The organism is Vibrio cortegadensis, assembly GCF_024347395.1.
In the GTDB taxonomy this organism is placed as follows: domain Bacteria; phylum Pseudomonadota; class Gammaproteobacteria; order Enterobacterales; family Vibrionaceae; genus Vibrio; species Vibrio cortegadensis.
This window is the reverse complement of record NZ_AP025472.1, coordinates 2,471,983-2,587,325: the sequence shown is the minus strand read 5'-3', so window position 1 is coordinate 2,587,325 and position 115,343 is coordinate 2,471,983. Positions and strand designations below refer to the sequence as shown.

Below are 115,343 nucleotides of genomic sequence, written 5' to 3'. Positions count from 1 at the left end.
ATCTCTTTCAGTAGTTCGCGATCTTCTGCTTCAATTGGGTCTAGGTCGACCAGTTCAGGGTTTAGCTTGGTATCAAAATCCCCTGCTTTATCCCAAACGTAAGCGACACCACCACTCATACCTGCCGCAAAGTTACGACCTGTTGAGCCAAGGATCACTGCAACACCGCCAGTCATGTATTCACAACCGTGGTCACCAATGCCTTCAACAACGACTTTCGCTCCTGAGTTACGTACACAGAAACGCTCACCTGCCATGCCGCGAATGTAAGATTCACCAGACGTTGCGCCATAGAAACATACGTTACCCACTACAATGTTATCTTCAGCAACTATGGATGATTTTGCGTTAGGGTAGAGTACTAGCGTACCGCCTGATAGACCTTTACCCCAGTAGTCGTTCGCGTCACCTTCTACTTCGAACTTCACGCCTTTCGCAAGGAAAGCACCGAATGACTGACCTGCCGAGCCATTGAACTTCACGTTCATTGGTTGTGGTAGGCCTGCGTCTTTGTAAACCTTAGATATTTCATTCGACAACATAGTACCCGCTGAACGGTCGGTGTTGATGATAGGGAATTCAGCGTTCACTGCTTCGCCTTTTTCAAGTGCTGGAATAGCTGCTTGAATCAACTTACGGTCTAGTACGTCTTCTAAGTTATGGTTTTGTTGTGTCTGGTTATAAACGCCATCTTCTGCACGAGGCTGTTCAATATGCAGAACAGGTGACAGATCTAGGTTCTTGTATTTCCAGTGCTGAATATCGTCACGAACTTTAAGTTTGTGAGATTGGCCGACCATCTCATCGATAGAGCGGTAGCCAAGCTCAGCCATCACTTCACGCAGACCTTCAGCCATGTACTGGAAGAAAGTCACAACGTCTTCTACGCGACCATCGAAACGTTCACGCAGTGTCTTGTTCTGTGTTGCGATACCAACAGGGCAAGTGTTTTTGTGACACTTACGCATCATGATACAGCCTTCAACAACCAGTGCGGCTGTTGCTACGCCCCATTCTTCAGCACCAAGCAGTGTTGCGACTGCAAGGTCACGCGGAGTTTTCATCTGACCATCAGACTGAACCACGATACGATTACGTAGGCCATTTTTCAGTAGTGTTTGGTGAGTTTCCGCTAGACCCAGTTCCCAAGGCAAGCCAGTGTGACGGATAGAAGACATCGGAGATGCACCCGTACCACCATCAAAACCAGCGATGAGGACTACGTCAGCTTTCGCTTTCGCTACGCCTGATGCAATCGTACCAACACCCGCTTCCGATACTAGCTTCACGTTAACGCGACCATTACGGTTCGCGTTTTTCAGATCGTAGATCAGCTGGGCTAAATCTTCGATTGAGTAGATATCATGGTGTGGCGGTGGAGAAATCAGACCGACCCCCGGAGTCGAGTGACGTGTTGCACCGATCCAGTCATCAACCTTGTCACCTGGCAATTGACCACCTTCACCTGGTTTTGCGCCTTGAGCCATCTTAATCTGTAGCTCATCTGCATTAGATAGGTAGTAAGAGGTCACACCAAAACGACCTGAAGCAACTTGTTTGATGGCTGAACGTTCCCAGTCACCGTTCTCTTTGCGCTCGAAACGGGTTGGGTCTTCGCCACCTTCGCCAGAGTTCGATTTCGCGCCAATGCGGTTCATCGCAACGGCGAGTGTTGAGTGTGCTTCATGAGAGATAGAGCCAAATGACATTGCACCTGTCGCAAAACGCTTAAGGATTTTTTCAATCGGTTCAACTTCTTCAAGTGGAATAGAGCCTGCTGGGTTCTTAACAAAGTCTAATTGGCTGCGCAGTGTTGCCGCATGATCGCCTTGGTCATCAACGGCTTTCGCGTACTTCTTGAACTGACCGTAGTCTTTGTTACGTGTTGATTCTTGCAGTAGCGAAATCGTTTCAGGGTTAAACAGGTGTTTTTCACCACGTTGTTTCCACTGATAAACACCACCCACATCAAGAATCTGTACTGGGATTTCACGTGTTGGATAGCCAATGCGATGACGCACCATCACTTCTTTAGCGATGTCATCAATAGTTAGACCTTGAATACGTGAAACAGTACCAGTGAAGTATTTATCGACCACCGACTTACTTACGCCTAATGCTTCAAATATTTGAGCACCGTGGTAAGACTGCAACGTTGAGATACCCATCTTCGAGAAGATCTTCAGTAGACCGCCGTTGATAGAGTTACGGTAGTTTTCGAATAGATCTTTGATGTTGGTTTGTGGATCGAGCTTCTTAGTGCGCTGTAGATCCACCATAGTTTCGATAACTAAGTATGGATTGACGGCATTTGCGCCGTAGCCGATTAGCGTTGCAAAGTGGTGTGTTTCACGAGCATCACCCGTTTCAACCACAATGTCACACTTAGCTCGTAGACCTTTACGGATCAGATGGTGGTGAACCGCGCCAACCGCAAGCATTGCTGGAATCGCTGCATGGTTCGAGTTCACTGCACGGTCAGTCAGAAGGATAATAGAGTAACCGTCAATAACCGCATCTTCTGCGTATTGGCAGATACGCTTAAGTGCGCGCTCTAGCTTACCTTCGTCTTCACTGGCTTGGAATACGATGTCTAGCGTCTTCGCTTGTAGGTGCTCGTTATCGATTGCACGCAGTTTCTCTAACTCTGAGTTAGAAAGAACAGGAGACTCAAGTTCAACTTTCTGACAGTGTTCTGGTGACTCAGCAAGTAGGTTCTGATCTTTACCTAAGTAAGTATTCAGAGACATCACCATACGCTCACGGATCGGGTCGATCGGCGGGTTAGTTACCTGAGCAAACAACTGTTTAAAGTAGTTGGATAGATGTTGAGACTGGTGCGAAAGGATCGCTAGTGGCCAGTCAGCGCCCATTGCAGAAAGAGGCTCTTTGCCATCTTTCGCCATCGGCACGATGATTTCATTTACTTCTTCTGAACTTACACCGAACGCTTGCTGTTTGTGTAGTAGCTTTTCTGGTGTCGGTTGGCTGAATTCGTTTTCTGCATCAGGCAGTTTTTTGAGGTTCAGAAGATTATCTTCAACCCATTTCTCGTATGGTTGCGCGTTGGCAATGCCATCTTTCACTTCTTCATCAGAAATGATGCGACCTTGTTCTAGATCTGCAACGAAGATACGCCCTGGCTGAAGACGACCACGGAACTCAACGTTTTCCGGCTCAATTTCTACCACACCAGATTCAGACGCCATCACTAGGAAGTCATCTTTGGTTACTGTGTAGCGAGAAGGACGTAGGCCATTACGGTCTAGTGTGGCACCAACTTGAACACCATCGGTGAAACAGACAGATGCCGGGCCATCCCATGGTTCCATTACGTTCGCATGGTACTGGTAGAACGCACGACGAGTTGGATCCATATTTTTATTTTCTTGCCACGCTTCCGGGATCATCATCATCAAGGCATGTGGCAGGCTGCGACCAGAAAGAACCAGAAGCTCTAGTGCCATATCGAAGTTAGATGAATCCGAGCTGCCTTCCTGACAAATAGGAAGAAGCATGTCGATTTCGGCTTTGGTGAAAAGATCAGATTCAATGATCGCTTCACGCGCTTTCATCCAGTTCAAGTTACCACGAACCGTATTGATTTCGCCGTTATGCGCGATGTAACGGAAAGGCTGAGCTAAACGCCAGCGTGGGAATGTATTGGTAGAGAAACGAGAGTGAACAAGCGCTAGGGCACTCACCATCGTTGGGTTTTGAAGATCTAAGAAATATTGAGGCACTTGCTCAGTCGTTAGCTGACCTTTGTACACCACCGTCTTGTAAGACATCGAATTGATGTAGAAGTCATCCCCAATATTTGACACGCTTTCTAGGCATACACGAACGGTGTAGTTACGTAGAACATACAGTTTACGTTCAAGCTCTTCTGGAGTGCTCCCCGGTCCGCCAGAAATAAACACGTGCTCAAATTGAGGTTCAGTGCTTAATGGATCTGCACCAATCATTGAATTGTCAGTTGGAAGTTCACGGTAACCGATAACTTCTAACTCAAGGCGTTGTGCATTGCGTTCTAAAATGTCACGACACTGCGCACGCTTATGTTCATCTTTAGGGAAAAGTACAACACCAACACCATATTTTTCAAAAGATGGTAGCTTAATCCCAAGCTTTACGGCTTCTTCTAGTAAGAATTCGTGAGGCTTTTGTAGCAGGATACCTGCACCATCTCCAGAACACGGATCGCAGCCTTGACCGCCACGGTGTTCCATACGTGCAAGCATATCGAGTGCTTGAGTTACTACATCATGAGATTTGCGATTCTTTAGATGCGCAACAAAACCGATACCACAAGCGTCATGCTCCAGTTCAGGAGTATACAGACCCTGTGAGTTCTGCTCTTGATCTACCATAGATACATCCTTCCAGTTTAATCTAGGCGCACTTTGCCTAAGCGAGTGAACCTTGTCCTTTTATATTTATGAATCTAAACCAGCCTATGTGTGTGGCTAGCTTGAGTCCTTTCTGTCTTTCGCAGGAAAAATTTTGCGAAAAAAACAATCCTTAGTGATATCCGTTTAATTGAAGCCACAAACTAGTGGTTTATATAGGTGGGAGCTAAATATCACCGACTTATCCGCATATGCACGTGTAATAAAAGTCACAAAAAATGCGAATAAGTGTAAGTATCCTACAATTTTGTTTTATTAAACTCCAACGAAAGTTGCCCTCTGTAGACCATTTTTTTCGCGCGAAAATGAATATATCGAGTAACATTTGTGCAACATTAAGTAAATAACGCTTATTTAATGCATGTTTATTGATATTTGTTAGGTTGAATTTAAATACCTGTTGCTAGTATCGCCGGATTTATTTTGCAGGGATGTAATTTACTTTCATGAATCAAACTGAGATTCATTCTTATTTGTTCAACGAGTTTAAATATGCAATTACATGAATTAGTAAACACTTTGGGTCAAGATCTTCAGCGTCGATATGGTGAGAAAGTACATAAATTGACGTTGCACGGCGGTTTTAGCTGCCCTAATCGAGATGGGACGATTGGTAAAGGAGGGTGTACATTTTGTAATGTGGCCTCTTTTTCTGACGAACAGACTCAAGTAAAAAGCATTGTTGATCAACTGCAAGATCGTGCGGGTGAAATTCACCGTGCAAAAAAATACCTCGCGTATTTCCAAGCCTACACGAGCACTTACGCGGAAGTGCAAGTATTAAGAAATATGTACGAAGAAGCATTAAAAGCAGCGGATATTGTTGGTCTATGCGTAGGCACCCGGCCTGATTGTGTACCTGATGCGGTACTAGATTTGCTCTCTGAATACGTCAATCAAGGTTATGAAATTTGGCTAGAGCTTGGTTTACAAACAGCAAACAACGATACGTTGAAAAGAATTAACCGAGGCCATGACTTTGAATGTTATGCAGAAATAACCAAACGAGCTCGCGCATTAGGCATTAAGATTTGCACTCATTTGATTGTAGGCCTTCCTAAAGAAACCAAAAAAGACAACATTGAAACGTTGGAAAAAGTACTCGAAGTGGGCACTGATGGTATTAAGTTGCATGGTTTGCATATTGTGGAAGGAAGCACGATGGCTAAAGCATGGAAAGCGGGGCGATTGGAAGCGCCTGAGTTAGAAGAGTATGTGGATATCGCCAGTCATATGATCCGCATGACGCCTGCTGATATTGTATTTCATCGAGTCTCTTCTGCGGCTCGCCGACCAACACTGCTTTCTCCATTATGGTGTGAAAACCGTTGGTTAGCGATGACTGAAATTGGTCGAAGTCTAAATCGACAGGGAGCTCAAGGAAGCTTAACTGAAGAGGCTTTTGTCTATACCAAGCCACAGTTACTTTCGACAAAATAGCTGACGAAATAAAGATAACTGACGTATAAGCTGATATATTGTTTAATAGTTAAGAAATAATATATGGATACGTTATTTAATGGATCAATTGTGGCACTGGTTATGGCAGCCAGCCTTTGGATACGGCGCTGTCATTCTCGTCATTATAATATGCATTTTTAGCATATGGTTTACTTATAACCATTACCAGCGCCAATTGAGCATATTGATCCAAGGCTCTCCTCTTGCGCTTATGCTTGTCAGTGAAAAGACAGGTGAATTACTACTTACTAATCAACACTCTATGCAATTACTAGGCATTCGCTTAGTCGGTAATATGCACCTGATGCCAGAATCAATTCCTTCCGATTATTTCCTCTCGTTTTTTGATGGTTTAACCGAAAAAAAATTTAGAGGATTAAATAGATCATGGCCAGTATCCAGTGATGAATCGGTAAAGATCAGCTTTTCAGGTCGAAAAGTGGCTTACCAAGGAGAAAGCGTGTGGTTAATTTATGTAATTGAACGTGAAGCCACCAACGAAGAGCATAAGCAAGAGCTAGCAAAATTAAGCGTGGCCAAAACGGCACTCAATTCGTTGAGTGAGCTTATCTATATTAAAGATAGTGACGATAAATTATTAGCCACTAACCGTGCATTCGACTCTTTTTGGCTGAATCGACTTGATGAAGGCGATGTTAAGATTGAAGAAGGCGTAAGAAATCGCACCAGTTCTAAAAGGTGGACTATTTCACCTGAAGGCCGCAGTTGTTTGCTTGAAACTAACCAAAGTGTATTGATGTCTGAAGAAGGGAAACCCTTAGGTACTCTTTGCATCAGCCATGATGTAACGGAATGGCACAATATTCAGCAGAATTTACGTGACGAAATGGAACGGCGTAAAGATACTGAAGTCGCGTTGGCACAGCGTGATACCATTCTGCAAAACATCTTAGAGTCTAGCCCTGACTCAATCGGTATCTTCAATGAGAATATGATTTATCAAGCGTGTAATGAACCATTTGTTCACGCATTGGGGATAAATCATGTCGACGATCTTATCGGTAAACGATTACAAGATGTCATTCCTGATTCAATGTATAGCCGATTATCTGAAACGGATAGGCAAGTTTTACACGAAGATAAATCACTCAGGTACATTGATAAAGTTCGATCTAGCAGAGGGGAGTTTACTTGGTATGACGTGGTTAAGTCGCCATTTTGGGATCCTGCATCAGGTACTAATGGTGTGCTAGTTATGGCTCGTGATATTTCAGAACGCTATCTTGCTGAACAGAAACTGGAAAAAGCTAACTTAGAGCTCGAACGTTTAAGTTTTATTGATAGCTTGACTCAAGTGCCTAACCGTCGCCGTTTTGATGAACAACTAAGCACATTATGGCCCCATCACTCCCGAGAAAGATTACCGATTTCTATCATGCTTTGTGATATTGATTACTTTAAAGGATACAACGATCTTTATGGGCATCAAAAGGGCGATGATGCATTAGTGCAAGTGGCGAATGTCTTTAAGCAAATTTTGAATCGCTCATCCGATTGTGTTGCAAGATATGGCGGTGAAGAGTTTGCTTTCATTCTGCCAAATACGACGCTTGAAGGAGCGAAGTTAGTCGCGCAACGGATACATGCCCAGATCGAAAGCTTACAACTCGAACATGATGACTCACTGATCTCCGACCATATTACCATCAGTATTGGCTTGATTTCGTGTGTTCCTAAGTTTAATGAACTTGCAGAAGTTGCGGTTGCGAATGCTGACAAAGCGTTATATCAAGCGAAAGCTCAAGGCCGGAATCAAACGTGTATCTATTCTGCAGGCAGTGACGAGCAGTGATAACGTTCATTTGATTTACAGTTATACCATTCCATGTGATGGGCTTAGCTTACCTGTTGAGTTTAAACAGGTTAGAATGTTCTGAGTCTTATCGCATGGAGCCGTTGATGAAACCCATGAAAAACCTCGCCCAATACTACGTTGACCTGTTGGTTAAATTGGGCATTCTCCGATTTTCTATCTTATTAGCCCTCGCGCTTGTCGCTTTAGCCGTTGTTGTCCAAGTTGGTATTACCTTAGCGTTGAAAGGTGGCGTTGGCGATATTGATATCGTTCGCTCTGTCTTCTTTGGTTTGCTGATTACTCCGTGGGCCGTCTATTTCCTTTCAGTTGTGGTTGATCAGCTCGAAGAGTCTCGTCAACGTCTCTCTAAACTCGTCTCTAAATTAAAAGATATGCGTTCTCGCGATCAAGAGCTTAATCTGCGTTTACAACAAAATATTGCAAAACTTAATCAGCAGATTGAGGAGCGAGAGAAAGCGGAAGAAGCTCGAGAAGAAGCAATTAAAGATCTTGAGAATGAAGTGTATCAAAGAGAGCGGACTCAAGTTGAACTTGCAGAAAGAACGGCGCTACTGCGCTCATTTATCGATGCTTCCCCTGACCTGATCTACTACCGTAATGCCGATGGGGTATTTTCTGGCTGTAACCGTGCAGTTGAAGAGTTGACGGGTAAAAAAGAGCAGCAACTGGTGGGGCTGACCCCATGGGATGTCTACAGCAAAGAGATCGCGCAACAAGTGGTAGAGACAGATGAGAAAGTCTTTAGTGATAATCAAGCTCTGACTTATGAGCAGTGGCTAGAGTATCCTGATGGGCATAAGAGCTACTTTGAACTTCGTAAAGTGCCATTTTATAACAAAGATGGACGTCACCTTGGCTTGGTTGGCTTTGGTCGAGACATTACAGAGCGTAAGGAATACCAAGAGACGCTTGAAAAAGCGAGCCGTGACAAAACCACTTTTATTTCCACTATTAGTCATGAACTCAGAACACCGTTAAATGGTATCGTTGGTTTAAGTCGGATGTTGTTAGAAACTCAACTGACTGACGAGCAACGTAAGCATATGCAAACCATCAAAGTGAGTGCGGTCACTTTAGGCCATATCTTCAATGATATTATCGATATGGATAAATTTGATCGTCGTAAACTTGAGCTTTTACCCGTGCCGCTGAATTTTGATGATTTTGTGTCAGAAATGGAGAGTATTTCCGCTCTCATGGCTGAGCAGAAAGGCTTAAGGTTTGATCTTGAAAGATTGAGTGACCTACCCACCGCAATAAAAGTAGATGCCACGCGTTTACGCCAAGTACTGTGGAACCTGATTAGTAATGCGATGAAATTCACCAAAGAAGGTGGTGTCGTCATGAACGTCAGTGCTGATATTGGTGACGAATTTGCCGATATCACCATGGAAGTGGAAGATAGTGGTATTGGGATACCGGAGCATGAAATTGATAAAATCTTTGCCATGTACTACCAAGTTAAATCAGGAAAAGACAATTTACATGCGGTGGGAACAGGGATTGGTTTAGCGGTTTCAAGACAACTGATTAATTTAATGGATGGAGACATAACCCTGACAAGTGAGGAAGGGTTTGGTAGTACATTTACCGTCAATATCCGAGTTCCTTTGGTTCAAGAAGGTACTCCTATTCGCAAGCAACCACGAGCTCAACAAAGTCTTAATATTTTTATGGTTGAAGACATTGAATTGAATGTCACCGTGGCGCGTTCGTTGCTGGAAAACTTAGGGCACCAAGTTACTGTCGCGATGACAGGTGAAGAGGCCATTGCTAATTTCCAACCTGATGCTTACGACTTGGCCTTACTGGATATTCAATTACCGGATATGACAGGTTTTGATGTCGCGAAATATTATCGAGAGCATTACCCTCAATTACCACCGCTGGTTGCTCTGACTGCTAATGTGATAAAAGATAAGCGTGAGTATTTTGAAAATGGCATGGATGAAGCGATCAGCAAGCCTTTAACTGTGAAGGCCATTCAAGATGCTATTACAGAGCTTATTGAAATAGAACAAGCGGTTGAATCAACAGAGTCAAAACCAGAGGTTCATCCACCCGTGCTAGAACAAACCAAGGCGCGTGAACCAACAGAAATTGAAATTAGACTGCTGGATCTGACCATGTTGGAATCGTATATCGATATTGTTGGCACGAAGCCTGTGTTTGATAGTATTGCTATGTTTGAAGATATGATGCCCAGCTATTTAGAGATTCTCGATTCAAATATGATAGCTAAAGATAAACCGAGTATTGTATCGGAAGCTCATAAAATCAAAGGTGCGGCTGGCTCGATTGGACTAAAGCATATCCAAAGTGTTGCTCAAAAAGCTCAAACACCGGATGCTCCAGCATGGTGGGAAAATATCTCTGATTGGGTAGAAGAAATAAAGAATGAGTATCAGCATGATATTCAAGTATTAAAAGATTGGCTAAACCAAAGGTAACGTTATGAAAAAATTAACACTCGCATGCATGCTTGTATTAGCAGGTTGTTCAACAGCACAAGTTGATTGGCAGCAAGATAGTCAGATGTTAGTTGCTCAGTCGGAAGTTAAATTAAGCAGCAATTTGTGGGTCAATAAGATGCCACAGATTGGGGAGGCACAAGAGCAGACATTAAATGGTTCTATCTATTTAAAATCTGATACTAGCTTACCTGCGACACTTGAGTTGAACAGCGTGACCTTACGCCAAGGAGAGAACCTATGGCTTTTAGATGGAGATGCGATAGAAGTGAGAACTCACAGTGAAAACTCGTGGGAAATCGCTTTTCAGTGGCAATTAGATGTACTTCCAAACCTGCCGATTGATATCGCCGTAGAAACGAAAAACGAAGACAAGGTGGAGTGGTTAGTCGAGAAAGGTGTCAATATTGACGCTATTTACTAAGACCTAAGCTCTAAGCTTAAGATCTAAAACCTAAAACCTAAGCCTTACGTTTTAAGGGCTCAGATCTAAAAAAGGGATGATGCTTTCGCATTATCCCTTTTTTGATACTCTGTTTTCAGTGAAATCTATTCTTCTAGATCGCCACAGAAACGGTAACCTTCACCGTGAATCGTTGCAATGATTTCAGGAGTACCTGAAATAGATTCGAAGTGCTTACGGATACGACGGATCGTTACATCAACAGTACGATCGTGTGGTTTTAGCTCACGGCCTGTCATTTTCTTCAGTAAGTCTGCGCGAGTTTGGATTTTTCCAGGGTTCTCACAGAAGTGCAGCAATGCGCGGAATTCAGAACGAGGCAGTTTGTAGCCTTCGCCGTCAGGGCTTACTAGAGAGCGGCTATTGATATCTAGGATCCAACCGTTGAACTCATACTTCTCTACGCTACGTTTCTCTTCTTGAACTGTGTTAGCACTCATAGAGCGGTTCAATAGGTTACGCGCACGGATAGTTAATTCACGTGGGTTGAATGGTTTAGTGATGTAATCATCAGCACCAATTTCAAGACCAAGGATCTTGTCGACTTCGTTATCACGACCCGTTAAGAACATTAACGCTACATTTGCTTGTTCACGGAGTTCACGAGCGAGTAATAGACCGTTTTTGCCAGGTAAGTTGATATCCATGATAACCAAATTAATTTGATTGTCAGATAACACTTGGTGCATCTCTTCACCATCACTAGCCTCAAAAACAGCATATCCTTCTGCTTCAAAAATGCTCTTAAGAGTGTTACGAGTTACTTGCTCATCTTCAACGATAAGAATCTGCGGGGTTTGCATTGGCGGTACCTAAATTTGTGACGAAATTGTGCTAATAGAATAAATTCTAGGCAAAAATATAACATACAGGTAATGTTTTTTTGATAATAAACTAAAGTTTTCAAAAATACACTTACTTAAGCTATCCGCCATCCATGGAAAGTTGCCAAAGAACGAGGTTTCCGTTACGTCTTTCATTATTCTGCCAGTTAATGAGCGGATTCTATAATCTTAACAGCTTGCTAACAATGCTAGAATGTTAATTCCATTCACTTTGTTGATTTATATCAAGAGATGAAATGTAACAAATATTAATAGTATGCAGAAAATCCAAAACATGTATCAATATGACTGAATGATAGCTTGAGTTGCGCTCTTATTCAGAGATGAATTTAGCTTCTAATTAATGATATAATTATAATTAGTCTATAAAGCACTGTAATTTAATCTGTTTTTTATGTTTTAAATTATATATTACTGCCTCTATAAATTGAAAATACAGAATAAGAAACCAATATCAATAAGAAATTTTTCTGAATTTAGAGTACAGTTATTTGTCTTAGGTAACGAAACCGTAAATTTCTTAATAAGATTATAGACGTTTTAACGAGTTTTGACCTCAGTCCAATTTTTTAGTTTTCGATCTTTGCTTTTGCTCTACTCTGACCGAAAACAGACTTTTTTTATCCTAGGATTGCGATAAGGAAAGACGCCAGATGTGAAAAATGATGGCGTAGTAAAATTTAAAGTTGTTATTAGTCCTATAATTTATAGGGATAATGACTTCTGAACTCATGGAGGAATGATGAAAGATATAACCCCTGATATTTGTGATCAGTATGAAGATAAGGTCACACTACTCAACTTACCACTACAAAACTTCGGCCAACGAGATGCCTTTTGGGGCGAGATTGTGACGGTAAGGTGCTATCACGATAATTCAAAAGTTCGCGATATATTAGACCAAAACGGCAAAGGGAAAGTGTTATTTGTTGACGGCAATGGTTCATGCCAAAAAGCGTTACTTGGGGATCAATTAGCGATTAAAGCGATTGAGAATCATTGGGAAGGCATCATTGTTTATGGTGCTGTAAGAGACGTAGCTATGCTCTCTCAAATGGATCTCGGGATTAAAGCGTTAGGTAGTTGCCCATTTAAAACGGAGAAGCGCGGAGCAGGTGATACGCAGGTGACGCTGACGATACAAAATCAGTTAATTCAACCGGGTGATTATATTTATTCCGACTGGAATGGGATACTCACATCAAAGGATTTACTTTCATTTTAAAAACGGAAGTATATTAAAAACGAAAGCCTAAACCGACTTCAATACCTTGCTGCCACTCTTGGTAATCGAGAGTGGCATGTAAATCTAGATTGTCAGACAAGCGCATTCGACTTGAGATCTCAGCAGCCATCACACCTTGTTTCTCATTATTTATCTCAACGTTTGTCGAGCGCAGAGTGCTCTTCACAATGATCCGCTCACTCACCTTATAACTGACGCCACTAAGAAAACCATTATCGCTGCCAAGTGCAGAATTATTGACATGAGCCCCCACATACAAATCCACAGAGTTAAATAGATTGTATGAGTAACCACCATCAATGTTCCAGACATCAAATTTTTCGTTGAACTGATTTTCACTAGAAAGGAAAAACTGGTGCGGAGAGGCATTCAGCGAAGAGGGAAGTTGTGGAAGTGTGGTTGCGAAACAAGCAGGCGCAATCAAGGTTAATAGACAGATCAATAATCTCATTATCCACTCCTTGATTGATTTTGTACTAACGGCACAAATTATTATTTTTATGAGCATGCTTTCACTCTATGAATCTAATTAAAGCACAATGGAAAAGTGATTGCTGTAAAAATCATATAGCAATTAGTTATTAACTTATGTGTCTTTGACAATGCTTTGTTTGAGCTAATTAGAAGCGATAAAAAGAGCTTTCAACCGATAATTCTAGTTAAATATGAAAAAAAATCAGTTTTTAATTGACTAAAGTTTGTAAAATCGGTAAACGTAGAGTTACGCAATCGCAAAGAGTATAGAGAATTATCATATGCTTCATAACAGCCAACTAGTAATGACCACCACCATTATTATTACCGATATTATAAATGTTGGGGCAGGCTGCTAAGCGAAATTTTTCAAAAAAAGGCCTGTATCTAACGAGATACGGGCCTTTTTTTTAGGTCATTTTTACGATTTTTGGAGAAAGGGATGCGAGTTTTAAAGTTTGGAGGATCATCGTTAGCAGATGCAGATCGTTTTTTACGAGCTGCGGATATCATTGCTAATAATGCTCAACAGGAAGAGGTTGCGGTTGTTCTATCTGCACCAGGAAAAACGACCAATAAATTAGTAGCAGTGATCGATGGAGCTTTACGCAATGGCGAAGCCGATCTGCAAATTGCGGAGCTTGAGTCATCATTTCAAGAGCTATTTATCGCCATTAAGGCTGTTCTGCCTAATATCGCAAACACGGCGTTTGATAATCAAGTTAAGACCTCATTATCGCAACTACGCCAATTTGTGCATGGTATTAACTTACTGGGTATGTGCCCAAATCATGTTAATGCACGCATTATCAGTAAAGGCGAGCGAATCTCTATTCAGCTAATGAAAGCGGTATTAGAGGCAAAAGGGCAAGCTGCCAACTTGATCGATCCCGTTCAATATCTATTTGCCAAAGGTGATCACCTTGAAGCCATGGTTGATGTTGATGTTTCTACTCAAAACTTTCGTCAGAATCCACTTCCTAGCGGCAGCGTCAGCATTATGCCTGGTTTTACCGCCGGTAATGAAAAAGGTGAATTAGTCACTTTAGGTCGTAATGGTTCTGACTACTCAGCTGCCGTATTAGCAGCATGCTTGCGTGCAGATTGCTGTGAGATCTGGACGGACGTGGATGGTGTTTATAACTGTGACCCTCGCTTGGTTGATGACGCTCGCTTGTTAAAATCACTGAGCTATCAAGAAGCGATGGAGTTATCCTATTTTGGTGCTTCAGTATTGCACCCTAAAACCATCGCACCGATTGCTCAATTCCATATTCCATGCTTAATCAAAAATAGTTTTAATCCACAAGGTGCTGGGACACTTATTGGTCAAGATACAGGTGAAGATAACCTCGCAATTAAAGGGATCACCACGCTAAGTAACCTAACAATGGTTAATGTATCGGGCCCAGGTATGAAAGGCATGGTAGGCATGGCGAGCCGTGTTTTCGGTGCGATGTCCTCTGCTGGTGTTTCTATTGTCCTGATTACGCAATCTTCATCCGAGTACAGTATCAGTTTCTGTATTGAAGAAATGGATAAACTGCGAGCACAGCAAGTTCTACGTGACGCTTTTGAATTGGAACTTAAAGATGGTCTTTTAGAGCCCGTAGAGTTTATTGATGATGTGGCCATTGTCACTCTTGTTGGGGATGGTATGCGCACTTCTCGTGGTGTGGCTTCTCAATTCTTTGCATCTTTGGCTGAAGTGAACGTCAATATTGTCGCGATTGCTCAAGGCTCTTCAGAGCGAGCAATTTCAGCGGTGATCCCAGAAGATAAGATCAAAGAAGCGATCAAAGCGTGTCATGAGAACTTATTTAACTCTAAACATTTCCTTGATGTCTTCGTTGTTGGGATTGGTGGTGTCGGTGGTGAGTTAGTCGACCAAATTCAGCGTCAACAAGCAAAATTGGCGGACAAAGGCATTGTGATCCGTGTTTGTGGTTTGGCGAATAGTAAAGGTTTACTGCTTGATAGTGAAGGATTGCCACTTGAACACTGGCGAGACCGAATGAAAAGCGCAACAGAAGAATTCAGCCTTGCAAGGCTCATTTCACTTGTTCAGCGCAACCATATTATCAACCCTGTATTGGTAGATTGCACATCCAGTGAAGGGATCGCTAAGCAATACGCTGATTTCCTAGGTGCAGGTTTCCACGTTGTCACACCAAACAAAAAAGCCAATACCGCAAGCATGGCTTACTATCACCAATTACGAGATGTGGCGAGAAGCTCGCGCCGTAAGTTGATGTATGAAACAACGGTAGGCGCGGGGCTTCCTGTTATTGAAAACCTGCAAAACCTGATTTCAGCGGGCGATGAGCTTGAGAAATTCAACGGTATTTTATCTGGGTCTCTCTCTTACATCTTTGGCAAACTTGATGAAGGCATGACATTAAGTCAAGCAACGAACATAGCAAAAGAGAATGGATTTACGGAACCCGACCCTCGTGATGATCTCTCTGGTATGGATGTCGCGCGTAAATTGCTGATCCTCGCTCGTGAAGCGGGTATGGCTCTTGAGCTGGAAGATGTTGAAGTGGACCAAGCTCTACCACCTGGTTTTGACGATTCAGGAAGTATCGAAGAGTTCATGGCGCGTTTACCTGAAGCGGATGAATACTTCAAACAGCAGTTAGCTGCGGCCGCAGAAGAGGGTAAAGTTTTACGTTATGTCGGTGAAATTAACGAAGGGAAGTGCAAAGTTCGTATCGCTGCTGTGGATAGCGACGACCCAATGTTTAAGATTAAAGATGGTGAGAACGCCTTAGCCTTCTATAGCCGCTATTATCAGCCGATCCCGTTAGTATTACGTGGCTACGGTGCGGGAACCGAAGTTACCGCTGCAGGGGTTTTCTCTGATGTAATGCGTACCCTTGGCTGGAAGTTGGGAGTTTAACCATGAGTTCTACGAATAACGGTGTTGTCGTTTACGCACCAGCATCTATCGGCAACGTAAGTGTTGGCTTTGATGTACTGGGTGCCGCGGTATCGCCAATTGATGGCTCGCTGCTTGGTGACCGAGTGTTGGTGCAAGATGGTGAGCAAGCCTTTAGCTTAAAAACTGCAGGTAACTTTGTCTCTAAGCTGCCTGAAAATCCACAAGATAATATTGTGTATGATTGCTGGGTTGTGTTTGCTCGCGAGTTAGATCGCAAAGGGGTAGCGCTTAAACCTCTTGAAATGACGCTTGAGAAAAACATGCCAATTGGTTCGGGGCTAGGATCGAGTGCCTGTTCGATTGTCGCTGCCCTCGATGCGCTCAATCGTTTTCATGAACAGCCACTAAATGAGACTGAACTTTTAGCCCTAATGGGAGAGATGGAAGGGAAGATCTCTGGTGGTATCCATTATGACAATGTCGCCCCTTGTTATCTTGGTGGCGTGCAACTTATGCTAGAAGAGCTCGATATCATCAGCCAAGAAGTACCATGCTTTGATGATTGGTTCTGGGTGATGGCGTATCCGGGTATCAAAGTATCGACTGCGGAAGCGCGTGAAATTCTACCGTCTCAATATCGCCGCCAAGATATTATTGCACACGGACGTCACCTCGCAGGCTTTATTCATGCGTGTCACTCGAATCAACCTCAGCTTGCCGCGAAGATGATCAAAGACGTGATTGCTGAACCATATCGTGCGAAACTGCTACCGGGTTTTGCTGATGCGCGTAACTATGCGACATCAGCCGGAGCGCTTGCCACAGGAATCTCAGGCAGTGGTCCAACGCTATTTAGCATTTGCGAAACACAAGATGTCGCAGAGCGCGTTGCTCTTTGGCTCGAACAAAATTACGTACAAAATAAAGAAGGATTCGTTCATGTTTGTCGTTTAGATAAGCAGGGTTCGATCGTTACAGGAAGTTCACTATGAAGCTGTACAACATCAAAGAAAATGACGAGCAAGTCTCTTTTGGCCAAGCCGTGCGCCAAGGGTTAGGTCGTAATCAAGGTCTATTTTTTCCATCAGTATTACCAAAGTTTGACGATATTGATGCACTACTTGCAGAGGATTTTATCCCTCGTAGTAGCAAAATATTATCCGCACTGATTGGTGATGAACTGTCAGCTGAGACAGTCAATGAACTGGTGGATGCTGCATTCCAATTCCCAGCACCGATTAAAAAGGTAAAAGAGGGAGTGTACGCACTGGAGCTATTTCATGGGCCGACACTAGCGTTCAAAGATTTTGGTGGTCGTTTTATGGCTCAATCTTTGGCAGCGGTATCCGATGGTGGAAAGATCACTATTCTTACTGCTACGTCGGGTGATACAGGCGCTGCGGTTGCTCATGCTTTCTATGGTATGGAAAACATTAATGTTGTGATCCTATATCCGAAAGGCAAGATCAGCCCTCTGCAAGAGAAGCTTTTCTGCACGTTAGGTAAAAATATTCACACAGTAGCCATTAATGGTGATTTTGACGATTGCCAAGCATTAGTGAAGCAATCATTTGATAATGCCGAACTGCGTAAAGAGATAGGTTTAAATTCGGCGAACTCAATCAATATTAGTCGCTTAATGGCTCAGATTTGTTACTACTTCGAAGCTGCTGCTCAAATGACAAAAGAGCAGCGTGAAAATCTAGTGATCTCAGTACCAAGCGGCAACTTTGGTAACTTGACCGCTGGGTTGTTGGCAAAATCGTTAGGGCTACCTGTTAAGCGCTTTATTGCGGCAACCAACGAAAACGATACTGTGCCTCGTTATTTAGAGACTGGTCAATGGGATCCAAAACCAACGGTAGCGACAACATCAAATGCAATGGATGTAAGCCAACCGAATAACTGGCCTCGTATAGAAGAACTTTGTCAATTGAAAGGCTGGGGTTTGGATACGTTAGGTAAAGGTAAAGTATCAGACGAGCAGAGTGCGCAATCTGTACGTGACCTACAAGCTCAAGGTTACTTATGCGAGCCGCATGGTGCGATAGCTTATCGTCTGCTTGATGAGCAACTTCAGGCTGATGAAACAGGACTATTCCTTTGTACGGCTCACCCAGCTAAGTTTAAAGACGTGGTTGATGATATTTTAGGTACAGACATCGAACTGCCAGCGCCTTTAGCAAAACATGCGGCATTAGCGCTATTATCGGAAGATCTAGAAAATGATTTTGATGCTTTGAAAGTGGTATTACGTAACGCTCAAAAGTAAGCGCAAGTGACAGATAAACAAACGGCACTCAATTGAGTGCCGTTTTTCTATTTGATGCTACACCAACCTAAGGTTGAGATAGCTGAGTATCAATTATAGAGATTCAGTAAAAGTACGTGCGATTACGTCTTTTTGCTGTTCAACAGTTAAAGAGTTGAAACGTACAGCGTAGCCAGAAACACGGATTGTTAACTGTGGGTATTTTTCTGGGTGCGCAACTGCATCTTCAAGTGTTTCACGTTTTAGAACGTTAACGTTAAGGTGTTGACCACCTTCGATTAGCGGTGCGCTTTCAATTGCAACTTCACGGCTTTCGTACTCACCTAGTTCTGCTGCTGCAACAACTTGGTCAGCTTCGTAACCTGCAGAAGCAACAACACAGCGAGCTTCATTTTTTTCGCTGTCTAGTAGCCAGATTGAGTTTAGTAGCGCGTCGTTTGCAGCTTTAGTAATTTGAATACCTTGAATCATCACTATCTCCTAGTCCACTTCTGTGGTGTTTATTGTGGTGTTAACTTTCGAATTTTATTGAGCAGGGTATTATATATCCAATATCCGACATGATAGTATTGATTTAGATCAAATTACAACTAAAAACCATTATTTTTTCAAGGTTGTTTTATTGCGCTGAATCAATAAAACCTTTAAAAACATGCTGGTTACAATTTATTTGATAATATAAAAAATAGTTAACAACTCATTTTGTTGTAAACTTACTACAAAATGAGTCTAAATTTTGAACTCAATCAAAGAATAACAACCGGTTAGAGACTAAAACTGAAAGTACAAAGTGATTAAAGAACATGAAAACTTCAAAGCAAATAACGAAATATATTGGTGCACATGTCTCGGCGGCAGGTGGTGTTGATCAAGCTCCACTAAGGGCACGAGAATTAGGAGCAAATGCTTTTGCTCTGTTTACTAAGAACCAAAGACAGTGGGTAGCAAAACCACTTGAAGCGGCAACGATCAGCGCATTTAAAGCGAATTGCAAAATGCTGGGCTTCTCTGCAGAGCAAATTCTGCCCCATGACTCATATTTGATTAACTTGGGCGCTCCAGAAGAAGAGAAGCTTGAGAAATCGCGCGCGGCATTTATAGATGAAATGGAGCGATGCCAACAGTTGGGGCTAACACTGCTTAATTTCCATCCCGGTAGCCATTTAAAGAAAATCTCAGAGAGCGAATGTTTGTCTAAGATTGCCGAGTCAATAAATTTAGCTCATCAAGCGGTGCCTAATGTTGTCGCCGTTATCGAGAATACGGCAGGTCAAGGAACAAACCTTGGTTGGCGTTTCGAGCATCTCGCTGAAATCATTGATCAAGTAGAAGATAAATCGCGAGTTGGTGTATGCCTAGATACCTGCCACACATTTACTGCGGGGTATGATTTACGAAGTGCAGAGGCTTGTGAAGCGACGTTTGCTGAGTTCGATCATGTTGTAGGCATGCAATATTTAAGGGCAATGCACCTAAATGACTCGAAAGTAGAATTTGCGAGCCGAGTGGATAGGCACCATTCATTGGGTAAAGGAGAAATTGGTTGGAGCTGTTTTGAATATATCATGGCTGATGAGCGTTTTGATTCTATCCCTTTGATTTTAGAAACAATAGATTCAACCATTTGGAAAGATGAAATTCAGCAGCTAAGAAAATTTCATTTGGATTCAATTCGCTAATTGACTGACGCATAAACTTGGCATCTTTTTTTCATGTCTTTTATACGGCACTCTCCTGCTCAGTATTTATTAGCAGGAGGGGGCTGAATGAGTAGGATCTGATTTAGTTGAATGTAGTGGAGGATGCCATATGCAAGATTCAAACGGTTTAATAGGAATATCGAAACCAACAGTGAGACCCCTGTCCCCAACATCACGTTTGCCGATCCCTAATCGGCATATCACTGGCCCAAACCCACACCGCTGCCCAACTCGCCCTCGACCCTAAAATTAATTCTCTACTAATGTACATGCCGCAGCGTAGAATAGGACAATGTTTATTTTTCGAGAATTACAATGAACCCTTTTAGCTGTTGGAATGATGTCATTGAGTCTGAAAAGCAGAAAGCGTATTTTCAGACTCTGGTTGAGTTTGTCGGATCACAACGAAAGCAAGGTAAATCGATTTACCCTCCTGAATCTGATGTGTTTAATGCTTTTGAGCATACTGAGATTAGCAAGGTTAAAGTGGTTATTTTGGGGCAAGATCCATATCACGGTGCAAATCAAGCACACGGTTTATGTTTCTCAGTGCTTCCGGGAATAAAAACACCGCCATCACTACGAAATATGTACAAGGAACTGGCTGAAGATATTGATGGATTTGTAATTCCAGATCATGGCTATTTGACCTCTTGGGCAGATCAAGGAGTGTTACTGCTTAATACTGTCTTTACGGTTGAAGAAGGGTTAGCTCACTCTCACTCGAAATGTGGCTGGGAAACGTTTTCTGACAAGGTGATTGAAGTACTGGATGCTCAAGGTGATGGCATTGTTTTTCTATTATGGGGAGCGCATGCCCAGAAGAAAGGTCAAATGATCGATCGTGAGCGTCACCATGTCTTGACTGCTCCACACCCTTCACCACTTTCAGCCCGACGTGGATTTTTTGGTTGTCAGCATTTCTCTCAAGCCAATCAATTGCTTATTGATAGTGGAAAACAACCGATTAATTGGCATCTTCCTGTAACGTTATAGTTCATCATGTTCAATAAAGTCTGCTTAAAAAGTTAATTGGCTATTTTTCGACCAAAATCAAAGCAGGATGAGCCCTCTTTATATACACTTACTTTTAGTGAGTATAACGGAGGCTTACAATGATGATTGAAAGGATTAGACGAGAGCATGGCTATATGGTTCGCCTGTTAGCCATTTTAAGTACTAAACTCAAGCAGTTGAATAACGATCAACCAATCAACTACAGCTTAGTAAAAGAGGTAGTCGATTACTTAGCGAATCATTCAGAAAAAATACACCACCCTAAAGAAGATGTTCTATATCACTACTACCAAGAGCATTACGGTCATCAACAAGAGATCGAAAACCTTGAATCTCAGCATGTCACGTTATCTGAAAAAACACATGAATTCTTAGGCGTCGTGGAAATGATTTTGCAAGATGCCGTTGTTCCACGTGAAGTCTTTACTAAACAACTCCAAGAATTTATTACTGACCAGCATGAGCATCTCGATTTTGAAGAGAAAAAGATCATCCCTCTGATTAATCGAGCGTTTACAACGGAAGATTGGCAACAAGTCGAAGCGTTGTGGGAACAAGAAGATAATGACCCAGTATTTGGGGAGACGATTGCAGATCGGTATTTACAGTTGGCAGAAAGAGTTCGGCAGACTGAGCGGGAATGCATTTAGTTTACACGATACTTTCAGCTAAGTGAGATGAGACTAAGCAGGTTGTCTTTAAGGAAGATTGCTTTTCAGTTCACTGTAATAGTTGATTTGGCTAAATAGAAAGAGGCGCATATGCAGCGCCTCTTTTATATTGATCGTTGGGTTGAGTTAGAGAGCAAGGGAAACCAGACTCTCTAGTTAACGGTTAAAGCTCAATATCTTCATATTTGTAATCTAGACATCCATCAAGATCCATTAGCTCTTTTTGGAGACGTTTTTTATCGTTAATCGCTTCAATTTCTCGCCATTTACGCTTGGCGGGTTTGGTTTTTGTTGAGCGAGTTGGAGGTGTAAAGCTATCCATAACATGTTCTAGTTGCAACCCTTCCATAAGCTACCTCATTTGTTTAGTTATTCTTCCTTCTCGGAAGCTGTTTATTAGCATATTTTCGAGCAGTATAACCTTGATATGTTTCTCATTTGTTTCTTTTTCATTACGTTTTCGTACTATTTTTCACTGAGCCGCACACTTTTTACAATGTGATTTGGTTAAAAATTATCCAAACGAGTCGATGTTCGTGATTAAATTTGTAGGCTCTAATTGTTAACTAATCGTGTTTAATTAGGCGTATTTGGCGTAGTGTGTGTTTTGTTTCTTATAGCCTAATTCAGAATGGATGTGGGATGGGTCAATATAATTTGAGAGATTTGGCTGACACCTTGGTTTGCCTACTTTTATTGCTCACATAAGGAATGCCATTCCCATAAGAGGGTGAACACCTATCTTGTGGTGTTTATGTGATTATTTGTGTCTGGAATTGAAAGTAAATGTTTCCTGTTGTGTTAACGGTAGGTGACGTATTGGTGAGAATTAACATACGTTATGCGCTCGATCTCTTATTGATTTTTCCCCAATCAAGCTGCATTATCCGCCCGTCAAAATACACTGATACGTAAAATGGATGCATGAAGCGACAATTTACATTCTAACTTGCAATAAAACGCAATATAACCAATGCCAAACACAACATTGACACATGGCATAAGCGAGTTAGAGGAGGGCTAGGAAGCAGGATCAGTGCAACTCTATGTGAGGTTCAAGTGACAGATTTAATCAATTTAATGAATGATCTCCTTTGGGGATCGATTTTAGTTTATCTTTTGGTTGGTGTAGGTATCTACTTCACTATCCGTCTTGGGTTTATTCAGTTTCGCCATTTTGGTCACATGTTCAGTGTCCTAAAAGACAGCCGTAAAGCGGACAGTGCTGGTATCTCTTCTTTTCAAGCGCTTTGTACCAGTTTAGCAGCTCGTGTTGGTACGGGTAACATGGCTGGTGTGGCTGTTGCTCTTACTGCTGGTGGCCCAGGTGCTATTTTTTGGATGTGGCTAATTGCGATGCTTGGTATGGCAACATCATTTGCCGAAAGCACATTGGCGCAGTTATACAAAACTAAAGATGACGATGGTAACTACCGTGGTGGCCCTGCGTACTACATGGAAAAAGGGTTAGGAATGCGTTGGATGGGGGTTCTATTCTCTATCTTCCTTATCATCGCTTTCGGCCTTGTTTTCAATGCAGTTCAAGCGAACTCAATTGCTGGCGCAATGAAAACGGCTTTTGGCATTGAAGAAATCTATGTCGGTATCGGTATCGTTCTTCTTTCCGCTGTGGTTATTTTTGGTGGCATCAAGCGTATTGCACGTACTGCCGAACTGATCGTTCCTGTAATGGCTCTCGCTTACTTAGGTATTGCTCTGTTCGTGATGTTTATGAACCTTGAAAAAGTACCTGAAGTGTTAGCGCTGATTTTCAAGAGTGCGTTTGGTTTCCAAGAAGCGGCTGCGGGTGGTTTAGGCTACGCGATTGCTCAAGCTATGATCCAAGGTATTAAACGTGGTTTGTTCTCGAATGAAGCGGGTATGGGTTCTGCACCTAATGCTGCGGCGTCGGCAACACCATATCCACCACACCCAGCATCTCAAGGTTATGTTCAGATGCTAGGCGTATTTATGGACACTATTGTGATCTGTTCAGCGACGGTTGCGATTATCCTAATGTCGGGTGAATATGTTCCGCACGGCGAAATTACGGGTATTGAGCTGACTCAACGAGCATTGACGGCACAAGTGGGTCCATGGGGCGGCATTTTTGTTGCCGTTGCAATCTTCTTCTTCGCCTTTACATCGATCATTGCTAACTACTCATACGCTGAAACGAACTTGATCTTCTTAGAGCATAATCATAAAGCGGGCATTGGTATATTCCGTGTCGTGGTTCTTGCAATGGTGATGTTTGGTTCAATGGCGACCCTGCCAACGGTTTGGGCGCTTGCTGATGTATCAATGGGGCTGATGGCGATAGTGAACTTGGTGGCGATTATCTTGCTATCAGGGATCGTGATTAAGCTTGCGAAAGATTACAACCAGCAGTTGAAAGCAGGCAAACTACCCACTTTTAATGCAGATGATTTCCCTGAGCTAAAATCTCAGCTTGAAGATGGCATTTGGGATAACAACAAAAAAGACTAACTGTTTCGAATTACTGAAATAGTTAAATAAAAGCCATGTTGCAGTCAGTTAATGACGCAGCGTGGCTTTTTTTATACTCTAAGAAAAATATTACTATAAGGTACAAGTCATGCTAATCGTTGTTTCACCCGCTAAGACGTTGGATTATGAGTCTCAACTTGTCACTGAACGTTTTACTCAGCCTGAATTTATTGAACATTCGGCAGAACTGATTGAGGAGTGTCGTAAACTTACCCCTACCGATATATCAGCATTAATGAAAGTGAGTGATAAAATCGCTGGCTTGAACGTGGCGCGTTTTGAACAGTGGCGTGAAGAGTTTAGCCTTGAGAACGCCCGACAAGCTATTTTGGCTTTTAAAGGCGATGTTTATACTGGGCTCGATGCTCAAACGTTGAGTGATGGCGACTTTGACTATGCACAGTCACACTTACGTATGCTCTCGGGCCTCTATGGTTTGTTAAAGCCGTTAGATTTGATGCAGCCTTACCGCTTAGAGATGGGAACGCGGTTAGCCAACGCTCGTGGCACTAACTTGTATCAGTTCTGGGGTGATCTCATTACCGATAAGTTGAACCAAGCATTAGAAGCGCAAGGCGATAATGTGCTGATCAACTTGGCGTCGAATGAATACTTTAAAGCGGTCAAGCCAAAGAAATTGAATGGCGACGTGATTACGCCAATATTTAAAGATTGTAAGAACGGCCAATATAAAGTGATCAGCTTTTATGCGAAGAAAGCACGAGGCTTGATGGCGCGTTACATTATTGAAAACCGTATTGAGTCGGTTGAAGAGCTTGTGAAGTTTGATGTGGCGGGTTATTACTTTGTAGAACAAGAATCAAACGCTAAAGAGTTGGTATTTAAGCGCGAAGAGCAGAACTAATTTAGTTTGTTTGGCTAAGTTCTCAGCTCAAGCGATCTTAGTTTCAATTTAGATGAACTCAATGAAAAGGCCGATCAATTGCTATTGATCGGCCTTTTTGTCTCTTTCAATTTAGTAATGAGGTAGACGCTTGTGTCACAAGATCGATAACCTCATCTTTTCAAATCGAACTACTTTTTCTTTTTCTTCGCGCTTTTCTTTTTAGCGACGGCTTTTTTGTCGTCTTTTTTCACTTTCTTTTTCTTACTGAAAGTCGGCTTTTTATGCGTTGGTCGCATGCCTTCAATGAAACGCTCTTTAATGCTCTCTTTGGTGTAACGAGCAACACGTTCAATCATTGGTTGGTCATGGGCTTCAAGAATCGAAATCGCATTACCTTTCTTACCAGCACGAGCGGTACGGCCAATACGGTGCAGGTAGACATCGGCAGTACGAGGCATATCGTAGTTGATAACGTGGCTTACGTCCGGAAGGTCGATACCACGCGCGGCAACATCGGTTGCCAATAATACGTTGATGCTGCCATCACGGAAACGAGACATAGCACTGTTACGACGATCTTGTGGCATTTCACCTTGGATCCAAACACATGGGATCTTGGCACTTTCTAATTGAGAACGGAGTTCAGCCAAACGATCGCGGGTTTTCAAAAATACGATAGTGCGTTCCGCTTGCTCTGTGATGATGTGTTTCAGTAGCGCAAGTTTGTGATCTGGCGTATCGGCACGGTGATACCACTGAGTGATCTTCTTACGTTCACGTAGTGATGATTGTGCATCGATTTCAGCAGGGTTTTTAAGAAGATCTTCAGTAAAGCCTTCAACGCCTTTGCCTTCTAGTGTTGCTGAGAATAGCAACGTCTGTTTACGCCAGCGACATTCAGCAGCAAGGCGGTCAACAACCGGAGCAAAGCCCATATCAAGCATGCGGTCAGCTTCATCTAAGATCAGCCATTCAATGGCACGGCAATCAAAACGCTCAGCTTCAATGTACTCCATTAAGCGGCCTGGTGTTGCAACCACGATATCTTGAGTCGTGCCAAGAATATCAGCATGCTCTTGGTACATGACACCACCGGTAATGGTGAAGACATTTAAACTGGTGTATTTCGCCATTTCACGAGCTTGATCGGCAACCTGCATAGCAAGCTCACGAGTCGGAGTAAGAATCAGGACACGCGCAGGGCCGCCTTTCTTACGTGGGAAATCGAGTAAGTACTGTAAAGCGGGCAGAGCAAAAGAGGCAGTTTTACCTGTGCCTGTCGGGGCTGATGCTAAAACGTCTTTTCCATCTAACGCTTGTGGGATCGCTTCTGCTTGCACTTGTGTTGGGCGTTCGTAGCCCATTTCGTCGATTGCTTTTAGCAGATCTTGGTCAAGATCGAGTTCTGCAAAGGTTCTGATCACTGTTGTTTCTCCACAAGCAATAATGTTCTCCACAAGCCATTTCATTTACGGCATGGAGGATAAAAAAGAATAGTCGGGCATTATAGAAGCATTAGTGATTAGGATCACATGATATTTCTACATCTTGAGATAAAAATCTTTGGTTAACGCAATAAAGTCATCGCTATAACCGTTTGCGCCGTGAATCGTTAAACATTCCACCGACGTTTCTTCCAGTTGTTTACTTAATTCGAATAAGATCCGATGTTCAGGTTTTCGCTCTGAAGGCTTAACGGTACAAATTCGACTTAAAAACCAGCCCATCTCTTTCGCCATATCAATGAAAGCTTGGCCTTCCACTTTTGGCAGAATAAAACTCGCTTTTCCTTGTTCAGAAAGTAGTGTGTGGCTGCGTGCTAATAGATCGCGATGCGATAGGGTGTCGGTATGACGGGCAGTGGCTCGCTGGGTATGTTGTGACTGTTCGCCATTATTGAAGTAAGGCGGGTTACAGATGATGGCATCAAATGTGTGACTGAAATCTTGAGTAAGAATATCCCCAAGTAAACCCTTAATGCGCGGTGACCAAAGTGATGATTGGAAATTGTGTGTTGCCGCTTGAATTGCATGTTGATCAATATCGATAGCTTGGAGCTTGGCATTTGGAAAACGTTGAGCACACATGAGAGCGAGTAATCCTGTCCCTGTTCCTAAATCCAATATTGTTTGTGCTTGATGTGGCTCGAACCACGCACCGAGTAGAACGCCATCGGTACTAACGGGCATACCACTTTGCCCCCCATTGATTGAGAATTGTTTAAAATTGAAGCTCTTAGTTTTTAACGTGCTACTTTTCATGTTTATTCTGGCGCTTTGATTAATTTAAGTAATTACATCTAATGTTAAACAAATGTTTGGTTGAATGTTCTGGTTGTTATCGGTTTTGGGTCTTTTATGATCCAAATATAATACTGGATATTTTTTCAGAGCCAGTGATATTCACTGCTTTTGAGGTGAATATGTAAATTAATATGGTGTTTTTTTCTTGAGACTTGCGGATTGATGAGTGTTTGGTCATTATGCGGCTCTATTTTCTTGATGCTACCTCGCATTTTTGAGTGGTTCATTTCCGAAAGTAAACACAACATTTAATAAATTATAAGTATAAGGGTTATCTGTGAAACAGAGTTTAAAATTAACAGATATAATTGCATTGGGCTTCATGCTTTTTGCTTTTTTCTTGGGTGCTGGCAACATTATCTTTCCACCTCTAGCGGGTCAGCTAGCGGGTGAAAACCTATTGCCTGCAATGAGTGGCTTTTTATTAACAGCGGTAGGTCTTCCTTTGGTTACCATTATTGCTATTGCTGTTGCGGGTGGCACATGGGGCCATTTGACTAAAGACTTGCCAAAGCAAGCTGCGACTATCATGGCGGTTCTGATCTTTATCATTATCGGCCCTGCATTTGCAGCACCTCGTACCGGTCTTGTTGCCTACGAGATGGCAGTTAAACCATTCATTATCGATGCCGCTCAAATTGATTTAACGATCTTCTCTATCATTTTCTTTGCTATCGCGATGGGTTTCGCTTGGACGCAGGGCAAACTGATTGATGTTATTGGTAAAGTATTAACACCTGCACTTTTTGTCGGTCTTATTATTTTAGCTGTTGCCGTATTCACAAACCCTCAAGGTGCGATGATTGCCGCTCAAGGGGATTACCTGACTCAGCCGTTGACGAAAGGTTTCCTTGAAGGCTACAACACAATGGATACGTTCGGTTCATTGATGTTTGGTATGCTAATTGTTGATGCCATGCGCAGTAAAGGCGTAACAGAGCGTGCTGCAGTAACTAAATACCTGATCAGCGCAGCGTGTATTGCGGCTGCTGGTTTAGCATTTGTTTATATCTCACTGTTCTACCTTGGCGCGACAAGTGCAGCAGTAGCAAGTGGTGTAGATAACGGCGGTGTTGTTCTTAGCCTATACGTTCAAGCTCTGTTTGGACCATCTGGCCAGATTGTTCTGTCTGTCATCGTAATGCTAGCGTGTTTAACCACAGCCATTGGCCTGATCTCAGCATGTTCTGATTACTTCAGCTCATTGACGCCACTGTCTTACAAAAAATGGGTCATCATCAATGGTGTGGCTTGTGCAATAGTGGCAAACGTGGGTCTAGCTCAGCTTATTTCACTCTCTGTACCTGTGCTGTTTGCACTGTACCCAGTGGCGATTGCATTGGTTGCACTTACCTTTATCCGTAAGAAGCTACCAAACCCGCAAATGGCGTACCGTGTTGTGATTTTAGTCTCTCTGATGTTCGCTATGATTGATGGCGCTAAAGTGGCTGGCGTTGATGTTTCTGCGCTAAATATGCTGCCTTTATTTGACATCGGTATGGGTTGGTTATTACCGACAGTGACCGCGATGGTTTGCATGTTCTTTGTAGGTAAATCTCAGCAAGAAGAGTTAGTAGAAGAAGTGGCATAACGTCATTCTGAATACTAAAAAAGGGGTTGATGTGTTAAGCATCAACCCCTTTTTTATTTGGCGTAGTTATTTATAGAGAGTCGTGGAACTCAACTAAAATTTGTTCACACCAATCTTCAATTCGTTGATCGCTTAGCTCATATTGAGAATCTTCATCTAACGCTAGACCAACGAAGTGAGAGTTGTCTTCTGTGAGAGCTTTTGATGCTTCAAATTCATAGCCTTCATTTGGCCAGTAACCAATAAACTGTGCGCCGCTACTTTTGAGTTCATCATGAAGTAGACCCATCGCATCAAGGTACCATTCACCATACCCTTCTTGATCGCCCAAACCAAAGAGAGCGACGCATTTATCTTTCAGTGGAACGCCACCAACCTCTTGCCAGATCGCGCTCCAATCTTCTTGAATTTCGCCAAAATCCCAAGTCGAGATGCCTAAGATTAAGAGATCATAATTGCTCATTTGGGAAATATCACAATCTTTGACATTAAAAATATCGACGAGATCTTCCCCGATAATTGCCCGAATTTTTTCGGCAGCCATTTCGGTGTAGCAAGTGGTTGAGCCGTAGAACAGTCCAATTTTCATAGCGCATCGTTGGTTTTGAGAAGTGATGGCGAATTCTACCCATATTTTGCGGATGATTGCAGTGAATATCCGCTCTAGTTCTCTTTTTTATAGTAATTACCGAAGCTCTGCCTTAATCTGAGGCGATAATGACAAAGGATTTACGGTAGTAAAAAATCTAGATGACTTCGAATAATAACAATGAAGATAAGCTGCAAAATCAGAGTGGTGATTTAGGGATAGTTGAACAGTTCTTAGATACCATGTGGATGGAGCGAGGTTTATCTGAAAACACCCTTTCTTCATATCGCACCGATTTATCGAAGTTAATTAAGTGGATGAGTGAGCACAACTATCGTTTAGGTTTCATCAGTCTATCGGGTTTACAAGAGTATCAAGCTTGGTTGGTTGATCAAGATTACAAACAGACATCACGAGCTCGAATGCAGTCGGCGATTCGGCGTCTTTTTCAGTACTTACATAGAGAAAAGCATCGAGCGGATGATCCAAGTGCACTGCTTGTTAGCCCTAAATTGCCTCAGCGTTTACCGAAAGATTTAAGCGAAGAGCAAGTTGATGATTTGCTGAATGCGCCCGATCCTAACGATCCGATTGAACTTCGAGACAAAGCGATGCTCGAACTCTTGTACGCGACAGGTTTACGTGTGACTGAACTTGTTAGCCTGACTATGGAAAACATCAGTTTGCGCCAAGGCGTAGTAAGAGTGATAGGTAAAGGGGGCAAAGAACGTTTGGTTCCTATGGGTGAAAATGCCGTTGATTGGATTGAAACCTTCATCGAGCAGGGGCGTCCATTGCTATTAGGAGAAAAAACGTCAGACGTGGTTTTCCCTAGCCGACGAGCAAGGCAAATGACGCGACAAACATTTTGGCATCGAATAAAGCATTATGCACTGATTGCTGAAATTGATACTGAGTTGTTATCTCCTCACGTATTGCGCCATGCATTCGCCACACATTTACTAAACTATGGTGCAGATCTAAGAGTGGTTCAGATGTTACTAGGACATAGTGACTTATCGACCACGCAAATTTATACTCATGTCGCGACAGAAAGACTAAAACAGATTCATCACGAGCACCATCCAAGGGCTTAACTCGACTATTTTTTAAGGTGATTTTCATGAGCGTATTACGCCGACTAACTCTTTTAACACTGCCATTTTTTGTTGCAGCTTGTAACGGTGCAGATGGCACAACTGCTGAAGCTTCGACGGCGAAAGTTGATTCTCAACAAGTGACAATGACAGCGTTTGATAAAGCCGAACTGACCGCGAGATTTTCTAAAATAGGTGTTCAGGTTTTGAATGTTGCACCTGCGGATATTAATGGTTTAGTGGAAGTTCAAACGAGCGGTGGTGTTATCTTTGCTTCTCCAAATGGAGACCATTTTTTAGCGGGTACTCTATACTCACTGGATGAAGAGGGTAACTATGTGGATGTGGTTGCTGAGCGACAAGCTCCACTCAATGCTGAAAAAATTGCGTCCTTTAAAGACAGTTCAATTGAATACAAATCTAAAAATGAAAAATATGTAGTAACGGTCTTTACCGATATTACTTGTGGGTACTGTGTGAAATTACACAGTCAAATGGACGGCTATAATAAGCTAGGCATTACGGTGCGCTACATGGCGTACCCTCGTCAAGGCCCAACAGGTCAAGTAGCGACGCAAATGGCGGGCGTTTGGTGTGCTGCGGATCCACAATCTGCGATGCACGATGCAAAAGTAAACCGTAAGTTTGGCGCGGGCGTGAATGATTTAGCTCAATGCCAACAGACGATTTCAGCGCACTACAATTTAGGTCGTGAGTTGGGTATCAGTGGTACTCCCGCTATTTTCTTGCCAAATGGCGAATTGGTTGGCGGCTACCTTCCTCCTGCAAAATTATTACAACGCTTAGAACAGATTAAATAACACCGGCTTTAAACGCTTTCATAATGAGGCTTGGTGAATACCAGGCCTCGATTGTCTTAAAGGCAAATTTCTTATTTTAGATTTACTCGTCGAGAGAGAACCACATTCATGATTGAAATCCAACGTCGTCCAGATGCTGATGTCACTTTGCTTCCCGGATCTATGCCGGATCTGTTGAAGCGAATTTACATCAACCGTGGCATTACTCATTTAGATCAGCTTCAAACGGCGGCAAAAGGACTTCACTCTTTTCAGAAGTTAGGTGGCATTAATAAAGCAGTTGAGCTTTTGTTTGAGGCCATTAGCACTCAAAAACGCATTATTATTGTGGGTGATTTTGATGCCGATGGGGCAACCAGTTCTGCTCTGTCTGTTCTCGCTTTAAGAATGTTAGGCAGTAATAACGTTGACTATTTGGTTCCAAACCGTTTTGAAGATGGTTATGGATTAAGTCCTGAAGTGGTCGATCAAGCCATTGAGCTTGGTGCGCAAATGATCATGACGGTAGATAACGGTGTCTCTTCAATTGACGGGGTGCGTTATGCCAAAGAGCAGGGGTTAACGGTTCTGGTCACGGATCACCATTTACCTGGACATGAACTACCTGCGGTTGATGCAATGGTGAACCCAAATCTTGAGAGCTGTGAGTTTCCATCAAAAGCACTTGCAGGGGTAGGTGTCGCGTTTTATTTGATGATGGCTCTGTGTGTCCACATGCGAAAACTAGGTTGGTTTATACAGCAAGGCATGCCAGAACCAAAACTAATGGAGTTGATTGACTTGGTGGCGCTAGGGACTGTCGCCGATGTGGTTCCATTGGATGAGAATAATCGAATTTTAGTTCATCAAGGCTTGCAACGCATTCGTGCAGGTAAAGCTCGCCCTGGTATTCAAGCATTAATTGAAATCGCTAAGCGTGACGCAAAAAGATTAGTTGCCTCTGATTTCGGCTTCGCATTAGGGCCTAGAATTAACGCCGCAGGCCGATTAGATGACATGTCTTTTGGGGTTGAGCTCTTAATGAGTAATAACATCCATGCCGCTCGTCGAATGGCCAGTGAGTTAGATGGTCTTAACCAGACGCGCAAAGAGATCGAAGAGGGCATGAAGCAAGAAGCAATGGCTTTTTGTGAGCGACTTCAGTTTGGTGAAGGGGTTGAACTACCTTATGGTCTTGCTCTATTTCAACGTGATTGGCATCAAGGCGTTATCGGTATTTTAGCGTCACGAGTGAAAGACAAATTTCATCGTCCTGTTATCGCTTTTGCTGACGGCGGAGAAGGGATGATTAAAGGTTCATGCCGTTCGATTCAAGGTCTTCATATGCGCGATGCTCTTGATCGAATCGATACGCAAAATCCCGGCTTGATTTTAAAATTTGGTGGTCATGCGATGGCGGCTGGCTTAACCATTATGGAAAAAGATTTTGAGCGATTTAGCCAACTGTTTGATGACTCAGTTCGTCAAGAGTTAGGTGAGTCGACCTTAAAAGGGGTGATCTTATCCGATGGAGAATTAAAGCCAGAAGAGTTTTCCATGCATACCGCTCAAACCATTCGTTCTGGCGGCCCTTGGGGGCAAGCGTTCCCGGATCCCATTTTTGATGGTGAGTTTAAAGTGTTGCACCAAAAGCTGGTGGGGGAAAAGCATTTGAAATTGATGCTAGAGCCGTTATACAAAGGGCTGCCAACTAACGTCATGATTGACGGTATCGCTTTTAATGTCGATTTACGCCGTTGGCCTGATGCATCCGCAAAAACGATTCGACTTGCATATAAACTTGATATTAACGAGTTCCGCGGTAATCAATCTCTTCAATTGTTAGTGGATCACCTCGAAGCGAAATAGGAATAGAGTAAAAAGTGGATTTATGCATAATTTTTCACTTTTTATTTCAAGCCCTTTAGCACAAAAAATTCTGTATCTTCGTCACATTTTTGAGTAGAATTCCTCGGTTAATTTCTACTCATAAATGATGAGAAAACATGTTTGAAATCAATCCAATTAAAAACCGTCTACAGGATGTGTCTGAACGCACAAATATCCTGAGGGGGTACCTTTGACTATGACGCTAGAAAAGAGCGTCTAGAAGAGGTAAATGCAGAGCTAGAACAACCGGATGTATGGAACGAACCTGAGCGCGCACAAGCGTTAGGTAAAGAACGTGCAGCACTTGAAGCGGTTGTTGAAACTATCGATCAATTAGATTTAGGCGTTGAAGACGTTGAAGGTCTACTTGAACTTGCTGTTGAAGAAGAAGATCAAGAAACGTTTGATGAAATTGAGCCAGAGCTTGCTGAACTAGAAGCGAAACTGGAAAAACTCGAATTTCGCCGTATGTTTTCTGGAGATCATGACGCTTCTGATTGCTATATCGACTTACAATCTGGCTCTGGTGGTACAGAAGCGCAAGATTGGACTTCAATATTGCTGCGCATGTATTTGCGTTGGGCAGAGTCTAAAGGGTTCAAAGTTGAAGTGATCGAAGTCTCTGACGGTGAAGTCGCAGGGCTAAAAGGTGCAACAGTACGTATCTCTGGTGAGTACGCTTACGGTTGGTTACGCACTGAAACGGGTGTACACCGTTTGGTTCGTAAGTCACCATTTGATTCAAGTGGCCGTCGCCATACTTCATTTGCATCTGCATTTATCTATCCTGAGATTGATGACAACATCGCTATTGATATTAACCCATCTGACTTACGTATCGATGTATATCGTGCGTCAGGCGCTGGTGGTCAGCACGTCAATACGACGGAATCTGCGGTACGTATTACCCACCTTCCGACTAACCTGGTTGTTCAGTGCCAAAACGATCGTTCTCAGCATAAGAACAAAGATCAAGCAATGAAACAGCTTCGTGCAAAACTATTTGAATACGAGCTACAAAAACAGAATGCGGAAAAACAAGCCAACGAAGATGCAAAATCTGACATTGGTTGGGGCAGCCAAATTCGTTCTTATGTACTCGACGATTCACGCATTAAAGATTTACGTACCGGCGTAGAAAACCGCAATACTCAAGCGGTTCTCGACGGAGATTTAGACAAATTTATCGAAGCCAGCCTGAAATCAGGCCTGTAAGCGAACCGACTGAAAGCAAAAGGTTAAGCAATGACTGAGCAACTACAAGACGAAAACAAATTGATTGCAGAGCGCCGTGGCAAACTGGATCATATCCGCCAAAACTGTAAAGCGAATGGCCACCCAAATGATTTCCGCCGCGAGAACCTTGCAGGTGATCTTCAAGCTGAATTCGGTGAAAAGACAAAAGAAGAGCTAGAAGAGCTGAACCACATTGTGGCAATTGCTGGTCGTGTAATGGCTAAGCGTGGTCCATTCCTAGCGATTCAAGAAACATCTGGCCGTATCCAAGCATACGCAGCAAAAGATGTTCAAAAAGTACTGAAAGAGAAGTACCAAGGCCTTGATATCGGTGACATCATCGGTGTTAAAGGTGCACTTCACAAATCAGGTAAAGGCGATCTTTACGTGAACATGGAAGAGTTTGAATTGCTAACGAAAGCACTTCGTCCTCTGCCAGAGAAGTTCCACGGTCTTACTGACCAAGAGATGCGTTACCGTCAGCGTTACGTTGATCTAATTGTGAACGAAGATTCTCGTAACACATTCATCGTGCGTTCTAAGCTTGTGTCTTCAATTCGTAACTTCATGAGCTCAAAAGGCTACCTAGAAGTTGAAACGCCAATGATGCACGTGATCCCAGGCGGTGCAACTGCACGTCCATTCATCACTCATCACAACGCACTAGACATCGACATGTACCTACGTGTTGCACCTGAGCTTTACCTTAAGCGTCTAGTGGTTGGTGGTTTTGACCGTGTATTCGAGATCAACCGTAACTTCCGTAACGAAGGTCTTTCTCCACGTCACAACCCAGAATTCACAATGATGGAATTCTACCAAGCGTACTCTGACTACAAAGATCTAATGGATCTAACGGAAGAGATGCTAAGCACAGCAGCGATGGACGTTCTTGGTTCGACTTCTATGCCTTACGGCGACGAAACGGTTGAGTTCGGTGGCACTTACGCTCGCATGAGTATGTTCGATGCAATCAAACACTACACCCCTGAAAATGCAAACATTCAAGCTCTGACTGAAGATGATCTTCAGAACAGAGAATTGATGGTTAAAATTGCAGAAGAAGTGGGTCTGTACGTTGAGAAATTCTGGACATGTGGCCAGCTTCTTGAAGAGATCTTTGGTGAAACGGCTGAGCCTCAGCTAATTCAACCAACGTTCATCACTGGCTACCCAGCGGATATTTCTCCATTGGCTCGTCGTAGCGACAGCAACCCATTCTTCACAGACCGCTTTGAATTTTTCATCGGTGGCCGTGAAGTTGCGAATGGTTTCTCTGAGCTTAACGATGCACAAGACCAAGACGAGCGTTTTAAAGCGCAAGTTAACGCTAAAGATGCAGGTGATGACGAAGCGATGTACTACGATGCAGACTACATTACTGCACTAGAGCACGGTCTACCGCCAACTGCTGGTCAAGGTATCGGTATCGACCGCCTGGCAATGCTATTTACAAACACGCACACAATCCGTGACGTGATTTTATTCCCGGCAATGCGTCCACAAGCGTAATACTCGCTTATGGGCTGTGACAGCCCATCTAATTAAAAAAAGCCACCTTCGGGTGGTTTTTTTATACCTATTTACAAATGTTTAGTACATTTCAACCGCTCAAATTTACAGCAATAACTCACACATTATGTGAACTTGGCTGTAAACATGCAGGTGAGTACATTCTGTTATGCATTCTTCTGTGAATCCAGCCTAATGATTAGGTAGAGAATCCACTATTTCCAAACTAGTCTTAGTATTGAGACGTCAAATCTAAGAAGATAGTCTCAATATATATACATCATATAGATGGCATATTTATTATAAATAATATTATAAATAATAAGGAAGAAACTAATGGGAACTCAATTCCGAATGGATTCTGTCCCTGGTTCTCTCGTCGTAGTCGGTGGGACATACGAACCTTGGTTAACCGTATTAGAACAGGTTGGTTGGCGTTGCACTCAGTGCGCAGATTTACGTAAAGCAGATGCTTTGTTTAGTGAGACTGGCCCATGTATTGGCATTGTCGATCTTAGTCACGATGAATTTAGTTTAAATGGGATGGCTAATTTAGTTAGCACTCATAAACAGGTTCGATGGATTGCATTTATCCGAGAGTCACAACTTAGCTCAGATACTATTTGCCAGTTTATCGTTAACTTTTGTATCGACTTTTTTACGGCCCCAATTCCTGATGCTCAATTGCTGAATACCATTGGTCACCAGTTGGGAATGTTAAAGTTAGAGAAAAAAGTGTGGCCAAACTATGGCTCAAAAAATGACATGGGACTGATAGGAGAATCGATCCCAATGAAGCGCCTACGCGATCAAGTGAAGCGTATCGGCCCGACCGACGTCAGTATTTTGATCTATGGCGAAAACGGCACAGGAAAAGAGACGGTAGCGAGAGCGATTCACAACACCTCATCCCGAGCAAAGAAACCATTTCTTACCATTAACTGCCGAGCACTTTCTGAAGGGCGAATGGAGAGTGAACTGTTTGGTATTGATCAAAACGATAGTGATAAGCTCTCTTTATTAGAGCAAGCGGATGGCGGCACCGTTCTTTTGAATGACATTCTTCATATGCCAAAATGCCAACAGCTAAATTTGCTGCATTTTCTTAAAGAGGGAACGATTGAGACGAAAGATGGCTTAAAAGAAGTCGATGTGCGAATTTTATCGGCCAACTCTTCAGATGTAGAAAAAGCACTGATGGAAGGGGATTTTAGTGAAGAGCTGTATCATTACATTAATGTGTTGAGGATTAATGTCCCAAGCCTTAAAGAACGAACCGGTGATATTACTATTTTGGCTAAACATTTTTTACAGGAGTACTCGAAAGAGTTTAATGCTCAAGTTAGAAGTTTTTCTGAAGAAGCGCTTAAAGAGCTGACTCGATACCATTGGTCGGGAAATGTTCGTGAGTTAATGAACCAGATCAAGCGTGTGGTGCTAATGTCGGATACCGTTATGCTTGATGAAACTCAACTTGAACTCTCAAAGCGAAATGATAGTAAGCGGAGTTTGAAAAGTATTCGTGAGCGTTCAGAACGCGATGCGCTGCGTCTTGTTTTAGAGTCTCATTCTGGGCATGTTTCCCATGCAGCCAAAGAGCTAGGGGTGTCACGAGCGACGATGTATCGTTTATTGAACAAGCATAATTTAATCACAGAAAGTGAAGGCATCGTCTAAATAACTGAATATTTTAGCCTAAATTGAAATTTATAAAGCCACCTATAAAGAGGTGGCTTTTTTATATCTGGTCATTTTTAGTGTGATTTTATTATTCTTTAGGTGAATATGTTATTCCAAATGCTTAGCTTGATGATTATCTAGTTGATTGAATTGTTTTATATTATTTAATCGCAATAGGGTTGAAGAATACTCAAGATTGCTTACAATTTAACCGTGACTTGAATAGTCACGCACACTTTTGGATTAATTAGTTACTTGGAGGCGCATCATGAAATATTTCGATTTTGTTCAGTTATTCTGTGCGTCTTTTGATCATAACCCCACTACTTTGAATATGGCTCACGCCAGCACTTCAGGTAAGTGTGACGATCAAACCATAATCATTGATAACTAATTAATCCGTATCCTTAAAGGCTGCGGAAAAATGGCAGCTTAAATAGGATACAAACTTATCTACCCTTCCTATACAGCCAATTTTTACGCCATTTTTCCCAGTGTATTCAATCTACTGGAGAATTATTATGCGTCATTCACTATATCTACAACTTGCAACTGTACTTGTTCGTGCTGATCTTCGTCGTGAAGAGAGAGTTTGGAGAGCGAAAGTTCGTCGTTCCGTTCACGCTATTCCTTGGGACAATGCGTTTTTATTGCGTGATGTTGGTTTGGATATTGATGGTCGTCCACTGGGGTTATCTGAACCTGAAGCCGTGACTGCTGAGCGTCGAGTTCGTCACCTACGACGAGTCTTAAGTTCTAGAATTACAACGTAATCGATAGGGGCTAAGCAATGAGTTTCGTTTAGCCCCGAAACCTTCCTACGGACAAGGGTTGGAGTAAGTGGTTCCAACCTCTTGTAGCTCTTGAAGCAACTCCGTACTTAACGTTACATCTAAACTGTCTATATTACTTTTTAGCTGCTCTAAATTCGTCGCACCAATGATATTCGAAGCGACAAAAGGGCGTTGATTGACAAAGGCCAATGCCATTTTCGCCGGATCTAATCCATGCTTATTGGCGATATCAACATAGGCTTGAGTCGCCTTTATTCCCTGTGGGGTAAAGTAGCGAACAAAGCGTTCAAATAGGCTACAACGAGCATCAACTGGACGAGCGCCGTTCAGATATTTTCCACTTAAACAGCCGAATGCCAGTGGAGAGTAGGCAAGTAGCTTGACCTCTTCGTGATGACTGATTTCAGAAAGGCCAACTTCAAAGCTTCGATTTAAAAGATTGTACGGATTCTGGATTGAGACAATTCTTGGTAGATTATGCTTTTCTGCCAATTTAAGTAAAGACATGACACCCCATGGTGTTTCATTGGAAACGCCGATGTACCGAACCTTGCCAGCTTGCACAAGGTCGTTGAGTGCTTCGAGTGTTTCGATCAGCGTGACTTCTTCTTGCTGGTCAGAATATTGGTAATTTAGCTGACCGAAGCAGTTGGTTTCTCTTTGAGGCCAATGTAATTGGTAAAGGTCAACATAATCTGTTTGAAGTCGTTTCAAACTGTCATCAATCGCCGTGTGAATATGACGACGGTTTAAGCTCATATTGTCGCGAATGTAGGGCACATTACGCGGTCCTGCCACTTTCGTTGCTAATACGATTTTTTCTCGTTTACCACTGTTTTTCAACCAATTGCCAATGTAAGTTTCAGTTAAGCCTTGAGTCTCTTTCTTTGGAGGAACAGGGTACATTTCCGCAGTATCAATAAAATTAACACCACGCTCTAATGCATAATCAATTTGGTCGAATGCTTGCTGTTGAGAATTTTGCTCACCAAATGTCATTGTGCCCAAGCAAATTTTACTAATTTCTAAACTAGAGTGGGGCAGTTGAGTATATTGCATATGACGTCCTTGCCAGTTGGTTTGTCGAACATTGGTGCTGAAATGGAGCGAGTGCAGACACTAAAATATTCGTTTTAATGAGAATGATGAAATCTCAATATACTGCATTGGAATTGAATATTGGTGATTGAATTGAGAACTTTAGCATTCTTGTGAGCTTCAACTAGACTTTAATATCTAAGTGGAGGTGAGTTATGCAGGAACATCAATTGGATTTATGGATACATGGGCGTCATAAAGATACATATAAGCCACCAAAGGTTTATGTCATTGGTTGTGCGGACATTTCACAGTACTTATTGGCAGTTGAGTACAAACACAAACTTGAGCCAATCAAGAAAGATAATGAGCTAATGCACTTTAAATCTCTTGAATTAGTAAAAGAGGAGTTGACTCGTTTGGGGGTAGAAAAAGCCTACTTACGCTTACATAATGCTTATGATGAATGTGGCTGCGATGATGGCGCACTCTACTGCGATATAGAACTGTCTTTAAATACGCACTAATGGATCTAATTAATAAAGTATTGTTCCAGTATTTGGGAAGTAAACTCTTTACGAAGATAAAATCCTCTCGGTAATGTCTTTATCAATTTACCACTGGCTCCATAAGCTTCGGTGAGCGCTTTGCTGTTTGCAGCTTTGGGCCTCAGTTGCAATACTTCGCCATGCCTAGCGGTGATTTGCTCTACATTTCCTAATACAATCAGCTCCATTAACTCTTCCCAGTCTGTTTTTAGTTGGCGCTCTTCTTCTTGAGAAGGTGACCAGATCAAAGGTGAGCCGACATGCCTTTGGTTTAGTGGGATTTCTCGTTCACCTTCCACCGGGATCCAAAGCACGCGAGAAAGCTTATTTCGAACATGACTGTTTTCCCAACGAAGCCCATGAACACCAATAAGGGGCGCGACGCAAACAAAGGTCGTTTCTAAAGGTTTTCCGGAGTAGCTTATTGGGATGCTTTTTAGTTCAATTCCAAGATCAACGAAATCTTGCTGGGGTTTACTGCCCGCTAACGCTCCTAAATGCCACTCTAGCAACTGCCCAACCCAACCTTTGTCACGCTTCAGATCGGGTGGAACGGTCATCTCTGCTTCATCAGCAAGTTCTTGAAAGCTAATCCCAGCAATGGCTTGCGCTCGTTGAAGAAGCTCAGATTCAGATTGTGGTTCAGGTTTCATATTATCGGTATCAAGTAAAAAAATAATTATATCAAATTCAATACCTGAGAGAGAAGCAATCTTGAGCGCGGTATAAATGATCATGCTGGGTAAAATACGATCAATTCATAGGTTATCCACAGGACGATATTAAAAAGTTATTTTGGGCTTTTTTCTGGATCAATAAACAGGGGTTGTAAGGCATAATTTTACTTGATAAAAAACACCGTAACTGGTTTGTCGCTTTAACTGTGTGGATAAAGTTCAACTTGGTTGATCTTTAATCAATTTTAAAAATGAAAAGATCAATGCATTATTTTTTGAATGTCACCTTGCTTGGTTGGTTTCAAGTTATTGTTAATTAATGACTAAATTTAAATTTACTTAAAACCTATTATTTTACAATGCTCAAACAGTAAACGTGTTTTTCAGTTTGAATCTAATTCTGCACATACTTATTCACAGAAAAGGTGAATAAATGTGGGCTATGTCTCACTCCTGTGTTGATAACTTAAATTTGTTTAAAAGTTATCCAATTTTTAATGGATAGCAATAAATATCGGTTTAATCACATCAGTAAGTTTGCTCCTATTGGGGATATGTGGAAAAATCAGAGTAATTAGAAATTTAACTAGAGGTTGGCCAGTGATAGATGGCGATGGTTACCGCTTAAATGTCGGGATTGTAATATGTAACAACCATGGTCAGGTCTTCTGGGCTAAACGATACGGACAACACTCGTGGCAATTCCCTCAAGGTGGAATTGACGATGGAGAAACTCCGGAACAAGCAATGTACCGTGAGTTATACGAAGAGGTTGGTCTTACTCAAAAGGATGTAAAAATTGTAGCAACAAGCCGTCATTGGTTACGTTATAAACTACCAAAACGTCTTGTCCGCTGGGATTCTAAACCTGTCTGTATTGGACAAAAACAGAAATGGTTTCTTCTACGATTAGATTGTGATGAATCACATATTGATATGAATCGTGGAAGCACCCCTGAATTTGATGGTTGGCGCTGGGTCAGTTATTGGTACCCAGTTAGGCAAGTTGTCTCTTTTAAGCGTGATGTTTACCGTCGTGCGATGAAAGAGTTTGCGTCTTTAGCTATGCCTTTTAAAGAGCGAAAGATTAAGGCAAAGCGAAAACAGCGTAGAGGATAAACATGCTCACTCAGCTAAGGGACATAGTTGAACACGTATCGAGAGTCGAAGATGTCTATGTGGCATTGGAGCTTTTGGTAAAGGAGACATGCAGTGCTATGCAGTCTGAGTGTTGTACCGTTTATCTTGCAAATGATGAAATGCAGCGTCTTGAGTTGATGGCAACTCAAGGGCTGACTTTTAAAGGCAATAAAATTCATATCGGTTACGATGAAGGGCTTGTTGGATTAGTTAAACGATGTGCAGAGCCGCTTAACCTTACCGACGTGGCTTCCCATCCTAATTTCAAATTTTTCCCGGAACTTGGGGAAGATATTTATCACTCCTTTCTTGGTACACCCATCATATACCGTAAGCAAGTACTTGGGGTTTTGGTTGTACAACAAAAACAGCCGCGTCTTTTTAGTGAGATGGAAGAGTCTTTTTTAGTCACTCTTTCTGCTCAAGTTGCGGTGATCATTGCACATGCTCAAACTCAAGGTCACTGGTTACTGAGTCATAAACAGCAAGCGACCCAAGGTATTGGCGCGTCATCAGGTGTCGCGATTGGCCGTTTTTGGTGGGATAACACTCAGCCTGAGCTGGCCGACGTTTACCCTGCCTCGACACTGGATATTGCACGCGAACAAGAGTGGTTGCTACTCGCGATTGAGAGTGCATTAACGGATTTTCGTCGCCTGCGTAAAAAGTTAGACAGTGAAATAAACAAAGATGCGCTAGCCATTTTTGATCTTTTCACTCACTTACTGAACGATCCTATGCTGCGGACGGATCTTAAAGCTCAAATCCAGAAAGGTGACAGGGCTGATTGGGCATTGAGGCAGGTTGTGGAGACTTATTCTAACCGCTTTGCTCGTATGTCTGATGTCTATCTTCGGGAGCGTGCACAAGATGTTCGCGAACTAGGACAGCGACTACTCTATTTCCTCCACAGTCGAGAGCAAGAACAGCAGAAGCTTGATGAGCCAGTCATATTGGTTGTCCGAGAGTTAACGGCATCCATTTTAGCGTCCATCCCCAAAGATAAATTACTCGCGGTTGTTTCTATTGAAGGGGCGGCGAATTCTCATGCGGCCATATTATCTAGAGCGCTTGGGATCCCTGCCGTTATGGGGGTTAATCTTAATCCTAAAGCGATTAATCATAAGCAGGGGATTGTTGATGGCTATAGTGGCGAGATTTTCATTGAGCCGAATAGGCAGCTATTAGCAGAATACCAAGAGTTAGTTCACGAAGAGAGTGAGCTTTCAACCATGGTTGAGGCGGAGCTTTTCCACGATGCTCACACCTCAGATGGTGAATCGGTAGAGATACTTCTCAATGCGGGTTTAAGTGCTGATAGTAACATCGCGATCAATAGAGGGGTCGATGGTGTTGGGCTTTATCGAACGGAAATTTCATTTTTACTTCAGCACCGATTCCCCTCAGAAGAAGAACAAATTCAGCAGTATCGCTCGGTTTTAAATGCCTACCCTGATAAGCGAGTTGTGATGCGTACACTGGATGTTGGCGGTGATAAAGCCCTTCCCTATTTACCGATCGAAGAGGACAACCCATTCTTAGGCTGGCGTGGAATTCGTTTTACCTTAGATCATCCTGATATTTTTGTTATTCAACTGCGAGCGATGTTACGCGCGAGCACTCAGCATCATAACCTGAGCATTTTATTGCCGATGATTTCGAGTACTCAAGAGCTGGATGATGCATTACAGTTGATTGAACAAGCATTTAATGAGGTCAACCTGCAAGATGCTTCTATCCGAAAACCCCTGATTGGGATCATGATTGAAGTCCCTTCAATGCTTTATTTGTTGCCTTTGATTGCTGATAAAGTGGATTTTGTGTCGGTGGGTACCAATGACTTAACACAATATTTATTGGCGGTTGATCGAAACAATTCACGGGTTTCTGATGTCTATGAATCCATGCATCCTGCTGTCATCATGGCACTTAAGCATATTTATGATACATGTGAGCGTCATTCGTTGCCTGTATGTATTTGTGGTGAGTTAGCGGGTGATCCTATGGGCTCATTGCTACTGCTTGGGCTCGGTTATCGAACCTTGAGTATGAATACCTCTAATGTAGCTCGAATTAAATATTTGTTGCGTCATTCTGATGCTCAAGAACTTAAGGTACTTGCTGACACAGCCTTGATGCAGCCGTATGGTGAATCGATTTATACTATGATGCTGGAATATTTTGAACGTAAAGGTTTTGCTGGCTTCATCCGAGCGGGTAAAAAATAGGAACCACTTTGAATTACGAATTATTAAGCTTGCTGCTTGCGCTAGGTGCAGTGGTAGGTGTGATGGCTGGCTTGCTTGGTATTGGGGGAGGCCTAATCGTCGTTCCCGCGCTGCTCTTTCTCTTACCTATGGCGAATATTCAGCCTGATATCATTATGCAAATTGCATTAGCAACGTCGTTGGCCAGTATCATTGTTACATCTGGATCCTCAGCGTTAAACCACCTTAGGCTCGGCAATGTCGATATGTTTGTTGTTAAATGGTTGATGCCTGGCGTGATTGTTGGTGGGTTTGTCGGTTCGAATATTGCCGAATTGATCCCCGCCCAATATTTGCCAAAAGTCTTTGGGGTGATTGTGCTTCTGTTATCAATCCAAATGTTATTGTCGATTAAAACGACGATTCAACGAGCCATGCCGAGTTCAATCATCACTATGTGCTGTGGAGCAGGAATTGGTGTCGTGTCATCGTTGGCGGGAATTGGTGGTGGCTCGCTGTCTGTTCCGTTTTTAAATCGTCATGGCGTTGAGATGCGTAAAGCGGTAGGCTCCTCATCTGTGTGTGGTTGTGTGATTGCCATTTCTGGCATGCTTGGTTTTATCTTGCATGGTTCAGCAGTTGAAAGTTTACCCGCGTATAGCGTGGGTTATGTGTATCTTCCCGCATTAATCGCGATCACTTCTACCTCTATGTTAACCACTAGAGTCGGTGCAAATTTAGCCACTCGACTGCCAACTCCTGTGTTGAAAAAGATTTTTGCTGTATTTTTAATTTTTATCGCTGGCACAATGCTGCTGTAGACTCACTTTAAAAAGAGAACTTTCTTATGTCTCAGGGATTTATCGAATTCCCCAATATTGATCCTGTTTTACTTGAATTAGGACCAATCTCTATACGCTGGTATGGACTCATGTATTTGGTCGGCTTTATGTTCGCGATGTGGCTTGCTAACCGCCGAGCGGATAAACAGGGAAGTGGTTGGACGCGCGAAGAAGTCTCTGACCTACTTTTTGCTGGCTTTCTTGGTGTCGTGATTGGCGGCCGAGTAGGCTATGTACTGTTCTATAACTTTGATCTGTTTTTGCAAGACCCTCTCTACCTATTTAAGGTGTGGACGGGGGGGATGTCATTCCATGGCGGCCTGCTTGGTGTCATTACCGCGATGTTTTGGTATGCGCGTAGAAACCAGCGTACCTTCTTTGCGGTTGCAGATTTTGTCGCTCCATTAGTTCCGTTTGGTTTAGGGATGGGCCGTTTGGGTAATTTCATGAACAGTGAATTATGGGGACGTGTGACTGATGTGCCATGGGCGATTATTTTCCCAAATGGCGGCCCTTTGCCTCGTCATCCTTCTCAACTGTATGAGTTTGCGCTAGAAGGGGTTGTTCTCTTCTTTATTCTTAATTGGTTTATTCGTAAACCGCGTCCTGCTGGATCGGTGGCTGGTTTATTCTTGATGGGTTACGGCACCTTCCGTTTCCTTGTAGAATACGTTCGCCAACCTGATGCTCATTTAGGATTGTTTGGTGGCTTTATCTCAATGGGACAGATTCTTTCTCTTCCAATGGTATTGCTAGGGGCTCTGCTTATTGCTTGGGCCTATAAAATGAATAACAAAGTAACACGCTAACAGTTAGCAAAGGATAGATAGTGAAACAGTATTTAGATTTATGTCAGCGCATTGTTGACCAAGGTACTTGGATTGAAAATGAGCGAACGGGTAAACGCTGTTTAACCGTGATTAATGCTGATTTGACCTATGATGTTGGACAGAATCAATTCCCACTTGTTACCACGCGTAAGAGCTTCTGGAAAGCCGCAGTCGCTGAGTTACTTGGTTACATTCGAGGTTACGATAACGCTGAAGATTTTCGTAAGCTGGGCACGAAAACGTGGGATGCAAACTCGAACTTAAATGAAGTATGGCTCAAGAGTCCTTTCCGTAAAGGGGAAGATGACATGGGGCGCGTGTATGGCGTTCAAGGTCGTGCTTGGGCGAAACCTGATGGTGGCACGGTTGATCAGCTACGTAAGATTGTTGATGACCTAACCAAAGGGGTGGATGATCGCGGTGAGATCTTGAACTTCTACAACCCTGGTGAATTTCATATGGGTTGCTTGCGTCCGTGTATGTACAGTCATCACTTTTCACTACTGGGTGATACTCTGTACTTAAATAGTACTCAACGCTCGTGTGATGTCCCACTAGGGCTTAATTTTAATATGGTTCAAGTTTATGCATTTCTTGCCATCATGGCGCAGATAACCGGTAAGAAAGCGGGTGTGGCATATCATAAGATTGTAAATGCACATATTTATGAAGACCAACTTGCACCAATGCGTGATATTCAGCTGAAGCGTGAACCTTTATCGGTTCCTCGATTTAAAATTAACCCGAAGATCCAATCGTTAGAAGATCTAGAAACATGGGTGACTTTAGATGACTTTGAGGTTGAAGGTTATGAGTCTCATGAAGGTATCAAATACCCATTCTCGGTGTGATGTCACTGTAAACTCATATTGCCGTAAACGAATCTAATACTAAAAAGCCCCAATACCTTTCGGTGTTGGGGCTTTTTTACTATTCATAGAGAATTAAGCTCATAGTTAACGAAGCTCATCGTTAATTAAGCTGAGAAATTAAACCGTTAATGCGAGGATTGTACCTGGCATGATGATAAACACGCTGACTAAGTAAGCGGCCACAATGCCTCTATTCTTAACCGCCATGTCTGAAATAAAGTCAGCACACTTAACAGGCAGCTCACGAAGGAACGGAATACCGAAGATAAATACCGTCGCCAGAATGTTAAAGGCTAAGTGAACCAAAGCAATCTGTAGTGCGAACACGGCAAACTCACCAGATACAGCCGTTGCAGCTAATAGGGCTGTAATACACGTACCAATGTTTGCTCCAAGGGTAAATGGGTACACATCGCGAACTTTAAGCACGCCAGTACCAACCAGTGGCACCATCAAGCTTGTCGTTGTTGAAGACGATTGTACGAGTACCGTAACGATAGATCCTGATACTATTCCGTGAATCGGTCCACGACCAATCGCGTTCTTTAGAATCTCACGAGCACGACCAACCATTAGGCTCTTCATCAACTTACCCATGACGGTGATAGCAACGAAGATGGTCGCAATACCGAGAACAATAAGCGCAATACCACCAGCGACATCCCCAAAGGTTGATAGAGGCTCTTTAAGCGCGCTGACAACAGGTTTAGTGATTGGCTTTATAAAGTTTAAGCCTTTAATGCTCATATCACCGGTTGCTAGCATTGGTGAAACTAACCAGTGTGAAATCTTTTCTAGAATGCCAAACGCCATCTCTAACGGTAAGAAAATAGCGACTGCGAGTAAATTAAAGAAGTCATGGATAGTGGCACTAGCAAAAGCTCGTTTGAACTCTTGATTACATCGAACGTGGCCTAGGCTCACTAATGTATTGGTGACTGTTGTACCAATGTTTGCACCCATGATCATAGGAATGGCGGTTTCAACAGGCAAGCCACCAGCCACAAGGCCAACAATAATCGATGTGACGGTACTTGAAGATTGAATTAAAGCTGTCGCAACTAAGCCAATCATTAAACCGGCTACAGGGTGTGAAGCAAATTCAAATAGAACTTTTGCCTGTTCACCTGTTGCTAATTTGAAGCCGCTTCCAACCATAGAAACAGCAAGTAAAAGTAGGTATAGCATGAACGCCAAGTTAGCCCAGCGTAGCCAACGAGTCGTGCTTGAAATCGGCGCTGCAGCAGCAGTTGCTTGGTTAATCATAGTTATCTCCGTTTGACCATTTAAAGTAGGTTTGGTCGATTGTTGAATCTGTCCGCGATGTTAGAGGTTAAATATTTCAGTAATATGACACTTATGTGGCGAAGAAAGTTTTTTGTATGAATTCTCAGGAAATATTCATTTTTCTTGTAATTTTTGGATTTAAGTTGCTGATATTAAAGGTTTTTAAGGCGTAAATTGTTTAAGGTGTCTAGATGTCTATCGAGTAATTAATTTCAATTAAATGGCATTCCTATTACTTTTTTATTTTAAATATGAACATCATTGTTCGGGAAAAGTATGGAATTAGTTTGAACTGGTCGTAATTTCCGATAGTTTGTTGTGTGATGTAACATTTGCTATAAAGGCATACTCAAATGACTAGCACGATGGCTAACAATGTCTCATTTAAACTATAACCACCTATATTATTTCTGGATGGTGTGTAAACAAGGCTCAGTAACGAAAGCGGCGGATGCGCTGTTTTTGACGCCACAAACAGTGACCGGTCAAATTAAAGCTCTCGAAGAGCGTATGGATGGGAAACTGACTAAGCGTAATGGTCGTAGTATCGAACCGACAGAGCTTGGGCAACTGGTTTTTAAATACGCTGATCGTATGTTCGGCTTGAGCTATGAAATGCTTGATATTGTTAACTACAGTCAGCACTCCAACATATTATTTGAGGTAGGGGTGGCGGATGCGCTCTCCAAGCGAGTGGTAAGTAAAATCTTAATGACCACGGTTCCCGATGATGACAGCATTCACCTACGTTGCTTTGAGTCGACTCATGAAATGTTACTAGAACGTTTATCTCAGCATAAACTGGATATGATTTTATCTGACTGTCCGGTGGATTCAGGCAAGATCCCGGGTTTATTTAGTAAGAAGCTTGGTGAAACTAATATGAGCTTCTTCTGTACGGGTAATGTGGAAAATGTGAGTTTTCCAGCTGTTTTGGAAGAACGAAAATTGCTCATCCCTGGGAGCCGAACATCAATGGGGCGGAAAGTTCTACAGTGGTTTGATCGCCAAGGGCTTCAGCCTAATATTTTAGGTGAATTTGATGATGTTGCTTTAATGAAAGCTTTCTCACGCTACCACCAAGATGTGATTTTCTTAGCCCCAAGCTTGTATATGAACGAGATAGAAGATGAGCGTACATTGCAGTTATTAGGGCATATGGATGAGCTAAAAGAAGAATATTATGTCATTTTTGCTGAAAGGATGATCCAACATCCAGCCGTAAAAAATGTATGTGACGCCGATTTTAGTCAATTGTTTAAATGATCGCTTTTATTATCGCCAGTAAATGGATTATCATCGAATTATTATAAAAACATATAAAGTTACACTTATTTTATTTTACAGGGGTAGTACATGAACCTTGAAGAGATGGAAAAAAACTCTGCGAACGCGGTTGTTTTGCTGAAGGCCATGGCGAATGAAAGACGCTTGCAAATCTTATGTTTATTGCACAATCAAGAACTCTCTGTCGGTGAGTTGTGCTGTAATTTAGAATTGAGTCAATCTGCATTATCACAACACCTAGCGTGGTTGCGTAGAGATGGCTTGGTTGATACTCGTAAAGAAGCGCAGACGGTTTACTATAGTTTAAGTAGTAAAGAAGTGAAGGCGATGATTGAATTGCTTCATGGACTTTACTGTCAGGACTAATTTTAGATAGTCGCCATAGAGCGTGATCAATGAGAGAAGGTTGGTATGAAAATATCAGCCTTTTTTATCGTTTAAATATTTAATGATGCAGTCTGAAGGTGAGGTTTTGTTTACGGCTATAAAATTTAGATATAAAAAAACCGGCAAAAGCCGGTTTTTTTCGTTCACTAGAATCAAATTTCTATTAAAGAGCTTTGATTGCAGCAGTGAAACGAGACTTATGACGTGCAGCTTTATTCTTATGAATAAGGCCTTTAGTCGCCATACGGTCTAGAAGCGGTGTAACTTCTACTAGTGCAGCAGTTGCAGCTTCTTTATCGCCAGCTTCAATAGCTGCGATTGTTTTTTTCATGTAAGTGCGCATCATAGAACGACGGCTAGCATTGTGCTGGCGACGTTTCTCAGCTTGGATAGCGCGCTTCTTAGCAGATTTACAGTTTGCCAAGGGTCTAACTCCCAAAAACTTTAGTTCGGTGACAATTTAAGGGCGAGGACTATCCCTCATAGGCGCTTAAATGTCAAATGATTTGTGCAAAAACCCACCTGAACCAAACAAACTTTGGTATGGAAAGGTTATCGCGGTTAAGATGGCGGGGATTCTAACAGCATTTTTATACCAATGCTAATAAATATGATAGTTGAACGACGATAGTCATCAACATGACGCAAACTCAATGACATAGCATTGATAGCATTCCGAGGTTTTTGTGAGTAAACGACTATTAAAGTCAGGCTTGATTGTAAGTGCGATGACTTTTATTTCTCGTGTTCTAGGCTTAGTTCGCGACGTGGTAGTAGCCAATTTAATGGGAGCAGGGGCAAGTGCCGATGTGTTTTTCTTTGCTAATAAAATTCCTAACTTTTTACGTCGCTTATTCGCGGAAGGTGCGTTTTCTCAAGCTTTTGTTCCTGTTCTAACGGAATATCACGCCTCTGGAGATAAAGATAAGACTAGAGAACTTATCGCGAGGGCGTCGGGTACATTAGGTGTCATTGTCACTATCGTAACGTTAATCGGCGTTTTAGGCTCTGGGGTCGTAACGGCTATGTTTGGAGCTGGTTGGTTTATTGACTGGCTAAACGATGGACCGGATGCCGGTAAGTTTGAGTTAGCAAGCTTCATGTTGAAGATAACTTTCCCCTATTTATGGTTTATTACTTTTGTCGCGTTATCTGGAGCGATCTTAAATACACTTGGTAAGTTTGCCGTCTCATCATTTACGCCTGTTTTTCTGAATGTGATGATCATTGGCTGCGCGCTTTTTCTTGCGCCTAACTTAGAACAGCCAGAAATTGGATTAGCGATTGGAGTTTTTTTAGGTGGGTTAGTACAGTTTCTTTTTCAACTGCCATTTCTTATCAAGGCGGGCATGCTGGTTAAACCTCAATGGGGTTGGCATGATCCGGGTGTGGTAAAAATTCGCACATTAATGATCCCAGCGCTATTTGGTGTGTCGGTAAGTCAGATCAATTTGTTGTTTGATACTTTCATTGCCAGTTTTCTCGCAACGGGATCAATCAGTTGGCTTTATTACTCAGACCGTTTACTCGAATTTCCTTTAGGGCTATTCGGTATCGCGATTGCGACCGTCATACTGCCTGCGTTATCGCGTAAACATGTTGATGCTCAAAGTGAAGGCTTCTCCCACACGATGGATTGGGGGGTTCGAATGGTGACTCTTCTTGGGGTACCAGCAATGCTAGGGCTGATGGTATTGGCAAAACCCATGTTGATGGTTCTGTTTATGCGTGGAGAGTTTTCTCCTCATGATGTCCAACAAGCTTCTCTTTCTCTCCTTGCTTACGCATCCGGCCTACTTAATTTCATGCTGATTAAGGTGCTTGCTCCCGGTTATTACTCACGTCAGGATACGAAAACACCCGTTAAATATGGCATTATTGCGATGGTGACCAATATGGTATTTAACGCCATATTTGCATCACTCTATGGATATGTTGGACTTGCCATGGCGACGGCCCTCTCTGCTTTTGTCAATATGGCGCTCTTGTATCGAGGTCTGCATATTCAGGGCGTGTATCGCCTCACAAAGAGAACATTACTGTTTGTCGCGCGGTTAATGGTTGCTGGTGGTGTTATGGTCGCTACGGTGATTTGGTTGCTTGATGATATGTCCCTTTGGTTGACGTGGAACTTTAGCCAGAGAGTGCTCACCCTTGTTTATTTGATCGCAGCGGGAGCGGGTTCTTATCTATTAACCGTGTTACTTCTTGGTTTGCGCTTGAAAGACTTAAAAGTGGGAACTGATTAAGCGTTTTGGATGCTGACTGAGCAATAGTGGAAACGTAACAATTAGTATATAATCCGTCGGTTTCATACAGTGTTTAATGATAAATATAGGTTTTTAGTTAATTCAAATGGAATTGATCCGAGGCATTCATAATATAAAGTCGCAGCATCATGGCTGTGTACTCACTATCGGTAACTTTGATGGTGTTCATTTAGGACATCAAGAAGTTTTAAGCCAAGTGTCTGAACAAGCAGATGTTTTAGGTTTACCTTCGGTAGTCATGACGTTTGAACCTCAGCCAATGGAATTGTTTGCTAAAGACAAAGCTCCGGCGAGACTAACTCGATTGCGTGATAAATATGTACAGCTCAGCAAGCTGGATATAGATCGTTTACTTTGTGTGAATTTTAATGCGTACTTTGCTAATTTATCGGCAGAAGCCTTTATTCGTGACTTGTTGGTCACTCGTTTGGGTGTTAGATTTCTAGTCGTTGGTGATGATTTTTGTTTTGGTAAAGGCCGAGAAGGCAACTTTTCTATGCTCAAAAAAGCAGGAGAGGAGTTTGGTTTTCAGGTCGTGAGTACTCAAAGTTATTGTTTTAAAAATAATGGCTTACAGAAAAGAGTCAGTAGCACCGCCATTCGAGAAGCATTAGCCGCAGATGACATGAAAGCATCGGCTAAGATGCTTGGCCGAGAATACAGTATTAATGGCCGTGTTTCTCATGGTCGAAAATTAGGCCGAACCATTGGCTTTCCAACCGCGAATATCCCATTAAAACGCTGTGTATCTCCAGTGTCAGGGGTGTATGTTGTTCAAGCATTAGGTCTTGGAGAACAGCCTGTCGGTGGGGTAGCAAATATAGGTCAAAGGCCAACAGTTGATGGCGTTCGTCAGCAACTAGAAGTACATTTATTTAATTTTAGCGCGGATTTATACGGTAAGCAGTTAGAAGTAACGCTTTTGCATAAATTACGCGACGAAAAGAAATTTGAATCATTTGATGCTCTTAAGCAACAAATAGAATTGGATGCTGAAGCCGCAAGGGTGTGGTTGCTTCAGCCTAAACGTTAATCGGACAATTCCACCGATTAGCATAATGTCTAAACTTCGCCCAATATAACGGAATTAAGAATCGATGAGTGATTATAAAGATACCCTGAACCTACCTGAAACAGGGTTCCCAATGCGTGGCAACTTAGCCAATCGCGAACCAGAAATGCTTAAGCGTTGGTATAAAGAAGATCTTTACGGTGAAATCCGTAAAGCAAAGAAAGGTAAAAAATCTTTCGTATTACACGATGGCCCTCCATACGCTAACGGTGATATTCATATTGGTCACGCGCTGAACAAGATTCTTAAAGACATTATTATTAAATCGAAAACGCTTTCTGGTTTTGATGCACCGTACATCCCTGGTTGGGACTGTCACGGTCTACCAATCGAATTGATGGTAGAGAAGAAGAAAGGCAAGCCTGGTCAGAAGATCACAGCCTCTGAATTCCGTGAAGAGTGCCGTAAGTACGCTGCTGTTCAAGTTGAAGGTCAGAAAGAGAGCTTTAAACGTTTAGGTATCATGGGCGAGTGGGATAAGCCATACCGCACTATGGACTTTGGTACTGAAGCGAACATCATCCGTTCTCTTGGTAAAATCGCTGATCAAGGTCACTTACTGAAAGGTTTCAAACCTGTTCACTGGTGTACAGATTGTGGCAGTGCGTTAGCCGAAGCTGAAGTTGAATATAAAGATAAAGTATCGCCATCAATTGACGTTAAATTCCTTGCGGCAGACGAAGCTGCAACAGTAGGTAAATTCTCTCTGGCTGGCGATCACGCTGGTGAAGGTGAGCTTTCTATTGTTATCTGGACAACAACGCCTTGGACGCTACCGGCTAACCGTGCAGTTTGTCTGCGTGAAGATCTTGAATACGTAATGGTTCAAGTCGAAGCAACGGAAGAGCAAGCGGCTCAACGTATTATTGTGGCTTCTGAATTAGCAAAAGATGTGATGGATCGTGCTGGTATTGCACACTTCCATAACCTTGGTTTTGCAAGCGGTGCGGATCTTGAGCTTACTCAATTCAACCACCCATTCTACGATTTCACGGTTCCTGCTGTTCTGGGTGATCACGTAACAACTGATTCTGGTACTGGTGTGGTTCATACCGCTCCTGGCCATGGTCAAGAAGATTTCGTGGTTGGTAAAAAATACGACCTAGAAATCGCAAACCCAGTTGGCTCAAATGGTGTTTATCTACCAGATACAGAGCTATTTGCTGGTCAGCACGTGTTTAAAGCGAACGATTCAGTACTAGAAGTATTGAAAGAGAAAGGCGCATTACTGCACCACCACGCTTATGAGCACAGCTACCCACATTGCTGGAGACACAAAACGCCAATCATTTTCCGTGCAACACCACAATGGTTCATCTCAATGGATCAAGCTGGCCTACGTGCAAAAGCACTAGAGTCAATTAAGAGTGTTGAGTGGTTGCCTGAATGGGGTCAAAGCCGCATCGAAGGTATGGTTGAAGGTCGCCCTGAGTGGTGTATCTCTCGTCAACGTACTTGGGGTGTACCAATTGCTCTGTTCGTTCACAAAGAGACGTCAGAACTTCACCCAGATAGCCCAGCGCTTATTGAAAAAGTAGCGAAGCTTGTTGAAGAGAAAGGCATTCAAGCTTGGTGGGATGTTGACACAGCTGAACTTATGGGCGCAGAAGACGCTGATAAGTACGAAAAAGTCATGGATACGCTAGACGTATGGTTCGACTCTGGTGTGACGCACTTCTCTGTTGTGGATTCTCGTGAAGAGTACAACTTCCCTAATGAAGAGAGAACTCACAGCGCTGATCTTTACCTTGAAGGTTCAGATCAACACCGTGGCTGGTTCCAGTCTTCACTGATTTCATCTATCGCGATGAAAGACGTAGCGCCTTACAAGCAAGTGCTTACGCATGGTTTCGTGGTAGATGGTAACGGCCGTAAGATGTCTAAATCTATCGGTAATGTTGTCGCGCCTAAAGATGTAACCAACAAACTAGGTGCGGATATTCTGCGTCTGTGGGTTGCTTCAACAGACTACACTGGCGAAGTTGCGGTTTCTGATGAAATCCTTAAGCGTTCAGCGGATGCTTACCGTCGTATTCGTAACACAGCACGTTTCTTCCTAGCAAACCTAAACGGCTTCAACCCTGAAACTGATTTAGTGCCAGTTGAAGAGATGGTTGCTCTGGATCGTTGGGCTGTGGGTCGTGCATTCGCAGCACAAGAAGAGATTGTTGCAGCATACGGTGAGTACAACACACACGGCGTAACACAACGTCTTATGCAGTTCTGCTCTATCGAAATGGGTTCTTTCTACTTAGACGTAATCAAAGACCGTCAGTACACTGCGAAATTGGGCGGACACGCTCAACGCAGCTGCCAATCAGCGCTTTACTACATCGTAGAAGCATTGGTTCGTTGGATGGCTCCAATCATGTCATTCACTGCTGATGAAATCTGGAACGAAATGCCAGGCACACGTGATAAGTTTGTATTCACTGGCGAATGGTTTGACGGTTTAGTTGCTCTATCTGAAGAAGAAGCGCTGAACAACGAATTTTGGACTGAAATCCAAGGCGTTCGTGGCGCAGTAAACAAACTTCTAGAAGATGCTCGTAAAGAGAAAACCATTGGTGGTTCACTTCAAGCTGAAGTGACGCTTTACGCTGATGATGCTCTAGCGGCAACCATTAACAAGCTAGAAGATGAACTGCGTTTTGTATTGCTAACGTCTAAAGCACAAGTGAAAGCGCTAAGCGAAAAAACAGACAGTGCACACGCTACTGATGTTGAAGGTCTATTCGTAGAAGTCGCGGCAACAGAAGCTGAGAAGTGTGATCGTTGTTGGCACCATACATCAGATGTCGGCACAATCGAAGGTCACGAGAAAGTATGTGGTCGCTGTGCAACAAACGTATCTGGTGAAGGTGAAGAGCGTAAATACGCTTAACCAATTCAATTATTTACGATTGCATTGAACTTTTAATCTATTTAGCAGCCCCAGTATTTACTGGGGTTGTTTTTAGGATTTGGAATGACAGAAGTAACATTGAAACAGTCTGGTGTTCGTTGGTTATGGCTTGCTGTACTGATCTTTATTGCCGACATTAGCATCAAATTATTCGTGATGGATAACATTGGTTATGGCTGGGCGAATCGCATTGAAGTATTGCCCTTCTTTAATTTTTTGTATGTGCATAACTACGGTGCTGCGTTTAGCTTTTTGAGTGATCAAGCGGGTTGGCAACGTTGGTTGTTTACTGGTATCGCTTTTGCTGTAACGGCAATGCTCACCTATTGGATGAGTAAGTTACCTGCAAAAGATAAATGGAACAATATTGCTTACGCCATGATTATTGGTGGTGCAGTCGGCAATGTATTTGATCGAGTTGTTCATGGTTTTGTTGTCGATTATCTTGATTTCTTTTGGGGAACGTATCATTGGCCGGCCTTTAATTTAGCGGACTCTACGATTTGTGTTGGCGCTGCGATGATCATCCTTGATGGTTTTCGTAAAAAAGACGATGCAAAGTAACCGCCTCGCTCAAAATTAGAATAACCTTAAGCGCTGTCCGTTGATTCGGTCGGCGCTTTTTGTTATTTAAGTTAAACGTATAAAAACAATAACGAACATTAAATTGACCCAAGGAAGAACCAACGTGACAACAATACAAAAAGAGAGCGCAGTAACCCTGCATTTTACGATTAAACTGAGTGATGGTTCTGTTGCTGATAGTACACATAGCATGGATAAGCCAGCGAAACTTGTTATCGGAGATGGTAGCCTAAGTGACAGTTTTGAGCAGTGTTTAATCGGGCTTCAAGTGGGTGAGAAGCAAGCGATAGAGCTTAAAGCTGAAGATGCTTTTGGCATGCCAAACCCAGACAATATCCATCATATGGACAGAGCTAAATTTGTTGGTGATGCAGAGGTTGAAGTTGGCACTATCATGGCGTTTAGTGGGCCGGATGGTATGGAAATTCCTGGTATCATCGCCGATATTGCGGGCGATTCAGTGACGGTGGATTTTAACCATCCACTGGCAGGGCAAGATGTCACTTTTGAAGTTGAAATTTTGTCTGTTGAGTAACTCATCGTTTAACGTAAAATAGCCGACCAAATAAGATAATACCCATGAGCAATGAAATGAAAATCATGTTAGCCAATCCACGAGGTTTTTGTGCCGGAGTGGATCGTGCCATTAGTATCGTTGAGCGCGCACTTGAACTGTATCAGCCGCCGATTTATGTTCGCCATGAAGTGGTGCATAACCGTTTTGTGGTTGAAGGGTTAAAGCAGCGTGGTGCCATTTTTGTCGAAGAACTGAATGAAGTGCCAGACGATAATATTGTGATTTTTTCAGCTCATGGTGTATCGCAAGCGGTTCGACAAGAAGCTAAAGAGCGAGAGCTTACGGTCTTTGATGCGACTTGTCCTCTGGTGACCAAAGTGCATATGGAAGTGGCTCGTGCAAGCCGTAAGAATATGGAAGTGGTGCTCATTGGTCACGCTGGACATCCAGAAGTCGAAGGCACAATGGGGCAGTACGCCAGCCAAACGGGTGGGATGTATTTAGTCGAGAAGCCAGAAGATGTAGAGAAACTCGTCGTCAACGATCCGAGTCACTTGCACTATGTGAGCCAAACGACCCTATCTGTAGATGAAACGTCTGACGTGATTGAGAAGTTGCGTGAAGTATTCCCTGAGATCCAAGGGCCGCGTAAAGATGACATTTGTTACGCGACTCAAAACCGTCAAGATGCGGTTCGTGAACTAGCGGAAGACGTTGATGTAGTCGTTGTCGTCGGCTCTAAAAACTCATCAAATTCTACCCGTTTGAAAGAGTTAGCTGAAAAGCTAGGCACTCCAGGCTACTTAATTGATTGCCCTGAAGATATTAACCCTGAGTGGTTTGAGGCTAAATTGAAAATAGGTGTGACGGCGGGAGCATCGGCACCTGAAGAGTTGGTGAAACAGATCCTAGATCGCATTCAAGAACTCGGCGCTCAGAGCATTGAAGAGGTCTCTGGTCGTGAAGAGAATATGTTCTTTGAAGTGCCAAAAGAGTTACAAATCAAGCAGATTGATTAATTGCATTTCATTATGATTGTAAAAGGCGACCCTATTTGAGGTCGCTTTTTTATGGGTTTAAATTGACTGAATCTGATCTAAACGTATCAAAACGTCTACTGGATCCCTAGGGTCTCTTTCAGAGCTTTTAAAAACCGTCGACTGACTGGAATTTCATAATCCGTCAGTGTGAGGATCTCGGCCAATCCATTTTCCAATAGTTTGATCTCTTTAATCGCTTTTATGCTGACCAAATACTGGCGGTGACACCGGATCAAGTCAGTTTTCTCTTCCAAATTTTTCAGCGTTAACTGAGTCGATGCGGTTTGGTTTTGCGTCCTAACATGTACACCACTGATATCACTATAGGCACATTCAACGTTTTCTGTAGCAATGATCATAATACGATTATGTCCAACACAAGGAATCTGGTCTAAGTGCGTGGGAGCAATCGCAGCGATGTTTTGTGGCTCGGATTGAGCGTTAAAACGGGCAACTTTAACGAGACGAGAAACGGTTTTCTTTAGGCGGCAAGGATCGACAGGTTTCAAAAGATAATCAAAAGCATTATCTTCAAAAGCTTGTATTGCGTATTGATCAAAAGCCGTCACAAACACCACCGTTGGCATGGTGTCAGGATCCAGCATGCTCAACAGTTCGATACCTGAAATCTGAGGCATCTGAATATCGAGAAAAACCACATCAGGTTTCAAACTGTTGATCTTCTGTAGGCCTTCGATAGCGTTGCTTGCAAGATCGACGACATCAATTTCGCCCGTTTGTGCCAGTAACTCTGCAAGCTCTTCCCGAGCAAAAAGTTCATCATCTATGACAAGTGCAGTTAACATTCAATCGCCTTAATGGTCAGCTTGATTTGAAGGAAGAATGATAAAGCTCATTCGAGTGTAGTGCTGTGGTTTTACTTCTATTTTTAGTGTTATGTCACGGCCCAACTTATTGGTGAGGCGTTTGCTTACAATATCTAAGCCTAACCCCGAGTGATCAGACTCCGGTTTAACATAAGCTCCCGCATTATCCTCCACCACAATTTGATAGCCCTGCTTACATTGTTGGCTATAAATCTTGACGCAGCCACCTTCCAGTAAATTTGAAATACCGTGTTTAATCGCGTTTTCGACTAAAGGTTGCAGAGTAAAACTAGGGATTTTGACTTCCAGTAACCTAGGCTCGATATCAAATTCAACCTCTAACCTATCGGTAAATCTCGCCTTTTCTATGGTTAGGTATGCATTGACGTGTGCCAACTCATCTTTCAGCGTCACCGTCTCGATATTCTGCTTTAAGTTGCTACGGAAGAAGTGTGAAAGGTGCTGTATGAGTTCTCGTGCTTTGTCTGGATCTCTGCGCGTGATCGCACTAATGGTATTAAGTGCATTAAACAGAAAATGCGGGTTAACTTGTGCGTGCAGCAATTTGATCTCCGCTTGAGTGAGTAAGGTCTGCTGCTGTTGATAGTCACAATAAAGGATCTGGCTTGAAAGAAGTTGGGCAATCCCTTCTGCCATCGACATATTAATCGTCGAGAAGAGTTTCCTACGAGGTTCATACAACTTAATGGTTCCAACCACCTCGCTTCCTGCTCTCAGAGGGATAATGAGTGCTGAACCAAGTTTACATTCAGAAGAAATTGAGCACTGGTAAGGATTTTCTGTCCCATCTAAATAGATAATATCGTTTTTCTCCATAGAGGAGAGGGTGCATTGAGAAGATATGACAGTATTGGGTTTATGGTGATCATCGCCAATGCCGACAAACGCGAGAATTTTCTCTTTATCTGTGATGGCGACAGCGCCGACGTTGGTCTCTTCGTAAACGATACGAGCAATTTTTTCTGCATTTTCGGAGTTGAACCCGGTGTGCAAAATGCCGACAGAGCGATCTGCAATCGAGAGTGCTCGACGTGAGAAAGTGGCTGAATATTTTTCAAAAATGGTTTTCCTGTCCTGAAGGATACTCATGAAAAGGGCTGCACCAACGGAGTTTGCGATGATCATTGGTGCTGCAATATCAGAGACGAGAGCATAAGCTTGGTCGAAAGGTTTAGCGACCAATAGAAGCAGCAGCATTTGAACAATTTCCGCAACCAGAGTGATGCTAAATACCACCACCGGATTAAACAGTTGCTCGCTCTTATCTTTACGTACTAAGTAAATATGCAGTAGTCCGCCAATTAAGCCTTCAGCTGTCGTTGAAATGGCACAAGCTACATCGGTAAATCCACCTAATGTATAACGGTGTATTCCGCCAGTTAGACCGACAGCAAATCCGACAATTGGGCCTCCAAATAGCCCGCCCATTACCGCGCCAATGGCTCTGGTATTGGCTATCGCATCGTTGATCTGCAAACCGAAATAGGTGCCCATGATACAAAAAAGGGAGAATAAAACGTAGCAACTGAACTTATGACTGAAACGAGATGAGATGTTCAGTAGAGGCAAAAAAATGGGTGTTTTACTTAGCATGTAGGCCAGTACAAGGTAAACACACATCTGCTGAAGCAGAGATAAAACCAATTCCATAATTGTCACCTAGGGGAGATATAGGGTGTATTTTAAAGCAAACTACTAGGATGTGTTGAGCTTTCGTGATTAAAACTGACTGAATCGATCTCCTTTTGTTTTTAAGAGATAAAATAAAACCCATCACGGAGATGGGTTTTTTCTTAATTTAGCAAGTGAAGGTAACGTTGACGCTTACGCTGTTTCAGTGACAGCTTTAGTTTTATCGGATGTTTCATCTTCATCAGCAAAGTCGTCACCTTTGCCTTTTGAACGTTTAATCACATAAGCAGTAACGGATAGTGCCGTCACAATCCCTGCAATGGTTGAAACCGTCATTGGTAAGCCGAAACCGAGTTGGCTATTGCTTAGAATAAAGGTCACACAAACAGTGGTCATAAATATCGCTGGGACCGTCGCAACCCAATGCAGTTTATTGTGGCGTAGTAGGTAAGCTGAAGCCGTCCATAGCATCATCACTGCTGTCGATTGGTTAGCAAAACCGAAGTAGCGCCAGATTATACCGAAATCAACTTGAGTTAAGATTCCACCAAGAACAAACAGAGGCAGTGCCATAAATAGACGGTTACGCAGTGTTTTCTGTTCCATGTTGAAGTATTCAGCCAAAATCAAACGGCTTGAACGGAAAGCGGTATCGCCAGAAGTGATAGGTAAAATGACCACACCAAGGAAAGCCAACACGCCACCAAATACACCAAGCAGACCAAATGAAGCGCTGTACACGACGTTACCCGGACCGCCATTCTTAATCGCTTCTGCAAGAGAATCTACTGAGCCGAAGAAAGACAAGGCAAGTGCACACCAGATCAGCGCGATAATGCCTTCACCAATCATTGCTCCGTAGAAGACAAAGCGACCATTCTTTTCGTTTTCCATGCAGCGCGCCATCAAAGGAGATTGGGTAGCGTGGAAGCCAGAGATTGCACCACAAGCGATAGTGATGAATAGAGCAGGCCAAAGTGGCAGATCGTTAGGGTTCATATTTGTGAACATGTCGCTCACTTCATAGCCGCCTAAAATCGTATGTTCATCTGATAAGCCAATGGCAGTGATAAGACCGACAGACATGAAAATCAGCAGTGCACCAAAGAATGGGTAGAAACGGCCAATAATTTTGTCTACCGGAACCACGGTAGCTAGAATGTAGTAAGCGAAGATAATGATGACCATCGTTGTCATCGACATAGCGATATCAGTTTGATCGTTAACTAAAGTAGTGATCATGCCAGCAGGCGCTGAAACGAAAACCACACCAACAAGTAGAAGTAGAATAATGGCAAAAATGTTCATGAAATGTTTTGCGCCATTGCCTAGGTATCGACCTGTGATGGTAGGTACTGATGCGCCGCCATTTCGAATAGAGAGCATACCTGAGAAGTAGTCATGAACGGCACCGGCAAAGATACAACCAATGACAATCCATAGCATTGCCGCGGGGCCGTAAAGCGCACCCATGATAGGGCCGAAAATTGGACCAACGCCTGCAATGTTGAGTAGCTGAACCAAATAGACTTTCTTGGTCGACATTGGTACGTAATCCACACCATCTTGTTTTGTTATTGCTGGTGTAGGGCGGTTTTCATTAATACCAAATACTTTCTCAATGAAAGCACCGTAAATAAAATAGCCACCGATTAGTGCGGCCACACAAGTTAGAAACCACATCATAATTTGTTATCCCTTCTATTTGTATTCCGAATTCAGGTTAAGTTTATCTGTCGTATGAGATAGTAAAACTGCCACTCGCTCACGTCATGCGCTTCTAAGGTGAGTGGTGGAATAGCGAATTAAGTGGTAGCCATTAACGTTAAGTGGTTTTGGCTATTTCGAGAAATCGTCAGTGATATGAAAGTGGATTATTATTATGATTGTCTGCGAAGAGTTTTGGTAAACTAACCTTATTCTGAGCGGGTGAACCTCTTAGATATTAAACGTCTAAGTTTGGCTAAAATACGGTGATTCTGTTGAGCCTAATTGAAAATTAATGTGCACCATAAATGAGTACTACAAAGGATTGAACGTGAGAAAAACAATAGTAGTTGGCCTGTTAATTGGTTTGGCGGGATGCGCGGCATCGACACAGCAGTTAGCAGAAGATGGAGATTGGTCTGAAATTGGATACCGTGACGGGTTAAGAGGCCAGACTCAACGCAGTTATAGTGCGTTGAATAAGTTTGGGCAGGCAAATCAAGCCGATTATGACCAAGGTTACCTAAAAGGTGTGGCGGAATATTGTAATCCTGATCATGCGTATCAGATTGGTTTGTCGGGTTTTAATTATGAGGGAGTATGTGAAGGGACAGAGGAAGCCCAACGATTCCGAATGGAATGGCAACGTGGCTGGGCAGATTCAAATAATTAGAGCCGGTCATTCTTAATCATCCATAGCCAACATGACTGCTTAACTATGGATGACTGATGTTATTTAGATTGCTCTACCGCTTTACGTAAGAACCCTTGTTGATGGCTTAATTGTTCTTTCGCTTCGTCTAAGTTGAGATCCGTTAAGATCATCAATATTGCCAGTTTTACATCATAGTCTGTGTGTTTCAGTGTAATCACAGCTAATGATTTTGGGCAGTCGGTCGCTTGCATGACAATCCTGACGGCGCGCGCAACTAACTTCTCATTTGTTGCCTTCACGTCGACCATCAAGTTCTGATAACTTTTACCTAAGCGGATCATACTGGCGGTCGTGAGCATATTCAGTACGAGTTTTTGTGCGGTTCCAGATTTCAAACGCGTCGAACCTGTCAGTACTTCTGGGCCTACGACTGGGCAAATCGCGATGTTGGCGATATCCGCGATAGGAGAGTTTGGGTTGCAAGAGAGTGCAACAGTTGTGGCTCCAATGTCATTCGCGTACTCCAAAGCCCCAATCACATAAGGTGTGCGACCACTTGCCGCGATCCCAACCACAACATCGTTGGTATTAAATTGGATGTTTTTGAGATCTTGTTCTCCGAGTTCCAGTGAATCTTCCGCCCCTTCTTGCGCTTTTAGAATGGCTTTTGGACCACCGGCAATTAAACCGATCACCATTTGATCTGACACGCCAAAAGTGGGTGGGCACTCCGAAGCATCGAGCACGCCTAAGCGGCCACTGGTTCCGGCTCCCATGTAGATCAAACGCCCGCCAGATTTGAAAGCAGCAGTAATTTTTTCAACGGCTTGCGCGATCTCTGGAATCACTTTTTCGACCGCGATGGGAACTTGTTTATCTTGTTGATTGATCCGTTGGATGATTTCATGCGCCGAAAGCAAATCGATATCCATGGTCTCAGGGTTACGTCCTTCAGACACTAATTGTGAAAGCGCTGAAAGTAGAGCGTCGTTTGTCATTAAATATCCTTAATCCACATGACAGGGATCGATAGGGTAAATTACCCCGAGAGAAGCAAGTCGGCTTGCTCCTGTTACTTGTGGCAAGTTGCTTGGTAAGCCATGAATGCGTTGATGAGCTAACCATGCGAAAGCCATCGCTTCCATATAGTCACTATCAATACCTTTAGTTTGTGTCGAAGCTACTATCCAATTTGGAAGCAACTGTTGCAGGCGAGCCATGAGAAACGTATTTCTTACGCCACCGCCACAAACTAACAGTTCGGGCTTATTTCCTACTTGATAACGCAACACTTCATTGGCAATTGAAACCGCAGTGAACTCCAGTAGTGTTGCTTGTACATCTTCACCCGTAAGTGAGTGGTGGGCTAATTGTAATTCTAACCAAGGTAAATTAAACCGCTCTCTTCCGGTACTTTTGGGCGCGGCTTGAGTGAAATAATCATCACTTAACAGTTGGTTTAGTAATGGTTCACTGACTTGCCCACTTTGAGCATATTGCCCATCATGATCATATTGCTCCCCGCGCTGCTTTTTAATCCATGCATCCATAAGCATATTGCCAGGACCTGTATCATATCCAATAACGCTAGGCTCAAAATTGATGTCACTCGGATGTTCAGGGTTTAATTGCGCTGGAAGTACGGAAATATTTGAAATACCGCCGATATTCAGAACCACGACCGTTGAATCTTGTGTGCTGAAAATATGCTGATGAAAGGCCGGAACCAGTGGAGCACCTTGCCCTCCTAAGGCCATATCTTTACGGCGAAAGTCAGCCACAGTCGAAATATTTGTCCGTGCCGAAATAATATTGGCATCACCGAGTTGCATGGTAAATGGAGCATCACCCGTTGGCTGGTGAAACACGGTCTGCCCATGGTTACCAATGGCAGTGACCGCAGAGGCCAGAGTGTTCGATTTTTCGAGGAGTTGCAGTACGGCATCGGCAAATAGGTGACCAAGCTGGTGGTCCAACTCGCCAATCGCAATCAGATCGGTTTTTTGCCCAATACAGACTTTAAGAAGACGTTCTTTCAGTTCGCTTGGCATAGGAAATTCATCATGCGCGAGTAGAGTGATGTTAGTACCCTCAATGGAAACTAAAGCTGTATCAACACCGTCCATACTCGTTCCAGACATCACGCCAATATAAAGTTCTTTATGATCTATTCTTAAGCTCTTGAACCGCATTCCTAAACTCTTCCAAAGATTGGTTTAAAAACATTGTAAAGCAAATTCAAAGGGAATAATCTCGTGAAGTGTATGAAATTTGGTTTAAAAAGGGATAAATATGGGACCGTTGTGGGTTGATGTTGCTGGCTACGAGCTGACCGCTGAAGACAGAGAAATTTTAGAGCATCCAACGGTTGGGGGCCTCATCCTATTTGCTAGAAATTATCACGATAGCAAACAACTGTCAGCGTTGAATAAAGCGATCCGCAAGGCTGCAAAACGCTCAATACTGATCGGGGTTGATCAAGAAGGTGGTCGAGTACAGCGTTTTCGCGACGGTTTTTCGATTATCCCAGCCGCTCAAGAATTTGCGACAAAGAATAATGGTGAGCAATTAGCAGAGCAGGCTGGCTGGTTGATGGCTGCGGAGCTGATTGCCCACGATATTGATCTGAGTTTTGCGCCTGTATTGGACAAAGGCCACGACTGCAAAGCGATTGGAAATCGAGCGTTTGGTGAAGATATTGAGACCATTGTTCGTCATAGTAGTGCATTCATTAACGGTATGAAGTCGGTTGGAATGGCGACAACAGGAAAGCACTTTCCTGGACATGGCGGTGTGATTGCGGACTCCCACTTAGAAACCCCTTACGATCCAAGAGACGACATCTTCGAAACGGATATGGCAATATTTAAAGCACAAATTGAAGCCGGGATATTAGATGCAATGATGCCTGCTCATGTGGTTTATTCTCACTACGATGATCAGCCTGCGAGTGGCTCTCAATATTGGTTACAGAAGGTGTTGAAGCAAGAGTTAGGTTTTAAAGGCTTGGTTTTCTCTGATGACTTAACGATGGAAGGTGCCGCTATTATGGGCGGGCCGGCTGACAGAGCAAAAGCGGCCTTGAATGCGGGTTGCGATATGGTGTTGATGTGTAATAAGCGAGATGCACAAATTGAAGCTCTTGATCACTTAGCGATACAAGACGTGCCTTTAGCACAATCATTGCTTAAAAAACACAGCTTTGATTTATCTACACTTCACTCAGATACTAGATGGAAAGAGGCCTCAGAGACGATTAAGCGAATGCTTGGCAGTGAGTGATAAATAGACACATTATAATTTTAGATAAGGCGATATGTTGAGTATTGCCTTTTTTGTATGTATGAACCTTACTCTCATCCTATTTTCATCATAAAGCGAGTTAAAATATGAGTGTAAATTTAATCTTACACTTAATGTTTTTTATTGTTTACACTTGCAATCGTTTTTGTAGCTGTTATTGTGTTTTTAAAGATAGTTAGCCCAAATGGAAATATTGGGTGTAAAAATAAATATACAGGTTGAGTTATGCAAAAAAGTGAATTAAGCAATGTCAATATCATCGACGAACAGGTACTGATTACTCCTGAGGAGTTAAAAGCAAAACTACCTTTGAGTGATAATGCTCGTCGTTTCATTCAAGAGTCTCGTCAAACTATCGCAAACATCATTCATAAGAAAGATCATCGCATGCTTGTTGTATGTGGCCCATGTTCTATTCATGATATTGAAGCCGCGAAAGAGTACGCGAAACGTCTAAAAGCCTTATCGGAGCAACTTAGCGACCAACTGTATATTGTTATGCGTGTTTACTTTGAAAAGCCTCGTACCACTGTTGGTTGGAAAGGTTTGATCAATGACCCTCATCTAGACGGTACTTTCGATATTGAGCATGGTTTGCATGTTGGTCGTGAGTTGCTTGTTGAACTTGCTGAGATGGAAATCCCACTAGCGACAGAAGCGCTTGACCCGATTAGCCCACAATACTTGGCTGATACTTTCAGCTGGGCTGCGATTGGTGCTCGTACAACTGAATCGCAAACTCACCGTGAAATGGCAAGTGGCCTTTCAATGCCAATTGGTTTTAAAAATGGTACTGACGGTAATTTAGGTACAGCAATCAATGCTATGCAAGCCGCTTCTTCTAGCCACCGTTTTATGGGGATCAGCAGCGAAGGACAAGTTGCACTACTGACAACTCAAGGTAACCCTAATGGCCATGTTATTTTGCGTGGCGGCAAGCAGACCAATTACGATTCGGTTTCAGTACACGAATGTGAACAAGAGTTGGCGTCAACAGGGCTAGATGCTTCGCTAATGATCGATTGTAGCCATGCGAACTCACGCAAAGATTTTCGCCGTCAACCGCTTGTCGCTGAAGACGCGATTCATCAAATTCGTGAAGGCAATAAATCGATCATTGGGTTAATGATTGAGAGCCATATTAACGAAGGAAATCAGCCTTCAGATATTCCTCTGAATGAGATGAAGTACGGGGTTTCTATCACGGATGCATGTATCAATTGGGATGCAACTGAGGCACTATTAAGACATGCTCATACTGAATTAGTACCGTTTTTAGAAAACCGTCTATAAAGATAAAAGGGACGTTAATGGCTGTTGAATTAAACGAATTACGCGATCAAATAGATGCCGTCGATAAACAGATGCTTGAGCTTCTTGCTCGTCGTTTAGCTTTAGTTGAAAAGGTTGGGGAAGTAAAAAGCGAGCATGGTTTGCCGATTTATGCACCTGATAGAGAAGCGGCAATGCTGGCTTCTCGTCGCGAAGAAGCGGCTAAGCAAGGAGTGCCACCACAACTGATTGAAGATATTTTACGCAGAACAATGCGTGAATCTTACGCCAGCGAAAAAGATTCAGGCTTTAAGTGCTTGAATCCACAGCTTCGCTCAGTAGTGATCATTGGTGGTAATGGTCAGCTTGGTGGGCTTTTTGGTCGAATGTTTAGTTTGTCAGGTTATGACGTCAAAGTGCTTGGCAGCCAAGATTGGCATAAAGCGGATGAACTACTTAGCAATGCTGGTCTTGTTGTCGTGACTGTGCCGATTCACCTTACTGAAGGTGTGATTGAAAAACTGGGTAATTTGCCTGACGATTGTATTTTATGTGATTTAACCTCTATCAAATCGAAACCCGTGCAGAGCATGTTAGCGGTGCATAACGGCCCTGTTGTTGGTTTGCACCCGATGTTTGGCCCTGATGTACCAAGCTTAGCTAAGCAAGTGATTGTTTACTGTGACGGACGTGGTGAAGAGTCTTACCAATGGTTGCTGAAACAGTTTTCGATTTGGGGCGCAAGTTTATGCCAAATTGAGGCGGGTGAGCACGATCATGGTATGACGTTAATCCAAGCATTACGCCACTTCACCTCTTTTGCTTACGGCTTACACCTAAGTAAAGAGAATCCAAATATTGATCAGTTATTGAAACTGAGCTCTCCGATTTATCGTTTAGAGCTGGCAATGGTAGGGCGGTTGTTTGGTCAAGACCCGAATCTGTACGGAGATATTATTCTCGCGTCACAAGATAACATCGACATGATTAAGCGTTTCCATCAAAGTTTTGGTGAAGCCATTAAAGTACTCGACGGGCATGATAAAGAAGCGTTTGTTGATAACTTTAATCAAGTCAGTGATTGGTTTGGTGATTACTCTCAGCAATTTTTGGAAGAGAGCCAGAACTTATTAAAACAAGCGAATGATGCGATTCATCGAGTTTGATTCGCTCTTAAGCCTTTATAGAACATAAGGTTAGATAGAAAATAAATATCGACAAAAAAGAGCTGTGAAATACAGCTCTTTTTTATTGTTTAAAATAACGCATTATTTAGCATTAGCGAGTGATGCTTGATTTATCATTTGCGTCATCACTCAATACCGTTTCGATACTGCTGTCAGTATACGGAGCATTAGTTAAGTTGATCTGTAGGCGAACCATGTTATCAATCAATTTGACCAGCGGAGCCCATTTCAGCTTCTTCTCTTTTTCAAATACGTAATTGAAATTTTCTGGTGTCCAATCCATAAGGTATTGTGGATTGAGTGAGCGACCTAGAAATCGTACTTCATAATGAAGGTGTGGGCCTGTTGAATTGCCAGAGTTACCACATGTCGCTAATACATCGCCCTTACTGACAAACTGACCACTCTTGGCTTTGAAGCTTTTTAAGTGAGCGTAAGAGCTCATGAATCCGAATGAGTGACGAACGGTTAGGAAGTTTCCAAACCCTTTTTTGCTTGGCCTAACGGTTTCAACGACACCATCCGCAGGGGCTAAAATCTGCTCTCCGCGCTTACAAGTCAGATCTATACCAGTATGAGTATGGCGTTTTCCGCTAATTGGATTGGTCCTGCGTCCATAAGAGGAGGAGATGCGCTGATAGGTGACAGGGCTATCATTTGGAATCAATCTAAACATGGTTGCGCGAACGGCGGAATCAATGGCAGCGGCATCGATTCTCTCTTCTAAAGAGCTATCATTGGTCAGTAAGTCTTCATCCGCCAAGCCTAATACGGATTCCACATCATAAACGCGCTTTCCTAAAATATGGATTTGCGAATTTTTTTGTTCAAGTGATTGAGATAATGAGTGGCTAGTATCAACTTGTTCCTCATAAAGCGCTTCAATAGCCTTTTTTTCAGTTTTTAGATTTGAAATGGCGGCTTCGAACTCTTGTTGAGTCGTATGCATTTCAGATTGCATTAACTGGCTATCGTTGTATTGCTGGTACAAAAAAGTACCGAGTAATGCAGGCACGGTCGTTAAAGTAGCCAAAATAGCTAATATTGATCTCTTACCGAAATGAAACGCTTGATCCCCGCTTTGTGCAGGGATAATGATGGAAATTTTTTTGGACATATTAACTTTTGTATATATTAACTAACGTGACTACGTAATTGGCAGACAATAGCAAAATCGTTTGATTAAGCCTCTTCGCCTAGATCTGATAAATGTTCTATTTCGCGGTGCAGTAAATGATCATCGCCCACGTTGAGTTCAACCAATCTTTTTAGGTGGCTGATACTATCAATATCAATATTATCAATGATTAGACGAATTATATCGTCTTGAGTGTTTAGAACTTTCGCTTGAAGATGAATAGTTATATCACTTTCAGGCAGTGTAAATGAAACGGTGACCGCCGAATTCATCTCTAGATCTGGAGTTTGCTCTGCTGATAACAGTAGTCCATGTAAAGATAAGTCTTTAATCGTGGTTTTTAATTCATACTCACCGTGTGAAATAAGCGCAGGTGCTTGATAAATAATGCGTGAAAAACGACGTCGCTCAACCATAATATTTCTCTCTGTATCAGTAGGTTGATTGCATTTCATCAATCAACATTATTTGGGTTTATACTCATCATAGCAAATAATGATTATGGCAATTAATCGGATATCAAAAAAGCCCACATGAATAACGAATTAATCACGTATTCTTATTTATGCCAAACGTACCAATACACAAAGGCCGCTGATCATAGCGGCCTTTGATTAAAATACAAGCTCTATCGTAATGGTTTATTACTTAGTCATACGTTTGTATTTGATACGATGAGGTTCTGCCGCTTGAGCGCCTAAAGTCTTTTTCAGCCACTCAGTGTATTCAGTATAGTTACCTTCGTAGAAGTTCACCTGACCTTCATCACGGTAGTCTAGGATGTGGGTAGCAATACGGTCTAAGAACCAACGGTCATGCGAGATAACCATTGCACAACCTGGGAACTCAAGTAGCGCTTCTTCAAGTGCACGTAGAGTTTCAACATCAAGGTCATTGGTCGGTTCATCGAGTAGCAGTACGTTGCCGCCCGCTTTAAGCAGTTTAGCTAGGTGAACACGGTTACGTTCACCACCAGAAAGCTGCCCGATGATTTTCTGTTGATCGTTGCCTTTGAAGTTGAAACGAGAGCAGTATGCACGTGCAGGGATTTCGAAGTTGTTGATCTTAATGATATCAGCGCCTTCAGAGATCTCTTGGAATACGGTTTTCTTGTCATCCATGCTGTCACGGAACTGATCCACTGAAGCAAGTTTAACGGTTTCACCTAGCTCCACAGTACCTGAATCGGGCTGTTCTGCGCCACTTAGCATCTTGAATAGTGTTGATTTACCCGCACCATTGGCACCCACGATACCCACGATCGCGCCTTTAGGCATGCTGAACGATAGGTCGTCGATAAGAACGCGATCACCAAACGATTTAGTAAGGTTGTTCACTTCAAGTACTTTATCACCTAAACGCTCACCCGGCGGGATGAACAGTTCGTTGGTTTCGTTACGCTTCTGGTATTGACCTGTCGTTAGCTCTTCAAAACGCGCCATACGAGCTTTAGATTTAGCCTGACGGCCTTTAGGATTCTGGCGAACCCACTCAAGTTCTTTCTCGATAGTTTTTTGACGTGCGCTTTCGCCTGATTTTTCTTGTTTTAGACGTTCATCTTTCTGTTCTAGCCAAGAGGTGTAGTTACCTTCCCATGGAATACCTTCACCACGGTCAAGCTCTAAAATCCAGCCAGCAGCGTTATCAAGGAAGTAACGGTCATGGGTGATTGCCACAACAGTACCGCTGTAATCAACAAGGAAGTGCTCAAGCCATGCAACTGATTCAGCATCCAAGTGGTTGGTTGGTTCATCAAGAAGTAACATGTCTGGTTTTTCAAGAAGTAGACGACAAATCGCAACACGACGACGTTCACCACCAGATAAGAATTCAATTTTCGCATCCCATTCAGGAAGACGAAGTGCATCAGCAGCACGCTCTAGAGCGGTTTCTAGATTGTGACCATCTTTCGCTTGAATTAGTGCTTCTAGCTCACCTTGCTCTTTAGCAAGCGCGTCGAAATCGGCGTCTGGTTCTGCGTATGCAGCGTATACCGCATCAAGACGAGTCAGTGCGCCTGCAACATCAGAAACGGCTTCTTCAACAATCTCACGAACGGTTTTAGATTCGTCCAGTACAGGTTCTTGTGGCAGGTAGCCGACTTTCAAGCCAGTTTGCGCACGAGCTTCACCATCAATGTCTGTATCAAGGCCAGCCATGATGCGCAGTAAGGTGGATTTACCTGAACCATTGAGACCTAAAACACCGATTTTAGCGCCAGGAAAAAAACTAAGGGAAATGTCTTTTAGAATTTGACGTTTAGGTGGCACAGTTTTGCTCACCCGAGACATGGTATATACGTATTCAGCCATTGCCGATCGTTCCTAATGTTTGCAAATTATGAAGCGGACATTTTATACCAAACGCTATCATTTTGTTACCTTCTGGCGAGACTTTACGGTTTATGAACCGAGACTTTATGGTGAAAATTTGCGGGTATACATGCCTAGGTGGTGAAGTTGTATGCAGAAATAGTGTGTTTTTTCTGGGACCGATTGCACTAAAAGCCAATCGATATGCAAGTTTGGATATATTTACAATTTCTAGCTTTACATTCGAATGTGTATGAGTTGTTAATAGAGGCTACCTAATAACAATTCGCACAAGGGAATTGAGCGTATGACGCAAAACAAAGCGCGAACAATAGGACCACACTCAGTATTGAGAAATACGCTAACGACGATAGCGAAAGTGATTTCTTCAAGCCTTCTTATGAGTGTCATGGTCAGTCATGGTATCGCAGCAAAAACCGTTTCTGAACGGGAATTACAACGAGTGAACTATGAAAAAGCTCAAGATTTATTAGATAAGAAAAAGGTGGAAGAGTACCAAGCTTTACGCAGTACGATTGCGACTTATCCTCTGACCCCTTACACCGACTATCGTGCATTTTTGGCTCAGCTGAGTAATAAGACCCCCCCAGAAGTCGACAATTTTATTGAGAAAAACCGATTACTGCCGTTTTCAGCTAGAATTCGAGCTCCTTACTTGGAAGTTTTAGCCAAGCAAGGCCAGTGGCAAACATTATTAACTTTTCAAACTCAGGAGCCTAAGGGCGAGAGTTACCAGTGTATTTATTATCATGCATTGTGGATGGGTAACCAGAAAGAGGCCGCGTTTTCAGGCGCTGAGAAACTGTGGCTAAGTGGGCAAGGTATTGCAGACCAATGTGATCCTCTATTTGAGCAATGGGAAGAGGCAGGGCTTCGTAGTGACGCATTGATTTTAGATCGCATGTTGCTTGCGTTTGAAGCTCGGAACGGAAAGTTGATGACTTATCTAATGAAGTTACCAAAGTCCGACGCGGCAAAGAAACAAGCGGAAGCGATGAAAGCTCTGTATAGAAAGCCGGAGAGCGTCACTCAGTTTGCTAAGCAGCACGAGGCGTCGGATTTCTACCGATCACAAACGGAATTCGCCTTTAAAAAACTTGCCCGTAAGGATGTCTCCGCAGCACAAAAAGCATTGCCTAAAGTGGTTAACGCTCAGAAGTTGTCATCTCAGAAATCACAGCAACTCGCAGAATATGTGGCATTTCGATTAACCAATACCGATTCCGATGAGTTAGCGAAATGGAGAGATCAGGTTCTATTAAAAACAGAGCGGGTTGTCTTGCTAGAGAGAAGAGTTCGCTTAGCGATTCAGCATGCAGATTGGCAAGGTGTCCAGCGCTGGATTGCACGATTACCTGAGGTGAAGCGGAGCGCTATTCGATGGCAATATTGGCAAGGACGATCTGAGATTGAGCTTGGTGAGAAGGTAAAAGGGCAGCAGCGTTTAAAAAAACTCGTTGGAAAACGTAACTTCTACAGTGTGGCTGCTGCGAACGCTGTCAAGCAGTCGATAAACTACCCTACGACGACTCTTGTGCTAGATAAGGCGATGGTGAATCCTCATCGAATGGCATTAGAGCGAATTCGAGAGCTTATTGATCTCGATAAAATTGCGGCCGCGAAAAGTGAATGGCGCTGGCTTCTTAGCTATGTATCGAGTGATGAGAAAGAGATGTTAGCCGCGTATGCAGCAGTACAAGGTTGGCACCACTTAACGGTAACGGCCACGATCTCAGCTCGGATGTGGGATAACACGCATTTACGTTTCCCTATTGCTCACCGCTGGTGGTTTAATTTCTATGGTGAAAAGCACGACATAAACCCGATAACACTTATGTCATTAGCTCGTCAGGAGAGTGCGTTGGATATTGAAGCTCGTTCTCCTGTAGGTGCAAGAGGAATCATGCAGATTATGCCTGCAACGGCTAAATATACTGCGAAAAAGTACCGGATAAATTACCAAGGAAAAGATGACCTGTATGAAGTCGGTAAGAATATTGAAATAGGAAGTCACTACTTAGATGGTTTGCTAGAGCAATATGGCCATAATAGAATTTTTGCTCTCGCGGCCTATAATGCGGGCCCTCACCGAGTGAAAACATGGCGATCTCGAACGGGGGGAGAACTTGACGCTTACGCGTTTATTGAAGCGATACCGTTTAAAGAGACTCGTGGATATGTGCAAAATATTTTGATGTTCGAGACCTACTATCGAGATATTTTAGGGGTAGAAGGAACCTTCTTGAGTGATGAAGAGAGTAACGCAAAATATTAATTTAAAAGTGGCGCTAAAACTTTACAATAGAGATAAGTAAGTAAAGGTGAAAACAATATGGCATCAGAACCAGAATATAGTGATTGGCAACAGTTAATGAGCTTAGTGAAAGAGGCGTCTGAGCAAGATCAGCAACAGATGCTACTTACCATGATGATGACTCCAGATGAAAGAGATGCTTTAGTGGCGAGAGTAAATATCTTCTGTGAGCTGTTAAAAGGAGATCTATCTCAGAGACAGATTAGCCAAATGCTCGGGGTGGGTATTGCAACAATCACTAGAGGTTCTAATGAATTGAAAAGTAAGTCAGAGGAAGAAAAAACGAAATTAGCAGAGTTGATCTTAACCAACAAGAACGCTTAGTGTTATCTTTCTATGATATAAAGTCTAAATATAAAAAGCACTCGTCAAGCGGCGAGTGCTTTTTGCTATCTTCTATTTGCTACCTTCCATTTGCTAGCATCTGTCTAACATCGTTTGTTCGTTTGCAGCATATTGTGGTACGAAGAATAAACGTGTATCGAGAGTTGCGAACTCGCTTACAGATTCGCAGGGAAGTGAGTAGGATTAGTGAACGGGATCAGTGCCAATATGAGCGCTTGGTGATAAACAGAGCTGCGAGTCAATTGGTCTTGAGTCAGCAAGCTAATTGCCCCACCTTTCTGCTTAATATTATCCGTTGCAAACACTTCATCCATTACGTCGCCTAGCTCATTTGCTGTTTTTAGTTTCTCAATGACTTCAGGCGGCAACATCAAACTGGCTGAGCGAGACTCACCTCGATGAGTCGCTGATTCAATCACCATCCACGCAAAAGTTACGCTGCCCTCAATTCCCGCTTCTAAACCAACAAAGTAGTCAGCATTCGAATTAATTTTTTTCGCATTGCGTACTCGATTGAGGGCTCCATCATGAGTCTCTTGATCCGTCATTGGTTGATCGGCCACTTCGCTTGCTACGCTGACACCTTCAAACTCAAAAGTTTCAGTAGGGAAGGCTGCTTGAAATGCACTTTTGACCGCATTGATTTTTGCAGGGTTAAGAGAGGTGATAATTACGGTTTTCATGACAGGTTTAGAGTCCTTTTAGCTGTTGATACCAAATCGATAGCTGATCAATATCCATTGGTTTTCCAAAATAGTAGCCTTGCATAAAGTCACATTGTTGATCTGCAAGCCATTCATGCATCTCTTGGGTTTCAATGCCTTCAGCCGTTACGGTTTTAGATTGCGCATGGCACAACTCAATAAGTGGTTTGATTACGTTCTGATTATTCGTTGCGACTAACGTTTCTAAAAAGAGTCGATCGAACTTAATCTTTTGTACAGGGTATTGCACAAGTTGAGTTATCGAAGTATAGCCTGAACCAAAATCATCAATGGCGAGGTTGTAGCCTAATTTGGATAATTTATACAGTAGTGGGAACCCTTTTGAATCTGCTGCAAAAGTTTCCGTTATTTCAAAGTCGATCAAATGGCGTGGAATACCATATTGTTGAGCGTGCTCTTCGATAAACATGGCTAGTTTTGTACTACTAAGCTCAGCTGAAGATAAGTTAATCGACAACTGAACAGGAATATCAAACGCTGTTTGTAATTGATCAAAGCGAGCAAAAGATTGTGCGATTACCCAGCGGTCAATCTCTTCAAATAACCCCGTTTGTTCTGCAATGGGAATGAATTCATCAGGTGAAATGAACCCAAGTTGTTCGGAATGCCACCTCAACAGAGCTTCAACACCAATCACTTCAGTACCTTGAGTATTTAGGTAGGGCATAAATACGAGGCTGAACTCATCGATATATTGATGAGCTCTTAATGCTCGTTCGATATTCGAGCGTCGCTGAACTATTTTATCGAGGTCAAGAGAGTAGTGAGCGAATTGGTTTTTACCCGCACGCTTTGCTTGATACATGGCAGTATCAGCATTCGATAAGAGTTTTTCAATATGGTCACCATCCAAAGGATAAGTGGCGACGCCAATACTTGCGGTGATAGGAAAGCTACCAAATTCAGATTTAAACCCGCCCTGAAGAGGCGCTAAAATTTGCTCAGCAAAGGCTTTTGCGGCATCTTTAAAGTTATTTGGTGAGCAGATAAAGATGGCAAATTCATCACCAGATAGGCGTGAAGCAAGGCTCTTGGTCCCATATTGATGGCTAAAATCATCACATAAGCGAGTCACTTGTTCAGCAAATTCAACCAGCAAAGAGTCACCCACCTGATGTCCATATTGGTCATTAACGAACTTGAAGTTATCCAAATCAATATACAGGACCCATATATTACAACTTGCTAATGGGGAGCTAAGTATACTATTCGCGTAATTCTGAAACTGATGACGGTTCGCAAGCTTGGTTAGGTGATCGTTTTCAGCTAATGTTTTGGTTTTTCGATACGTATTATCGAGTTCGTTATACATGTCATAGAAGCGTGTGGATAACCGTCCCATCTCATCATTGGTATTGAGTGGTTGGATATTGTCACGCTGTTTTTTTTCAACTTGTTGGAGTTGCTTATCTAAACGAGTTATTGGATTTATCACATAACGGTAGAGAAGAATAAGTAGCAACAATACCGTTATTAATGCCGAAGTCCCAAAAGATAGAATAAGTTGACGCCAAATATCTTGCAGCTTGTTATTGAGAATAAATTGAGCAGGATCGACCGTGATGTATAAGTCATTGGCGAGTTTAATAGACTGAGTGAGTCCTTTGTTGGTATTAATTGGCTCGGAAGATGCGAAGATGCTAGTTTGGTTATCAAACTCGATCTGCCTTCGTAGCGTATTGAATTTGTCTAATGAAACGGATACGACGACGAAAAAAATATCGTCTTGTTGTTTAATCAGTGGACGAGCAATGGTTCTTTTGTCTAGTACTTCATAGCGAACTAGCATACCGTCACCTTGAGAACTTAAGACATAATTGATGTCCGAAGCGGCCAATGATGTTTGGTATTTCTGTTTTACATGGTGAAGTATCGCAGGATCAATTTCAGCGAAAGGATCGGTGCTATTTTCAGCATAATAAAGGAGATCTTGATTACTATCTAGGATCGCCAAAGAAGAGAAGCTACTGTCTCCTGCTTGCAATACTTTTATGGTTTCCTGCAAATTTTCGATGAGCTCAAGCTCACGATATGGATTTTGTGCGTTAAGAAAGTATTGCCGAATGATGTCACTCTTGGTCAAGGTGTAGGCGTAGCTGTTTAGAAATGAGCGAGCTTGACGAAAATGACCTGCCAACTTTTCCATATTGAGCTGTAAATAACTGTCTTCTCGTTTAATAAGAGCATCCTTTTGGCTAGCGTAAATAATATAGCTAGAGGCTGCGGCACTAATGATAATTACAGGTGCGATTAAAAGAAGTATACGTTTACTTAACTTCATAACGAATAAATACAAGTTACCTTATTTGGGGAATGTAATACCATGCTGTTGGTAGGTCTTAGCACTTGGTTTATAAAATAATAGCACTCTAAGCTAATGAAAGTACGGTTTTATTCTCATCTGAATGGTGAATACTTATTCTATTTGGCTACTATGTTCTTTGATTATGGCGTTGCGTATCCGGCTTCTAAGCGTCATCGATGCATTGTCCTGTGTTGAATAAAATTGTGAGCGTTGGATGATGCTCATATCTGGATAGAGTGATTGAGAGTGATCACCTTCGGCTTCTAATAATGTGATTGCTTTAGAGTTCGTTGTTGAATTGCCAAGCTCTCTCGCATTTATCGCTGCAATGTTTGGACGATGCAAAAAATTAATAAATGAGAGCGCCAGTTGAGGTTTTTTTGATGACTTCAAAACCGCTAAGCAATCGACCCATAATACTGTTCCCTCTTTTGGAACGGTATAGCCCCACTGGTAGTGAGAACCTAAATGATTGAGTACCTGCGTATCCCCGCTATAGGCGAGAGCTAAATGAATGTTCGCCATTTCTTGGGGGTTATGCATTAAGTAAGTCAAAATATACTCATAGGTTCTGACGAATGGAATTTGCTGTTGAAGCTCAGCATAGACTTGAGTTAAGTCTTCCTTATTGGATTCATGGATAGACAAGCCTCTTAAAAATAGAGAGGGCATCAACATATCGCTATAGTCTGCCAGCATGCCAATATTCCGCTGTTGCATATTTTTGGAATAAGATTGCGGATAGAGTAAAGCACGCCATGTATTCGGTGGTATCGGGTAGATGTCTTTACGGTAAATTAACCCTAAAGTCCCCCAGAAATAGGGCACAGCGTTAGAACTGCACTGATTCTTCCAAATTTTTGGTATGTTGGACAAATTGGTTAAACTGTCCGTGGCTGTTAGGTCTAATAACTTGTTATTGCGGGTAAAGTTACGAGTCGCTACTTCATCGAGTACAGCAATATCAACCTCATTCCCTTGCAGTTGATTGATAATTCGATCTCTGTCGGTGTCACTATCAAAATAGATCTGCTTTATTTTGACATTGGTTTCCTGCTCCCATAAATCAATCACCGGTTCAGATAGGTAATATTGCCAGTTAAAAATGGTGAGTGTTTGTGGATCTTCTTGAGCGTAAGCTTTACCAGTATGCAAAAATATGACAAGCAAACAGTTGATTGCTGTAAAGAATGATTTCATTTAGTTCCCTATATCAAAACGGTTCGTTACAGAAATAATTGTCTGCTTATCTCGTTATTTACGTTTTACGTACCTGCGAAAGTTACGTTGTGCAGGCTACGCAAGTTTCACCTGAGTCGGTTTTACATTTTCGCTAGGGTAGCAGCCTAAAACTTTCAGGTGGCGAGTTATTTTGGTTAACTCCACAATAGCTTGTTGCATCTCTATAGAGTCTAGGTGAGATTCTAAATCGACATAAAACATCTCTTCCCATGGGTTGCCCATGATTGGTCGTGACTCCAATTTATTCATGTTAATGCCATAACGCTGTAGTACCAGTAGCGTCTCAACTAGAGAGCCCGCCTGTTGTGACGTCGACATGATGAGCGTTGTCTTTGCCGGGATCTGCGGTGAAACTTCAACGGGTTTACGAGCAACCACAATGAATCGTGTATGGTTTTCAGTTTGATTGGCGATGTTGCCTTGAATGGATTGCAATCCATACAGCTTGCCACTTGATGAGTTTCCAATCGCGGCCACATCGGTGCGATTTAACTCTTTTACTTTTTGCATCGCATCGGCTGTGCTCACGCATGACTCTAATTTCACGCCTTTCATTCTGCTCAAGAACTCACTGCATTGTTGGTGCGGCTGAGGGTGTGAGTAGAGGGTTTTAATTTGTTCGATTCGGATCTCTTCTGTTGCAACAAGGCAGTGCTCAATGGGTTGGGTGAGTTCGCCAACAATATACAAAGTGGTGTGCTGCAGAAGGTCATAGACTTCATTAATTGAGCCTGAGCTGGTGTTCTCTATTGGCAACACTCCGTAATCAGCGTGGCCAGACTCTACGGTATTGGCGACATCTTTAAAGTGATCGCAATTGAGCTCAACAAGCTCCATATTTTTACGGCTGAAATATTCACGGCTTGCAAGGTGTGAATACGATCCTTTTGAACCAAGAAACGCTACTCGGGCTAAAGGTTTTCTATTCTGAGGATTCGCTAAATTTTGTAAGTAAGATTGTTGCAGCAATACGGAGTCTTCAATAATGGTATGAAAAAGCTTAGTGATGTATTGAGCATCAAGATCATACTTATTTTTGCCGTTGTTGATTAATTTGACTAACAGTTGCTGTTCGCGAGAAGCGTCGCGTACTGGTTTGGATGTTTCTACTTTGCTTTTAGCAACTTCAATACTGAGTTTACGGCGTTCTGAGAATAGGCTCAGAAGTTGGTCATCAAGTTCATTGAGTCGTAAACGGATCTCATCAAGAGAGATATGGCTGTCAGTCATTAAAATTGTCCTTATAAAAAAGCCCCCCATTTTGGGAGGCTTCTGTTCGTTTTTGACTTTTCTTTCGAAAACGAGTTCGCCCCCAGTTATGGAAGAAAAAATAAGTCAAAAAAGAACAGTTGTTTGGTATGCATAAATAGTAATTTATCGCTGAATGTTTAAACACAATAAGCAAGCAGGGATAAGGCGTCAAGCAAAAAAATAGCGCCCGTAGGCGCTATCTTAAATCCTTATTTTTTATTCGACTTCTTCAGCTTCTTCTATCTCAGGTTTTTCAGAACGACGAGCTTCTGGTTTGTGGCGTAGTTTATTCAGTTGGCGTTCTAGTTTTTGTTCTACTTCATTAACCGCTTTGTATAGATCTTCGTTTACAGCGGAAGCAACAAGTTGTCCTTTAGGAACCGTGATAATAGCCTCGAATTTTTTCTGTTTATTTGGCTCTTCGCTAAAGCTTGTTTGACAACCAATGATGTCTACTTGCCACTTCTCTAGTTTCTTAAATTTAGCTTCAATGTGCTCACGAATTGCAGAGGTGATGTCGATGTTTTTACCAGTGATTTGTACTTTCATATTGAGTTTTCCTCTGTGTCATCCCTCATGGGTTAACTCCAGATTACGGATATAAAGCTAAATAAATGTGATATAGATCACTCTTTGGTGCGGATTATAGGGCGGTGAAATTAAATGTGATCTTACGCAAATCTTTCTTTATTTTCTGCTGAAATACCTTGTTATCAAAAAAAAACAAGATAGATTGGTAAGGGTAATACGCTGAAAATTCATCATTTTTGGGGAGTTTTTACAGCCTGAATATTTTGATGATGAATAAACGTCCAGAGCCTAAATGTGATACAGATTCACTGATGCTCATAAGTTATACATTTGAATGTTAAAATGCCGCTCGTCATTTGATTGAGCGGCATTTTTGCATTTCAGTCATCACAGCTTGATTACTATGGAGACATGTCCATAAACCTCACTTGGTTATCCTTCAAAAGTACTGCATTTCCTTTATCTCGTACTTTTTGAATGGCAGCGAGTTGTTTGTATACCACGTAATATCGATTGATGTTGGCAACATAATGAACAGGCTCCCTTCCGATGTTACGTCGGGCAATCACTTCTACATTTTTAAACCATACATTAGGATCATAACCATGCTTTAGAGCGAGTTTGCGGATTCGTCTTATTTGAGCTGGCCCCGCATTATAGGCTGCTAACGAAAAATAGATTTGATCATCAACACTCATGTCATTATCTGAAAAGTAGCGATCTTTAATAAATCTCATATATTTCACCCCAGCATGAATATTATTCTCTAATTGATAGATGTCTGGAATGTTGACATAGGGATCTTTTGCGGTACTTGGGAGCACTTGCATAATACCGACTGCGCCTCGGTGCGACACTTTACTTTGGTCTAACCCGGACTCCTGATATGCCTGTGCTGAGATCATTAGCGGTTCAAATTCATATTGACTTGAGTATTGGCTGAAGAGCTCTGATATATGATTAAGTTTGGCGATTTTCTTTGGATTTAAAGCACGACTTAGCCATCGAGTGTTGTCTATATATTTGTCATAAATAACGTTGCCCAGAAGTGTGCCCGATTTTGCAGTTTTAATGTATTTATTGAGTGTCGCTTTGAGCTTCGGGCTGTTTTGGCGTAGTGCCCATGCTATCTCACCATTTTCTCTTAGTGGGAGTTGCGGATGAATTTGGATATTTTCCATCACACTAAGCCATAACTTAGTTTTATGACTATCTAAGATAGTGGCATTAATGTACCCCTGGTTCACCATTTCGATAAGTTCATAATCCTGTAGCGTCTCTTCAATGAACTGAACGGTGACAGGGGCCAAACCTTGCTGGTCGAGTTTTTGATTGATAACTTGAAGGCTTTCAAAATAACTAGAGCTGGCTCGCACCCAAACCTCTTTACCACTGAGTTGTTCGATAGCGGTTATTTGAGGATGATCTTTGTTGGTAACGATGATCTCTTGGATATTGTTGATAACAGGGTTACTGAAATCGATAATTTCTAACCGCTTGTCGGTGATGGTTAAATTGGCGACTGCCACATCACCGTAGCCGCTAGTCAGTGAGGGTAATAAATCATCACGTTGAACTGGAATAATTTGAACATTTAAATATTGAGACTGTTTTTTAAGTTGTTTCTCAAAGTGGTATAGCATTTCAGCAATGATGCCTTTCGGCTTTCCTGCTTCAACATAGTAAAAACCTAGATCAGCAGAGACAAGAACTCGTATGACATTCCGTTTTGATAGACGATCAAAGTCGCCCACATACGGTTCTTTGCTCAAAGGCGATAGCTCTAAAGCGAGTCCTTTGGGAGGAATGAATATCGTGATAACGAGCAGTAAAAGTAATTTTTTCACATCAACCTCCATGTTGATACTTTGTTAAATCATTACATTTATCATACGTATTGAACAACTATCCAGCAAGTTTGTCAGTCGATAGACATAAAAAAGCCGCTTAATAATCAAGCGGCTTAACGGTGTCATTCAACGAGTTTCAGTTAAATTGGATTTAATTCTATCAACGCTTCTGTTCGTGCAATGGCGTCTTCCAACCCTAACTCTTTATAAGCTTGAAGCTGAATATTGAGTGATTTTCGGGCGGCTACTGTATCAGGATATGTTTTTTGTAGCTCTTGGCAGCGATTGATCGCAGCAATCCATGCTTCACGGCGTAAGTAAAAATCAGCGGTTGCTAAATCATATTCAGCAAGACGATTTTTTAAAGCGAACATGCGTTTTTGTGCATCTTCTGCGTAAGGGCTTTCAGGGCTACGCTGCAATAGTTTTTTAAAGTCAGCAAACGCTAATTTTACTGGCTCTGGATCGCGATCCGAACGGTCAATGCTCAATAGATCATGCATGAAGTTTCGGTCTTGAGCCATGTGTGTCAAACCTCGCATATACAGTACCCAGTCCGCCTTCTCATGTGTCGGGTTTAGGCGAAGGAAGCGAGAAATCGTGGCTAAACCTAGAGCGAGATCATCGTTTTTGTAGTAAGCATAAATAAGATCAAGTTGAACCTGTTCAGAGTATGCTCCAAATGGATAACGAGAGTCTAACGCTTCAAGTTTTTCTATTGCAGTAAACCAGCTACCACTTTGTAATGATATTTGCGCTTCTGAATAGAGCTCTGATGGTGGCACATCAGGTACAATTTCTTCACTACTAGAACATCCAGCCAGCAGTGATATAGCTAATAAGCCTGATAAAGTTTGGCGTTTCATGTCAGGAGTCGATTCCTTGAATTTAAATATTTCGTAAGCTTCCGTTACTTTCTTATCAGTAACAGATACAATGATGCAATTGTCCTATTCTATCCATAGTCATGGGTATTAGTCTCACGGTTTTTAAAAAAGTTCGATATGGCTCAGCAGATCACACTAACAGATACAGTAAAAGACAGCCAACTTGGTCAACGTTTAGACCAAGCAGTAGCTGAACTTTTCTCAGATTTTTCCCGCTCGCGTGTAAAAGAGTGGATTTTAGACAGCAAAATCCAAGTCGATGGCGTTGTTATAACTAAACCACGTATCAGAGTTATGGGCGGTGAAGAGATCATCGTACATGCTGAACTTGAAGACGAAGAGCGTTGGGAAGCACAAGATATTGCACTAGATATTGTTTATGAAGATGACGACATCTTGGTAATCAATAAGCCTCGTGGTCTTGTCGTTCATCCTGGTGCAGGTACTCCTGATGGTACGGTATTAAATGCGTTGTTATTCCATTATCCACAAATTGCTGAAGTGCCACGTGCTGGTATTGTGCATCGTCTGGATAAAGATACGACAGGTTTGATGGTGGTTGCGAAAACCGTACCAGCACAAACTCGTTTAGTTCGTGCTTTGCAGAAGCGTCGTATTACCCGTGAATATGAAGCGATTGCGATTGGTAAAATGACCGCTGGTGGTATGATAGAAAAGCCGATTGGCCGTCATACTACGAAACGTGTTCTTATGGCCGTTAATGAAATGGGTAAACCTGCGGTGACTCACTACCGTGTTGCGGAGCATTTCCGTGAGCATACTCGTATTCGTTTACGTCTAGAGACAGGTCGTACTCACCAAATTCGTGTACATATGTCTTACCTTCAATATCCTTTATTAGGTGATATTGCTTACGGCGGTAGAGCTCGCATCCCTAAAGATGCCTCTCAAGAGTTGACTGACATGATCCGTGGGTTTGATCGTCAAGCGTTACATGCGGTTATGCTTAAGTTTGATCATCCAGTAACGGATGAGACAATGGAGTTTCATGCTCCCGTGCCTGACGATATGATCGAAATGGCAGAAGCGTTACGTGTTGATGCGAAAGAAAACTTCTCTGAAGATATTTAATGAAGTTAATCATCCCTCAGTGGAGTGCACCTAAAAATATTAAAGCTTTCAGTTCGACTCGCTTCGATGGCGTGTCGAATGGGGTATATAAAGGCTTAAATTTAGGTACTCATGTGGGGGATGATGAATCTATCGTTATTCAGAACCGTAATAGGTTAGTTAAGCACTCGAATATGCCGTCTAACCCAATATGGTTGAATCAAACACACTCGACAACCGTATTGAATATAGGCTCTCCTACTGAGTCAATTTTAGATGCTGATGGGCTATTTACCCAGCAGTCCAATGTTGTTTGCTCTGCTATGACGGCAGATTGCCTCCCTGTGTTATTAACGAATACCCAAGGTTCACAAGTCGCAGCTGTTCATGCTGGTTGGCGTGGATTAGCTAATGGTATTTTAGAAAATGCAGTAGAAAAGTTTGATGGTGAAGTTATTGCTTGGCTTGGCCCTGCGATAGGAAAAAGTGCGTTTGAAGTTGGTGATGATGTTGTGAATGCATTCGTTGAGTTTGATGAGCATGCTATTGAGGCTTTTCGACCTCAATCTCAAGCAAATAAATATTTAGCGGATATTGGGTTGCTTGCAACGCAAAGATTAAATCGAGCTGGTGTTCAATCTGTCTTTAATAGCAATCTATGTACGTATCACGACGCAGATAGTTTTTACTCTTATCGACGTGATGGTATTACCGGCCGCCAAGCCGCCTTTATCTGGATTGAATAAAACGTCATTTCTCAGAATTTAACCTCCAAAATTTGATTGCCAATAACTTATTGCTTAAAGGCACTCTCTCCCTCTTGAAAATCTCTATTATCGTATCCATCTTTGTTTATAAGAATTATCTCATTGAGGTATGGAGATAGATATGCGCCTTGATCGTTTTACAAGTAAATTCCAAATAGCAATTTCTGATGCTCAGTCATTGGCCTTAGGTCGAGATCATCAATATATAGAACCTGTTCACCTTATGGTATCGCTGCTTAACCAAGATGGTAGTGCGATTCGTCCACTCCTAACGATGTTAGACATCGATATTGTTCAGCTTCGTTCAAAATTAAGCGAAATGCTCGACAGAGTGGCAAAAGTGAGTGGTATCGGTGGTGATGTTCAGCTGTCTAGTGCCATGGGTGTGCTATTTAACCTGTGCGATAAGGTAGCCCAGAAGCGACAAGATAGTTTTATATCTTCTGAAATCTTTCTTCTAGCAGCCATTGAAGATAGAGGCCCGCTTGGCAAGTTACTAAAAGAGCTAGGACTCACAGAGTTAAAGCTTTCTCAAGCGATTGAGCAGATTCGTGGTGGTCAAAAAGTCGATGATCAAAATGCTGAAGATAAAAGACAAGCATTAGAGAAATTCACGATAGATCTTACTGAGCGTGCGGAACAAGGAAAACTTGATCCTGTAATTGGTAGAGATGATGAAATTCGTAGAACGATACAAGTATTACAGCGCCGAACTAAGAATAATCCGGTCATTATTGGTGAACCTGGCGTGGGTAAAACTGCGATTGTCGAAGGGTTAGCGCAACGAATCATCAATAATGAAGTTCCAGAAGGTCTTCGCGGTCGTCGAGTACTTTCTCTTGATATGGGTTCATTGGTTGCTGGGGCGAAATATCGAGGTGAGTTTGAAGAGCGCCTAAAATCGGTACTCAATGAGCTATCAAAAGAAGAAGGTAACATCATTCTTTTCATTGATGAGCTTCATACCATGGTCGGTGCAGGTAAAGGCGAAGGCTCTATGGATGCAGGGAATATGCTAAAACCTGCACTCGCTCGTGGTGAACTGCACTGTGTTGGGGCGACAACCTTAGATGAATATCGTAAGTACCTTGAGAAAGATCCTGCATTAGAGCGCCGTTTTCAAAAAGTGATTGTTGATGAACCGAGCGTAGAAGATACCGTTGCTATTTTACGTGGCTTAAAAGAACGTTATGAGCTTCATCATCATGTGGAAATCACTGATCCAGCCATCGTATCGGCAGCAAGTTTATCGCATCGTTATGTGTCGGATCGCCAATTACCAGATAAAGCGATCGATTTAATCGATGAAGCAGCATCGAGTATCCGAATGCAAATAGACTCAAAACCAGAGTCACTCGATAAATTAGAACGAAAAATTATTCAACTGAAGATAGAGCAGCAAGCACTATTTAACGAGCATGATGACGCAAGTGAGAAGCGTCTAAACACGATTAACTCTGAGTTGAAAGTGAAAGAGCGTGATTTTGCTGAACTAGAAGAGGTGTGGAATGCAGAAAAAGCCGCTCTTTCTGGAACGCAGCATATAAAGTCTGAGCTCGAACAAGCTCGAATGGATATGGATTTTGCTCGTCGTGCGGGCGATTTAAATCGGATGTCAGAGTTACAGTACGGGAGAATTCCGGAGTTAGAGAAGCAACTAGATTTGGCTACTCAAGCTGAAATGCAGGAGATGACGCTACTCAGAAATAAAGTGACAGACGCTGAAATTGCAGAAGTATTATCGAAACAGACTGGCATTCCTGTCTCTAAGATGTTGGAAGCGGAAAAAGAGAAGCTTCTTCGCATGGAAGAGGTATTACATAAACGAGTTATTGGTCAGGTTGAAGCGGTTGAGGCGATATCTGATGCGATTCGTCGTAGCCGTGCAGGTTTGTCTGATCCAAACAAGCCAATAGGTTCATTTCTATTTTTGGGGCCAACAGGGGTAGGTAAAACTGAACTTTGCAAGACATTAGCCAACTTTATGTTCGATAGTGAAGACGCCATGATTCGAATTGATATGTCTGAGTTTATGGAGAAGCACTCTGTTGCGCGTTTAGTTGGAGCACCTCCAGGATATGTAGGATATGAAGAAGGCGGCTATATAACCGAAGCCGTTCGTCGTAAACCATATTCTGTCATTTTACTTGATGAAGTAGAGAAAGCTCACCCTGATGTCTTTAATATATTACTCCAAGTATTGGATGATGGTCGATTAACTGACGGACAAGGTCGTACCGTTGATTTCCGAAATACTGTAGTAATCATGACATCGAACCTAGGTTCAGATCGAATTCAAGATAATTTTTCGGTTTTAGATTATTCAGGAATAAAACACGAAGTTATGGAAGTGGTTAATAAACACTTCCGACCAGAGTTTCTAAACCGAGTAGATGAAACGGTCGTATTCCATCCGTTAGGCAAAGAGCATATTAAATCTATCGCTTCTATTCAGCTTGATAGATTGGCTCATCGAATGGAAGAGAGTGGATATGAGCTTGAAGTGTCAAATAAAGCATTGGAATTAATTGCTGAAGTAGGGTTTGACCCAGTATTTGGTGCTCGTCCACTTAAGAGGGCGATTCAACAGAGTGTCGAAAATCCATTGGCTAAGGCAATATTGGCTGGAAAAATAGATTCAGATAAAAAAGTACAGCTCTTAGTAAGCAAAGATAAAATTGTAGCTCATCAAGCATAATTAATATTACGGCATTAAATAAAGGGGATTCTTACCCATTTATGGCCTATTTTTCATCGCTCTGGTTGAATTCTAGCCGAACCGACTGTGGGGGATGATTTATTTGGTTTTTACCCTTGCCTTTGATGACCAACTGCCTATAATGCGCCTCCGTTGACAGGGAAACTTATCTTAGTTTCAATGTTCAACTGAGGCAGCCAAGTTAAGATAAAAAGTGTTTGACACAATGACTTATCTAGCTAAAATGGCCGTCCGTTTTGAGCAAAGCTCGAAACAAGCTCTTTAACAATTTAGACCTATCAATCTGTGTGGGCACTCGTTGATGATAATCACTAGTTCCGTACTGTTTGTTTTCGCTTTTTAAAGCGAAAGTAAATTAAGTCGAAACAAAAGATATCAATGAACTGAGTGACCAATACAAGTTCTTAGAACTTGGCACAGTCAATTCATTATCATTCTGTTGGAATGGTAATAGCTTTAATTTACTAAGGTAATTTAAAGTCAGTATTCATTGAGCCGCATCTTAGGATGCAAAAAACTTTAATTGAAGAGTTTGATCATGGCTCAGATTGAACGCTGGCGGCAGGCCTAACACATGCAAGTCGAGCGGTAACAGGAAGTAGCTTGCTACTTCGCTGACGAGCGGCGGACGGGTGAGTAATGCCTAGGAAATTGCCCTGATGTGGGGGATAACCATTGGAAACGATGGCTAATACCGCATAATGCCTTTGTTTGTAATGAACAGAAGCCAAAGAGGGGGACCTTCGGGCCTCTCGCGTCAGGATATGCCTAGGTGGGATTAGCTAGTTGGTGAGGTAATGGCTCACCAAGGCGACGATCCCTAGCTGGTCTGAGAGGATGATCAGCCACACTGGAACTGAGACACGGTCCAGACTCCTACGGGAGGCAGCAGTGGGGAATATTGCACAATGGGCGCAAGCCTGATGCAGCCATGCCGCGTGTATGAAGAAGGCCTTCGGGTTGTAAAGTACTTTCAGTCGTGAGGAAGGTGGTGTTGTTAATAGCAGCATCATTTGACGTTAGCGACAGAAGAAGCACCGGCTAACTCCGTGCCAGCAGCCGCGGTAATACGGAGGGTGCGAGCGTTAATCGGAATTACTGGGCGTAAAGCGCATGCAGGTGGTTCGTTAAGTCAGATGTGAAAGCCCGGGGCTCAACCTCGGAACTGCATTTGAAACTGGCGGACTAGAGTACTGTAGAGGGGGGTAGAATTTCAGGTGTAGCGGTGAAATGCGTAGAGATCTGAAGGAATACCAGTGGCGAAGGCGGCCCCCTGGACAGATACTGACACTCAGATGCGAAAGCGTGGGGAGCAAACAGGATTAGATACCCTGGTAGTCCACGCCGTAAACGATGTCTACTTGGAGGTTGTGGCCTTGAGCCGTGGCTTTCGGAGCTAACGCGTTAAGTAGACCGCCTGGGGAGTACGGTCGCAAGATTAAAACTCAAATGAATTGACGGGGGCCCGCACAAGCGGTGGAGCATGTGGTTTAATTCGATGCAACGCGAAGAACCTTACCTACTCTTGACATCCAGAGAAGCCAGCGGAGACGCAGGTGTGCCTTCGGGAACTCTGAGACAGGTGCTGCATGGCTGTCGTCAGCTCGTGTTGTGAAATGTTGGGTTAAGTCCCGCAACGAGCGCAACCCTTATCCTTGTTTGCCAGCGAGTAATGTCGGGAACTCCAGGGAGACTGCCGGTGATAAACCGGAGGAAGGTGGGGACGACGTCAAGTCATCATGGCCCTTACGAGTAGGGCTACACACGTGCTACAATGGCGCATACAGAGGGCAGCAAGCTAGCGATAGTGAGCGAATCCCAAAAAGTGCGTCGTAGTCCGGATTGGAGTCTGCAACTCGACTCCATGAAGTCGGAATCGCTAGTAATCGTAGATCAGAATGCTACGGTGAATACGTTCCCGGGCCTTGTACACACCGCCCGTCACACCATGGGAGTGGGCTGCAAAAGAAGTGGGTAGTTTAACCTTTCGGGGAGGACGCTCACCACTTTGTGGTTCATGACTGGGGTGAAGTCGTAACAAGGTAGCCCTAGGGGAACCTGGGGCTGGATCACCTCCTTATATACGAAGATTTTCACGATGAGTACCCACACAGATTGATTAGGTTTATTTTAGAGTAAAAAAGGATTTTACTTTACCAGATGGGGCTATAGCTCAGCTGGGAGAGCGCTTCGCTGGCAGCGAAGAGGTCTGCGGTTCGATCCCGCATAGCTCCACCATCTTTAAGTACATTCCTTTATTTAGTGTCCTTAGAAATGGTTACATTATCTTTAGATAATGAAATACATGCTCTTTAACAATTTGGAAAGCTGACTGATTAGTTTAATTATTTTTACTTTTAAAAAGTAAAACAAAACGGCTCAGGCTGTAATTAAGTTAATCAAATTTAAAAGTTCTCAATGTTTATCTTCATTGATAAACACACAAACACATTCAAGTGTCTTGTATTCGGAACAATGTTTACATTGTTCCATTATTGAGTCCGGCAAACAGTCATTGAGAATTAACCCTTCTTAATGACAACCAAAAACCTTGGTTAGTTGCCATACTAGTTTGTTTTCGCTTTTCAAAAGCGAAAGTAAAACAGAGACCCTTTCGGGTTGTATGGTTAAGTGACTAAGCGTACACGGTGGATGCCTTGGCAGTCAGAGGCGATGAAGGACGTATTAACTTGCGATAAGCCCAGATTAGACAGTAAAAGTCTTTTGAGTCTGGGATTTCCGAATGGGGAAACCCACTAGCATAAGCTAGTATCGTTACGTGAATACATAGCGTAACGAGGCGAACTCGGGGAACTGAAACATCTAAGTACCCGAAGGAAGAGAAATCAACCGAGATTCCGAAAGTAGCGGCGAGCGAAATTGGATTAGCCCTTAAGCTTTTAATGATGCAGGTGAAGACTCTGGAAAGTGTCGCAGCAAAGGGTGATAGCCCCGTAACCGACGCATCATAATCAGTGAAATCGAGTAGGGCGGGACACGTGATATCCTGTCTGAATATGGGGGGACCATCCTCCAAGGCTAAATACTACTGACTGACCGATAGTGAACCAGTACCGTGAGGGAAAGGCGAAAAGAACCCCTGTGAGGGGAGTGAAATAGAACCTGAAACCGTGTACGTACAAGCAGTAGGAGCACCTTCGTGGTGTGACTGCGTACCTTTTGTATAATGGGTCAGCGACTTATATTCAGTGGCAAGGTTAACCGTTTAGGGGAGCCGTAGGGAAACCGAGTCTTAACTGGGCGACACAGTCTCTGGATATAGACCCGAAACCGAGTGATCTAGCCATGGGCAGGTTGAAGGTTGAGTAACATCAACTGGAGGACCGAACCGACTAATGTTGAAAAATTAGCGGATGACTTGTGGCTAGGGGTGAAAGGCCAATCAAACTCGGAGATAGCTGGTTCTCCCCGAAATCTATTTAGGTAGAGCCTCGGACGAATACTACTGGGGGTAGAGCACTGTTAAGGCTAGGGGGTCATCCCGACTTACCAACCCTTTGCAAACTCCGAATACCAGTAAGTACTATCCGGGAGACACACGGCGGGTGCTAACGTCCGTCGTGAAGAGGGAAACAACCCAGACCGCCAGCTAAGGTCCCAAATTATTACTAAGTGGGAAACGATGTGGGAAGGCTCAGACAGCCAGGATGTTGGCTTAGAAGCAGCCATCATTTAAAGAAAGCGTAATAGCTCACTGGTCGAGTCGGCCTGCGCGGAAGATGTAACGGGGCTAAGTAATAAACCGAAGCTGCGGCTGCACACTTAGGTGTGTGGGGTAGGGGAGCGTTCTGTAAGCGGTTGAAGGTGGTTCGTAAGGGCTGCTGGACGTATCAGAAGTGCGAATGCTGACATGAGTAACGATAATGGGAGTGAAAAACTCCCACGCCGGAAGACCAAGGGTTCCTGTCCAACGTTAATCGGGGCAGGGTAAGTCGACCCCTAAGGCGAGGCTGAAAAGCGTAGTCGATGGGAAACGGGTTAATATTCCCGTACTTCTTATAATTGCGATGGGGGGACGGAGAAGGCTAGGTGGGCCTGGCGACGGTTGTCCAGGTTCAAGTGCGTAGGCTAAGAGTTTAGGTAAATCCGGACTCTTGTTAGGCTGAGACACGATGTCGAGCACCTACGGGTGTGAAGTCATTGATGCCATACTTCCAGGAAAAGCCTCTAAGCTTCAGATTATAAGAAATCGTACCCCAAACCGACACAGGTGGTCGGGTAGAGAATACCAAGGCGCTTGAGAGAACTCGGGTGAAGGAACTAGGCAAAATGGTACCGTAACTTCGGGAGAAGGTACGCTCTTGGCGGTGAAGTCCCTTGCGGATGGAGCTACTAGGAGTCGCAGATACCAGGTGGCTGCAACTGTTTATTAAAAACACAGCACTGTGCAAAATCGTAAGATGACGTATACGGTGTGACGCCTGCCCGGTGCCGGAAGGTTAATTGATGGGGTTAGACTTCGGTCGAAGCTCTTGATCGAAGCCCCGGTAAACGGCGGCCGTAACTATAACGGTCCTAAGGTAGCGAAATTCCTTGTCGGGTAAGTTCCGACCTGCACGAATGGCGTAATGATGGCCACGCTGTCTCCACCCGAGACTCAGTGAAATTGAAATCGCTGTGAAGATGCAGTGTACCCGCGGCTAGACGGAAAGACCCCGTGAACCTTTACTACAGCTTGGCACTGAACATTGACCCTACATGTGTAGGATAGGTGGGAGACTTTGAAACCGCGTCGCCAGATGCGGTGGAGTCAACCTTGAAATACCACCCTTGTATGCTTGATGTTCTAACGTAGGTCCCTTATCGGGATTGCGGACAGTGCCTGGTGGGTAGTTTGACTGGGGCGGTCTCCTCCCAAAGAGTAACGGAGGAGCACGAAGGTGGGCTAAACACGGTTGGACATCGTGTGGTTAGTGCAATGGCATAAGCCCGCTTGACTGCGAGAATGACAATTCGAGCAGGTACGAAAGTAGGTCATAGTGATCCGGTGGTTCTGAATGGAAGGGCCATCGCTCAACGGATAAAAGGTACTCCGGGGATAACAGGCTGATACCGCCCAAGAGTTCATATCGACGGCGGTGTTTGGCACCTCGATGTCGGCTCATCACATCCTGGGGCTGAAGTCGGTCCCAAGGGTATGGCTGTTCGCCATTTAAAGTGGTACGCGAGCTGGGTTTAGAACGTCGTGAGACAGTTCGGTCCCTATCTGCCGTGGGCGTTGGAAGATTGAAGGGGGCTGCTCCTAGTACGAGAGGACCGGAGTGGACGAACCTCTGGTGTTCGGGTTGTCACGCCAGTGGCATTGCCCGGTAGCTAAGTTCGGAATCGATAAGCGCTGAAAGCATCTAAGCGCGAAGCGAGCCCTGAGATGAGTCTTCCCTGGCACTTTAAGTGCCCTAAAGGGTTGTTCAAGACTAGAACGTTGATAGGCAGGGTGTGTAAGTGCTGCGAGGCATTGAGCTAACCTGTACTAATTGCCCGTGAGGCTTAACCATACAACACCCAAGGGGTTTTGATGGACTCGATATATACAGACAAACTTGAATGAGTTTAGAGATAACTTTTAAATATAGCTTTCCAGATTACTTTTCTGAAAGAAAATCAGAGAAGAAAGAATTTGCTTGGCGACCATAGCGTTGCGGACCCACCTGATCCCATGCCGAACTCAGAAGTGAAACGCAGTAGCGCCGATGGTAGTGTGGGGCTTCCCCATGTGAGAGTAGGACATCGCCAGGCTTTAAATTAAATCTGTAGGTTGACCGACCTGGAGATATGGACGCTCACATAGTGAGTTGACCACTGCGGAGTGGTAGTTCAGTTGGTTAGAATACCGGCCTGTCACGCCGGGGGTCGCGGGTTCGAGTCCCGTCCACTCCGCCACTTATTCAGAGTTTCAGCTCTTTAAAACTGAGATAGGGGTGTAGCTCCAATTGGCAGAGCAGCGGATTCCAAATCCGCGTGTTGGGAGTTCGAATCTCTCCACCCCTGCCATACATCAAGCCTCAGCAGAAATGCTGAGGCTTTTTTGCATTTGAATCTGAGAGTTTCAATACTCTAGAAAAAGCAGCGGATTCAGCTCATTCACAAAATAGTGCGTATTGGGAGTTCGAATCTCTCCACCCCTGCCATATATCAAGCCTCAGCAGAAATGCTGAGGCTTTTTTGCATTTGAATCTGAGAGTTTCAATACTCTAGAAAAAGAGCGGATTCAGCTCATTCACAAAATAGTGCGTATTGGGAGTTCGAATCTCTCCACCCCTGCTATATATCAAGCCTCAGCAGAGATGCTGAGGCTTTTTTGCATTTGAATCTGAGAGTTTTTTTCTTGAAAAAGCAGCGGATTCAGCTCATTCACAAAATAGCGCGTATTGGGAGTTCAAATCTCTCCACCCCTGCCATATATCAAGCCTCAGCAGAAATGCTGAGGCTTTTTTGTATTTGAATCTGAGAGTTTCAATACTCTAGAAAAAGCAGCGGATTCAGCTCATTCACAAAATAGCGCGTGTTGGGCGTTCGAATCTCTCCACCCCTGCCATACATCAAGCCTCAGCAGAAATGCTGGGGCTTTTTTGCATTTGAATCTGAGAGTTTCAATATTCTAGAAAAAGCAGCGGATTCAGCTCATTCACAAAATAGCGCGTGTTGGGAGTTCGAATCTCTCAACCCTTGCCATACATCAAGCCGCAGCAGAAATGCTGAGCTTTATTCGAGAGCATTTAGAAAGAGCTGGGAGTCCGGTTAACTTCGCGGATCTACAAAGCAAAAAAAAGCCCCAACAACTGAGTTGCTGGGGCTTTTATATGATTGGGGTATTAAGCAAAACCTTGGATAATTACAAACTTCTCAAGGAGCTGCTCTTCACTTTCAACATGCTTTGGATCTGTGATTATGCATTTCGTAATAGGGCAAACTGACTGACAAGTTGGCTTATCATAGTGTCCCTTACATTCAGTACATAAATTAGGATCGATCTCATAGATACTGTCACCCATTGTAATCGCACCATTTGGGCACTCAGGATCACACATATCACAATTGATGCAGCTATCTTGAATCAGTAATGCCATTACTACTTACCTGTTGGGTTTCGGGTGTCTTGCCCTTCACTAAGGTTACGCATTAATAAACCGAATTCTAAATCCATATCTTCAGGAACTGGAATGAAGACAAAGTGGCCATTACCTTTAGCATCATCAATTTCTTGAGACTTGCGGTTTTCCATTTTTTCTAAAGTGAAGACAACGTTTCCATTTGGAGTCATTAATTCTAGGCTATCGCCCTTGATGAATTTGTTTTTAACTTCAACTTCAGCTAACTCACCTTTGCGAACGCCAGTGAACTCACCAACAAATTGTTGAGAGTCTGAAATAGAGTAACCGTATTCATAATTTTGGTAGCTGTCGTGAGTATGGCGACGAAGGAAGCCTTCGGTGTAGCCACGGTGCGCTAAACTTTCTAAAGTACCCATTAGGCTTTCGTCAAATGGTTTGCCTTCAACGGCATCATCAATTGCTTTACGGTACACTTGGGCGGTACGAGCACAGTAGTAGAAAGACTTAGTACGCCCTTCGATTTTCAAAGAGTGAACACCCATCTTAGTTAGGCGCTCTACGTGTTGGATTGCGCGAAGATCTTTAGAGTTCATGATGTAAGTACCATGCTCATCTTCAAATGCCGCCATTTTCTCTTCAGGACGATGAGATTCTGAAAGTAGAACAACTTCATCAGTTGGTTTGCCTAAACCGAGAGTATTGTCTGGACGCTCTTCTTGAACTTCAATCTCTTGAGTTTCAACTTCTTGTATAGCAACACCAGTAGGGTTTGCGGCAACAATTTGGCCGTTCTCGTCTTCTTTAGCTGCTTCAGCTTTATATTCCCAGCGACACGCGTTCGTGCATGTACCTTGGTTTGGGTCGCGCTTGTTCATGTAACCAGACAGTAGGCAGCGACCTGAATACGCCATGCATAGAGCACCGTGTACGAAAATTTCTAATTCAGTTTCAGGACAGTGTTCACGTATCTCTTCAATTTCTTCTAGCGATAGTTCACGAGATAAGATTACTCGCTCTACACCTTGAGTTGACCAGAATTTCACAGTTGCCCAGTTAACGGCATTTGCTTGTACCGAAAGGTGAATAGCCACTTCAGGGAAAGCTTCACGAACCATCATGATCAAGCCTGGATCCGACATAATTAGAGCGTCTGGGCCCATATCAACGATTGGTTTTAAATCACGAATGAAGGTTTTTAACTTTGAATTATGTGGTTGGATATTACATACCACATACAGCTTTTTACCTTGAGCATGCGCTTCATTAATGCCGATCTGTAGGTTTTCATGGTTGAATTCGTTGTTACGAACGCGAAGGCTGTAACGTGGTTGACCTGCATATACAGCATCTGCACCGTAGGCAAAAGCGTAACGCATATTTTTAAGGCTACCCGCAGGGGAAAGGAGTTCTGGTTTAAACATTGCTTAATTCTCTAGTTCTGATCACAAGTCAGGTCGATGTCACCGAGTGATATCGAAGGGGCGCAAATTTTACGTCAATTACAAGTGATAGTACAGAAAAGAGAATGCCGAAAGAACATCTCTCGGCATTATATAACGGTTGATGCTTGGGTTGTTACGCTTCTGGGTGAGGAAGACCACCTAATGTTTCATATAAGTTAGGCAAGAAAGCGCCTAGCTCTGCACACATTAGAGAGAAGTCTGCATCAAAGCGCGCAGCCTGATCTTCTCTTGGAATATCGTCATTCTCATCTTTCAATTCATCGCAGAATTTGAGTCGCTTGATACTGCCATCTTCAGCAAGAATAAACTCAATGCGATCTTGCCAGTTTAGAGCCAATTTAGTCACAAGCTTATCTGCGTGAATATGGCTTAGAATTTCATCCGCTGAAAGCTCTTGTTTTTTACAACGAATCACGCCGCCATCTTCAAGAACGGATTTCAATTCAGCTTCATCAAGCATTGTCATGCCTTGAGGGGTATCGCCACTCTTAACCCACTCGGTTAAGGTTGTTTCAATAGCTTGCTCTGGGATCGCAGGGACAACGGGCAAGCTGCCCATTGTTTTACGTAAAAGTGCTAAAACATCTTCTGCTTTTTTGTAGCTACCAGAGTCAACGAGGATCATGCCTTGCTTAGGAAGAATAAGAGCAAACGTAAGACTGCTGCGGCTGAAAGCTCGTGGCAGAAGATCGATAATGATGTCTTCTTTTAGGTTGTCTTTCTCTTTTTTCTTTAGAGGGCGACCTTCTTGCGCTTCCATCATATCCACTTTCGCGTTTAACGAATCTTTGATAACAGATGCAGGTAACATTTTTTCTTCTTTTTTAGCACAGATTAGAATGCGATCTTCAGAAGTGTGAGTCATCATGTCGCCATGTCTGCCCATTGCATTTACCCAGCCAAATTTTTGTCTGTCTTGGCTGCCACAAGGAGTGAAGCGAAACTCTTCCAATTGTTTTTCTAGTTGATCTGCATTGAAGTCGATACCGCGGTTAAAGCGATACACCATACAGTTTTTAAACCACATATTATTTCTCTGAGCTTGTAAGAAGGAGCCCATGATAGGAGATTTCAAATCTTTTGTCCTACTCCAAATTCAAAATATCACAATGAATATGCTAATAAATTTATATTAATAATTGTTTTCAAAGGTCACAAAAGTGTCATAATTAACCTTGATAATGCTTTGCGTCGATGAATTATAAAGGTTAATCAATAATGTCTAGAAGGATTCTGGTTGTTGAAGATGAAGCACCCATTCGTGAAATGCTGTGTTTTGTTCTTGAACAGAAAGGCTATCAAGCGATAGAAGCGGAAGATTACGATACCGCGGTGAATAAACTCTGTGAACCTTTCCCCGATCTTGTTCTGTTAGATTGGATGTTGCCTGGTGGCTCTGGAATTAACTTCATTAAACATATGAAGCGTGAAGAGCTGACTCGAAATATTCCTGTCGTGATGCTAACGGCTCGTGGAGAAGAAGAAGATAAGGTTCGAGGTTTAGAAGTTGGTGCCGATGATTACATCACCAAGCCATTCTCTCCAAAAGAGCTAGTTGCTCGCCTTAAAGCCGTAATTCGACGTGTAACACCGACTGCACTTGAAGATGTTATTAATGTCCAAGGGCTGAAGTTAGATCCTGTTTCCCATCGTGTGACAGCGAATGATGAACCGTTAGATATGGGACCAACCGAATTTAAGATGCTGCATTTCTTCATGACTCATCAAGAACGTGTTTATAGCCGCGAACAGCTGTTGAATAATGTTTGGGGTACTAACGTATACGTTGAAGACCGCACTGTGGATGTCCACATTAGACGTTTGAGAAAAGCGTTAGAGCAGGGCGGACATGATAAGTTAGTTCAAACCGTTCGTGGTGCTGGCTACCGTTTTTCTGTAAAAGCGTAATGAAGGACTAAGATTAACTAGAGTGACATATCGGAGATTTGAATGGTTGAACGACTGACCTTAAAAAGGCTGGCATGGGAGCTGGCTTTTTTTTACACCCCTTGGATTATTGTGGGGTGGATCTTCGGTTACATGCCGTGGCTACTCTTCATTGCCACCGCTCTACAATTAGCTTGGCACCTGCATAATCAGATGAAGCTGTCGACCTGGTTGTGGGATGAAAAACGCCTAACACCACCTTCAGGAACGGGAAATTGGGAGTCGCTATTTAATGGCATTTATCGGTTGCAGCAGCGACAACGAAAAAAGCGCAAAGAGTTAACGAACTTAATCCGTCGATTTCGTAATGGTGCTGAATCTTTACCCGATGCGGTTGTTGTCTTTCGCAGTGAAGGCAATATTGTGTGGTGCAACAAACTCGCCCAGCACCTTTTAGGTTTTCATTGGCCTGATGATAATGGTCAGCCAATTTCCAACTTGATTCGAACCCCTGATTTTATTAAGTATCTCAACAAGCAGGATTTCTCTGAGCCTCTAGAGATGTGCTCTCCATTAAATGTAGAGCGGATGCTTGAATTGCGTATCGTGCCATATACAGAAGGCGAGCACTTGATGGTTGTGCGTGACGTTACCCAACTCAAGCAGCTAGAAGGCATGCGTCGTAACTTCTTTGCCAATGTTTCTCATGAACTTCGGACTCCTATGACGGTGCTCAAAGGCTACCTAGAGATGACAGAAGATCCCGATATGGTGGTTGGGCCGATGTGGCCAAAGGCTCACGGTGTGATGACAGAACAGCTTAACCGAATGAATAGTTTAGTGAGCCAACTACTCACATTATCTAAAATTGAAGCCGCACCAATGCATGAGTTAGACGAAGTCGTCAACGTTCCATTAATGCTAGAGAACCTTGAAAAAGAGGCTCAAAGCTTGAGCGGTGATAGAGGACATCGACTCGACTTTCAAATCGATCCAAAACTGAAAGTACTTGCCGATGAGGATCAACTGCGTAGTGCGATCTCCAACCTTGTTTATAATGCGGTTAAATACACGCCTGAAGGGGCGGAAGTAAAAGTTCGCTGGTATCAGTCGATTCAGGGAGCGTGTTTGGAAGTGTCTGATAGCGGAGAGGGAATCGAGCCACAGCATTTACACCGGTTAACTGAGCGTTTTTACCGAGTAGATAAAGCTCGCTCAAGAGATACGGGAGGCAGTGGACTTGGTCTTGCGATTGTAAAACATGCGCTTACTCATCATGATTCACACCTTGAAATCCAAAGTACAGTCGGGATTGGGAGTAAATTCTCATTCATTTTACCTAGTCGGTTGATTGTTAAATGATTAAGAAAATGAAGCTCTTACCTTTTGTAAAAGTGATGACTTGGCTGACTATCACTATGACTTCTGTGCTGAGCTTTCGAGTCATGGCTCAGTTGCCAGATTATCAACGGGTGTTTGGTGTTTCAGGAAGCTTACTCTCTGTCGGCTCAGACACGCTTGCTGGAATGACAACGCTATGGGTTGAAGAGTTTGAATCGATATACCCTAACGTTAATGCTCAAGTTCAAGCTTCGGGTTCATCTACCGCGCCACCAGCATTAACTGAAGGTACGGCGCATTTTGGGCCGATGAGTCGACCGATGAGATTACGCGAAATTGAGGCATTTGAGCGAGAGCATGGTTATAAACCGACAGTATTGAAGGTGGCAATTGATGCTATTGGCATATTTGTTCACCGAGATAACCCAATTCAAGGCCTTAATTTTCAGCAGATAGATAGCATTTTTTCCGTCACCTTGAGGTGCGGGGCGACCAAGTCACTAAACAACTGGCACGAGTTAGGTCTAGACAGTGATTGGTCGAAGCGAAAATTCCAACTGTTTGGCCGTAATTCAGTCTCTGGTACATATGGTTACTTTAAACAAAATGCTCTATGCGATGGTGACTTTAAAAAAGGTGTCAATGAGCAACCAGGGTCGGCATCTGTTGTTCAATCTGTTGCCTCATCCATCAGTGGGATTGGCTACTCTGGTGTTGGCTATCAAGTTGCAGGGATCAAATTAATTCCAATCGCGAGATCTGGCGATGACTATATTTATCCGACACGTAAAAACATCTTAAATGGGCGTTATCCTCTCTCTCGTTTTTTATATGTTTATGTGAATAAGCATCCAACTAAACCATTAAGTAAGGTTCAATCTGAGTTCATTCGATTTATTTTTTCGAGGCAAGGACAAGAGCTTGTTCGAAAAGATGGGTATGTGCCGATTAGTCAAAGTCTCGCGAAACAGGAACTCGCGAAAGTTGAATTAACGTTATCTGACCAGAATTGACTAATTCATTGTTATAAAAATAAATTAGTCGGAAATATTACTGACAGAACTCGTCACTTGAGTTGTAATATATCTGTCATTAAAATGACATAAACTTAAGGTTTGCTCAAAAGAAGGTAGAACAGTACATGGCTCAAGCCGAGTTTTCACTCAAAGAACAGGATCGTAAGCGTTTTATTCAAGATCGCCTGATTCGTCTTGTAGTGACATGTGGCGGCGTGAGTGTACTAGGCGCTTTAGTGCTTATCTTTGTCTATTTAGCGATCGTGGTTGCACCAATTTTCTCTGATGCGAATATTGAGCCGGCAGATATCGATACTCAAATCTCTGTTCATTCGCCGGTCGCGATTGGGGTGAATGAGTACGGTGATCATGCTTATACATTTGATAAATCAGGGTCATTAAGCTTTTGGTCTTTGACTGATGAAAAACCGCAACCTGAATTTACTCAGAAAATTGCCCCGTCCATGTTATTTGCTCGTAGTGATGCTTCCTCCGGTTGGTTAGCTTCAGTCGATGCAGAGAGCAACATAACTCTCTTCAAGCCAGTGTTTTCAACCAGTATTAATAAAGCGGGTCGCTATTTTGATCCTGATGTTGAGTTTTTCAATAACGGTGCCGACTTGTCGCTTTTCGATGATTCAAACCCACTGAGCTTACTTGGATTGTCAGCACAACCGAGCAGCATGACTTTAGTTGGCCAAGCGAGTGATCGAACGGTGTCCGTCCTGACCTTAAAAAAAGGACAAGGGTTGAACCAAGAGAAGGACGCTTGGTTGCCTCAACGGTTTACCTTCCCAACCGTATTTCCTACCTTGGATCAAATCTTGGTTGCGCCTAATGGTCAGCAACTGTTCCTACGTTCGGGTTCTGAATTAATGATTGCGATGAAGCATGGCGAGCAATTCCGCATTCGAGAGATTGTTGATTTGACTCAAGGGGACCCACAACAACAGGTGAAGAATATTGACCTATTGTCAGGTGCGTATTCTCTGCTCGTCACTTATTCAAACGGTCTTGTTTCTCAGTGGTTTGATACTCTTCAAAATGAAGTCCGATCACTGACCCACATTCGAAATTTTCAGTTAGCGCCTGAAGTGGACTTTTTACTTCCCGATATTTATCGCAAAGGCTTTTATAGTTTCTATCAAAATGGCACGTTACAAAGTCATTATACGACCAGTGAAAAGCTAGTTTTGTTTGAACGTCCGTATTCAAAATCCCCTGATCTTGCTGCGATGTCTAAAAACGAAAAGCATTTATTAGTCCTATCCGGTCAGCAACTCAATGTTGCGAAAGTGAATAATGACTTTCCAGAGATATCGTTTTCATCGCTGTGGAATAAAGTCTGGTATGAGAGTTACCCGGAACCCGAATACGTTTGGCAGTCGACATCGGCCAGTGATGAATTTGAAGAGAAATTCAGTTTAGTGCCGATTGCGTTTGGTACATTAAAGGCGGCGGTATTTGCGATGATTTTTGCTGTGCCGATTGCGGTGTTAGGTGCGATCTATACGGCCTATTTTATGTCTCCAAGCATGCGCCGAGTGGTTAAACCGACCATTGAACTCATGGAAGCATTACCCACGGTGATTATTGGTTTCTTAGCGGGGTTATGGTTTGCGCCGATTGTTGAAACTCATTTAACAGCAGTAATGGCATTGCTCATCATATTGCCTTTGACAACACTTGTGGCTGGAGGCTTATGGCACTGTGTCCCTCAAGCTGTCACTCGTCGTTTGCCTAATGGTTGGCATGCGGTGATCTTGATCCCTGCGTTGTTGATTTCCATCGTAACCGTATTCTTGTTTGGCACTGATATTGAATCGATACTGTTCGCTGGCGATGTGAAGCTGTTTCTGTCTAGCTATGGAATCGACTTTGATCAACGTAACGCCTTAGTGGTGGGGTTTGCTATGGGGTTTGCGGTGATCCCGACGATTTTCACTATCGCGGAAGATGCTATTTTTTCTGTGCCTAAACACTTGTCTGATGGCTCGTTAGCTTTAGGGGCAACACCGTGGCAGACCTTATTGTATGTGGTGCTGTTAACGGCTAGCCCAGGGATTTTTTCTGCGGTGATGATGGGGTTAGGCAGAGCGGTTGGAGAGACCATGATTGTGTTGATGGCGACAGGGAATACACCGATCATGGATTGGAATATATTCGAAGGGATGCGCACACTTTCTGCCACGATCGCCGTTGAACTTCCTGAATCAGAAGTGGGTAGCTCTCATTATCGATTGCTGTTTTTGGCCGCATTATTACTGTTCATATTTACTTTCGCTGTGAATGCTCTTGCGGAAGTGGTTCGACAAAGGCTTAGAGATAAATACCGTGCATTGTAGCTTTCAATATTGTCCATTAAACAGCACAGAGTTTACTTATGTTTAAGTGGCTTCGATCTGGCTCACCTTGGATTTGGCTCACTGGTGGAGCCGTGAGCATCAGCCTATTATCCGTATTAGGCTTACTTTTATTGATTGGTTGGAAAGGACTCACTTACTTCTGGCCTGCTCCTCTGTATCAATGGGAAGTAGTGAATAACAATATCTTGCCCCAAAGTGTGGAGGCGAACCATCGACTTATAGGTCAACTTTATCAGCGAGACTATATCCCGATTGATCATATTGTGGATGCAGAGAATAAGTTGCCAGCAGCCGTTTTAGAGGAGGGTGTTGTCGGGCGATTGAGTATCAAAGTCGCTAATCGAGAGCTTTATCCCGCAGATTTTGTCTCGGTTCTTGAGCCTGAATTAACGGCGTCGACTCAGCCAGCAGAGTGGGCCGTAATAGAGAGAACTCGAGGTGGTGACTTCTTTGGTAAACCGATAGGCTTTTCTAGTTTAGACGGCATTCGAACTAAGAATATTCACCAAGAGCTGATTCGAGGGCTCGACTTTGCGGACTCATTACGATCGGAAATTGATCGTATCAGTAATCAGGAAATTCGTTTAATCAGCTGGCAGCTTGAACAATTGCGTCTTAAAAAACGAAAATATGAGTTGAATGAGGAACTGAATGAAGAGTTCATCGTCTCTTATCAACAAGAAACGCAAGCGTTAAATGAAAAGCTGTCAGAATCAGAAAAAAATCTGGATTTGCTTAACTCACAACTACAAATAGAGTCGTTATTGCTTGAAGACATGAGTGGTCAAAAAACACGAATACCACTTAGTCAGATTTTAGATATTTGGTACCCCAACCAGATGAGCTACACCGAAAAAGTGGCGCATTGGGGAAAACAGGTCTGGAAGTTTTTGTCTCAAAACCCACGAGAGTCCAACTCTGAAGGCGGTGTTTTTCCTGCTATTTTTGGTACGGTATTTTTGGTGATAGTGATGTCTATTATCGTCATGCCTCTTGGGGTTGTGGCGGCAATATACTTACATGAGTACGCCAAAAGTAACGCCTTTACGAGAATTATTCGGATAGCTGTGATTAACCTCGCGGGTGTGCCATCCATTGTCTATGGTGTCTTCGGCTTAGGCTTTTTTGTTTATACCATCGGTGGATCAATTGATACGCTGTTTTATACCGAGAAACTTCCGGCTCCAACATTTGGCACTCCGGGGTTATTGTGGTCAGCATTAACATTAGCAGTGTTGACATTGCCAGTGGTGATTGTGACGACGGAAGAAGGGTTAACGCGGATCCCAAGCTCAGTTCGGCATGGTTCGTTAGCGTTAGGTGCGACACAGTTTGAAACCCTATGGCGGATTGTCTTGCCGATGGTTAGCCCTGCGATCATCACTGGGCTGATTCTTGCGGTTGCGCGAGCGGCAGGTGAGGTTGCCCCATTAATGTTAGTTGGTGTGGTTAAACTCGCGTCGAGCTTACCTGTGGATGCTCAATTTCCATACGTTCATTTAGAACGCAAATTCATGCATCTGGGCTTTCATATTTACGATATCGGTTTCCAAACATCAAACATTGAAGCTGCGAGACCACTGGTTTATGCCACTTCATTTTTACTGGTGACGGTTATTGTCGGGCTGAATTTAACTGCGATTAGTATTCGTAACAATTTACGCGAAAAGTACCGAACCCTAGGACAAGACTGACTATGTTCTCATTAAGTGACACTCTAGGTTATCAAGCGCCGTTGGATGTACATAAACTAACGGATGAGCAAACCGCGATCTCCATTGAAGGTCTTAATCTTTATTACCAGCAGACTCAAGCGCTTAACGATATTTCAATGCGAATACCTAAAGGTAGAGTCACCGCATTTATTGGGCCTTCAGGTTGTGGTAAGTCGACCCTGCTACGCTGCATTAATCGTATGAACGATTTAGTGGAAGGCTGCCGTGTCGAAGGTGAAGTTAAGCTATACGGAAATAATGTGTATCACCCTAAAGTCGATGTGGCGACATTACGCCGCCGAGTTGGGATGGTATTCCAGCGTCCCAACCCATTTCCTAAATCGATTTATGAAAATGTGGTGTATGGACTTCGGTTGCAAGGTGTCAAAAATAGCCGAACCTTAAATGATGCCGTTGAACGTTCATTACGCGCGGCTGCCTTGTGGGACGAAGTAAAAGATCGTTTGCACGAAAATGCCTTTGGACTCTCAGGAGGGCAACAGCAACGTTTGGTTATTGCGCGGGCCATTGCTATTGAGCCAGAAGTGTTACTGCTTGATGAGCCGACATCTGCACTGGATCCTATTTCTACACTGACGATTGAAGAGTTGATCAGTGAATTGAAAACACAATATACAGTGGTCATCGTTACTCATAACATGCAGCAGGCTGCGAGGGTGAGCGATCACACGGCATTTATTCATATGGGAAAATTGATCGAGTACTCAGATACCGATTCAATTTTCACCTCACCATTGAAAAAACACACAGAAGACTACATTACAGGTAGATATGGATAAAATAGTCATTATGATGATTGAGCACTCTTTATAAGGAATTTTCATGCAGTTTGGTCGACACATTTCAGGTCAATTTAATGTAGAGCTTGAGTCTATTCGTACCCATGTGTTGACGATGGGAGGTTTAGTTGAGCAACAGCTTTCGTTTGCCATGCAAGCGCTGCATAAAGATGACATTGATCTGGCGAAAAAAGTGGTTCGGGATGATCATAAAGTGAATTCGATGGAGGTTTCTATTGATGAAGCATGCACTCGTATTATTGCTAAGCGACAGCCAACGGCAAAAGATCTGCGATTAATTATGGCGATCATCAAGACGATTACCGATCTTGAGCGCATTGGCGATGTGGCAAGTAAAATTGCAACCGTCGCGATTGAGAGCCCACCACTGAAAGATCAAACGTTTCAAATATCTCTTGAGCCTCTGGGGCGACAGGCCATTGCAATGCTACACCAAGTGCTGGATGCGTTTGCTCGAATGGATGTCGACGCCGCCGCGAGCGTGTATAAGCTAGATGATAAATTGGATGCGGAATACGAAGCGGTTATTCGTCAATTGATGACCTATATGATGGAAGACCCTAAAAGCATCCCCAATATTATTCAAGTGATGTGGTCGGCGAGAGCGATCGAAAGAGTTGGCGATCGCTGCCAGAATATCTGTGAATACATTATTTACTTCGTCAAAGGTAAAGATGTACGTCACTTAGGTGAGCAGAGTATTGATGACCTGCTGAAATAGCTAGAAGTGGCTGTTGGAAGCCACTAGTTAGCTAAGAACATAATCTGTCCAAAACCGCTGCGATTTTTTTACTGTCTGTTATTGGAATAGCAAAGTCATCACTATCACCCATCTTGGCTTGGTTCGATACTAACGTCATATGGCTTTCACGGGTCGATTTTCCTGAAAGGTGCAACGATTTAATGCCAGTCTGCTGAGTAATGAGTAGAGCATTATCCGCAGTGACGCCAGCTCCAGCCATAATGTCTACACGGCCACTGGCTTGAATTACCATCTTTTTAAGCACATCAAGCCCATCAATGGCGGTAGGTGCTAGCCCTGAAGTGAGTATTCGCTCACAACCTAAATTCACAATATCTTCAATAGCTTGAGAGTAATCTGCACATTGGTCTATCGCTCGATGAAATGTAACACCTAATTGGCATTCAGTCGCTACTGTCATGATACGTTGAGCTAAGCGCATATCGATAGAACCATCAGCTTTCAGTACACCAAATACAATCCCATCAACGCCTGCGGTGGCTGCTGCGTGTATATCTTCAATCATAGAATCAATATCATCAGCGCTGTAAAGGAAATCACCTTGTCGAGGCCTGACCATGGCATAGATTGGAACTGACGATAGCTGAGCGGCTAATTTCATCAAACCGAAACTTGGCGTTAAACCACCTAACGCTAAAGATGAACAGAGCTCAATTCGAGTCGCGCCTCCCGCAATCGCATTATGAAGAGACTCTAAGTTATCGATACAGACTTCAATTTGATAAGACATATAAATCCTAGTTGGTGCAATTTAATAATACAGAGCTTAACAAGATTTACGGTTGGTTTATGCAATGAGCATAGGGAAAATAGAGGTAATGTTTTACAAGAAACGATTCCTCATTTTAAAGACAGTAAGAGTGCGATACACAGATATCATCTCGTGGGACTAAAACGAGAAAAGCCCGAAGCGTAAACTTCGGGCTTTTTTATTTGGCTAACTAATGACTTCTTCCGATTGGCAGTGCGTTTTTCGCTTATATTGTCCAACCATCAACCCGTTTGAGCGCGGGTGAAGGAGTTATTATTTGCTTAGGTCGTCAGCGTGCTCAGATAGGAATGCTGCAACACCTTTTGGAGATGCGTCCATACCTGATTTGCCTTCTTCCCATTGTGCAGGACAAACTTCACCATTCTTCTCGTGGAAGTTTAGTGCGTCTACCATGCGTAGCATTTCGTCGATGTTACGGCCTAGTGGAAGGTCGTTAACAACTTGGTGACGAACAAGACCGTCAGCATCGATTAGGAAAGAACCACGGAAAGCAACGCCTGCTTCTGGGTGCTCAACATCGTATGCTTTGCAGATTTCGTGCTTAACGTCAGCAACTAGAGGGTACTTAACTTGACCGATACCGCCATCTTCGATAGCAGTGTTACGCCATGCGTTGTGTGAGAATTGTGAATCGATAGAAACACCAATTACTTCAACACCTTTAGCTTGGAAATCTTCTAGACGATTGTCAAAAGCGATTAGCTCTGAAGGACAAACGAATGTGAAGTCTAGTGGGTAGAAAAATACAACAGCTTTTTTACCTTTAGTGAACTCTGCGAAGTTGAAGTTATCAACGATTTCGCCGTTACCTAGAACAGCTGCTGCAGTAAAGTCAGGGGCTTGACGACCTACTAGTACCATTTTGAAATCTCCTAAAATATGATGACCAAACATCTTTGTTTGGGCTTTCGTTTCTACGGGACAAACTATAGTACAAACGTTACTATAGAAAAAAGCGAATTAAATAGATTAACTTAATCGAAAAAAGCGATGAGGATGCTTTCTCATCAAATCTTCTATCTTATTAATATGACAAAGTAATTAGCATGAATAAATGGCCCAGCTTAAAGCAGTTGCATTATTTAGTAACTTTGCACGAAACCCGTCATTTTAGTGATGCCGCAGAACGCTGTTTTGTGAGCCAGTCGACACTCAGTAAAGGGATCCAAAACCTTGAAGAGTTGATTGGTTGTCCTTTATACGAAAAAAAAGATAAAAAAAGCCCTTTAGTCTTTACTCAAGCGGGTGAATTAGTCGTCATTCGTGGCCGAGAGTTACTGGCGAAAGGACAAGATTTGGTTGAGCTTGGCAGTTTATGTCAGGGGGAAAGTATGCAGGGGCAGTTAAAACTGGGCTGTATTCCTACTATTGCTCCATTTCTATTATGCGATGTCGTACAAGAGGTTAACGCTCGCTTTCCTCAACTTCATCTATTACTACGTGAAGATACCACCACCAACTTATTAGCCGCCTTGAATCAAGGTGAGTTAGATGTATTGATACTGGCACTCCCCGTTGATATAGGGCATATGTATAGCAAAGTCGTCGGACAAGACCCGTTTAGGATGGTCATTAGTCGTAACCAAGCTGATGGGATTAGAGTGCCAATCCGATACGATGATTTACCCGATGAATCGGTTTTCCTATTAGAAAATGAACACTGCTTAACTGAACATGCCGTTTCAGCATGTAAGCTCACAGACAAAGAGAAGATAAATCCGTTTTCAGCAACGAGCTTACATACCTTGGTACAGATGGTTGCGAATGGGCTCGGTACTACATTTATACCTCAGATGGCGATTGAGCATGGCCTGCTTGATAATCAAAATCTAGTGGTGATTGATCCCCCTGGTCAGCAAGCTTATCGAGAGATAGGGCTGGTTTGGCGGCCAAGTACTTCTCGTTCTGAGACCTTTGAGCAATTAGCTGAAGTGGTATCAGAACTGCTCTAGCGATTGGTCTAACCTAAAAAGCACACTGTTTTCGGTGTGCTTTTTAGTTTTTTATTCTGTTAGTGTTGTTTGACTTGTAAAATTTCACAGAACTTTTTTGACGTGCCTTTCATAAAAAATCCTTTATTTACACACCTAATTTCACATCTCTCTTTTATTTTGTCGTTTGAATGGTCATTCACACCTATTCGTTAACCCTTTCTGTCAAAGGTTTCGAGCCCAAACTTAGAATTCGAACGCCTGTTTAAAACAGAATTAGCATAAAAAATCGCGTGTAATTTAATTACGTAATAAGTTACACAAGCAACCAATTTTCAGAGCCCTAAAGTCCAACAATATAAAACTTTGAATTTAACCTTTTGTTAACTTTAGTACTTTTACTCTAGTGGTTGTTGAGGTAAGTTTATTACTGTCTTGTAAGACCTATGTCTACATCGGAGGCTGTTGAAATACAGGTTTGGATAGGTGAAGGTAATAGGCACAAACCAAAACGAATCATGAATATTGAGCTTTAGGATGTTGCTTGTCTTTGTGGTTTTTGAGTTACAAATGTAATTTAAGGAAAGAATTATGCTTGCTGAAACAATACCAACAAATTCAGATAATATAAAAAGAACATCGCCTCAAAGTATGTTGGTGATTAATAGTGAGCTTGCTCCTGAGCATCAAGAAATTTTCCCTTTAGAAGCCCAAACCTTTTTATCTTTTTTATGCGCTCAATTTAGTGAGCGCGTGGATTTATTGCTCGAAGAGCGAGAGCAGAAGCAGTCACGGATTGATGCTGGGGAGCTACCGGACTTTTTAAGTGAGACTCAAGATATCCGAGAAGGCAGTTGGAAAATACTCGGTATCCCACAAGATTTACAAGATCGTCGAGTAGAGATCACCGGTCCAACCGATCGAAAAATGGTGATCAATGCATTAAACGCCAACGTGAAAGTCTTCATGGCGGACTTTGAAGATTCAATGTCGCCAGCATGGGGCAAAGTGCTCGATGGACAGGTGAATTTACGTGATGCTGTTAATGGAAACATCAGCTATACCAATGAGAGTAACGGCAAACAGTATCAATTAAGTGATGATCCTGCGGTGCTTATCTGCCGTGTTCGAGGTCTGCACTTAAAAGAGAAGCATGTAGAATTTAACGGCCAGATTATTCCTGGAGCGCTATTCGATTTCGCACTGTATTTCTATAACAACTACAAAACCCTGCTGAAGAAAGGCAGCGGCCCATATTTTTATATTCCTAAGCTGCAATCTCATCAAGAAGCGAAGTGGTGGAGTGATGTTTTCCATTTCACTGAAGACTTCTTTGGTCTGGATACTGGAACCATCAAAGCGACGGTATTGATTGAAACTCTACCTGCTGTATTTGAAATGGACGAGATCCTGTTCAACTTAAAAGAGCATATCGTTGGTCTTAATTGCGGGCGTTGGGACTATATCTTTAGCTACATTAAAACCTTGCGTAACCACCCTGATCGTATTCTGCCAGATAGACAAGTTGTGACAATGGATAAACCCTTCTTAAAGGCTTACTCGCAACTGCTAGTAAAAACGTGTCATCGCCGCGGAGCGTTTGCAATGGGAGGAATGGCCGCCTTTATTCCAGCCAAAGATCCACAAGTGAACCAACAAGTACTCGATAAGGTTCTGGGAGATAAATCTTTAGAAGCGAACAACGGACATGATGGAACGTGGGTCGCGCATCCAGGGCTTGCCGATACGGCAATGTCAGTGTTTGACCAAAAATTGGGTGAACGAACCAATCAATTGAATGTGCTACGGAAAGACGATAGCCCTATAACTGCACAGGTGTTACTTGCGCCTTGTGATGGTGCCATCACTGAACAAGGCATGCGTCATAACATTCGTGTTGCTCTGCAATATATAGAAGCGTGGATCTCAGGTAACGGTTGCGTTCCTATTTATGGATTAATGGAAGATGCGGCGACGGCTGAAATATCACGAGCTTCAATTTGGCAATGGATTCAGCACGAGCAAGAATTGGATAACGGACAAGTCGTCACCAAGTCGCTGTTCGAATCTTACCTGACTGAAGAGATCCAAGTTGTTCGTCAAGAAGTTGGAGAACAACGATTCATTAATGGTCGATTTGAAGAAGCGTCAGCATTGATGTCAGAACTCACCACCAGCGATGAACTGACGAATTTCTTAACGGTTCCAGGCTACGATTATTTGCCATAACTCATTGAAATGCTTAGCTAGCACATATGTATAGCTAACGCTAAGCGCACATTATAAAAAATGAACACGATTTATTACTAACAACGTGAAACAAAAGAGTTCGAGGTCAGAGAGAGTTGTACTGACGGAGAAAAGGATGACAGATGCATGAAGCATCGTATTACTACAGAGGGATAGACCATGACATTAACTCGCCGCCAACAAATCGAAGCTCTAGAGAAAGACTGGGCAACTAATCCACGCTGGAATAACGTAAAGCGTACTTACACAGCAGAAGAAGTGGTTGAACTTCGTGGTTCAGTGACGCCTGCCAATACTATCGCCCAACGTGGTGCTGATAAATTATGGTCTTTGGTCAACGGGTCATCTAAAAAAGGTTATGTAAACTGCTTGGGTGCACTGACTGGTGGTCAAGCGGTTCAGCAAGCCAAAGCGGGAATCGAAGCGATTTACCTATCAGGTTGGCAAGTTGCTGCAGATAACAATACGGCATCAACCATGTACCCTGACCAATCTTTATACCCTGTAGATTCAGTACCGTCAGTGGTTAAACGCATTAACAATTCATTCCGACGTGCAGACCAAATTCAATGGGCTGGTGGTAAGAGCCCAGAAGATGAAGGTGGCATTGATTACTTCTTACCTATCGTTGCGGATGCAGAAGCAGGATTTGGTGGCGTTCTCAATGCTTATGAGTTGATGAAGAATATGATCGAATCTGGTGCTGCAGGGGTTCACTTTGAAGACCAGCTAGCATCAGTGAAAAAATGTGGTCACATGGGCGGTAAAGTACTGGTTCCTACTCAAGAAGCGGTGCAAAAACTTGTCGCGGCACGTTTAGCTGCTGATGTTTCCGGCACAACAACACTTGTGATTGCGCGTACTGACGCCAACGCAGCGGATCTTCTGACTTCCGATTGTGACCCGTACGATCGTGACTTCATTCAAGGTGAGCGAACCGCTGAAGGTTTCTATCGAGTGAAAGCGGGCATCGACCAAGCTATTTCTCGTGGCCTAGCTTACGCGCCATATGCGGATTTAATCTGGTGTGAAACGGCAAAACCGTGTTTGGAAGAAGCGCGTAAATTTGCTGAAGCAGTACATGCAGAATACCCAGATCAGCTATTGGCATATAACTGTTCACCATCGTTTAACTGGGAGAAAAACCTAGATTCAGAAACGATTGCAAAATTCCAGCAAGAGCTTGCGGATATGGGCTACAAATACCAGTTCATTACACTAGCGGGCATCCACAACATGTGGTTCAACATGTTTGAATTGGCTCATGCTTATGCGCAAGGCGAAGGTATGCGTCACTATGTTGAGAAAGTACAGCGTCCAGAATTTGAAGCAGCAGATAAAGGTTACACATTTGTGGCGCACCAACAAGAAGTGGGTACAGGATACTTTGACCGTATGACCAATACGATTCAAGGTGGAAACTCTTCGGTGACGGCACTGACAGGATCAACAGAAGAAGAGCAATTCTAGCGATAGCTTTACTCTTTATAATCCATTTGAGCGGCGGTATAGCCGCTCTTTTTTATGAGGTATCCTTAAGTTTTTAGGAAGGCATTGATATCATCAACAGATAACTCGTTATTTTACATAAATAAAAACGCGGCTCATTGGATTGAGACGCGTTTTGTTTTTAGTTTTGATTAAGCTAAATTAAAGCTTAAAGAAGCCTAGTAAATCTTTCTGTTTTACGGCTAAAGCAGAAAGCTCTTCACTTGCTTCTTTACTTTGTTTAATTCCTGAAACATTTTGATGAACAATATCAAACGTTTGAGATACATTCTGAGAAATATCTTGTGTCACACCAGATTGCTCTTCTGACGCGGTAGCAACTTGAGTGTTCATATCCGAAATTAAGCTCACAGAATGAGTAATCGATGTGAAAGCTGATCGTAATTGCTCACTGTAGTTCCGAGACTCCTCGGCAAGTGACAGGTTAGATTGCATGAATTGATTCGCATCTTTAGCTTGAGCTTGTAATCGAGAAATGATCTCTTGGATATCAATGGTAGACTGCTGGGTTTTTGCCGCAAGCGATCGCACTTCATCCGCAACAACAGCAAACCCTCGGCCTTGTTCTCCAGCACGCGCCGCTTCAATTGCAGCATTTAATGCCAGTAAATTGGTTTGCTCTGAAATGGAATTAATGACCTCAATAACAGTCCCAATCTCAACTGAATATTCTTGCAACTGATTGACAATATTAGACGTCTCTTCGATTGATGTTTCCACTTTACGAGAAATTTCATCAGCAGAGTCTAAAGAGCTGCCACCTTTTTCGACGTTAGACGTCGCTTCCGTTGCTGCTCCTTCTGCACTCGCCGCATTTTGGCTGACCTCATTTGCCGTACTCGATAGCTCATTAATCGCGGTGGCAATTTGCTCCATTTGGCTGAGTTCTTGCTGAGCATTGCTTTCTGTTTCACTCATGATAGCGGTGAGCTCTACAGAGGCTGCTGAAACATTGTCTGAAATTTGGTGAAACCCATCGATGATACGTCGTAACTCTTGGCGCATTTCTAAAATATTGGCATAGATTCCGGTTTCTTTACCTGTAATGGCAATGTCTTTGGACAGATCACCAGAAACGACTTCTTCAACGATGGATTGAATATCACTTGGTTCACCCCCAACGACTTTGAGAACGCTGCGATAGATAGAAACAGCGATGCCTAAAGCGATAACTACAACAATAAATGAAAGAATGGCTAGAACAGATTGAGCATTTGAGAAACGTTCAACCATTTCAGGCCCAACAGTATCTTGTGTTTCTTTGGTTGAGAGTTTAATTTCTTCGATAGTTTGAGCAGCAGAGGCTCCCATTACATCAAGAGTGCCGGAAACAATATTATTTCCGGCACTGATGGTTTCAACAACTTTTGAAAACGTAACTTGATAAACTTTGAAGGCATTATTAAATTCTCTCAAATAGTTCAGCTGCTTGGTTGATATAAGTTGTGATTCAATCAATTCAGATAATTTAAGTGCTGACTTGAACTCTTCTTGTGCTCGTTCTGCATCTGTAACTTGATTGCTTGTTAGAAATTTTGAAGCGTATAGACGAGATAGCAACACGTGCTGTTGAAGATTCCCTGCGCTGACGGCTACTTCAAGATCTTCCTCTACAGCGGCTTGGGTCATCAAATTTGTGACTGCCTTTCGCATATTGATCCCAGCAGGATCTAGCTGGTTTTGTACGAGTTGATTGCGGCTGTTGACGAGCTGAACAACTTGGTTAAACCCTTGGTTATACTTTTCAAGTTGTTCTTCTATCGCTAAAAATTCATTTTTATGAGCATCATCAATATGAGATCTTAGAACATTATCGATTAACTGAGTCGACGTTTTAATACGTTTGTTTAGTTCGGCTATATGAGAAGAATCTGGATTGTTTATGTATTTTAATGCTGCTAATCGCGCCTCTAAAATATTGGCTTGGATGCGACCGGTGACTACGCTAGTGAGAGCTAGAGAACGGTAGGTATTAAATCCACCGCTGGATTGATAAAAACGCAGTGATGCTACGACGGATATGACCAATATTAGGGCCAAAATAACCCCGAAACCTAAGGATAGTAACTTTTTTAAACTCATAATGGTGGCTTCCTCACGTGACTGTTTGTTTTATTATTGTTAGTAAGTAGTTGCATTATAGTTATTAATAACAATGTCAGTATGTGGATTTGAATATATTTATTTTACCGGTGAGAAATTATGAAACTCAGGACGTGAAAAAATAAAGGCTCATCACATCGTCGA

General features: G+C 42.9%; 87 protein-coding genes, 3 tRNA genes, 3 rRNA genes and 2 other annotated features (1 of these 95 running past the window's edge). Of the genes, 60 read left to right on the top strand and 33 right to left on the bottom strand.

All coding sequences use genetic code 11. The annotated features are described in order from the left end of the window. Positions 1-4,373, bottom strand: the 5' portion of a protein-coding gene (gene gltB / locus OCV39_RS12115; protein WP_261888534.1) for a glutamate synthase large subunit. The gene continues 175 nt to the left of window position 1, outside the view; 4,373 of the gene's 4,548 nt are visible here — the first part of the coding sequence; its start codon is at positions 4,371-4,373; its stop codon lies beyond the left edge, outside the window. A 531-nt stretch (positions 4,374-4,904) separates the two neighbouring features. On the opposite strand from gltB, the gene OCV39_RS12110 reads away from it, so the two are divergent. The 4 genes from OCV39_RS12110 (at position 4,905) to OCV39_RS12095 (ending at position 10,605) form a co-directional block, all read left to right on the top strand. Continuing rightward, positions 4,905-5,852 carry a TIGR01212 family radical SAM protein gene (locus OCV39_RS12110; protein ID WP_261888533.1) on the top strand — a complete coding sequence of 316 codons (948 nt, stop codon included), beginning with the start codon at positions 4,905-4,907 and terminating at the stop codon, positions 5,850-5,852. 79 nt (positions 5,853-5,931) lie between these two features. Further along, positions 5,932-7,686 (top strand): GGDEF domain-containing protein, encoded by a 1,755-nt coding sequence (locus OCV39_RS12105; RefSeq protein ID WP_261888532.1) that lies wholly within the window; start codon positions 5,932-5,934, stop codon positions 7,684-7,686. Positions 7,687-7,793: 107 nt separating this feature from the next. After that, entirely contained in the window at positions 7,794-10,160 is a 2,367-nt protein-coding gene (gene arcB, locus OCV39_RS12100; RefSeq protein WP_136994149.1) for an aerobic respiration two-component sensor histidine kinase ArcB, read from the top strand. Positions 10,161-10,164: 4 nt separating this feature from the next. Beyond that, positions 10,165-10,605, top strand: coding sequence for a hypothetical protein (locus OCV39_RS12095; protein ID WP_017051049.1), 441 nt, complete (start codon positions 10,165-10,167; stop codon positions 10,603-10,605). Between the two features lie 125 nt (positions 10,606-10,730). Here OCV39_RS12095 and arcA read toward each other — a convergent pair whose 3' ends face one another. Beyond that, the gene (arcA, locus tag OCV39_RS12090; RefSeq protein ID WP_017051048.1) at positions 10,731-11,447 is read right to left on the bottom strand and encodes a two-component system response regulator ArcA; all 717 of its coding nucleotides are present in this window, start codon (positions 11,445-11,447) and stop codon (positions 10,731-10,733) included. 784 nt (positions 11,448-12,231) lie between these two features. Here arcA and OCV39_RS12085 point away from each other — a divergent pair. Beyond that, positions 12,232-12,714, top strand: a complete 483-nt coding sequence (locus OCV39_RS12085) for a putative 4-hydroxy-4-methyl-2-oxoglutarate aldolase (RefSeq protein WP_017051047.1) — start codon at positions 12,232-12,234, stop codon at positions 12,712-12,714. A gap of 13 nt (positions 12,715-12,727) precedes the next feature. Here the strand turns inward: OCV39_RS12085 and OCV39_RS12080 are convergent, their stop codons facing one another. Next, positions 12,728-13,201, bottom strand: coding sequence for a hypothetical protein (locus OCV39_RS12080; protein WP_029203204.1), 474 nt, complete (start codon positions 13,199-13,201; stop codon positions 12,728-12,730). Positions 13,202-13,503: 302 nt separating this feature from the next. Beyond that, positions 13,504-13,621, top strand: a sequence feature (Thr leader region). 30 nt (positions 13,622-13,651) lie between these two features. Between OCV39_RS12080 and thrA the strand changes: the two genes are divergently transcribed. Genes thrA through thrC form a run of 3 tightly spaced genes read left to right on the top strand, consistent with a single transcriptional unit; the run spans position 13,652 to position 18,365 of the window. Then, positions 13,652-16,111 (top strand): bifunctional aspartate kinase/homoserine dehydrogenase I, encoded by a 2,460-nt coding sequence (thrA, locus tag OCV39_RS12075; RefSeq protein WP_261888531.1) that lies wholly within the window; start codon positions 13,652-13,654, stop codon positions 16,109-16,111. Positions 16,112-16,113: 2 nt separating this feature from the next. Beyond that, on the top strand, positions 16,114-17,085 hold the full coding sequence (gene thrB / locus OCV39_RS12070; RefSeq protein WP_017051044.1) for a homoserine kinase: 972 nt from the start codon (positions 16,114-16,116) through the stop codon (positions 17,083-17,085). Continuing rightward, positions 17,082-18,365, top strand: coding sequence for a threonine synthase (gene thrC, locus OCV39_RS12065; protein WP_261888530.1), 1,284 nt, complete (start codon positions 17,082-17,084; stop codon positions 18,363-18,365). Before thrB ends, thrC begins: the two co-directional genes overlap by 4 nt. Before the next feature lie 93 nt (positions 18,366-18,458). On the opposite strand, the gene grcA is transcribed toward thrC, so the two are convergent. After that, positions 18,459-18,836 carry an autonomous glycyl radical cofactor GrcA gene (grcA, locus tag OCV39_RS12060; protein ID WP_017051042.1) on the bottom strand — a complete coding sequence of 126 codons (378 nt, stop codon included), beginning with the start codon at positions 18,834-18,836 and terminating at the stop codon, positions 18,459-18,461. Between the two features lie 332 nt (positions 18,837-19,168). Here grcA and nfo point away from each other — a divergent pair, with 332 nt between their 5' ends. The 3 genes from nfo to OCV39_RS12045 all read left to right on the top strand — a co-directional run bounded on the left by nfo (position 19,169) and on the right by OCV39_RS12045 (position 21,732). Further along, positions 19,169-20,044 carry a deoxyribonuclease IV gene (nfo, locus tag OCV39_RS12055; RefSeq protein ID WP_171756194.1) on the top strand — a complete coding sequence of 292 codons (876 nt, stop codon included), beginning with the start codon at positions 19,169-19,171 and terminating at the stop codon, positions 20,042-20,044. A 336-nt stretch (positions 20,045-20,380) separates the two neighbouring features. Further along, positions 20,381-21,061, top strand: a complete 681-nt coding sequence (gene ung / locus OCV39_RS12050; protein ID WP_261888529.1) for a uracil-DNA glycosylase — start codon at positions 20,381-20,383, stop codon at positions 21,059-21,061. 119 nt (positions 21,062-21,180) lie between these two features. Further along, positions 21,181-21,732 (top strand): hemerythrin domain-containing protein, encoded by a 552-nt coding sequence (locus OCV39_RS12045; protein ID WP_017051039.1) that lies wholly within the window; start codon positions 21,181-21,183, stop codon positions 21,730-21,732. Between the two features lie 184 nt (positions 21,733-21,916). Here OCV39_RS12045 and OCV39_RS12040 read toward each other — a convergent pair whose 3' ends face one another. Then, a complete protein-coding gene (locus tag OCV39_RS12040) occupies positions 21,917-22,102 on the bottom strand; it encodes a DUF3545 family protein (protein WP_017051038.1) in 186 nt (61 codons plus the stop codon). Positions 22,103-22,812: 710 nt separating this feature from the next. Between OCV39_RS12040 and OCV39_RS12035 the strand changes: the two genes are divergently transcribed. Further along, on the top strand, positions 22,813-24,243 hold the full coding sequence (locus OCV39_RS12035; RefSeq protein WP_017051037.1) for an alanine/glycine:cation symporter family protein: 1,431 nt from the start codon (positions 22,813-22,815) through the stop codon (positions 24,241-24,243). Positions 24,244-24,352: 109 nt separating this feature from the next. Further along, positions 24,353-25,129 (top strand): peroxide stress protein YaaA, encoded by a 777-nt coding sequence (gene yaaA, locus OCV39_RS12030; protein WP_261888528.1) that lies wholly within the window; start codon positions 24,353-24,355, stop codon positions 25,127-25,129. A 170-nt stretch (positions 25,130-25,299) separates the two neighbouring features. Here the strand turns inward: yaaA and srmB are convergent, their stop codons facing one another. Continuing rightward, positions 25,300-26,535: an ATP-dependent RNA helicase SrmB gene (gene srmB, locus OCV39_RS12025; RefSeq protein ID WP_113799637.1), complete on the bottom strand. Its 1,236-nt coding sequence runs from the start codon at positions 26,533-26,535 to the stop codon at positions 25,300-25,302. Positions 26,536-26,652: 117 nt separating this feature from the next. Continuing rightward, the gene (locus OCV39_RS12020) at positions 26,653-27,372 is read right to left on the bottom strand and encodes a tRNA1(Val) (adenine(37)-N6)-methyltransferase (RefSeq protein ID WP_261888527.1); all 720 of its coding nucleotides are present in this window, start codon (positions 27,370-27,372) and stop codon (positions 26,653-26,655) included. A gap of 319 nt (positions 27,373-27,691) precedes the next feature. Between OCV39_RS12020 and brnQ the strand changes: the two genes are divergently transcribed. Continuing rightward, a complete protein-coding gene (gene brnQ / locus OCV39_RS12015) occupies positions 27,692-29,005 on the top strand; it encodes a branched-chain amino acid transport system II carrier protein (RefSeq protein WP_113799384.1) in 1,314 nt (437 codons plus the stop codon). Between the two features lie 70 nt (positions 29,006-29,075). Here the strand turns inward: brnQ and fldB are convergent, their stop codons facing one another. Continuing rightward, entirely contained in the window at positions 29,076-29,594 is a 519-nt protein-coding gene (gene fldB, locus OCV39_RS12010; RefSeq protein WP_261888526.1) for a flavodoxin FldB, read from the bottom strand. Between the two features lie 161 nt (positions 29,595-29,755). Here fldB and xerD point away from each other — a divergent pair, with 161 nt between their 5' ends. The 7 genes from xerD to OCV39_RS11975 all read left to right on the top strand — a co-directional run bounded on the left by xerD (position 29,756) and on the right by OCV39_RS11975 (position 38,582). Then, on the top strand, positions 29,756-30,691 hold the full coding sequence (gene xerD / locus OCV39_RS12005; RefSeq protein ID WP_113799380.1) for a site-specific tyrosine recombinase XerD: 936 nt from the start codon (positions 29,756-29,758) through the stop codon (positions 30,689-30,691). Between the two features lie 26 nt (positions 30,692-30,717). Further along, positions 30,718-31,512: a thioredoxin fold domain-containing protein gene (locus OCV39_RS12000; protein WP_261888525.1), complete on the top strand. Its 795-nt coding sequence runs from the start codon at positions 30,718-30,720 to the stop codon at positions 31,510-31,512. 108 nt (positions 31,513-31,620) lie between these two features. Further along, a complete protein-coding gene (recJ, locus tag OCV39_RS11995) occupies positions 31,621-33,360 on the top strand; it encodes a single-stranded-DNA-specific exonuclease RecJ (protein ID WP_261888524.1) in 1,740 nt (579 codons plus the stop codon). A 137-nt stretch (positions 33,361-33,497) separates the two neighbouring features. Further along, positions 33,498-34,596, top strand: a protein-coding gene (gene prfB, locus OCV39_RS11990) for a peptide chain release factor 2 (protein WP_113799374.1) whose coding sequence is annotated in 2 segments (ribosomal slippage) — positions 33,498-33,572 and positions 33,574-34,596 — 1,098 coding nt in all. Because the reading frame shifts where the segments join, the coding sequence is not laid out codon by codon here. 30 nt (positions 34,597-34,626) lie between these two features. Further along, the gene (gene lysS, locus OCV39_RS11985) at positions 34,627-36,129 is read left to right on the top strand and encodes a lysine--tRNA ligase (protein WP_017051027.1); all 1,503 of its coding nucleotides are present in this window, start codon (positions 34,627-34,629) and stop codon (positions 36,127-36,129) included. A 336-nt stretch (positions 36,130-36,465) separates the two neighbouring features. After that, positions 36,466-37,806 carry a cyclic-di-GMP-binding transcriptional regulator VpsR gene (gene vpsR, locus OCV39_RS11980; protein WP_113799372.1) on the top strand — a complete coding sequence of 447 codons (1,341 nt, stop codon included), beginning with the start codon at positions 36,466-36,468 and terminating at the stop codon, positions 37,804-37,806. 524 nt (positions 37,807-38,330) lie between these two features. Continuing rightward, positions 38,331-38,582: a hypothetical protein gene (locus tag OCV39_RS11975; protein WP_017053685.1), complete on the top strand. Its 252-nt coding sequence runs from the start codon at positions 38,331-38,333 to the stop codon at positions 38,580-38,582. A 45-nt stretch (positions 38,583-38,627) separates the two neighbouring features. Here the strand turns inward: OCV39_RS11975 and OCV39_RS11970 are convergent, their stop codons facing one another. Next, entirely contained in the window at positions 38,628-39,662 is a 1,035-nt protein-coding gene (locus OCV39_RS11970; RefSeq protein WP_136994137.1) for an NADP(H)-dependent aldo-keto reductase, read from the bottom strand. Between the two features lie 194 nt (positions 39,663-39,856). On the opposite strand from OCV39_RS11970, the gene OCV39_RS11965 reads away from it, so the two are divergent. Then, positions 39,857-40,168: a DUF6482 family protein gene (locus OCV39_RS11965; RefSeq protein WP_017053683.1), complete on the top strand. Its 312-nt coding sequence runs from the start codon at positions 39,857-39,859 to the stop codon at positions 40,166-40,168. A 5-nt stretch (positions 40,169-40,173) separates the two neighbouring features. Here the strand turns inward: OCV39_RS11965 and mutH are convergent, their stop codons facing one another. Then, complete coding sequence (gene mutH, locus OCV39_RS11960; protein WP_029203483.1) at positions 40,174-40,842, bottom strand: DNA mismatch repair endonuclease MutH; 669 nt, start codon at positions 40,840-40,842, stop codon at positions 40,174-40,176. Between the two features lie 624 nt (positions 40,843-41,466). Between mutH and rppH the strand changes: the two genes are divergently transcribed. Genes rppH through OCV39_RS11935 form a run of 5 tightly spaced genes read left to right on the top strand, consistent with a single transcriptional unit; the run spans position 41,467 to position 46,736 of the window. Continuing rightward, positions 41,467-41,985 (top strand): RNA pyrophosphohydrolase, encoded by a 519-nt coding sequence (rppH, locus tag OCV39_RS11955; RefSeq protein WP_017053681.1) that lies wholly within the window; start codon positions 41,467-41,469, stop codon positions 41,983-41,985. A 2-nt stretch (positions 41,986-41,987) separates the two neighbouring features. Further along, entirely contained in the window at positions 41,988-44,234 is a 2,247-nt protein-coding gene (ptsP, locus tag OCV39_RS11950; protein WP_261888523.1) for a phosphoenolpyruvate--protein phosphotransferase, read from the top strand. An 8-nt stretch (positions 44,235-44,242) separates the two neighbouring features. Continuing rightward, a complete protein-coding gene (locus OCV39_RS11945) occupies positions 44,243-45,034 on the top strand; it encodes a sulfite exporter TauE/SafE family protein (RefSeq protein ID WP_017053679.1) in 792 nt (263 codons plus the stop codon). Positions 45,035-45,060: 26 nt separating this feature from the next. Then, positions 45,061-45,864 (top strand): prolipoprotein diacylglyceryl transferase, encoded by an 804-nt coding sequence (lgt, locus tag OCV39_RS11940; protein ID WP_017053678.1) that lies wholly within the window; start codon positions 45,061-45,063, stop codon positions 45,862-45,864. Between the two features lie 20 nt (positions 45,865-45,884). Beyond that, positions 45,885-46,736, top strand: a complete 852-nt coding sequence (locus tag OCV39_RS11935) for a thymidylate synthase (RefSeq protein ID WP_017053677.1) — start codon at positions 45,885-45,887, stop codon at positions 46,734-46,736. A gap of 138 nt (positions 46,737-46,874) precedes the next feature. On the opposite strand, the gene OCV39_RS11930 is transcribed toward OCV39_RS11935, so the two are convergent. Next, positions 46,875-48,023, bottom strand: coding sequence for a Na/Pi symporter (locus OCV39_RS11930; protein ID WP_216599552.1), 1,149 nt, complete (start codon positions 48,021-48,023; stop codon positions 46,875-46,877). Between the two features lie 396 nt (positions 48,024-48,419). Between OCV39_RS11930 and nhaR the strand changes: the two genes are divergently transcribed. Then, positions 48,420-49,310 (top strand): transcriptional activator NhaR, encoded by an 891-nt coding sequence (gene nhaR, locus OCV39_RS11925; protein ID WP_113799362.1) that lies wholly within the window; start codon positions 48,420-48,422, stop codon positions 49,308-49,310. 90 nt (positions 49,311-49,400) lie between these two features. Next, positions 49,401-49,697 carry an ArsR/SmtB family transcription factor gene (locus OCV39_RS11920; RefSeq protein ID WP_017053674.1) on the top strand — a complete coding sequence of 99 codons (297 nt, stop codon included), beginning with the start codon at positions 49,401-49,403 and terminating at the stop codon, positions 49,695-49,697. A 184-nt stretch (positions 49,698-49,881) separates the two neighbouring features. Here the strand turns inward: OCV39_RS11920 and rpsT are convergent, their stop codons facing one another. Continuing rightward, a complete protein-coding gene (gene rpsT / locus OCV39_RS11915) occupies positions 49,882-50,142 on the bottom strand; it encodes a 30S ribosomal protein S20 (protein WP_017053673.1) in 261 nt (86 codons plus the stop codon). Positions 50,143-50,404: 262 nt separating this feature from the next. On the opposite strand from rpsT, the gene murJ reads away from it, so the two are divergent. From murJ to ispH, 6 genes are all read left to right on the top strand, one after another. Next, complete coding sequence (gene murJ / locus OCV39_RS11910) at positions 50,405-51,967, top strand: murein biosynthesis integral membrane protein MurJ (RefSeq protein WP_113799360.1); 1,563 nt, start codon at positions 50,405-50,407, stop codon at positions 51,965-51,967. Positions 51,968-52,073: 106 nt separating this feature from the next. Beyond that, positions 52,074-53,021, top strand: a complete 948-nt coding sequence (ribF, locus tag OCV39_RS11905) for a bifunctional riboflavin kinase/FAD synthetase (protein WP_261888522.1) — start codon at positions 52,074-52,076, stop codon at positions 53,019-53,021. Positions 53,022-53,085: 64 nt separating this feature from the next. Next, a complete protein-coding gene (gene ileS, locus OCV39_RS11900) occupies positions 53,086-55,944 on the top strand; it encodes an isoleucine--tRNA ligase (protein ID WP_171756185.1) in 2,859 nt (952 codons plus the stop codon). Positions 55,945-56,028: 84 nt separating this feature from the next. Next, positions 56,029-56,529, top strand: a complete 501-nt coding sequence (lspA, locus tag OCV39_RS11895; RefSeq protein ID WP_017053669.1) for a signal peptidase II — start codon at positions 56,029-56,031, stop codon at positions 56,527-56,529. Positions 56,530-56,653: 124 nt separating this feature from the next. Beyond that, a complete protein-coding gene (fkpB, locus tag OCV39_RS11890) occupies positions 56,654-57,085 on the top strand; it encodes an FKBP-type peptidyl-prolyl cis-trans isomerase (protein WP_017053668.1) in 432 nt (143 codons plus the stop codon). Positions 57,086-57,129: 44 nt separating this feature from the next. Next, positions 57,130-58,086 carry a 4-hydroxy-3-methylbut-2-enyl diphosphate reductase gene (gene ispH / locus OCV39_RS11885; RefSeq protein ID WP_017053667.1) on the top strand — a complete coding sequence of 319 codons (957 nt, stop codon included), beginning with the start codon at positions 57,130-57,132 and terminating at the stop codon, positions 58,084-58,086. A 95-nt stretch (positions 58,087-58,181) separates the two neighbouring features. Here the strand turns inward: ispH and btsR are convergent, their stop codons facing one another. From btsR to OCV39_RS11870, 3 genes are all read right to left on the bottom strand, one after another. Beyond that, on the bottom strand, positions 58,182-58,913 hold the full coding sequence (gene btsR, locus OCV39_RS11880; protein ID WP_113799352.1) for a two-component system response regulator BtsR: 732 nt from the start codon (positions 58,911-58,913) through the stop codon (positions 58,182-58,184). Between the two features lie 9 nt (positions 58,914-58,922). Continuing rightward, a complete protein-coding gene (locus OCV39_RS11875; RefSeq protein WP_113799350.1) occupies positions 58,923-60,605 on the bottom strand; it encodes a sensor histidine kinase in 1,683 nt (560 codons plus the stop codon). 174 nt (positions 60,606-60,779) lie between these two features. Next, on the bottom strand, positions 60,780-62,273 hold the full coding sequence (locus tag OCV39_RS11870; RefSeq protein WP_017053664.1) for a carbon starvation CstA family protein: 1,494 nt from the start codon (positions 62,271-62,273) through the stop codon (positions 60,780-60,782). A gap of 316 nt (positions 62,274-62,589) precedes the next feature. On the opposite strand from OCV39_RS11870, the gene OCV39_RS11865 reads away from it, so the two are divergent. Next, complete coding sequence (locus OCV39_RS11865) at positions 62,590-62,967, top strand: DUF2799 domain-containing protein (protein WP_371711987.1); 378 nt, start codon at positions 62,590-62,592, stop codon at positions 62,965-62,967. A gap of 59 nt (positions 62,968-63,026) precedes the next feature. On the opposite strand, the gene murQ is transcribed toward OCV39_RS11865, so the two are convergent. Together murQ and OCV39_RS11855 are read right to left on the bottom strand one after the other, a co-directional pair. After that, the gene (gene murQ, locus OCV39_RS11860) at positions 63,027-63,947 is read right to left on the bottom strand and encodes an N-acetylmuramic acid 6-phosphate etherase (protein WP_017053662.1); all 921 of its coding nucleotides are present in this window, start codon (positions 63,945-63,947) and stop codon (positions 63,027-63,029) included. Positions 63,948-63,956: 9 nt separating this feature from the next. Further along, positions 63,957-65,120 (bottom strand): anhydro-N-acetylmuramic acid kinase, encoded by a 1,164-nt coding sequence (locus OCV39_RS11855; RefSeq protein WP_261889516.1) that lies wholly within the window; start codon positions 65,118-65,120, stop codon positions 63,957-63,959. A 121-nt stretch (positions 65,121-65,241) separates the two neighbouring features. On the opposite strand from OCV39_RS11855, the gene nagZ reads away from it, so the two are divergent. From nagZ to tyrA, 3 genes are all read left to right on the top strand, one after another. Beyond that, positions 65,242-66,231 carry a beta-N-acetylhexosaminidase gene (nagZ, locus tag OCV39_RS11850; RefSeq protein WP_261888521.1) on the top strand — a complete coding sequence of 330 codons (990 nt, stop codon included), beginning with the start codon at positions 65,242-65,244 and terminating at the stop codon, positions 66,229-66,231. A 246-nt stretch (positions 66,232-66,477) separates the two neighbouring features. Next, positions 66,478-67,545 (top strand): 3-deoxy-7-phosphoheptulonate synthase, encoded by a 1,068-nt coding sequence (locus OCV39_RS11845; RefSeq protein WP_113799344.1) that lies wholly within the window; start codon positions 66,478-66,480, stop codon positions 67,543-67,545. A 17-nt stretch (positions 67,546-67,562) separates the two neighbouring features. Then, entirely contained in the window at positions 67,563-68,690 is a 1,128-nt protein-coding gene (gene tyrA / locus OCV39_RS11840; protein ID WP_261888520.1) for a bifunctional chorismate mutase/prephenate dehydrogenase, read from the top strand. 112 nt (positions 68,691-68,802) lie between these two features. Here the strand turns inward: tyrA and OCV39_RS11835 are convergent, their stop codons facing one another. The 3 genes from OCV39_RS11835 to ettA form a co-directional block, all read right to left on the bottom strand. Further along, a complete protein-coding gene (locus OCV39_RS11835) occupies positions 68,803-69,828 on the bottom strand; it encodes a M23 family metallopeptidase (RefSeq protein ID WP_017053107.1) in 1,026 nt (341 codons plus the stop codon). A 65-nt stretch (positions 69,829-69,893) separates the two neighbouring features. Then, the gene (locus OCV39_RS11830; protein ID WP_017053106.1) at positions 69,894-70,265 is read right to left on the bottom strand and encodes a PilZ domain-containing protein; all 372 of its coding nucleotides are present in this window, start codon (positions 70,263-70,265) and stop codon (positions 69,894-69,896) included. Between the two features lie 228 nt (positions 70,266-70,493). Next, a complete protein-coding gene (gene ettA / locus OCV39_RS11825; RefSeq protein ID WP_261888519.1) occupies positions 70,494-72,161 on the bottom strand; it encodes an energy-dependent translational throttle protein EttA in 1,668 nt (555 codons plus the stop codon). A 400-nt stretch (positions 72,162-72,561) separates the two neighbouring features. On the opposite strand from ettA, the gene sltY reads away from it, so the two are divergent. Together sltY and trpR are read left to right on the top strand one after the other, a co-directional pair. Further along, on the top strand, positions 72,562-74,457 hold the full coding sequence (gene sltY, locus OCV39_RS11820) for a murein transglycosylase (RefSeq protein ID WP_261889515.1): 1,896 nt from the start codon (positions 72,562-72,564) through the stop codon (positions 74,455-74,457). A 57-nt stretch (positions 74,458-74,514) separates the two neighbouring features. Continuing rightward, the gene (trpR, locus tag OCV39_RS11815) at positions 74,515-74,820 is read left to right on the top strand and encodes a trp operon repressor (RefSeq protein ID WP_017053103.1); all 306 of its coding nucleotides are present in this window, start codon (positions 74,515-74,517) and stop codon (positions 74,818-74,820) included. A 176-nt stretch (positions 74,821-74,996) separates the two neighbouring features. Here trpR and yjjX read toward each other — a convergent pair whose 3' ends face one another. From yjjX to OCV39_RS11780, 7 genes are all read right to left on the bottom strand, one after another. Next, positions 74,997-75,524: an inosine/xanthosine triphosphatase gene (gene yjjX / locus OCV39_RS11810; protein ID WP_113799334.1), complete on the bottom strand. Its 528-nt coding sequence runs from the start codon at positions 75,522-75,524 to the stop codon at positions 74,997-74,999. A gap of 7 nt (positions 75,525-75,531) precedes the next feature. Continuing rightward, positions 75,532-77,847, bottom strand: coding sequence for a putative bifunctional diguanylate cyclase/phosphodiesterase (locus OCV39_RS11805; protein WP_261888518.1), 2,316 nt, complete (start codon positions 77,845-77,847; stop codon positions 75,532-75,534). Positions 77,848-77,982: 135 nt separating this feature from the next. Beyond that, positions 77,983-79,071, bottom strand: a complete 1,089-nt coding sequence (locus tag OCV39_RS11800) for an ABC transporter substrate-binding protein (RefSeq protein ID WP_261888517.1) — start codon at positions 79,069-79,071, stop codon at positions 77,983-77,985. Between the two features lie 96 nt (positions 79,072-79,167). Then, positions 79,168-80,343: a prephenate dehydratase gene (gene pheA, locus OCV39_RS11795; RefSeq protein WP_017053099.1), complete on the bottom strand. Its 1,176-nt coding sequence runs from the start codon at positions 80,341-80,343 to the stop codon at positions 79,168-79,170. A 13-nt stretch (positions 80,344-80,356) separates the two neighbouring features. Then, positions 80,357-80,474 (bottom strand) — a sequence feature (Phe leader region). A 106-nt stretch (positions 80,475-80,580) separates the two neighbouring features. Continuing rightward, a complete protein-coding gene (gene hpf / locus OCV39_RS11790; protein WP_017053098.1) occupies positions 80,581-80,913 on the bottom strand; it encodes a ribosome hibernation-promoting factor, HPF/YfiA family in 333 nt (110 codons plus the stop codon). 383 nt (positions 80,914-81,296) lie between these two features. Beyond that, the gene (locus OCV39_RS11785) at positions 81,297-82,754 is read right to left on the bottom strand and encodes an MltF family protein (protein WP_261888516.1); all 1,458 of its coding nucleotides are present in this window, start codon (positions 82,752-82,754) and stop codon (positions 81,297-81,299) included. Positions 82,755-82,885: 131 nt separating this feature from the next. Continuing rightward, the gene (locus OCV39_RS11780) at positions 82,886-83,611 is read right to left on the bottom strand and encodes an outer membrane protein assembly factor BamD (RefSeq protein WP_171756174.1); all 726 of its coding nucleotides are present in this window, start codon (positions 83,609-83,611) and stop codon (positions 82,886-82,888) included. A gap of 138 nt (positions 83,612-83,749) precedes the next feature. Here OCV39_RS11780 and rluD point away from each other — a divergent pair, with 138 nt between their 5' ends. The 9 genes from rluD to OCV39_RS11735 all read left to right on the top strand — a co-directional run bounded on the left by rluD (position 83,750) and on the right by OCV39_RS11735 (position 94,201). Next, entirely contained in the window at positions 83,750-84,724 is a 975-nt protein-coding gene (rluD, locus tag OCV39_RS11775; RefSeq protein WP_136994129.1) for a 23S rRNA pseudouridine(1911/1915/1917) synthase RluD, read from the top strand. After that, a complete protein-coding gene (gene pgeF / locus OCV39_RS11770) occupies positions 84,724-85,449 on the top strand; it encodes a peptidoglycan editing factor PgeF (RefSeq protein WP_261888515.1) in 726 nt (241 codons plus the stop codon). Before rluD ends, pgeF begins: the two co-directional genes overlap by 1 nt. A 142-nt stretch (positions 85,450-85,591) precedes the next feature. Continuing rightward, a complete protein-coding gene (gene clpB, locus OCV39_RS11765; RefSeq protein WP_113799318.1) occupies positions 85,592-88,168 on the top strand; it encodes an ATP-dependent chaperone ClpB in 2,577 nt (858 codons plus the stop codon). A gap of 541 nt (positions 88,169-88,709) precedes the next feature. Beyond that, a 16S ribosomal RNA gene (locus tag OCV39_RS11760) occupies positions 88,710-90,269 on the top strand. A gap of 82 nt (positions 90,270-90,351) precedes the next feature. Beyond that, a tRNA-Ala gene (locus OCV39_RS11755) sits at positions 90,352-90,427 on the top strand. Between the two features lie 387 nt (positions 90,428-90,814). Continuing rightward, a 23S ribosomal RNA gene (locus OCV39_RS11750) occupies positions 90,815-93,705 on the top strand. A 125-nt stretch (positions 93,706-93,830) separates the two neighbouring features. Beyond that, positions 93,831-93,946, top strand: a 5S ribosomal RNA gene (rrf, locus tag OCV39_RS11745). The 16S, 23S and 5S rRNA genes sit together here with 3 tRNA genes alongside, the layout of an rRNA operon. A 67-nt stretch (positions 93,947-94,013) precedes the next feature. After that, positions 94,014-94,090, top strand: a tRNA-Asp gene (locus tag OCV39_RS11740). Between the two features lie 34 nt (positions 94,091-94,124). Continuing rightward, a tRNA-Trp gene (locus tag OCV39_RS11735) sits at positions 94,125-94,201 on the top strand. Between the two features lie 821 nt (positions 94,202-95,022). Here OCV39_RS11735 and OCV39_RS11730 read toward each other — a convergent pair. From OCV39_RS11730 to rdgC, 3 genes are all read right to left on the bottom strand, one after another. After that, the gene (locus OCV39_RS11730; RefSeq protein WP_084654890.1) at positions 95,023-95,277 is read right to left on the bottom strand and encodes a YfhL family 4Fe-4S dicluster ferredoxin; all 255 of its coding nucleotides are present in this window, start codon (positions 95,275-95,277) and stop codon (positions 95,023-95,025) included. 2 nt (positions 95,278-95,279) lie between these two features. After that, a complete protein-coding gene (trhP, locus tag OCV39_RS11725; protein ID WP_171756934.1) occupies positions 95,280-96,683 on the bottom strand; it encodes a prephenate-dependent tRNA uridine(34) hydroxylase TrhP in 1,404 nt (467 codons plus the stop codon). Positions 96,684-96,837: 154 nt separating this feature from the next. After that, positions 96,838-97,752 (bottom strand): recombination-associated protein RdgC, encoded by a 915-nt coding sequence (rdgC, locus tag OCV39_RS11720; RefSeq protein WP_113796614.1) that lies wholly within the window; start codon positions 97,750-97,752, stop codon positions 96,838-96,840. 191 nt (positions 97,753-97,943) lie between these two features. On the opposite strand from rdgC, the gene phoB reads away from it, so the two are divergent. From phoB to phoU, 7 genes are all read left to right on the top strand, one after another. Continuing rightward, positions 97,944-98,633 carry a phosphate regulon transcriptional regulator PhoB gene (gene phoB, locus OCV39_RS11715; protein WP_017053737.1) on the top strand — a complete coding sequence of 230 codons (690 nt, stop codon included), beginning with the start codon at positions 97,944-97,946 and terminating at the stop codon, positions 98,631-98,633. A 42-nt stretch (positions 98,634-98,675) separates the two neighbouring features. Next, positions 98,676-99,974, top strand: coding sequence for a phosphate regulon sensor histidine kinase PhoR (gene phoR / locus OCV39_RS11710; protein ID WP_113796608.1), 1,299 nt, complete (start codon positions 98,676-98,678; stop codon positions 99,972-99,974). A gap of 8 nt (positions 99,975-99,982) precedes the next feature. After that, complete coding sequence (locus tag OCV39_RS11705) at positions 99,983-100,966, top strand: PstS family phosphate ABC transporter substrate-binding protein (RefSeq protein WP_261888514.1); 984 nt, start codon at positions 99,983-99,985, stop codon at positions 100,964-100,966. Positions 100,967-101,094: 128 nt separating this feature from the next. Next, positions 101,095-103,314: an ABC transporter permease subunit gene (locus OCV39_RS11700; protein ID WP_261888513.1), complete on the top strand. Its 2,220-nt coding sequence runs from the start codon at positions 101,095-101,097 to the stop codon at positions 103,312-103,314. A 38-nt stretch (positions 103,315-103,352) separates the two neighbouring features. Continuing rightward, positions 103,353-105,029, top strand: coding sequence for a phosphate ABC transporter permease PstA (gene pstA, locus OCV39_RS11695; protein WP_136995417.1), 1,677 nt, complete (start codon positions 103,353-103,355; stop codon positions 105,027-105,029). 2 nt (positions 105,030-105,031) lie between these two features. After that, entirely contained in the window at positions 105,032-105,850 is an 819-nt protein-coding gene (gene pstB / locus OCV39_RS11690) for a phosphate ABC transporter ATP-binding protein PstB (protein ID WP_017053742.1), read from the top strand. A gap of 43 nt (positions 105,851-105,893) precedes the next feature. After that, complete coding sequence (gene phoU, locus OCV39_RS11685) at positions 105,894-106,592, top strand: phosphate signaling complex protein PhoU (RefSeq protein WP_017053743.1); 699 nt, start codon at positions 105,894-105,896, stop codon at positions 106,590-106,592. Positions 106,593-106,623: 31 nt separating this feature from the next. On the opposite strand, the gene OCV39_RS11680 is transcribed toward phoU, so the two are convergent. Together OCV39_RS11680 and OCV39_RS11675 are read right to left on the bottom strand one after the other, a co-directional pair. After that, positions 106,624-107,364, bottom strand: a complete 741-nt coding sequence (locus tag OCV39_RS11680; RefSeq protein ID WP_261888512.1) for a copper homeostasis protein CutC — start codon at positions 107,362-107,364, stop codon at positions 106,624-106,626. Positions 107,365-107,658: 294 nt separating this feature from the next. Then, positions 107,659-108,267 carry a peroxiredoxin C gene (locus OCV39_RS11675; protein ID WP_017053745.1) on the bottom strand — a complete coding sequence of 203 codons (609 nt, stop codon included), beginning with the start codon at positions 108,265-108,267 and terminating at the stop codon, positions 107,659-107,661. A 185-nt stretch (positions 108,268-108,452) separates the two neighbouring features. Between OCV39_RS11675 and OCV39_RS11670 the strand changes: the two genes are divergently transcribed. The 3 genes from OCV39_RS11670 (at position 108,453) to aceA (ending at position 113,057) form a co-directional block, all read left to right on the top strand. Continuing rightward, entirely contained in the window at positions 108,453-109,358 is a 906-nt protein-coding gene (locus OCV39_RS11670; RefSeq protein ID WP_113796597.1) for a hydrogen peroxide-inducible genes activator, read from the top strand. A 570-nt stretch (positions 109,359-109,928) separates the two neighbouring features. Then, complete coding sequence (gene aceB, locus OCV39_RS11665; RefSeq protein WP_390903222.1) at positions 109,929-111,566, top strand: malate synthase A; 1,638 nt, start codon at positions 109,929-109,931, stop codon at positions 111,564-111,566. Positions 111,567-111,746: 180 nt separating this feature from the next. Next, entirely contained in the window at positions 111,747-113,057 is a 1,311-nt protein-coding gene (gene aceA, locus OCV39_RS11660; RefSeq protein WP_113796593.1) for an isocitrate lyase, read from the top strand. A 180-nt stretch (positions 113,058-113,237) separates the two neighbouring features. On the opposite strand, the gene OCV39_RS11655 is transcribed toward aceA, so the two are convergent. Continuing rightward, on the bottom strand, positions 113,238-115,178 hold the full coding sequence (locus tag OCV39_RS11655) for a HAMP domain-containing methyl-accepting chemotaxis protein (protein WP_261888511.1): 1,941 nt from the start codon (positions 115,176-115,178) through the stop codon (positions 113,238-113,240). Between the last annotated feature and the right edge of the window lie 165 nt (positions 115,179-115,343).

Excerpts from the sequence above, each read along its gene's own strand:
- OCV39_RS12110 (WP_261888533.1), top strand. The coding sequence starts at position 4,905 with ATGCAATTACATGAATTAGTAAACACTTTGGGTCAAGATCTTCAGCGT.
- OCV39_RS12105 (WP_261888532.1), top strand. The coding sequence starts at position 5,932 with ATGGATCAATTGTGGCACTGGTTATGGCAGCCAGCCTTTGGATACGGC.
- arcB (WP_136994149.1), top strand. The coding sequence starts at position 7,794 with ATGAAACCCATGAAAAACCTCGCCCAATACTACGTTGACCTGTTGGTT.
- OCV39_RS12095 (WP_017051049.1), top strand. The coding sequence starts at position 10,165 with ATGAAAAAATTAACACTCGCATGCATGCTTGTATTAGCAGGTTGTTCA.
- arcA (WP_017051048.1), bottom strand. The coding sequence starts at position 11,447 with ATGCAAACCCCGCAGATTCTTATCGTTGAAGATGAGCAAGTAACTCGT.
- OCV39_RS12085 (WP_017051047.1), top strand. The coding sequence starts at position 12,232 with ATGAAAGATATAACCCCTGATATTTGTGATCAGTATGAAGATAAGGTC.
- thrA (WP_261888531.1), top strand. The coding sequence starts at position 13,652 with ATGCGAGTTTTAAAGTTTGGAGGATCATCGTTAGCAGATGCAGATCGT.
- thrB (WP_017051044.1), top strand. The coding sequence starts at position 16,114 with ATGAGTTCTACGAATAACGGTGTTGTCGTTTACGCACCAGCATCTATC.
- thrC (WP_261888530.1), top strand. The coding sequence starts at position 17,082 with ATGAAGCTGTACAACATCAAAGAAAATGACGAGCAAGTCTCTTTTGGC.
- grcA (WP_017051042.1), bottom strand. The coding sequence starts at position 18,836 with ATGATTCAAGGTATTCAAATTACTAAAGCTGCAAACGACGCGCTACTA.
- nfo (WP_171756194.1), top strand. The coding sequence starts at position 19,169 with ATGAAAACTTCAAAGCAAATAACGAAATATATTGGTGCACATGTCTCG.
- ung (WP_261888529.1), top strand. The coding sequence starts at position 20,381 with ATGAACCCTTTTAGCTGTTGGAATGATGTCATTGAGTCTGAAAAGCAG.
- OCV39_RS12045 (WP_017051039.1), top strand. The coding sequence starts at position 21,181 with ATGATGATTGAAAGGATTAGACGAGAGCATGGCTATATGGTTCGCCTG.
- OCV39_RS12040 (WP_017051038.1), bottom strand. The coding sequence starts at position 22,102 with ATGGAAGGGTTGCAACTAGAACATGTTATGGATAGCTTTACACCTCCA.
- yaaA (WP_261888528.1), top strand. The coding sequence starts at position 24,353 with ATGCTAATCGTTGTTTCACCCGCTAAGACGTTGGATTATGAGTCTCAA.
- OCV39_RS12020 (WP_261888527.1), bottom strand. The coding sequence starts at position 27,372 with ATGAAAAGTAGCACGTTAAAAACTAAGAGCTTCAATTTTAAACAATTC.
- fldB (WP_261888526.1), bottom strand. The coding sequence starts at position 29,594 with ATGAAAATTGGACTGTTCTACGGCTCAACCACTTGCTACACCGAAATG.
- xerD (WP_113799380.1), top strand. The coding sequence starts at position 29,756 with ATGACTTCGAATAATAACAATGAAGATAAGCTGCAAAATCAGAGTGGT.
- OCV39_RS12000 (WP_261888525.1), top strand. The coding sequence starts at position 30,718 with ATGAGCGTATTACGCCGACTAACTCTTTTAACACTGCCATTTTTTGTT.
- recJ (WP_261888524.1), top strand. The coding sequence starts at position 31,621 with ATGATTGAAATCCAACGTCGTCCAGATGCTGATGTCACTTTGCTTCCC.
- lysS (WP_017051027.1), top strand. The coding sequence starts at position 34,627 with ATGACTGAGCAACTACAAGACGAAAACAAATTGATTGCAGAGCGCCGT.
- vpsR (WP_113799372.1), top strand. The coding sequence starts at position 36,466 with ATGGGAACTCAATTCCGAATGGATTCTGTCCCTGGTTCTCTCGTCGTA.
- OCV39_RS11975 (WP_017053685.1), top strand. The coding sequence starts at position 38,331 with ATGCGTCATTCACTATATCTACAACTTGCAACTGTACTTGTTCGTGCT.
- OCV39_RS11970 (WP_136994137.1), bottom strand. The coding sequence starts at position 39,662 with ATGCAATATACTCAACTGCCCCACTCTAGTTTAGAAATTAGTAAAATT.
- OCV39_RS11965 (WP_017053683.1), top strand. The coding sequence starts at position 39,857 with ATGCAGGAACATCAATTGGATTTATGGATACATGGGCGTCATAAAGAT.
- mutH (WP_029203483.1), bottom strand. The coding sequence starts at position 40,842 with ATGAAACCTGAACCACAATCTGAATCTGAGCTTCTTCAACGAGCGCAA.
- ptsP (WP_261888523.1), top strand. The coding sequence starts at position 41,988 with ATGCTCACTCAGCTAAGGGACATAGTTGAACACGTATCGAGAGTCGAA.
- lgt (WP_017053678.1), top strand. The coding sequence starts at position 45,061 with ATGTCTCAGGGATTTATCGAATTCCCCAATATTGATCCTGTTTTACTT.
- OCV39_RS11930 (WP_216599552.1), bottom strand. The coding sequence starts at position 48,023 with ATGATTAACCAAGCAACTGCTGCTGCAGCGCCGATTTCAAGCACGACT.
- nhaR (WP_113799362.1), top strand. The coding sequence starts at position 48,420 with ATGTCTCATTTAAACTATAACCACCTATATTATTTCTGGATGGTGTGT.
- OCV39_RS11920 (WP_017053674.1), top strand. The coding sequence starts at position 49,401 with ATGAACCTTGAAGAGATGGAAAAAAACTCTGCGAACGCGGTTGTTTTG.
- ribF (WP_261888522.1), top strand. The coding sequence starts at position 52,074 with ATGGAATTGATCCGAGGCATTCATAATATAAAGTCGCAGCATCATGGC.
- ileS (WP_171756185.1), top strand. The coding sequence starts at position 53,086 with ATGAGTGATTATAAAGATACCCTGAACCTACCTGAAACAGGGTTCCCA.
- lspA (WP_017053669.1), top strand. The coding sequence starts at position 56,029 with ATGACAGAAGTAACATTGAAACAGTCTGGTGTTCGTTGGTTATGGCTT.
- ispH (WP_017053667.1), top strand. The coding sequence starts at position 57,130 with ATGAGCAATGAAATGAAAATCATGTTAGCCAATCCACGAGGTTTTTGT.
- btsR (WP_113799352.1), bottom strand. The coding sequence starts at position 58,913 with ATGTTAACTGCACTTGTCATAGATGATGAACTTTTTGCTCGGGAAGAG.
- OCV39_RS11875 (WP_113799350.1), bottom strand. The coding sequence starts at position 60,605 with ATGGAATTGGTTTTATCTCTGCTTCAGCAGATGTGTGTTTACCTTGTA.
- OCV39_RS11870 (WP_017053664.1), bottom strand. The coding sequence starts at position 62,273 with ATGATGTGGTTTCTAACTTGTGTGGCCGCACTAATCGGTGGCTATTTT.
- OCV39_RS11865 (WP_371711987.1), top strand. The coding sequence starts at position 62,590 with ATGTGCACCATAAATGAGTACTACAAAGGATTGAACGTGAGAAAAACA.
- murQ (WP_017053662.1), bottom strand. The coding sequence starts at position 63,947 with ATGACAAACGACGCTCTACTTTCAGCGCTTTCACAATTAGTGTCTGAA.
- nagZ (WP_261888521.1), top strand. The coding sequence starts at position 65,242 with ATGGGACCGTTGTGGGTTGATGTTGCTGGCTACGAGCTGACCGCTGAA.
- OCV39_RS11845 (WP_113799344.1), top strand. The coding sequence starts at position 66,478 with ATGCAAAAAAGTGAATTAAGCAATGTCAATATCATCGACGAACAGGTA.
- tyrA (WP_261888520.1), top strand. The coding sequence starts at position 67,563 with ATGGCTGTTGAATTAAACGAATTACGCGATCAAATAGATGCCGTCGAT.
- OCV39_RS11835 (WP_017053107.1), bottom strand. The coding sequence starts at position 69,828 with ATGTCCAAAAAAATTTCCATCATTATCCCTGCACAAAGCGGGGATCAA.
- OCV39_RS11830 (WP_017053106.1), bottom strand. The coding sequence starts at position 70,265 with ATGGTTGAGCGACGTCGTTTTTCACGCATTATTTATCAAGCACCTGCG.
- ettA (WP_261888519.1), bottom strand. The coding sequence starts at position 72,161 with ATGGCTGAATACGTATATACCATGTCTCGGGTGAGCAAAACTGTGCCA.
- sltY (WP_261889515.1), top strand. The coding sequence starts at position 72,562 with ATGAGTGTCATGGTCAGTCATGGTATCGCAGCAAAAACCGTTTCTGAA.
- trpR (WP_017053103.1), top strand. The coding sequence starts at position 74,515 with ATGGCATCAGAACCAGAATATAGTGATTGGCAACAGTTAATGAGCTTA.
- yjjX (WP_113799334.1), bottom strand. The coding sequence starts at position 75,524 with ATGAAAACCGTAATTATCACCTCTCTTAACCCTGCAAAAATCAATGCG.
- OCV39_RS11805 (WP_261888518.1), bottom strand. The coding sequence starts at position 77,847 with ATGAAGTTAAGTAAACGTATACTTCTTTTAATCGCACCTGTAATTATC.
- OCV39_RS11800 (WP_261888517.1), bottom strand. The coding sequence starts at position 79,071 with ATGAAATCATTCTTTACAGCAATCAACTGTTTGCTTGTCATATTTTTG.
- pheA (WP_017053099.1), bottom strand. The coding sequence starts at position 80,343 with ATGACTGACAGCCATATCTCTCTTGATGAGATCCGTTTACGACTCAAT.
- hpf (WP_017053098.1), bottom strand. The coding sequence starts at position 80,913 with ATGAAAGTACAAATCACTGGTAAAAACATCGACATCACCTCTGCAATT.
- OCV39_RS11785 (WP_261888516.1), bottom strand. The coding sequence starts at position 82,754 with ATGGAGGTTGATGTGAAAAAATTACTTTTACTGCTCGTTATCACGATA.
- OCV39_RS11780 (WP_171756174.1), bottom strand. The coding sequence starts at position 83,611 with ATGAAACGCCAAACTTTATCAGGCTTATTAGCTATATCACTGCTGGCT.
- rluD (WP_136994129.1), top strand. The coding sequence starts at position 83,750 with ATGGCTCAGCAGATCACACTAACAGATACAGTAAAAGACAGCCAACTT.
- pgeF (WP_261888515.1), top strand. The coding sequence starts at position 84,724 with ATGAAGTTAATCATCCCTCAGTGGAGTGCACCTAAAAATATTAAAGCT.
- clpB (WP_113799318.1), top strand. The coding sequence starts at position 85,592 with ATGCGCCTTGATCGTTTTACAAGTAAATTCCAAATAGCAATTTCTGAT.
- OCV39_RS11730 (WP_084654890.1), bottom strand. The coding sequence starts at position 95,277 with ATGGCATTACTGATTCAAGATAGCTGCATCAATTGTGATATGTGTGAT.
- trhP (WP_171756934.1), bottom strand. The coding sequence starts at position 96,683 with ATGTTTAAACCAGAACTCCTTTCCCCTGCGGGTAGCCTTAAAAATATG.
- rdgC (WP_113796614.1), bottom strand. The coding sequence starts at position 97,752 with ATGTGGTTTAAAAACTGTATGGTGTATCGCTTTAACCGCGGTATCGAC.
- phoB (WP_017053737.1), top strand. The coding sequence starts at position 97,944 with ATGTCTAGAAGGATTCTGGTTGTTGAAGATGAAGCACCCATTCGTGAA.
- phoR (WP_113796608.1), top strand. The coding sequence starts at position 98,676 with ATGGTTGAACGACTGACCTTAAAAAGGCTGGCATGGGAGCTGGCTTTT.
- OCV39_RS11705 (WP_261888514.1), top strand. The coding sequence starts at position 99,983 with ATGAAGCTCTTACCTTTTGTAAAAGTGATGACTTGGCTGACTATCACT.
- OCV39_RS11700 (WP_261888513.1), top strand. The coding sequence starts at position 101,095 with ATGGCTCAAGCCGAGTTTTCACTCAAAGAACAGGATCGTAAGCGTTTT.
- pstA (WP_136995417.1), top strand. The coding sequence starts at position 103,353 with ATGTTTAAGTGGCTTCGATCTGGCTCACCTTGGATTTGGCTCACTGGT.
- pstB (WP_017053742.1), top strand. The coding sequence starts at position 105,032 with ATGTTCTCATTAAGTGACACTCTAGGTTATCAAGCGCCGTTGGATGTA.
- phoU (WP_017053743.1), top strand. The coding sequence starts at position 105,894 with ATGCAGTTTGGTCGACACATTTCAGGTCAATTTAATGTAGAGCTTGAG.
- OCV39_RS11680 (WP_261888512.1), bottom strand. The coding sequence starts at position 107,364 with ATGTCTTATCAAATTGAAGTCTGTATCGATAACTTAGAGTCTCTTCAT.
- OCV39_RS11675 (WP_017053745.1), bottom strand. The coding sequence starts at position 108,267 with ATGGTACTAGTAGGTCGTCAAGCCCCTGACTTTACTGCAGCAGCTGTT.
- OCV39_RS11670 (WP_113796597.1), top strand. The coding sequence starts at position 108,453 with ATGAATAAATGGCCCAGCTTAAAGCAGTTGCATTATTTAGTAACTTTG.
- aceB (WP_390903222.1), top strand. The coding sequence starts at position 109,929 with ATGCTTGCTGAAACAATACCAACAAATTCAGATAATATAAAAAGAACA.
- aceA (WP_113796593.1), top strand. The coding sequence starts at position 111,747 with ATGACATTAACTCGCCGCCAACAAATCGAAGCTCTAGAGAAAGACTGG.
- OCV39_RS11655 (WP_261888511.1), bottom strand. The coding sequence starts at position 115,178 with ATGAGTTTAAAAAAGTTACTATCCTTAGGTTTCGGGGTTATTTTGGCC.